The sequence below is a fragment of the Streptococcus sp. 27098_8_12 genome, assembly GCF_041432115.1.
GTDB lineage: Bacteria > Bacillota > Bacilli > Lactobacillales > Streptococcaceae > Streptococcus > Streptococcus parasanguinis_V.
This window is the reverse complement of sequence record NZ_JAPVZA010000003.1, coordinates 1-115,343: the sequence shown is the minus strand read 5'-3', so window position 1 is coordinate 115,343 and position 115,343 is coordinate 1. Positions and strand designations below refer to the sequence as shown.

The 115,343-nt window shown below is 37.9% G+C and carries 108 protein-coding genes, 3 pseudogenes and 1 riboswitch (1 of these 112 running past the window's edge); of the genes and pseudogenes, 60 read left to right on the top strand and 51 right to left on the bottom strand.

Features of this window, described 5'->3' with window-relative positions:
* The 13 genes from efeB to ilvD form a co-directional block, all read left to right on the top strand.
* A protein-coding gene (gene efeB, locus O3629_RS02085; protein ID WP_371608647.1) for an iron uptake transporter deferrochelatase/peroxidase subunit crosses the window boundary here: on the top strand, nt 1–175 show its 3' end. 1,031 nt of this gene lie to the left of the window's left edge; 175 of the gene's 1,206 nt are visible here — the last part of the coding sequence; the start codon falls outside the window, past its left edge; its stop codon occupies nt 173–175.
* The gene (locus O3629_RS02080) at nt 153–1,838 is read left to right on the top strand and encodes an FTR1 family protein (RefSeq protein WP_371608646.1); all 1,686 of its coding nucleotides are present in this window, start codon (nt 153–155) and stop codon (nt 1,836–1,838) included. The genes efeB and O3629_RS02080 overlap by 23 nt, the downstream gene beginning before the upstream one ends.
* The gene (gene tatC, locus O3629_RS02075) at nt 1,825–2,544 is read left to right on the top strand and encodes a twin-arginine translocase subunit TatC (RefSeq protein ID WP_223141909.1); all 720 of its coding nucleotides are present in this window, start codon (nt 1,825–1,827) and stop codon (nt 2,542–2,544) included. Before O3629_RS02080 ends, tatC begins: the two co-directional genes overlap by 14 nt.
* Nucleotides 2,544–2,741 (top strand): twin-arginine translocase TatA/TatE family subunit, encoded by a 198-nt coding sequence (locus O3629_RS02070; protein ID WP_023918087.1) that lies wholly within the window; start codon nt 2,544–2,546, stop codon nt 2,739–2,741. The genes tatC and O3629_RS02070 overlap by 1 nt, the downstream gene beginning before the upstream one ends.
* A gap of 713 nt (nt 2,742–3,454) precedes the next feature.
* The gene (locus O3629_RS02065; RefSeq protein WP_223141908.1) at nt 3,455–4,072 is read left to right on the top strand and encodes an SAP domain-containing protein; all 618 of its coding nucleotides are present in this window, start codon (nt 3,455–3,457) and stop codon (nt 4,070–4,072) included.
* A 314-nt stretch (nt 4,073–4,386) separates the two neighbouring features.
* Complete coding sequence (locus O3629_RS02060) at nt 4,387–4,923, top strand: hypothetical protein (protein WP_023918092.1); 537 nt, start codon at nt 4,387–4,389, stop codon at nt 4,921–4,923.
* Nucleotides 4,924–5,073: 150 nt separating this feature from the next.
* The gene (locus tag O3629_RS02055) at nt 5,074–5,670 is read left to right on the top strand and encodes a hypothetical protein (RefSeq protein WP_023918094.1); all 597 of its coding nucleotides are present in this window, start codon (nt 5,074–5,076) and stop codon (nt 5,668–5,670) included.
* Nucleotides 5,671–5,712: 42 nt separating this feature from the next.
* A complete protein-coding gene (locus O3629_RS02050; RefSeq protein WP_195529458.1) occupies nt 5,713–6,438 on the top strand; it encodes an alpha/beta fold hydrolase in 726 nt (241 codons plus the stop codon).
* Between the two features lie 182 nt (nt 6,439–6,620).
* Nucleotides 6,621–7,604, top strand: a complete 984-nt coding sequence (gene guaC, locus O3629_RS02045) for a GMP reductase (protein ID WP_021153179.1) — start codon at nt 6,621–6,623, stop codon at nt 7,602–7,604.
* Nucleotides 7,594–7,689: riboswitch (purine riboswitch) on the top strand. It overlaps the preceding gene by 11 nt.
* Nucleotides 7,690–7,780: 91 nt before the next feature.
* Nucleotides 7,781–8,362, top strand: a complete 582-nt coding sequence (locus O3629_RS02040) for a xanthine phosphoribosyltransferase (protein WP_003001484.1) — start codon at nt 7,781–7,783, stop codon at nt 8,360–8,362.
* A complete protein-coding gene (locus O3629_RS02035; RefSeq protein WP_195529457.1) occupies nt 8,362–9,624 on the top strand; it encodes a nucleobase:cation symporter-2 family protein in 1,263 nt (420 codons plus the stop codon). Before O3629_RS02040 ends, O3629_RS02035 begins: the two co-directional genes overlap by 1 nt.
* A gap of 109 nt (nt 9,625–9,733) precedes the next feature.
* Nucleotides 9,734–11,077, top strand: coding sequence for an MATE family efflux transporter (locus O3629_RS02030; protein ID WP_371608645.1), 1,344 nt, complete (start codon nt 9,734–9,736; stop codon nt 11,075–11,077).
* Nucleotides 11,078–11,203: 126 nt separating this feature from the next.
* Nucleotides 11,204–12,922: a dihydroxy-acid dehydratase gene (ilvD, locus tag O3629_RS02025; RefSeq protein ID WP_024055670.1), complete on the top strand. Its 1,719-nt coding sequence runs from the start codon at nt 11,204–11,206 to the stop codon at nt 12,920–12,922.
* Nucleotides 12,923–12,981: 59 nt separating this feature from the next.
* Here the strand turns inward: ilvD and O3629_RS02020 are convergent, their stop codons facing one another.
* Entirely contained in the window at nt 12,982–13,164 is a 183-nt protein-coding gene (locus tag O3629_RS02020) for a 4-oxalocrotonate tautomerase (RefSeq protein WP_001117401.1), read from the bottom strand.
* Between the two features lie 114 nt (nt 13,165–13,278).
* Here O3629_RS02020 and O3629_RS02015 point away from each other — a divergent pair, with 114 nt between their 5' ends.
* The 10 genes from O3629_RS02015 to O3629_RS01970 all read left to right on the top strand — a co-directional run bounded on the left by O3629_RS02015 (nt 13,279) and on the right by O3629_RS01970 (nt 21,546).
* Entirely contained in the window at nt 13,279–13,863 is a 585-nt protein-coding gene (locus tag O3629_RS02015) for a thymidine kinase (protein WP_003001444.1), read from the top strand.
* Nucleotides 13,864–13,884: 21 nt separating this feature from the next.
* Nucleotides 13,885–14,364, top strand: coding sequence for a GNAT family N-acetyltransferase (locus O3629_RS02010; RefSeq protein WP_298619289.1), 480 nt, complete (start codon nt 13,885–13,887; stop codon nt 14,362–14,364).
* Nucleotides 14,365–14,373: 9 nt separating this feature from the next.
* Nucleotides 14,374–15,453, top strand: a complete 1,080-nt coding sequence (gene prfA / locus O3629_RS02005; RefSeq protein ID WP_201089180.1) for a peptide chain release factor 1 — start codon at nt 14,374–14,376, stop codon at nt 15,451–15,453.
* Nucleotides 15,453–16,289, top strand: coding sequence for a peptide chain release factor N(5)-glutamine methyltransferase (gene prmC / locus O3629_RS02000; protein ID WP_371608644.1), 837 nt, complete (start codon nt 15,453–15,455; stop codon nt 16,287–16,289). The genes prfA and prmC overlap by 1 nt, the downstream gene beginning before the upstream one ends.
* Nucleotides 16,276–16,887 (top strand): L-threonylcarbamoyladenylate synthase, encoded by a 612-nt coding sequence (locus tag O3629_RS01995; protein WP_201037605.1) that lies wholly within the window; start codon nt 16,276–16,278, stop codon nt 16,885–16,887. Before prmC ends, O3629_RS01995 begins: the two co-directional genes overlap by 14 nt.
* A 38-nt stretch (nt 16,888–16,925) precedes the next feature.
* On the top strand, nt 16,926–18,182 hold the full coding sequence (glyA, locus tag O3629_RS01990) for a serine hydroxymethyltransferase (protein ID WP_201037606.1): 1,257 nt from the start codon (nt 16,926–16,928) through the stop codon (nt 18,180–18,182).
* A gap of 8 nt (nt 18,183–18,190) precedes the next feature.
* Nucleotides 18,191–19,165: a nucleoid-associated protein gene (locus tag O3629_RS01985; RefSeq protein WP_371608643.1), complete on the top strand. Its 975-nt coding sequence runs from the start codon at nt 18,191–18,193 to the stop codon at nt 19,163–19,165.
* Nucleotides 19,165–19,767 carry a lysozyme family protein gene (locus tag O3629_RS01980; RefSeq protein ID WP_003007284.1) on the top strand — a complete coding sequence of 201 codons (603 nt, stop codon included), beginning with the start codon at nt 19,165–19,167 and terminating at the stop codon, nt 19,765–19,767. The genes O3629_RS01985 and O3629_RS01980 overlap by 1 nt, the downstream gene beginning before the upstream one ends.
* A 238-nt stretch (nt 19,768–20,005) precedes the next feature.
* Entirely contained in the window at nt 20,006–21,016 is a 1,011-nt protein-coding gene (locus tag O3629_RS01975) for a DUF1002 domain-containing protein (RefSeq protein WP_150906075.1), read from the top strand.
* Between the two features lie 155 nt (nt 21,017–21,171).
* The gene (locus tag O3629_RS01970) at nt 21,172–21,546 is read left to right on the top strand and encodes a DUF805 domain-containing protein (RefSeq protein WP_195529450.1); all 375 of its coding nucleotides are present in this window, start codon (nt 21,172–21,174) and stop codon (nt 21,544–21,546) included.
* A gap of 153 nt (nt 21,547–21,699) precedes the next feature.
* On the opposite strand, the gene guaA is transcribed toward O3629_RS01970, so the two are convergent.
* Nucleotides 21,700–23,265: a glutamine-hydrolyzing GMP synthase gene (gene guaA, locus O3629_RS01965; RefSeq protein ID WP_371608642.1), complete on the bottom strand. Its 1,566-nt coding sequence runs from the start codon at nt 23,263–23,265 to the stop codon at nt 21,700–21,702.
* 128 nt (nt 23,266–23,393) lie between these two features.
* Between guaA and O3629_RS01960 the strand changes: the two genes are divergently transcribed.
* The 16 genes from O3629_RS01960 to msr(D) all read left to right on the top strand — a co-directional run bounded on the left by O3629_RS01960 (nt 23,394) and on the right by msr(D) (nt 40,743).
* Nucleotides 23,394–24,092, top strand: a complete 699-nt coding sequence (locus O3629_RS01960) for a GntR family transcriptional regulator (RefSeq protein ID WP_003016564.1) — start codon at nt 23,394–23,396, stop codon at nt 24,090–24,092.
* Between the two features lie 228 nt (nt 24,093–24,320).
* Entirely contained in the window at nt 24,321–25,598 is a 1,278-nt protein-coding gene (locus O3629_RS01955; protein WP_371608641.1) for a glycosyltransferase, read from the top strand.
* Nucleotides 25,595–26,572 (top strand): NAD-dependent epimerase/dehydratase family protein, encoded by a 978-nt coding sequence (locus O3629_RS01950; RefSeq protein WP_371608640.1) that lies wholly within the window; start codon nt 25,595–25,597, stop codon nt 26,570–26,572. The genes O3629_RS01955 and O3629_RS01950 overlap by 4 nt, the downstream gene beginning before the upstream one ends.
* The gene (locus O3629_RS01945) at nt 26,547–27,374 is read left to right on the top strand and encodes an MBL fold metallo-hydrolase (RefSeq protein ID WP_049473215.1); all 828 of its coding nucleotides are present in this window, start codon (nt 26,547–26,549) and stop codon (nt 27,372–27,374) included. The genes O3629_RS01950 and O3629_RS01945 overlap by 26 nt, the downstream gene beginning before the upstream one ends.
* Nucleotides 27,340–28,605, top strand: a complete 1,266-nt coding sequence (locus O3629_RS01940; RefSeq protein WP_371608639.1) for a F390 synthetase-related protein — start codon at nt 27,340–27,342, stop codon at nt 28,603–28,605. The genes O3629_RS01945 and O3629_RS01940 overlap by 35 nt, the downstream gene beginning before the upstream one ends.
* Nucleotides 28,606–28,617: 12 nt before the next feature.
* Nucleotides 28,618–29,562, top strand: coding sequence for a 3-oxoacyl-[acyl-carrier-protein] synthase III C-terminal domain-containing protein (locus O3629_RS01935; protein WP_155199034.1), 945 nt, complete (start codon nt 28,618–28,620; stop codon nt 29,560–29,562).
* An 80-nt stretch (nt 29,563–29,642) separates the two neighbouring features.
* Nucleotides 29,643–29,975 (top strand): putative DNA-binding protein, encoded by a 333-nt coding sequence (locus tag O3629_RS01930; RefSeq protein ID WP_155124885.1) that lies wholly within the window; start codon nt 29,643–29,645, stop codon nt 29,973–29,975.
* 2 nt (nt 29,976–29,977) lie between these two features.
* Nucleotides 29,978–30,193, top strand: a complete 216-nt coding sequence (locus O3629_RS01925; RefSeq protein WP_229289729.1) for a 2-oxoglutarate:acceptor oxidoreductase — start codon at nt 29,978–29,980, stop codon at nt 30,191–30,193.
* Between the two features lie 17 nt (nt 30,194–30,210).
* Nucleotides 30,211–31,782, top strand: coding sequence for a signal recognition particle protein (ffh, locus tag O3629_RS01920; protein WP_049483257.1), 1,572 nt, complete (start codon nt 30,211–30,213; stop codon nt 31,780–31,782).
* 65 nt (nt 31,783–31,847) lie between these two features.
* Nucleotides 31,848–32,615: an alpha/beta hydrolase gene (locus O3629_RS01915; protein WP_021153217.1), complete on the top strand. Its 768-nt coding sequence runs from the start codon at nt 31,848–31,850 to the stop codon at nt 32,613–32,615.
* 105 nt (nt 32,616–32,720) lie between these two features.
* On the top strand, nt 32,721–33,704 hold the full coding sequence (locus O3629_RS01910) for an acetylxylan esterase (RefSeq protein ID WP_070465913.1): 984 nt from the start codon (nt 32,721–32,723) through the stop codon (nt 33,702–33,704).
* Between the two features lie 410 nt (nt 33,705–34,114).
* Nucleotides 34,115–35,137, top strand: a complete 1,023-nt coding sequence (locus tag O3629_RS01905) for a hypothetical protein (RefSeq protein WP_036757376.1) — start codon at nt 34,115–34,117, stop codon at nt 35,135–35,137.
* On the top strand, nt 35,124–36,614 hold the full coding sequence (locus O3629_RS01900) for an LA2681 family HEPN domain-containing protein (RefSeq protein ID WP_009664121.1): 1,491 nt from the start codon (nt 35,124–35,126) through the stop codon (nt 36,612–36,614). The genes O3629_RS01905 and O3629_RS01900 overlap by 14 nt, the downstream gene beginning before the upstream one ends.
* Nucleotides 36,615–37,386: 772 nt before the next feature.
* Nucleotides 37,387–37,557, top strand: a complete 171-nt coding sequence (locus O3629_RS01895) for a hypothetical protein (protein ID WP_000873143.1) — start codon at nt 37,387–37,389, stop codon at nt 37,555–37,557.
* Nucleotides 37,558–37,942: 385 nt separating this feature from the next.
* Complete coding sequence (gene mef(A), locus O3629_RS01890; protein WP_000417519.1) at nt 37,943–39,160, top strand: macrolide efflux MFS transporter Mef(A); 1,218 nt, start codon at nt 37,943–37,945, stop codon at nt 39,158–39,160.
* A 119-nt stretch (nt 39,161–39,279) separates the two neighbouring features.
* Nucleotides 39,280–40,743 (top strand): ABC-F type ribosomal protection protein Msr(D), encoded by a 1,464-nt coding sequence (msr(D), locus tag O3629_RS01885; RefSeq protein WP_000420313.1) that lies wholly within the window; start codon nt 39,280–39,282, stop codon nt 40,741–40,743.
* 117 nt (nt 40,744–40,860) lie between these two features.
* Here the strand turns inward: msr(D) and O3629_RS01880 are convergent, their stop codons facing one another.
* From O3629_RS01880 to O3629_RS01865, 4 genes are read right to left on the bottom strand one after another with little or no spacing between them, the layout of a single operon-like run.
* Nucleotides 40,861–41,160, bottom strand: a complete 300-nt coding sequence (locus O3629_RS01880; RefSeq protein ID WP_001072467.1) for a DUF5960 family protein — start codon at nt 41,158–41,160, stop codon at nt 40,861–40,863.
* Entirely contained in the window at nt 41,147–41,515 is a 369-nt protein-coding gene (locus O3629_RS01875; RefSeq protein WP_000567222.1) for a hypothetical protein, read from the bottom strand. Before O3629_RS01875 ends, O3629_RS01880 begins: the two co-directional genes overlap by 14 nt.
* A 12-nt stretch (nt 41,516–41,527) precedes the next feature.
* A complete protein-coding gene (locus tag O3629_RS01870) occupies nt 41,528–41,863 on the bottom strand; it encodes a hypothetical protein (protein ID WP_000806926.1) in 336 nt (111 codons plus the stop codon).
* Nucleotides 41,860–42,105, bottom strand: coding sequence for a hypothetical protein (locus tag O3629_RS01865; protein WP_001813542.1), 246 nt, complete (start codon nt 42,103–42,105; stop codon nt 41,860–41,862). The genes O3629_RS01870 and O3629_RS01865 overlap by 4 nt, the downstream gene beginning before the upstream one ends.
* A gap of 394 nt (nt 42,106–42,499) precedes the next feature.
* Between O3629_RS01865 and O3629_RS01860 the strand changes: the two genes are divergently transcribed.
* The 15 genes from O3629_RS01860 to xerS all read left to right on the top strand — a co-directional run bounded on the left by O3629_RS01860 (nt 42,500) and on the right by xerS (nt 60,097).
* A complete protein-coding gene (locus O3629_RS01860; protein ID WP_009664199.1) occupies nt 42,500–43,117 on the top strand; it encodes a TetR/AcrR family transcriptional regulator in 618 nt (205 codons plus the stop codon).
* Nucleotides 43,118–43,226: 109 nt separating this feature from the next.
* The gene (locus tag O3629_RS01855; protein ID WP_009664098.1) at nt 43,227–43,937 is read left to right on the top strand and encodes an ABC transporter ATP-binding protein; all 711 of its coding nucleotides are present in this window, start codon (nt 43,227–43,229) and stop codon (nt 43,935–43,937) included.
* Entirely contained in the window at nt 43,930–45,489 is a 1,560-nt protein-coding gene (locus tag O3629_RS01850; protein ID WP_009664211.1) for a hypothetical protein, read from the top strand. Before O3629_RS01855 ends, O3629_RS01850 begins: the two co-directional genes overlap by 8 nt.
* A gap of 18 nt (nt 45,490–45,507) precedes the next feature.
* Nucleotides 45,508–45,729 carry a DUF1648 domain-containing protein gene (locus O3629_RS01845; RefSeq protein ID WP_009664127.1) on the top strand — a complete coding sequence of 74 codons (222 nt, stop codon included), beginning with the start codon at nt 45,508–45,510 and terminating at the stop codon, nt 45,727–45,729.
* Entirely contained in the window at nt 45,726–46,055 is a 330-nt protein-coding gene (locus O3629_RS01840; protein WP_035620602.1) for a GntR family transcriptional regulator, read from the top strand. Before O3629_RS01845 ends, O3629_RS01840 begins: the two co-directional genes overlap by 4 nt.
* A 170-nt stretch (nt 46,056–46,225) precedes the next feature.
* Nucleotides 46,226–46,855: a TetR/AcrR family transcriptional regulator gene (locus O3629_RS01835; protein ID WP_009664054.1), complete on the top strand. Its 630-nt coding sequence runs from the start codon at nt 46,226–46,228 to the stop codon at nt 46,853–46,855.
* A 277-nt stretch (nt 46,856–47,132) separates the two neighbouring features.
* The gene (locus tag O3629_RS01830; RefSeq protein ID WP_009664163.1) at nt 47,133–47,873 is read left to right on the top strand and encodes an ABC transporter permease; all 741 of its coding nucleotides are present in this window, start codon (nt 47,133–47,135) and stop codon (nt 47,871–47,873) included.
* A gap of 135 nt (nt 47,874–48,008) precedes the next feature.
* Complete coding sequence (locus O3629_RS01825; RefSeq protein ID WP_371608656.1) at nt 48,009–48,722, top strand: ABC transporter ATP-binding protein; 714 nt, start codon at nt 48,009–48,011, stop codon at nt 48,720–48,722.
* Nucleotides 48,723–48,748: 26 nt separating this feature from the next.
* Nucleotides 48,749–50,431, top strand: coding sequence for an ABC transporter ATP-binding protein (locus O3629_RS01820; protein WP_046165602.1), 1,683 nt, complete (start codon nt 48,749–48,751; stop codon nt 50,429–50,431).
* 488 nt (nt 50,432–50,919) lie between these two features.
* Nucleotides 50,920–52,179, top strand: coding sequence for a site-specific integrase (locus O3629_RS01815; RefSeq protein ID WP_037600646.1), 1,260 nt, complete (start codon nt 50,920–50,922; stop codon nt 52,177–52,179).
* A 12-nt stretch (nt 52,180–52,191) separates the two neighbouring features.
* Entirely contained in the window at nt 52,192–54,045 is a 1,854-nt protein-coding gene (locus tag O3629_RS01810) for a hypothetical protein (protein ID WP_371608638.1), read from the top strand.
* Nucleotides 54,042–55,718, top strand: a complete 1,677-nt coding sequence (locus tag O3629_RS01805) for a hypothetical protein (RefSeq protein WP_046165600.1) — start codon at nt 54,042–54,044, stop codon at nt 55,716–55,718. Before O3629_RS01810 ends, O3629_RS01805 begins: the two co-directional genes overlap by 4 nt.
* Nucleotides 55,696–56,421, top strand: coding sequence for a hypothetical protein (locus O3629_RS01800; RefSeq protein ID WP_037603289.1), 726 nt, complete (start codon nt 55,696–55,698; stop codon nt 56,419–56,421). The genes O3629_RS01805 and O3629_RS01800 overlap by 23 nt, the downstream gene beginning before the upstream one ends.
* Nucleotides 56,422–56,430: 9 nt before the next feature.
* Complete coding sequence (locus tag O3629_RS01795) at nt 56,431–58,707, top strand: zinc-ribbon domain-containing protein (RefSeq protein ID WP_037603287.1); 2,277 nt, start codon at nt 56,431–56,433, stop codon at nt 58,705–58,707.
* Between the two features lie 319 nt (nt 58,708–59,026).
* A complete protein-coding gene (gene xerS, locus O3629_RS01790; RefSeq protein ID WP_195487603.1) occupies nt 59,027–60,097 on the top strand; it encodes a tyrosine recombinase XerS in 1,071 nt (356 codons plus the stop codon).
* Nucleotides 60,098–60,181: 84 nt separating this feature from the next.
* Here xerS and O3629_RS01785 read toward each other — a convergent pair whose 3' ends face one another.
* From O3629_RS01785 to O3629_RS01575, 43 genes and pseudogenes are all read right to left on the bottom strand, one after another.
* Entirely contained in the window at nt 60,182–60,772 is a 591-nt protein-coding gene (locus O3629_RS01785) for a hypothetical protein (RefSeq protein WP_227223747.1), read from the bottom strand.
* 159 nt (nt 60,773–60,931) lie between these two features.
* Entirely contained in the window at nt 60,932–61,921 is a 990-nt protein-coding gene (locus tag O3629_RS01780) for a lipoate--protein ligase (protein WP_214259388.1), read from the bottom strand.
* A 229-nt stretch (nt 61,922–62,150) separates the two neighbouring features.
* Entirely contained in the window at nt 62,151–63,857 is a 1,707-nt protein-coding gene (gene lpdA / locus O3629_RS01775; protein ID WP_371608637.1) for a dihydrolipoyl dehydrogenase, read from the bottom strand.
* Nucleotides 63,858–63,896: 39 nt separating this feature from the next.
* Nucleotides 63,897–64,940: a dihydrolipoamide acetyltransferase gene (locus O3629_RS01770; protein WP_003007379.1), complete on the bottom strand. Its 1,044-nt coding sequence runs from the start codon at nt 64,938–64,940 to the stop codon at nt 63,897–63,899.
* Nucleotides 64,941–65,210: 270 nt separating this feature from the next.
* The gene (locus O3629_RS01765) at nt 65,211–66,203 is read right to left on the bottom strand and encodes an alpha-ketoacid dehydrogenase subunit beta (protein WP_195487600.1); all 993 of its coding nucleotides are present in this window, start codon (nt 66,201–66,203) and stop codon (nt 65,211–65,213) included.
* Between the two features lie 16 nt (nt 66,204–66,219).
* Nucleotides 66,220–67,188 carry a thiamine pyrophosphate-dependent dehydrogenase E1 component subunit alpha gene (locus tag O3629_RS01760; RefSeq protein WP_118095608.1) on the bottom strand — a complete coding sequence of 323 codons (969 nt, stop codon included), beginning with the start codon at nt 67,186–67,188 and terminating at the stop codon, nt 66,220–66,222.
* 219 nt (nt 67,189–67,407) lie between these two features.
* A complete protein-coding gene (locus O3629_RS01755; protein WP_195487599.1) occupies nt 67,408–68,574 on the bottom strand; it encodes an acetyl-CoA carboxylase biotin carboxylase subunit family protein in 1,167 nt (388 codons plus the stop codon).
* 21 nt (nt 68,575–68,595) lie between these two features.
* Entirely contained in the window at nt 68,596–69,336 is a 741-nt protein-coding gene (locus tag O3629_RS01750) for an esterase family protein (RefSeq protein WP_003001389.1), read from the bottom strand.
* A 38-nt stretch (nt 69,337–69,374) separates the two neighbouring features.
* Nucleotides 69,375–70,202, bottom strand: coding sequence for an alpha/beta hydrolase (locus O3629_RS01745; protein WP_003007390.1), 828 nt, complete (start codon nt 70,200–70,202; stop codon nt 69,375–69,377).
* Between the two features lie 93 nt (nt 70,203–70,295).
* Complete coding sequence (trmFO, locus tag O3629_RS01740) at nt 70,296–71,630, bottom strand: methylenetetrahydrofolate--tRNA-(uracil(54)-C(5))-methyltransferase (FADH(2)-oxidizing) TrmFO (RefSeq protein ID WP_031573201.1); 1,335 nt, start codon at nt 71,628–71,630, stop codon at nt 70,296–70,298.
* A gap of 154 nt (nt 71,631–71,784) precedes the next feature.
* Nucleotides 71,785–72,489: a DUF3307 domain-containing protein gene (locus tag O3629_RS01735; RefSeq protein ID WP_195190007.1), complete on the bottom strand. Its 705-nt coding sequence runs from the start codon at nt 72,487–72,489 to the stop codon at nt 71,785–71,787.
* Nucleotides 72,473–73,150 carry a SatD family protein gene (locus O3629_RS01730; protein WP_195487598.1) on the bottom strand — a complete coding sequence of 226 codons (678 nt, stop codon included), beginning with the start codon at nt 73,148–73,150 and terminating at the stop codon, nt 72,473–72,475. The genes O3629_RS01735 and O3629_RS01730 overlap by 17 nt, the downstream gene beginning before the upstream one ends.
* A gap of 106 nt (nt 73,151–73,256) precedes the next feature.
* The gene (gene topA, locus O3629_RS01725; RefSeq protein ID WP_031573190.1) at nt 73,257–75,338 is read right to left on the bottom strand and encodes a type I DNA topoisomerase; all 2,082 of its coding nucleotides are present in this window, start codon (nt 75,336–75,338) and stop codon (nt 73,257–73,259) included.
* 86 nt (nt 75,339–75,424) lie between these two features.
* A complete protein-coding gene (dprA, locus tag O3629_RS01720) occupies nt 75,425–76,273 on the bottom strand; it encodes a DNA-processing protein DprA (RefSeq protein WP_023918173.1) in 849 nt (282 codons plus the stop codon).
* 61 nt (nt 76,274–76,334) lie between these two features.
* Nucleotides 76,335–77,264: an ROK family protein gene (locus tag O3629_RS01715; RefSeq protein WP_118095171.1), complete on the bottom strand. Its 930-nt coding sequence runs from the start codon at nt 77,262–77,264 to the stop codon at nt 76,335–76,337.
* Between the two features lie 3 nt (nt 77,265–77,267).
* On the bottom strand, nt 77,268–78,035 hold the full coding sequence (locus tag O3629_RS01710; RefSeq protein ID WP_195487597.1) for a ribonuclease HII: 768 nt from the start codon (nt 78,033–78,035) through the stop codon (nt 77,268–77,270).
* Nucleotides 78,022–78,873 carry a ribosome biogenesis GTPase YlqF gene (ylqF, locus tag O3629_RS01705; protein ID WP_023918177.1) on the bottom strand — a complete coding sequence of 284 codons (852 nt, stop codon included), beginning with the start codon at nt 78,871–78,873 and terminating at the stop codon, nt 78,022–78,024. The genes O3629_RS01710 and ylqF overlap by 14 nt, the downstream gene beginning before the upstream one ends.
* A gap of 115 nt (nt 78,874–78,988) precedes the next feature.
* Nucleotides 78,989–79,327, bottom strand: coding sequence for an ATP cone domain-containing protein (locus O3629_RS01700; RefSeq protein WP_003001449.1), 339 nt, complete (start codon nt 79,325–79,327; stop codon nt 78,989–78,991).
* 143 nt (nt 79,328–79,470) lie between these two features.
* On the bottom strand, nt 79,471–80,085 hold the full coding sequence (locus tag O3629_RS01695) for a hypothetical protein (RefSeq protein WP_371608636.1): 615 nt from the start codon (nt 80,083–80,085) through the stop codon (nt 79,471–79,473).
* A 21-nt stretch (nt 80,086–80,106) separates the two neighbouring features.
* Entirely contained in the window at nt 80,107–81,042 is a 936-nt protein-coding gene (gene dapA, locus O3629_RS01690) for a 4-hydroxy-tetrahydrodipicolinate synthase (RefSeq protein WP_371608635.1), read from the bottom strand.
* Between the two features lie 139 nt (nt 81,043–81,181).
* Nucleotides 81,182–82,258: an aspartate-semialdehyde dehydrogenase gene (locus tag O3629_RS01685; RefSeq protein ID WP_254732483.1), complete on the bottom strand. Its 1,077-nt coding sequence runs from the start codon at nt 82,256–82,258 to the stop codon at nt 81,182–81,184.
* Nucleotides 82,259–82,528: 270 nt separating this feature from the next.
* Entirely contained in the window at nt 82,529–83,188 is a 660-nt protein-coding gene (locus O3629_RS01680) for a DNA alkylation repair protein (RefSeq protein WP_371608634.1), read from the bottom strand.
* Nucleotides 83,189–83,203: 15 nt separating this feature from the next.
* A complete protein-coding gene (gene cls / locus O3629_RS01675; RefSeq protein ID WP_371608633.1) occupies nt 83,204–84,778 on the bottom strand; it encodes a cardiolipin synthase in 1,575 nt (524 codons plus the stop codon).
* Between the two features lie 105 nt (nt 84,779–84,883).
* A complete protein-coding gene (locus tag O3629_RS01670) occupies nt 84,884–85,393 on the bottom strand; it encodes an N-acetyltransferase family protein (protein WP_371608632.1) in 510 nt (169 codons plus the stop codon).
* Between the two features lie 112 nt (nt 85,394–85,505).
* Nucleotides 85,506–87,533: a right-handed parallel beta-helix repeat-containing protein gene (locus O3629_RS01665; protein WP_371608631.1), complete on the bottom strand. Its 2,028-nt coding sequence runs from the start codon at nt 87,531–87,533 to the stop codon at nt 85,506–85,508.
* Nucleotides 87,534–87,722: 189 nt separating this feature from the next.
* Nucleotides 87,723–89,501: an ABC transporter ATP-binding protein gene (locus O3629_RS01660; RefSeq protein ID WP_371608630.1), complete on the bottom strand. Its 1,779-nt coding sequence runs from the start codon at nt 89,499–89,501 to the stop codon at nt 87,723–87,725.
* A 13-nt stretch (nt 89,502–89,514) separates the two neighbouring features.
* The gene (locus O3629_RS01655) at nt 89,515–91,251 is read right to left on the bottom strand and encodes an ABC transporter ATP-binding protein (RefSeq protein WP_371608629.1); all 1,737 of its coding nucleotides are present in this window, start codon (nt 91,249–91,251) and stop codon (nt 89,515–89,517) included.
* A gap of 177 nt (nt 91,252–91,428) precedes the next feature.
* The gene (locus tag O3629_RS01650; protein ID WP_021153250.1) at nt 91,429–91,851 is read right to left on the bottom strand and encodes a hypothetical protein; all 423 of its coding nucleotides are present in this window, start codon (nt 91,849–91,851) and stop codon (nt 91,429–91,431) included.
* A gap of 107 nt (nt 91,852–91,958) precedes the next feature.
* Entirely contained in the window at nt 91,959–92,408 is a 450-nt protein-coding gene (locus O3629_RS01645) for a hypothetical protein (protein ID WP_003007430.1), read from the bottom strand.
* Nucleotides 92,409–92,516: 108 nt separating this feature from the next.
* Nucleotides 92,517–92,969, bottom strand: a complete 453-nt coding sequence (locus O3629_RS01640) for a hypothetical protein (protein WP_003007432.1) — start codon at nt 92,967–92,969, stop codon at nt 92,517–92,519.
* Between the two features lie 147 nt (nt 92,970–93,116).
* Complete coding sequence (locus O3629_RS01635) at nt 93,117–93,560, bottom strand: hypothetical protein (protein ID WP_023918201.1); 444 nt, start codon at nt 93,558–93,560, stop codon at nt 93,117–93,119.
* Nucleotides 93,561–93,853: 293 nt separating this feature from the next.
* A complete protein-coding gene (locus O3629_RS01630) occupies nt 93,854–95,065 on the bottom strand; it encodes a tyrosine-type recombinase/integrase (protein ID WP_371608628.1) in 1,212 nt (403 codons plus the stop codon).
* The gene (locus O3629_RS01625; RefSeq protein WP_049495670.1) at nt 95,058–95,306 is read right to left on the bottom strand and encodes a DUF3173 family protein; all 249 of its coding nucleotides are present in this window, start codon (nt 95,304–95,306) and stop codon (nt 95,058–95,060) included. The genes O3629_RS01630 and O3629_RS01625 overlap by 8 nt, the downstream gene beginning before the upstream one ends.
* 96 nt (nt 95,307–95,402) lie before the next feature.
* A complete protein-coding gene (locus O3629_RS01620; RefSeq protein ID WP_371608627.1) occupies nt 95,403–97,334 on the bottom strand; it encodes a DnaB-like helicase C-terminal domain-containing protein in 1,932 nt (643 codons plus the stop codon).
* Nucleotides 97,335–97,620: 286 nt separating this feature from the next.
* Nucleotides 97,621–98,544, bottom strand: a complete 924-nt coding sequence (locus O3629_RS01615; protein ID WP_371608626.1) for a hypothetical protein — start codon at nt 98,542–98,544, stop codon at nt 97,621–97,623.
* A 347-nt stretch (nt 98,545–98,891) separates the two neighbouring features.
* A complete protein-coding gene (locus tag O3629_RS01610; RefSeq protein WP_371608625.1) occupies nt 98,892–99,107 on the bottom strand; it encodes a hypothetical protein in 216 nt (71 codons plus the stop codon).
* Nucleotides 99,108–99,436: 329 nt separating this feature from the next.
* Complete coding sequence (locus tag O3629_RS01605) at nt 99,437–100,198, bottom strand: ABC transporter permease (protein ID WP_371608624.1); 762 nt, start codon at nt 100,196–100,198, stop codon at nt 99,437–99,439.
* 1 nt (nt 100,199) lies between these two features.
* Entirely contained in the window at nt 100,200–101,126 is a 927-nt protein-coding gene (locus O3629_RS01600; RefSeq protein WP_371608623.1) for an ABC transporter ATP-binding protein, read from the bottom strand.
* A gap of 49 nt (nt 101,127–101,175) precedes the next feature.
* Nucleotides 101,176–101,424, bottom strand: a pseudogene (locus O3629_RS01595) (ATP-binding cassette domain-containing protein); the annotation flags it as partial.
* Nucleotides 101,425–101,615: 191 nt separating this feature from the next.
* Entirely contained in the window at nt 101,616–102,746 is a 1,131-nt protein-coding gene (locus tag O3629_RS01590; RefSeq protein ID WP_049498806.1) for a hypothetical protein, read from the bottom strand.
* A gap of 36 nt (nt 102,747–102,782) precedes the next feature.
* Nucleotides 102,783–103,673, bottom strand: coding sequence for a C39 family peptidase (locus O3629_RS01585; RefSeq protein WP_371608622.1), 891 nt, complete (start codon nt 103,671–103,673; stop codon nt 102,783–102,785).
* A gap of 14 nt (nt 103,674–103,687) precedes the next feature.
* Complete coding sequence (locus O3629_RS01580; RefSeq protein ID WP_049485547.1) at nt 103,688–104,821, bottom strand: hypothetical protein; 1,134 nt, start codon at nt 104,819–104,821, stop codon at nt 103,688–103,690.
* Between the two features lie 499 nt (nt 104,822–105,320).
* Complete coding sequence (locus O3629_RS01575) at nt 105,321–106,169, bottom strand: helix-turn-helix domain-containing protein (protein WP_049498804.1); 849 nt, start codon at nt 106,167–106,169, stop codon at nt 105,321–105,323.
* Between the two features lie 170 nt (nt 106,170–106,339).
* On the opposite strand from O3629_RS01575, the pseudogene O3629_RS01570 reads away from it, so the two are divergent.
* From O3629_RS01570 to O3629_RS01550, 5 genes and pseudogenes are all read left to right on the top strand, one after another.
* A pseudogene (locus tag O3629_RS01570) lies at nt 106,340–106,507 on the top strand (lactococcin 972 family bacteriocin); the annotation flags it as partial.
* Between the two features lie 47 nt (nt 106,508–106,554).
* Complete coding sequence (locus O3629_RS01565) at nt 106,555–108,564, top strand: DUF1430 domain-containing protein (protein WP_371608621.1); 2,010 nt, start codon at nt 106,555–106,557, stop codon at nt 108,562–108,564.
* Between the two features lie 2 nt (nt 108,565–108,566).
* A complete protein-coding gene (locus O3629_RS01560) occupies nt 108,567–109,202 on the top strand; it encodes an ABC transporter ATP-binding protein (protein WP_003003180.1) in 636 nt (211 codons plus the stop codon).
* Nucleotides 109,203–110,019: 817 nt separating this feature from the next.
* Complete coding sequence (locus O3629_RS01555; protein ID WP_049492987.1) at nt 110,020–110,250, top strand: hypothetical protein; 231 nt, start codon at nt 110,020–110,022, stop codon at nt 110,248–110,250.
* A gap of 106 nt (nt 110,251–110,356) precedes the next feature.
* Entirely contained in the window at nt 110,357–112,135 is a 1,779-nt protein-coding gene (locus tag O3629_RS01550) for an ABC transporter ATP-binding protein (RefSeq protein ID WP_049492989.1), read from the top strand.
* A gap of 103 nt (nt 112,136–112,238) precedes the next feature.
* Here O3629_RS01550 and O3629_RS01545 read toward each other — a convergent pair whose 3' ends face one another.
* Nucleotides 112,239–112,805, bottom strand: a complete 567-nt coding sequence (locus O3629_RS01545; RefSeq protein ID WP_080980968.1) for an SdpI family protein — start codon at nt 112,803–112,805, stop codon at nt 112,239–112,241.
* 710 nt (nt 112,806–113,515) lie between these two features.
* Here O3629_RS01545 and O3629_RS01540 point away from each other — a divergent pair.
* Nucleotides 113,516–113,878, top strand: a complete 363-nt coding sequence (locus tag O3629_RS01540; protein ID WP_049492991.1) for a hypothetical protein — start codon at nt 113,516–113,518, stop codon at nt 113,876–113,878.
* A 244-nt stretch (nt 113,879–114,122) separates the two neighbouring features.
* Here O3629_RS01540 and O3629_RS01535 read toward each other — a convergent pair.
* A pseudogene (locus tag O3629_RS01535) lies at nt 114,123–114,191 on the bottom strand (peptidylprolyl isomerase); the annotation flags it as partial.
* Between the last annotated feature and the right edge of the window lie 1,152 nt (nt 114,192–115,343).

The following is a 115,343-nucleotide window of genomic DNA, read 5'->3' as shown; positions in this document are numbered from 1 at the left end:
CGGCTTGATCTTTATCGCGTTTCAAAAGGATCCGAACAGCTTTGTCAAAATCCAAACCAACTTGGGCGCAGTCGACAAAATGAACGAGTACATCACCCATATCGGAAGTGGACTCTTTGCTTGCTTTGCAGGTGTTGAGAAAGGAGGGTATCTTGGTCAAGCACTCTTTGAATAAATTCTTGATCTTGTTCGGTCTTCTTGCTTTGTTCTGGACTCATCCAGTGGCTGCGGAGTCTTATAGCGATCTCTTTATCAAGATTACAGATGCAACAACCGCTGTAGAAAATAAGAACCAGGATAAGGCCAAGGCATTAATCGCTGAGATTCAGGCTGCTTTTGAATCCAAAGACCACCATGATTCCAAGGCAGGGAAAAAAGTTAGCCAAGCCTTAGCTATAAAAGGGGAGGTAACTAAAGACGATCTCACCAAGATCTCATCAGCCTTGCTCGCTTTTGAAAAAGAACAAAATCCGGTCGATTTAGAGGCGGAAAAAGACAAACTCGTGAGTCGCCTCGCTCCTTACTTTAAGAACCTACAAGAGGCCATTACGGCTAAGGATCTGGATGAAACTCGTCAAACCTATGCCGATCTCAATAATACCTGGACGCGAAACGAAGCGGTGGTCAGAGATCACAGCACAGCCTACTATGGTAAAATCGAGACGGCCATTTCGCTTTTGCGCAGTAGTATTGAAACAGAGCCTACCGATTTTACCAACATCCAGTCCTCTTATGATGACCTCAAAAATGGGATTGATGCCTTTGTAAAAGGAGAAGCCATTAGCAATGCCAGTACGGATTTGACGTTGAACGATGGGATCAAGCTTTTGGAGAAGGCGCAAAGCCAATTCCAATCCGGCGACGATAAGTCTGCTGCAGCGACTATGAAGCAGTTTATCACCATCTGGCCAACTATCGAAGGGGATGTCAGCACGACCAATCCCAGTCTCTACACGCGCGTAGAGAGCGAATCCCCGGTCATTATGGTCAAGGGGAAAGAGAAGGCCTATCAAGAGAAATTACAAGGATTGATCAGAGACCTGTCTGCGATCGATACGACAGCTTCTTACAACGCCTTTGATGCCATGTTGATTCTTTTGCGTGAAGGAGTAGAAGCCCTTCTGATCGTCATGGCACTTGTGACGACCCTTAAGGCTGCTAAGATGAGGAAAGGCCTTAAATGGGTTTACGGTGGAGCTATTGCGGGTGTTCTTGCCAGTGCAGCGATTGCTCTTGTTTTGCAAGTAGCATTTCCAGCCGTTACTTCGGGGTCTAATCGGGAAATCATTGAAGGTGGCGTTGGGATTTTCGCTGTGGTCATGATGATTCTCATCGGAATTTGGCTCCACAGCAAGTCCTCTGTCAAACAGTGGAATGCCTTTATGGAACGTAAAATGAAGACAGTGACGTCTACTGGAAGCTTTGTGTCGATGTTTGCTCTCAGTTTCTTAGCAGTCTTTCGTGAAGGGGCTGAGACTATTCTCTTTTATGTTGGGATCATTCCGCGGATTACAACCGCGAATTTCTTACTGGGAATAGGGTTTGCCATAGCCGTTCTCATCATCATTGCATTGGCCATGACCAAGGCCAGTCAAGCTATCCAACCTCATCGAATCTTTTTCATTCTGACGTGGTTGATTTACGCTTTGGCCTTCAAGATGCTCGGTGTCAGCATTCACGCCCTGCAGTTGACCAATATCCTACCTAGCCATTTGGTCAATGGACTTCCAACCATCGATTGGGCGGGGATCTATCCAAGCTGGGAAGTTCTTCTTCCTCAAGGTATCTTTGTGGCCTTGATCGCACTCGTTACGGTGAGACAACATGGCAAAGAGTAGAGCAGATGAAATGACTATTGTTGAACATTTGGTCGAATTTCGAAAACGATTGATCGCAGTGGTCTTGTGCTATATTATCGTCTTCATCCTAGCATTTGTATTTGGAGGAGAAATCTATCAAGCCTTGACGGCTAGCCTGCATCAAAAACTGCTGGTACTGGGACCGAATGATATTCTCTGGATCTATGTATCGCTGGCCAATCTCACATCCTTTAGCCTGACCTTGCCCTTTATTGTCTACCAGATTTGGCAATTTGTAAGGCCGGCTTTGAGGGAGAAGGAGGCGCGTGCAGTCTTTGCCTACATCCCAGCTAGCTTTATTTGCTTTGTACTGGGGCTTGCATTTGGTTATTTCTTTGTCAGTCCAGCTATTTTAGAGGTCCTGATGCGATTGGGAGAAGGGCTGTTTGATACCCAATTAACAGCACAAAATTATCTAACCTTCTTATGGCACACTACCTTGCCTTTAGGGGTCTTGTTCGAGTTACCAGTTTTGGTCGCTTTTCTGACCTCGATTGGACTTTTGACACCACAGTTTTTAATAACCTACCGACGTTATGCTTACTTTGTTCTGCTGGTCTTAGCCGTCGTGCTAACCCCTGCAGACTTTATCAGTGACTTGGCCATGACACTCCCTTTGATCCTCTTATTTGAAGTCAGTGTCGCCTTCAGTAAAGTCATCTATTCAAGAAAAAGGAGAAACTAATGGGAATTTTACGTGATATTGGAGCACCAGGTTTGATCATCATCATCCTGGGCGCCCTCTTGATTTTTGGACCAAAACGCCTGCCTGAGTTGGGCCAGTCCATCGGCAAAATGTTTGCTGAATTTAAGACAGCTGTCAATAAAGGCAGTGAAGAAGCAGATCAAGACGCCAAAGAAGCTAAAGAAGAAAAAGAATAATCAGACAATTTTCAAAATTCTATTGAGTTCGATTGCATAAAAAGGTATAATAAGACAAGTACTTGCAATCGACGAAGGAGGAAACCATGATTATTACGATTTTGTCACTCATTTTCTATTTTAGCTATATCGGATTCTTATGCTGGTTGGTCGTAAAAATTGTCGAAAAATTGTTCAATTTCTTGTTGAACCGTTAATGAAGAAACAATCCATTTCACCCCGAGTGAGTGGATTTTTTGTGTCCAATTCAGTTAGAAAGATTCAAACAAAGAGGTTTTAACGGTCTCAGATTGAAGATAAAGTCATATAAAAAACTTTCCTTAAGTGAGTACGGACGTCAGCGAACTTATTAGAAGTTCCATGACTAAATCAAAATACAAAGGGCGTCTGCGGATAAAGTCAAAAGAGGAAATTAGAAAGCAAGTGAAACAACACAACAAAACCATCGTTTTACTGACTGTTTTGTTTATTGCTATGCTTTCCATTTAAATGTTTTTATATCTTTCAACTTCTAGTATTTCTTGTTACTAGTGATGGACTATATCGTTTGTTTTTCTTATTTATTTTATAAGAATGTTAAGCTTAATAGAAATACAGTAATTACAAGATTGTAATATATTCTGTTATAGCTTTATGTGGCATGGGTATAAATTGATATGACTTTTATTATCTATGGTATAATGAGATAAATTTGGAGTTGTAGAGGCGAGCATTTGGAAGAACATAGACCTGATTTTAGAGATATAAAATCATTTGAAGAATTTAACAGATACTACTGGTATCGAGAAGAGCTTTCACAAATTTGTAAGTACCTTGGATTAGAATACAGATGTACAAAAAAAGAATTAAATCATATTATAGAACAATATTTTAGGGGAAATAGAGTAGAAAAAGTTTTGAGGAAAAGAAACAAAAATCAAACCGAAATAATAACCCTAAATACATCATTACTTGAATGTGGGTTTTCCTTTAATCAGAAATTTCGTGATTATTTTTCAGCTGTAACAGGTGGTAATCCGTTTAAGTTTAATGCTGATATGGCAACTGCTTGGAGAAAAGTAAAACGGGACAACAACATAAATTTTACAATCCAAGATATGATTAAAATATACTATGGAGAGTCAGACTACGCCAAGTATGATAATTCAGCTTGCCAATGGAATCAATTTCTAAAAGACTTTTGTGCCGATGAATTTAGCAATCATTACTCCAACAAGTTAAAAGTTGCGGCTATCCTTTGGAATGAAGTTAGAGATTCAAAAAATAAAAAAATTTATTCACGGGGACTTCTAAAAGAATATAGCTACAAAATAGAGGAGTACTGTAAGTAAACAACTTCAAGTTTGTCGAACGGAATATAAAGTATTAAAGACGATAGCACTCTGTTTTTGCAGAGTGCTTTTTTGTTTTATAGAATATAAGAGAATGTGGGATACTTGCTTTCTCTGCTAGATGATCGAGCAGAGAAAGATTTATTAGATATGACATCAGTCAGCTAAACCCTTTTAGCTGGCTTTTTTGTTAGCGACTCGGTCATTAACTTGCTTGTCAAAATATAATTCGGTATCATAGATATATAATGTTTGGTAAGTAAGTCCTATTGTCAGTTCGGAACAAGTAGATAGGAGAAGGGGAGAAAAAACTAGTGAATAAAGACCAATTGATAGAGAAACCAGAAATAAATATTGTTGGGGTTATTGCAAATCATCAGTTTAACTGGTATATTTGTTCAAACGAAATGTGGACAATGGATATCGATAAATATATTCAGGCATACCAGGAAGCAGGTCTGGATGTTGATTTCTCCTATTTACCTGAGATTCAGCAGAATCTTCATGTGATTACAAAAAGCAATCTTGAGAGCTACTTAGAAATGTATAAAGATGATTGGCTGAAGGTGACGGTTGAAGAATTGATCTCAATGATCAAACGTTCAATGGAAGAGGAGAACTTGAATTCAGAGATTATTCTGGAAGGAAAAGCCCTGCTTCCGGATCTTTTCATCGATTTTGATAAAGAAGAATTTTATTCAAACCATCTGGGGATGAAAAACTACGAAAGATATGTGCCAAACGGATGGAAGTTTTTTTCAGGACGTTTTGATCATTTGATCCCCAAAGAGGAGCAATATTGGATTGAAGAGACCAAGAAAACTGAAGGAACTAGTCTTCTATTCATATAAAAATAATACAGTTTAAAAGTATTTCATGAGACTGTGAAATGCTTTAAAATTTCGCCACATTTCAAATCTTTATATTCCGTTTCGTTAGGAATAGCGATGGAAAGCCAACCAAATATGCTATACTGAAGTAGATAGAAGGAGGAGCGACTGATGAGCAGAAAGTGGGTAAAGATCATTGCTATTTTAATTTTCATCCTATCCGGTAGTTACTTTGTCTACAATAAACTAACGAAGCCGAATCTTGGACCGAAAACAACAAAGCTCTATAAGCATGGTTTTCTTTTGCTAGAAGAACAAATCGGAACCTACATCAAAGAACACTATACTGGGATTGAGAAGATTGAGTTCTCCCCAATCTACGTTACTGAAGAAGGGTCAACATTCTCAAATGCCTATGTGCGTCCGACGATCTATGACAAGTATGGAAATAAAGCTACTCTGGGAGATAAAATAAAGAAATTTATTCCATTAAGTTATGGATTGATTTCAGACATTGTTCTTGATTTTGATGGAGGTGGCAATGAAGTCATTGAGTTACTGGACTCAAATGGCAAACCTGTAGACGTTTCAAATGAGGAGCATTTGCCTAAGAGAGCTATACTCACAGAGGCAAGTAGTACAGATGAAAATATTGAATTATTAGTAGAAGATGGTCAGTTAATAGGAGTCGTAAAGGATGATAAAGGAAGCCCTGGTGCAGAAATTGTTTATAATACGGAACTCCATAAAGGAGACGCGAGAGAGTAGCGCTAACCAATGAAATAGAATGAAAAAGAAAGGACAAAACACATGCAGTATTATTTTATTGGTGGCCTAGGTGGTAATAGCTACCATCTGGCTCCACTTATTGAAAAACTAGGCTTTCCTGTGACCTTTCTAGATCCCTATAGGAAGATGATTCAGACAGAAAACGATCTTCGTGCTTGGTTTCAAGAGCAGATCGGCCAGGTGGAAGAGATCTGTTTATTTGGGCATTCCTTGGGTGGAGATTTGGCTCGTTATCTGTCTGCTGAGTTTCCTCAGATCCAGGCTTTGATTCTCCTTGATGGGGGTTATCTGGATATGGAAAAGATCCTGCCTCTTGAAGAAGAGCTAGAAGGAACTTCGTCCTTCATGCAGCAGCAAGTCTTTGCGACTTTAGAAGAAGCTGTGTTAGCAGAATTCGGTGAGGAAGCAGATCCTACGCCTATAGCGCGAAAAGCAGTAGAGGCTAGCTATCGCTGGAATCCAGCGAGTGAACAATATGAATTAAATCTGGATCTCGAAAAGGTCATGGCTTTATTGCGTCTACGGCGTCAGATCAAGACTTACCAGATTCCACTGGCCGACCTGCCTGCCCTTTTTATTGGACCTCGGTACCAAGAAGAACCGGAATGGAGAAAAGACGCTCTGAAGCAGATAGATCCCCAGATCGAGCAAGTCTTGCTAGATGGTTTGGGGCACGAACTGTATACAGAGGCGCCTGAAATTGTAGCTAGAGAAGTGAACAATTGGCTCCAAAATGTTCATAAATAAAACCTGTTTCTCTTTTTGAAACGGGTTTTTGTCTTGTAATTTCCGAACGTTATTTCCTATAAAATCATTCCCATTGCATTAGGTCCGTATCTTTGGTATAATCTATCAAGGAAACGTCAAGAGACGTAGCGATGCGCTTGCGCATAGGTAGGTCAGTTTTTAGAAAAGAGATTTTTCAATCTATGTTAAATGAATTTCCTATTTTCGACTATGAAGATATTCAGTTGATTCCCAACAAATGTATCATCAATAGCCGGTCAGAAGCAGATACAACCGTCCAATTTGGAAAGCATACCTTCAAGCTTCCAGTCGTTCCTGCCAATATGCAGACGATTTTAGATGAGAATGTCGCAGAGCAGTTGGCGCGTGGTGGTTACTTCTACATCATGCACCGTTTTGATGAAGCGGGTCGGATTCCTTTTGTCAAACGCATGCATGATCAAGGTTTGATCGCTTCCATTTCGGTTGGTGTTAAGGAATACGAATACGACTTTGTGAGTCAATTAAAGGCAGATGCGCCTGAGTACATCACTATTGATATCGCACACGGTCATGCGGATAGTGTCATTCGGATGATTCAACACATCAAGAAAGAATTACCAGATACCTTTGTCATTGCTGGAAATGTTGGAACTCCTGAAGCTGTTCGTGAATTGGAAAATGCGGGAGCTGATGCGACTAAGGTCGGAATCGGCCCTGGTAAGGTTTGTATCACCAAAGTGAAGACTGGATTTGGTACAGGTGGTTGGCAATTGGCTGCTCTTCGCTGGTGCTCAAAAGCAGCGCGTAAGCCAATCATTGCGGATGGTGGTATTCGGACTCATGGTGATATTGCCAAATCGATTCGTTTCGGGGCATCTATGGTCATGATCGGTTCTCTCTTTGCAGGACATATTGAAAGTCCTGGTAAAACAGTAGAGATTGATGGAGAGTCTTTCAAAGAGTACTATGGATCTGCTTCAGAGTACCAAAAAGGTGCTTATAAAAACGTCGAAGGTAAGAAGATTTTATTGCCTGCCAAGGGTCATTTGCAAGATACCTTGACAGAAATGGAACAAGATTTGCAAAGTTCGATCTCTTATGCAGGAGGCCGAAAATTAGCAGATTTGAAACATGTTGACTATGTGATCGTTAAGAATTCTATCTGGAATGGCGATGCACACTAATTGAATTACTTATTTATTTCACGAATAGGCGTGATGTTTCTACAAGGTGCCGGAACACCTAACAATAAGTAAGTCGGGATTATTTCTCTTTCTAGAGAGATTTCAAGGCTTGCTTAGCAGGCCTTTTTGTATTTTGTGAATGAAGTAGAGGATTTTTTAAAAAAGTAGGAGGAAGTATGAAATTACTTGAAGAGCGCATCTTAAAAGATGGCAATGTTTTAGGTGAGAATATCCTCAAGGTGGACTCCTTTTTGACCCACCAAGTGGATTTCAAATTGATGAAAGAAATTGGTCAGACTTTTGCGGACCGGTTCAAAGATGCTGGCGTGACCAAAGTCGTGACCATTGAAGCATCTGGGATTGCACCTGCCCTTTATGTAGCTGAAGCACTGGATGTTCCCATGATCTTTGCTAAAAAGGCGAAAAACATCACGATGAATGAGGGCATCTTGACGGCTGAGGTTTATTCCTTTACCAAGCAAGTCACCAGCACAGTTTCGATTGCTGGTAAATTCTTGGATCCATCAGATAAGGTTTTGATCATTGACGATTTCCTTGCAAATGGGCAAGCAGCCAAAGGCTTGATTCAAATCATCGAACAAGCCGGGGCTCAAGTCGAAGCGATTGGGATCGTGATTGAAAAATCCTTCCAAGATGGACGGGGATTGTTAGAAGAGTTGGGATATCCAGTTGTATCCCTCGCACGTTTGGACCGTTTTGAAAATGGTCAGGTTGTATTCAAGGAGGCAGACATCTAATGCAAAAACAAGAAAGCCATTCACAGGCGGCCATTCTAGGCTTGCAACATCTTTTGGCCATGTATTCGGGATCTATTTTGGTGCCGATCATGATCGCAGGAGCTTTGGGCTATAACGCTCATCAACTAACCTACCTCATCTCTACAGATATCTTCATGTGTGGGGTCGCAACTTTCCTTCAAGTGCAGCTCAATAAATACTTTGGGATCGGTCTTCCGGTAGTCCTTGGGGTTGCCTTCCAGTCGGTAGCACCTCTTAGCATGATCGGAGCTAGCCATGGTAGTGGGGCTATGTTTGGTGCCTTGATTGTCTCAGGGATTTATGTCATCCTTGTATCTGGTTTCTTCTCTAAGATCGCCAATCTCTTCCCATCTATTGTAACGGGATCTGTTATTACAACCATTGGTTTGACTTTGATTCCAGTAGCGATTGGAAATATGGGAAATAATGCGCCAAAACCAACCGTTCAAAGCTTGATTTTGGCTGTGGTGACTATTCTCATCATTTTAGTTGTTAATATCTATACGACTGGTTTTATTAAATCCATTTCAATTTTGATTGGTTTGATCACAGGTACTGCCATTGCGGCTTCTATGGGCTTGGTGGATTTCACACCTGTATCGCAAGCACCAGTGATTCACGTTCCAACGCCATTCTTCTTTGGAGCTCCTAAGTTTGAAATCACCTCCATCTTAATGATGTGTATCATCGCAACAGTTTCTATGGTGGAATCAACAGGTGTCTATCTTGCTCTTTCTGATATTACTAAAGATCCAATTAATAGCACGCGCCTTCGCAATGGTTATCGCGCTGAAGGGTTGGCCGTCCTTCTCGGCGGTATCTTCAACACCTTCCCTTACACCGGATTCTCACAAAACGTTGGCTTGGTGAAATTGTCTGGTATCAAGACTCGTCTCCCAATCTATTATGCGGCTGGTTTCCTTGTTCTTCTTGGTCTCCTGCCTAAGTTTGGAGCTCTGGCACAAATCATTCCAAGTCCAGTTCTTGGGGGAGCGATGCTAGTCATGTTTGGTTTTGTATCGATTCAAGGGATGCAGATTCTTGCGCGTGTTGATTTTGAACACAATGAGCACAATTTCTTGATCGCTGCTGTATCGATTGCTGCAGGGGTTGGTTTGAACAACAGCACCCTCTTCAATGGCCTTCCAACAGGATTCCAAATGTTCTTTGCTAACGGAATTGTCGTTGCCAGTGTCTTGGCGATCGTTCTCAATGCTATTTTAAACCGCAACAAACACTAATCTCACATGAACCGGAGGTCCTTGGATCTTCGGTTTTTTGACTTTTAAGGAAACATATAGTAGAGTGGAAGAGGAGAAAATCTTATTTGATGAGAAGAGAGTTAGAATCATGTATGTAACCTATCACTTTAAAGAGCGCTTGCGCTTGTTTTTGAGTCTATTTTTGCCGATTTTAATCTACCAATTAGCCAATTATTCAGCCAGCTTTGTCGATACAGCCATGACTGGTCAGTACCGGACCCTTGATTTGGCTGGTGTTTCTACAGCTACCAGTCTGTGGAATCCATTTTTTACTTTCCTGACAGGGATTGTCTCTGCGCTGACGCCGATTGTTGGGCATCATTTAGGCAAGGGAAATAAAGAACGGATTGCTGGCGATTTTTACCAATTCCTCTATATGTCATTTGGTATGGCCATTCTCTTAATAGGCTTTGTTTGGGGGATTGCGCCCATGATTCTCAGGCAGATCGGTTTAGAAAATGTTGTTGCCCAAATAGCCATTCGCTATTTATATTTCCTTTCTCTAGGAATCTTACCTTTGTTGCTCTTTAGTATCGTGCGGACCTTCCTCGATACTTTGGGAATGACGCGTCTATCCATGTACTTGATGCTCTTGCTCTTGCCTTTGAATGCTTGTTTTAACTATATCCTGATCTATGGGGCATTTGGTTTTCCTGAGATGGGAGGAGCAGGAGCAGGACTTGGAACCTCTCTGGCCTACTGGGTCTTGCTGGTTATTGCGGTTTTGATCTTGTGCAAGCATCCCAAGGTAGCACCTTTCCAATTGTGGAAGCCGCAGCCTTATGATTTTAAAGGGATGAAAGAAGTATTGCGACTTGGGCTTCCAATCGGTGGAATTGTTTTTGCAGAAGTCATCATCTTCTCGTTGGTTGGTCTGTTAATGGCAAAATTCCCATCACTGACCATCGCGAGCCACCAATCAGCCATGAATTTTTCTACCCTGATGTATGCTTTCCCGGTTAGTATCTCTAGTACCATGGCGATTATCGTATCTTACGAACTGGGAGCAGGAAGACCAGAAGTGGTCAAACAATATTGCCGTTTGGGACGACTGACAGCCTTTGGATTTGCCATTGTCACTCTCGTCTTTCTCTATACATTCCGCTTCCAACTAGCAGGGCTGTATGGCAAGGATCCAGTCTTTGTGCAGCAAACAGCGATTTTCATGACCTATAGTCTCTTTTTCCAAGTAGCCGATACCTTTGCAGCACCCCTACAAGGGATTTTGCGGGGCTATAAGGATACAACGGTTCCTTTCTTATTAGGAGTCTTTAGTTATTGGTGTATCTCTATCCCACAAGGGATTTTCCTTGACCATGTGACCAACTTGGGTCCCTATGCTTATTGGATCGGCCTTATTTCTAGCCTTGTCGTGAGTGGAATTTGCTACCAACTTCGGCTCTGGCAGATCGAAAAAAAGCAAACAAACTAGAATGAAGTCTGGGAAACCAGGCTTTTTATGTGCCGTGAATATTATAAATTTTCTGAAAGTTCTTGACAATTGATGTCAAAGTGGTAAGATTAGGAGGTAGAAATGAAGAACTAGAAGGAGAACAAGATGAGAAGTGATATGATCAAAATGGGGATCGACCGAGCACCAGCGCGTGGTCTCCTTTATGCAACAGGGCAAGTAAAATCAGCCAAGGATATGCAAAAGCCCTTTATTGCCATTTGTAACTCCTATATTGATATCGTTCCAGGACATGTTCACCTGCGTGAATTAGCAGATGTTGCCAAGGAAGCTATTCGCGAGGCTGGTGGGATTCCTTTTGAATTTAATACCATCGGTGTCGATGACGGGATTGCGATGGGCCATATCGGGATGCGTTATAGTTTGCCATCTCGCGAGTTGATCGCAGATGCTGCTGAAACAGTCATCAACGCCCACTGGTTTGATGGTGTTTTCTATATTCCCAACTGTGATAAGATTACACCAGGTATGATTTTGGCAGCCATGCGGACCAATGTGCCTGCCGTATTTTGTTCTGGTGGACCCATGAAGGGTGGCGTTGACATGACGGGGCATCAGGCGACTCTCTCAAGTTTGTTTGAAGCTGTAGGTACTTATCAAGCTGGTGATATGGGCATGGATGAGCTGGATTTCTTGGAAAAAAATGCCTGCCCAACCTGTGGCTCTTGCTCTGGTATGTTTACTGCCAACTCCATGAACTGTTTGATGGAAGTATTAGGCCTTGCTCTTCCTGGAAATGGTACCATCCTAGCTGTTTCAGATGAACGTCGAGAATTGGTTCGCCAAGCAGCCAAACAATTGGTAGAGAATATTAAAAAGGATATCCGTCCACGTGATATTGTGACCAAAGAGGCCATCGACGATGCCTTTGCGCTCGATATGGCCATGGGTGGTTCAACCAATACTGTTCTCCATACCCTTGCTATTGCGCGTGAGGCAGGGATTGACTATGATCTCAAAGATATCAACGAGATTGCCAAGAAGACACCTTATCTTTCTAAAATTGCACCTTCAAGTGTTTACACTATGCATGATGTGCATGAAGCTGGTGGTGTTCCAGCCATTATCAATCAGTTGATCAAAAAAGGTGCCATTAAGGGTGATCGTATCACAGTTACTGGTAAAACCTTGAAAGAAAACGTAGCTGGTGCTGAAATCAAAAATGAAGAAATTATCCATCCAATCGAGCATCCGATTTCACCTGTAGGTGGTTTGTCGATCCTTTACGGAAATATCGCTCAGGATGGAGCTGTTATCAAGGTCGGTGGGGTAGATCCATCTGTGACCACTTTCAGTGGAAAGGCCATCTGCTGTGATTCACAAGATCAAGCCCTTGAGTTGATTGACAATGGAACAGTCAAGAAGGGCCATGTCGTTGTTATTCGTTACGAGGGTCCTCAGGGTGGTCCTGGTATGCCAGAGATGCTAGCGCCAACCTCTAAGATTGTCGGACGCGGTCTTGGTAAAGATGTGGCTCTCATTACCGATGGTCGTTTCTCAGGGGCTACTCGTGGGATTGCTATTGGTCACGTTTCTCCAGAAGCAGCAGAAGGTGGAAATATCGCCTTAATCGAAGATGGGGATGAAATCGTGATTGATCTTCCAAATCGTACTATTGATTTGCTTGTCGATGATGCAACTCTTGCAGAACGTCGCAAACATTTGAAACCTTTCAAATCAAAAATCTCCAGCGGTTGGTTGCGTCGCTATACAGCCTTTGCCAAATCAGCCAATGTTGGCGGAACCTTGATGAGTGACGAAGAATTCGAAGAACGGAAAGCAGAACGTCAAGCCCAAGAAAAATAAGAAAAAACCTTTCCTGCTATGTGATATCACAAGCAAGAAAGGCTTTTTTAGTGGAACCATTATTTGGTGCGCATTTCACCTTGAGGGAAATAGGTTCCTTCAGGCATATCGTTAATGATGACGTGAACAGCTGACTGAGGAGCACCAGTATTGCGGACAACAGCTTCGGTTACTTCCTTGGCCAAGGCTTTCTTTTGTTCCAATGTGCGTCCTTCAAATAGGTCAATTCGTACAAATGGCATATGGCCACCTCCTAAATTTTTTATAGGACTATTTTATCACATTTTGGGATACAAAGCTTAGCGAAATTATGGTAAAATGATAATGAAACACATTTTAGAGAGAACAAAAGGAAAATGGCACAATTATATTATAAATATGGGACCATGAACTCGGGGAAAACCATTGAGATTTTGAAGGTGGCCCATAATTATGAAGAGCAAGGCAAGAGCGTCGTCATCATGACCTCGGCAATCGATACACGAGATGGAGTAGGAGTGGTTTCTAGCCGGATCGGTATGAAACGGGAAGCTGTTGCGATCGAAGACGATACCGATATCTTTGGCTTTATTAAAAACCAAGCAATCAAACCCTACTGTGTCTTGATCGATGAAGCTCAGTTTTTGAAACGACACCATGTCTATGATCTGGCAAGAGTCGTGGATGAACTAGATGTGCCGGTCATGGCTTTTGGCCTCAAAAATGATTTCCGAAATGAACTCTTTGAAGGTTCTAAACACCTCCTCTTGTTAGCCGACAAGATCGAGGAGATCAAAACCATCTGCCAATACTGTTCCCGCAAGGCGACTATGGTCTTGCGTACCCAAGCAGGTAAACCTGTCTATGATGGAGAGCAGATCCAGATCGGTGGACACGAGACCTATATCTCCGTTTGCCGCAAGCATTATTTTAATCCAGACATTCCAACTGAAAGCGTCTAGAATGTTATAGAGAGGATAATAATGTCTATTTATTTAAAAGATGTTACAATAGAGAATTATTTTGACGTTTTAAATCTAGAAGTTCATCCAAACCAAAGGAATTTTATTGCATCCAATTCCATTAGTTTAGCTGAAGCTTATGTATATGATAAAAATGGTGATTTTATAGCTCCCTTAGCAGTTTATGATAAGGAAGTATTAGTTGGTTTTGTTATGATTGCCTATGACCAGAAAATTGGGATCAGCAAGGGAAATTACTTGTTATTTCGTTTTATGATCGATAAACGATTTCAAGGTTTAGGCTATTTTAAACCGACTATGGATGCAGTCATTGACTTTGTTCGAACAGAGCCAGCTGGAAAAGCAACAAGTCTTTGGTTATCTTATGAACCGGAAAATAATCAAGCGAGATCTTGCTATCTCCATTATGGATTTAAAGAAACTGGAGAAGTCATAGAAAACGAAATTGTAGCAATCTATGATCTAACAACCAAGAATTAAGGAGCGAACATGAATATCTATGATCAACTACAAGCTGTAGAAGACCGATACGAAGAGTTAGGAGAGTTATTGAGTGACCCAGATGTGGTCTCTGATACCAAACGCTTTATGGAGCTTTCAAAAGAAGAGGCTTCCACTCGCGATACGGTGACAGCATACCGTGAGTACAAGCAAGTCCTTCAAAACATTGTCGACGCTGAGGAAATGATTAAGGAAGCAGGCGGCGATGCGGACTTGGAAGAAATGGCCAAGCAAGAGCTAAAAGATGCTAAGGCTGAAAAAGAAGAGTACGAAGAAAAATTGAAGATCTTACTTCTTCCAAAAGATCCAAACGATGACAAGAACATTATCTTGGAAATCCGTGGAGCAGCTGGAGGAGACGAAGCCCAGTTATTTGCTGGCGACCTCTTACAAATGTACCAAAAATACGCGGAAAGCCAAGGCTGGCGCTTTGAAATCATGGAAGCTTCCTACAATGGCGTTGGTGGGATCAAAGAAGTCGTAGCCATGGTTTCTGGTCAATCGGTTTATTCAAAACTCAAGTATGAATCTGGTGCCCACCGGGTGCAACGGGTTCCTGTGACAGAAAGCCAAGGTCGTGTCCATACTTCGACTGCCACAGTTCTGGTCATGCCAGAAATCGAAGAAGTCGAGTACAACATCGATCCAAAAGACCTTCGGATTGACATCTACCACGCATCTGGTGCGGGTGGACAGAACGTCAACAAGGTCGCAACAGCCGTTCGTATCGTCCACTTGCCAACCAATATCAAGGTCGAGATGCAAGAAGAACGGACCCAACAGAAGAACCGCGAAAAAGCCATGAAGATCATCCGTGCGCGTGTGGCTGACCACTTTGCTCAGATTGCCCAAGACGAGCAAGACGCTGAACGGAAGTCAACCATCGGTACTGGTGATCGTTCAGAGCGGATCCGGACTTACAACTTCCCTCAAAACCGTGTGACCGATCACCGGATTGGCTTGACCCTTCAAAAACTGGATACCATCTTATCTGGTAAATTAGATGAAGTGGTCGATGCTTTGGTCTTGTATGATCAAACACAAAAACTAGAAGAGTTGAACAAATAATGTTGTTGGGATCATTATTAGCCCAGTATGAAGAAGAATTAATAGCCGTTGGAGAGGAAGCAGAAAGCCTCTCCTTCGCGTATCGAGCTTTAAAAAACTGGACCTTTACAGACTTTGTCCTTGCCTTGCAAAAAGAAGTGGAAGTAGAGGATCAGGACTTGCTTCTATCCATCTTTGAGCAGTTGAAACATCACATCCCTGCCCAATATATTATTGGGAGCGCAGAATTCTGTGGCCATGTTTTTACAGTTGATGAGCGCGTGCTGATTCCACGCCCAGAGACTGAGGAGTTGGTCGCTCTCATACTTGAGGAAAACGATGGGGAAGCCTTAAGAGTTCTGGATATTGGAACAGGAAGTGGTGCCATTGCCATTAGCATAGCCCTTGCTAGACCTACCTGGCAGGTTCAAGCTAGTGATGTGTCAGAGGAGGCCTTAGCCCTAGCTCAAAAAAATGCCCAGCAGTTAGAAGCAATCCTTGATTTTAAGTATTCTGATGTTCTGGATCATCTAGAAGGTCCATACGACTTGATTGTTTCCAATCCACCCTATATCTCACGTAATGATCTAGAAGAAGTCGGAGCCAATGTATTAGCCTCTGAACCTCACTTAGCTCTCTTTGCAGACCGTGATGGATATGCTATCTACGAAAAGATTGCCCAGCAAGCACCAAGTGTTTTAACACCAGACGGAAAGATCTATCTAGAAATTGGCTATAAGCAAGGAGCCAAAGTAAAAGAGCTCTTTCAAGAAGCGTTTCCTAACAAACGAGTTCGCGTTCTGAAAGACCAATTTGGACAAGATAGAATGGTAGTAGTAGACAATGGATCACATTGAGAAAGAATTAGAAGCAGGACGTGCAGTTATTCTGCCAACTGAGACAGTCTATGGTATTTTCGCCAAAGCTTTGAATCAAGAGGCAGTCGATTATATATACGAATTAAAACGTAGACCGAGAGACAAGGCTCTGAATTTAAATGTAGCCGGCGAAGAAGAAATTCGACTTTATTCGAAAAATCAACCTAGTTATTTAACAAAACTGGTTGATTCATTTTTACCAGGGCCTCTGACTATTATTCTTCAGGCAAATGAAAAGGTACCTGGCTGGATTCATTCAGGATTGGATACAGTTGGCTTCCGTATTCCGGCTCACCCAAAAACATTAGAATTAATTCGTAAATACGGTCCTTTGGTTGGTCCCTCGGCCAATCTTTCAGGTCATGCAAGTGGAACAAAGTATAAGGCTATTGTAAGCGAATTTGATCAAGTGGTTCCTGGTATAGAGGATGATGACATTTTGACTGGTCAAGATTCAACTATTTTGGATATCTCTGGTTCCAAGGCCAGGATTTTGCGGCAAGGTTCGATTACAAAAGCTGATTTGCTTGCACAAGTGCCAGAGCTTTCCTTTGAGGAAGATGAACTTCCTCAGTGATAATGTACATAAATAATTTTTTATAAAGGAGTAGACCTATGATTTTTGATAAAGAAGATTACAAAGCCTATGATGCAGACCTATGGAATGCGATCACTAAAGAAGAAGAGCGTCAACAAAACAATATTGAGTTGATTGCTTCTGAAAATGTCGTCTCTAAGGCAGTGATGGCTGCTCAAGGGTCTATTCTGACAAATAAATATGCCGAAGGCTATCCTGGTCGTCGTTACTATGGCGGGACAGATGTGGTCGATGTGGTCGAAAGTCTAGCGATCGAACGGGCTAAAGAAATCTTTGGTGCTAAATTTGCCAACGTTCAACCACATTCAGGAAGTCAGGCAAACTGTGCTGCCTATATGGCCTTGATTGAGCCTGGTGATACTGTCATGGGGATGGATCTAGCTGCCGGTGGGCATTTGACGCACGGAGCTTCTGTGAGCTTCTCTGGTCAAACCTATAACTTTGTGTCCTATAGTGTAGATCCTGAAACAGAGCTCTTGGATTTTGATGCCATCCTAAAACAAGCCCAAGAAGTGAAGCCAAAACTCATCGTCGCTGGTGCCTCAGCCTACTCTCATATCATTGATTTCTCTAAATTCCGTGAGATTGCGGATGCAGTAGGAGCAAAGCTCATGGTTGACATGGCCCATATTGCTGGTCTCGTGGCAGCGGGTCTTCATCCAAGTCCGGTTCCTTATGCCCATATCACGACTACGACCACTCACAAGACCCTTCGTGGCCCTCGTGGAGGTCTGATCTTGACCAACGATGAAGACTTGGCTAAGAAGATTAATTCAGCTATCTTCCCTGGTATTCAAGGAGGACCGTTGGAGCATGTCATTGCAGCCAAAGCTGTCGCTTTTAAAGAAGCGCTGGATCCTGCCTTTAAAGAGTATGCAGCTAACGTGATTAAGAACAGTCAGGCCATGGCTGATGTCTTCTTGCAAGATCCTGATTTCCGTGTCATTTCAGGCGGAACAGAGAACCACCTTTTCCTTGTCGATGTGACGAAAGTCGTTGAAAATGGGAAAGTGGCGCAAAACTTACTGGACGAGGTCAACATTACCCTCAACAAGAACTCTATTCCTTATGAAACCTTGTCTCCATTTAAGACCAGTGGGATTCGGATTGGTGCAGCTGCCATCACCGCTCGTGGTTTTGGTGAAAAAGAAAGTCGCACCGTTGCTGAACTCATGATCAAAGCGCTGAAGAATGCGGACAATCAAGAAGTATTAGACGAAGTGCGTAGCCAAGTTAAAGCCTTGACAGACGCCTTTCCACTTTACGAGGACTAAACCATCTTATGGATATTTACGTAAAAAAAGCCATCATTCATCAATTTAGCCCAGACGATACCGATCTCTATTTGGCAGATAAATTTCTCAATATCACGCCTAAAATCGAGGAATACTTGCGTAAGAAGATTGAACGGGTCTACTCGGATGAAGCCAGAACCGGTATTTTCGAAGAGGACAATCTTTTTCTTGAGATGATCTCAGATGACCTACTAGAAACTTCAGTAGCCGTAGCCAATCGTTGGAAGGAAGAATTTGTCGTCTCTGAGAATCAAAAGACAAACGATTTGGTGTTCATTCAATTCTCAAAAGAAGGGGTGGACCATTTTGCCTTTCTTCGGATTGCCTTACGGGAAACCCTGACGCATCTTGGTGGTGAAGTGGATAATCCGATTAAGCTGACGCAAAATAATCTACCTGGTTTTGGCACTGGTGCTGATGAGGCTTTGGTCATCAATCTTCAAAGTCGCAAATACCACTTAATTGAAAAAAGGATCAAGTACAACGGGATGTTCTTGAACTATTTTTCTGAGAATCTGTTGCAGGCGCAACCCAAGATCTCTCCTAAAAAATCGATCAAGGAACTAGAAAAAACAGCCCAGAAGATTGCGGAAAGCTTCAACACAGATGATTTTCAATTTCAATCAAAGGTTAAATCAGCTATTTTTAACCATATTGAGGAAGAAAATAAACTCTCTCCTGAGAAATTAGCGGATGATCTCTTCGACGACAATCTGACAGCTCGCCTCAGTTTTATTGACCAAGTCAAAGAAGCTGTACCAGAGCCTGTCACCTTTGAAGAAATTGATGCAAGTCGCCAGTTGAAGAAGTTCGAAAATCAGAAATTGTCATTGTCAAATGGAATTGAACTGATCGTTCCGAATAATGTCTATGAAGATGCAGAATCTGTTGAATTTATTCTAAACGAGAATGGGACTTATTCTATTTTGATCAAAAATATTGAGGATATACAGAGTAAATAATGATTAAACGTATAGTGAAGATCTTCTTATTCATCTTACTAATATTTGGAATCTACAAGGGAATTCAGATCCACCATGATGTCAAACAAGTCATGCAGTACCGCTCCCTGGTTAGAGAAGTCCTTGCTGAAGAGGACACCACGGCCAATGAAAACCTCATTCTTGCTATGATCTATACTGAGACCAAAGGTCGAGAGGACGATGTCATGCAGGCAAGTGAGAGTGCAAGTGGTGAAACCAATACCATTAGTGATAATAAGGCCAGTATTCGCCAAGGTATTCAGACTCTTTCAGATGAGTTAAAAGAAGCCAAGAAAAAAGGCGTTGATAGCTGGACAGCCGTTCAAGCCTATAATTTCGGGAAAGACTACATTGATTATGTGGCTAAACACGGTGGGACAAATTCCCTAGAGTTGGCCCGAGCTTATTCACGGGATGTAGTAGCGCCAAGTCTTGGCAATGTAACCGGTGAAACTTATCTTTACCTCCACCCTATCTCTCTTTTAAACGGGATGGAACTCTACATTAATGGGGGTAACATTTATTATTCTCGCTTAGTAGAAACCAATATGACGATTATGAAGTTATTTTCATGGTTTTAATCATTTTCCAGAGAGCCGATTGGCTCTTTTTTAAGCTGATCAGTTCTGCCTCCGATTTTGAGGGATAATAAAAATGTCATGCATTCTTAAAAAAACTGTAAGCTAGTTTTAAGAAATCAACTGTATAATGAAAATCGAAGTGGGTAAACTCTTTATTTACTTCTTTTTTCATCTCTAGTGAGGTGAGAAAGGTAATAAGAGATACCCAAAGTTGATTTGAGTTAGAAAGAAGAAAAAGATGAAATTAAAGAAGATTGCACTGTTTGTAACGACGACTTTGGCCTTGTTGACAGCTGTCCCACGTGTTTTTGCAGATAGCAATGTGCAGAAAGTCATTGATGAAACCTATGTCAAGCCAGACTATGTTTTGGGCTATTCGCTGGACCAAAGTCAAATCGAACAAACCTTGAGTCTCTTGAACTACGATAGTTCAAAAGATAAAGAAGAGTGGAAAACCATGACACCAGAGGTTTATTCTTCGATTATGAACGTTGCCAACGATGATAGTTTGGAACTTTATTCCTCTGTTAAAATTCAAAAATTAGGCAAAAATAAGCCACTAGAAGTGAATATCGTGACACCTCAAAATATCACCAAGGTCACTTCAGATATGTATCGTAATGCAGCCGTTACACTTGGATTAGAGCATGCTCAAATTACAGTAGCTTCTCCTATCCAAGTGACCGGAGAAAGTGCCTTGGCTGGTATTTATTACTCGCTTGAAAAAAATGGTGCCAAAGTTTCTCAAGAAAGCAAAGATCTGGCCCAAGAAGAGTTAAAGACTCTATCAGGGATCAATGAAGAGAACGCGGGAAAGAAAAACTTCGATGCGGATAAGTTAAACGTAGCATTGACCGACATAAAAACGGCAGTAGCCAATGCCAAACAGAACAATCAGGATTTAAGCAAGGATGATATTCGAAAGATCGTCGAAGAAACCCTGAAAAATTATAAGCTGGATACAACTGTGACAGGTGATCAGATTAATTTGATCGTGAATTTCGCAGTCAACCTCTCAAAGAGTAGTGTCATCAGTAGCAAAAGCTTTACTAAAACCTTGTCGGACTTGAAAGATAGTATCGTAGACAAGGCAGGCGATACCTTTAATAATATCAATCTCAATTTTGATACAAATGCTATTCTAAAAGACAGTGGAAACTTCTTCACAAATGCGTGGAATGCCATTGCTGGCTTCTTCGGAGCCATCTGGAATGCCATTGTCAAATTCTTTAGTGGTTTAGTTGGCTAAAAATAGCAGGAAAGCACTCCTGACAAGAAGTCAGAGTGCTTTTTGTGTGTTTAGCTGCTTGAAGGTTATTTGAAAATAGTTGCTGCGTAGCAGAAAAGAGTTGCAAAGAATTGAAAAAGATAGTATACTTTGAAAAGCAAATTAAAGGAGGACTTATGTTAAAAGCTTATAAAAAATTTTGGGAAGGCTATGCAGATTTTACCGGTTACTCAACAGTATCTGAATACTGGTGGCCACACTTCATTCATTTGCTTATTACAATGCCATTGTTTTACGCTTTAATACAACTTCAAATCGATCCTAATGATGTGTCTGCTTATCAAATGATTTATTCGTTGCGCCCGCTTTATTCTGTATTTGGCCTCATAATTTTCCTACCTTCATTAACCCTTTCCGTTCGGCGTCTAAGAGATGCAGGATTGCATTGGTTATATCTTCTTGTTGGGCTTATTCCATACGTAGGTTGGTTTTTCATGCTTCTATTTATGATCTTACCAACAAATCGAGATAAGGAAGTAGAAACTGATTAAGTTAATAAAAGATCTTGAAATCATAATTATTTCAAGATCTTTTATTTTATATGGCTTTGCTATTTTTAAGCTCGTGAATCAAGGTCCACTGGACCTTAAAACTCGCTTTTCTATTTCTAAGCTCGTGAAAAAAAGGTCCACTGGACCTTTTTTTTATTCCCACTCTACAGTTGCAGGTGGTTTACTTGTGATATCGTAGACGATGCGGTTAACGTGGTCAACTTCGTTTACGATACGAACTGAGATTTTTTGGAGGACTTCCCATGGAATCTTCGCAAAGTCAGCTGTCATTCCATCGATAGAAGTGATAGCACGGATGGCAATAGTGTAGTCGTAGGTACGGCCATCACCCATAACCCCAACAGAACGAACGCCTGTGTTGACAGTGAAGTATTGCCAGATATCGCGGTCAAGACCAGCTTTGGCGATTTCTTCACGGAGGATAGCGTCTGATTCACGAACGGTTTCGAGTTTTTCTTCAGTGATTTCTCCCATAACACGGATAGCAAGACCTGGACCTGGGAATGGTTGGCGCCATACGATGTGGTCTGGCATGCCAAGCTCAGTACCAAGCGCACGAACTTCATCTTTATAAAGAGTATTCAGTGGCTCGATCAGTTCAAACTGCATGTCTTCTGGAAGTCCACCCACATTGTGGTGAGACTTGATAGTTTGAGCAGTATCCGTACCAGACTCGATCACGTCAGTGTATAGAGTTCCTTGTGCCAAGAATTTCACGTCTTTCAATTTGCTTGCTTCGTCATCAAAGACATAAACAAACTCGTTACCGATGATCTTACGTTTTTGTTCTGGATCAGATACGCCAGCCAATTTGTCTAAGAAACGTTTGGCAGCGTCTGCTTTGACAATGTTCAAACCAAACTTACCACCAAGCATATCCATCACTTGATCGGCTTCGCCTTTACGAAGAAGACCGTGGTCTACAAAGATACAGATCAATTGATCGCCGATGGCTTTTTGAAGGAGAACCCCAACAACGGAAGAGTCAACACCACCTGAAAGACCAAGAAGGACACGTTTGTCCCCGACGGTTTCACGGATTTTTTTGATCTGCATATCAATGAAGTTGTCCATGGTCCAGTCACCTTTAGCTCCACAGATGTTCAAGGCAAAGTTACGCAAGATATCATAACCGTGAACAGAGTGACGAACCTCAGGGTGGAATTGGATTCCGTAGATTTTCTTGTCTGGATTTTCAATGGATGCAAATGGACAGTCAGCCGAAGTACCGGTGCGGACAAAGTCAGCCGGAATTTCTGTAACAGCATCTCCATGGCTCATCAAAACCAATTGTTTATCTGGTGTGCCGGCAAAAAGAGCAGAAGATTCTGTCAAAGTCAGTTCAGATTGACCATATTCGCGGTTACCAGCATCACCTGCAGGAACGACCTTCCCACCCAATTTATGGGTCAACAATTGCATCCCGTAACAGATTCCAAGGATTGGAATACCGAGTTCGAAAATTTCAGGATCGATATCAAAAGAACCTTCCTCGTATACAGAGTTTGGTCCGCCTGAAAGAACGATCCCAACTGGATTGATTGCACGAACTTCATCAGCAGAAATCTTATGGCTCTTCAACTCTGAGAAAACACCAATTTCACGAATCCGACGTGAAATAAGCTGATTGTATTGGCTACCGTAGTCAAGCACGATGATTTTTTCAACATCATGCAAATCAGTTGATAGGTTTGTCATCTTATCCCCTTCTTAAAGAAATTTACTTTCCTCTATTCTAACACAAAAGCCATGTCTTTACCAATCTCTGATTGAAGAATTAGGAATTTTACGCTACAATAGAGATAATACATAGAAAGAGCAAGGTTATGATTCCAGCTTACATTCAAATTCATGATCAGATTAAGTCTGAGATTGATCAAAAAATATGGAAAATCGGGGAGCGTCTTCCCAGCGAACGCGATCTGGCGGAGAAATTTCAGGTGAGTCGGATGACGCTGAGGCAGGCTATTACCCTTCTGGTTGAAGAAGGAGTGCTTGAAAGACGAGTAGGAAGTGGCACCTTTATCACCAGCACGCGCGTCCAAGAAAAAATGCGAGGCACAACCAGTTTTACAGAAATTATGAAATCGCAAGGCAAGGAACCTTCTAGCCAAGTGATATCATACCGTAAAACCATTCCTAGCCTCCAAGAAGTGGACAAATTGGGCATCGATAAGACTGAGACCATCATTCGGATGGAGCGGGTCCGGTATGCTGATGGGATCCCTGTTGTTTATGAAGTGGCCTCTATTCCAGAGAAATTTATTAAGAATTTCAATCGAGAAGAGGTAACCAGCCATTTCTTCCAAACCTTGGAGCGTCATGGTTATAAGATTGGAAAGTCGCATCAGACCATCTATGCGCGATTGGCCAAGGATAAGATTGCGGACTACTTACAGATTTCAAAAGGGCAGGCTATTTTAGGTCTGACACAGGTTTCCTATTTTGAAGATGGGACGGCGTTTGAGTATGTAAAAAGTCAGTATGTTGGCGAGCGGTTCGAATTTTATTTGGAAAATAACTAAGCTCGCAAATCGTAAAAATAGAAAACTCTTCAAATGTGTGAGAGGCTCACTCTCTTTGGCATTTGGGAGCTTTTTTTAGGTTGAAGTCATTCTTTCTAAATAGTGATAGTACGGTCAAAAATAAAAGATTTAAAAAAATTTTATTTTTTCTTCAATTTTTGATTTTTTTTACGAATTAATAGATAGAAGCTAGTTTTAGATCTAAAAAAAGATATAAGGCAGGAAAAAATGAAAAAAATTAAAATCGATGTGGTAGCTGTTCCCTTGAGTGGGCATCTGTACCCAACTTTAAATCTCGTTAAACCCTTATTAGATGATCCAACTATGGAAATCCGAGTTTTCACGGGTCCTCAGAAAAAAGCCGTCGCAGAAAGTCTCGGCTTCACAGTCGTTCCGATTCTAGAGGACAAAGTAGAAGAGTTTGAACGTGCGGCGAATAACGATAAGAAACACAATCTCTTTTCAGCTTATCGGCAATTGTCTAAGAGTCTGGATTTGATTAATCATGTATCGGATCAATTGCTAGAGGAATGGCGCGTCAATCGTCCAGATATTGTCATTGCTGATTTTATCACTCTATCAGCAGGCTTTGTGGCAGAAGAGTTAGAAATTCCTTGGATCACCACCATGGCAACCCAATTTGCAATCGAAACTCCTTATGGTCCTCCTTGTTTCTTTGGAGGGATGGGAGTCGCGCGCACAAAGAAGGAAGAGAAGATCCAAGCACTATGCCGTAAACTCACACGCATTGGAAAATACTGTGGCGCCTTCCTCTTACTCAAACGCTTAAAACGTTACAATTTCAAGTTGTACAATCAAAATGGAGTGGAGACCATCTACTCTCCTTATGCCATCTTTGGAATTGGTATGATGGAGCTAGAGTTAAAAACACACTTCCCTCATCAATATGCCTGGCTTGGCCCTTTGGGGACTTCTCTTGAAAAAGCAGAAGATTATCCTTTAGACATCAGTTCTTACGAGGACAAGACGAAGGTACTCGTGACATGTGGAACCCAGTTGCCTTGGGCAAAGGAGAATTTGCTAGAACAAACCAAGCAGTTGGCCAAAGAGCATCCAGAATGTCACTTTTTCGTCACCTTAGGAGATGGGGCAAAAGACTTTTCTGAAGAAGAAGTAGCACCAAATGTGACGCTCGTCTCTTATCTGCCTTACAAAGAATATATTCCGCAGATGGACTATGTCATTCACCATGGAGGAGCTGGAATCTTTTATCAGTGTATCGAATTTAAAAAACCAGCCTTGATCTTGCCACATGATTATGACCAATTTGACTATGCGATTCGAGGAGTAGAAGCAGGAATTGCCTTTCAAGCTCATCGCAATCGCACCGAAGAGATTCAAGCAGGTTTTAATGCCCTATTAGAAAAAGAATCTTGGGAAAAGTTAGAAAGACTAAACAAACTTTCAAAAACCTACAAGCCGTTGGATACCTTGGAGTTTGAAATTCAACGATTATTAAGACGTGGAACGGATGGGAAACTATGAAAATACTTGTAACAGGTGCGACTGGCTTCCTTGGAAAATATGTGATCGATGAGTTGTTGGCTCACGATTATAACATTGTAGCCTTTGGCCGAAATGAAAAAATTGGGAAGACTCTGGAAAATGATCGCGTCCAATTTATCAAAGGGGATTTGAGCGCTATTGAGGAATTAAGACAAGCCTTTCAGTCTGTTGATGCTGTGGTTCACGCTGGAGCTTTATCCACTGCCTGGGGACCTTGGAAGGCCTTCTATCAGGCGAATGTAGTTGGTACTCAAAATGTCCTTGACTTGTGCCGTGAATATGCGGTAAAACGCTTGGTTTACGTATCTTCTCCCAGTATTTACGCAGCTGGAAAAGACCAATTAAACATCAAGGAAAGCGATGCTCCAAAAGAAAATCACCTCAACAATTACATTCGAAGCAAATTGGCTTCTGAAAAACTTTTTTCTGACTATCCAGATGTGCCAAGTATCATCTTGCGTCCTAGAGGATTATTTGGTGTGGGGGATACCAGTATTTTACCTCGTGTCTTACGCCTCAGTCGAAAAATTGGAATTCCTTTGATTCGAGGAGGAGAGCAGCTCATGGATATGACCTGTGTGGAAAATGTTGCCCTAGCCATTCGCTTGGCTCTAGAGGCCAAAGAAGCACACGGACAGGTTTATAATATTACAAATGGGGAACCAAAGACCTTTAAGTATTTGATCGAAACAACACTAAAGGGATTGGGAGAGCCGATTCGCTATCGGAAAATTCCGGAAGGTCTAGTAGCAGGTGCGGCTTATAGCCTTGAAGGAGTATATCGATTATTCCATCTGAAAGCTGAGCCTCCTTTGACTCGCTACACCTATTATCTCCTTCGATATAGCCAAACTCTCGATATTCAAAAGGCCCAAACAGAACTTGGCTACTATCCAAAAATGACCATTGAAGAAGGGATTGACAACTATGTCCAACATGATCAAGCGCATTGATTATTTCCCAGCAGGCTATTGTAGTAGTCATTCTGGTCTCTTATTTAAAGAGATTCCGAATGAAAAAATGCAATTTCCAGCAGGTGTCTTTTTGATTCATCACCGTGAAAAAGGCTATATTTTGTACGATACCGGCTATCACTACGAGATTAAGAAAAAAGCTCGGTATTTCTGGTACCGTCTAGCCACCCCAATGCAGATGAAAAAAGAAGACCAGATCGATTATTTATTGCAAGAGCGTGGAATTGATCCGGCAGAAATTACTTATGTGATTCTTTCGCATTTGCACCCGGATCATCTCGGTGGAGCAGCCCTTTTTCCAAATGCTCATTTCTTTGTTACCCAGGAAGTCTATGAGGTGTACCAAAAACCTAAATTTAAAGATCTGATTTTTAAAGAGTTTTTGCCAGCTGATTTCAAAGATCGGGTGACTTGTCTTAAAGCAGATCAAAGGCATCCTGCTTTCCCCTATCGCCCGACTGCGGATTTTTTTGGAGATGGGAGCATCCTTGTTTCGTCCATCGATGGACATGCGAGAGGGCAAGGTTGTCTTTATCTGGATGAGTTCAAACTCTTCATCGGAGCAGACCTTTCTTGGGGAGTAGACCTCTTGCCTTACACAGGGCAAATGCGTCTCATCCCCTCCTTGGTTCAGGATAATAAGAAGGCTTATCTTAAAGGAGCTGAGTTGCTGGAAACACTCTTGCAAGATGGCATTCAAGTTGTGGTCAGCCACGACCCGCAAGAACGGATTGAAAGGATTTTAAATGAAAAAAACAGTCTTTCTGAAAACCTTTATTGAAACCAGATGGTGCCACCGATTCCGTTCAAAAGAGGCCTTGAAGCGATATCAATATAAGCAATTGGCGCGCTACCATGCTTTTATCACTTCTCAGTCTCCCTATTTTCAAACCCATTCTCCCGAATCCTTTGGAACCATGGATAAATCGTTTATGATGACACATTTCAATGAACTCAATACCCTAGGGGTGGATCGAGATCAGGCTTTAGAGATGGCGATTCGCGGAGAACAGACGCGAGATTTTACTGAGATGAATGGAGAAGTAGCAGTAGGCTTGTCTTCTGGGACTTCAGGCCACCGAGGAGTTTTTGTCACCACAGAAAAAGAGAGAAGTATGTGGGCTGCAGCGATCTTAGCCAAGATGCTTCCGAAAGGAAAACTATTTGGTCATCGCATTGCCTTTTTCTTACGAGCGGACAATGAACTTTATCAAACCATTAACTCAGGCCTTATCCGCTTGGAATATTTTGATATTTTCAAGGATAGCAAGGAGCATTTAGAGCGTCTCAAAGACTATCAACCAACTATTGTGGTCGCACCAGCTTCAACCTTGATTGAGTTAGCCAACTATGTCAGCAATCAGCAACTTGCGATCCAACCCGTCAAGGTTGTCTCTGTCGCAGAAATCCTAGAGGAACGAGATGCTGAGACAATCGCCAAAGCCTTTCAACTAGACACGGTTGATCAGGTCTACCAAGCGACAGAGGGATTTTTAGCTTGTACCTGTTCAGAAGGCAATCTACATCTTAACGAAGATATTTTGTATGTCGAAAAAGAGTACCTAGATGATAGCCGCTTTTATCCGATTATTACGGATTTCAAACGAACCAGTCAACCGATCTATCGCTACCGCCTCAATGATATTTTGGTAGAAGAAAAATCTCCTTGCCCTTGTGGTTCCGTCTTTACTCGAATCGCAAAGATCGAAGGACGATCGGACGATATTTTCTATTTCAAAAAAGAAGATGGCAGTAGCCAGATGATCTATCCGGATTTTATTCGACGGTGCATTCTCTTTGTCGAAAATATTCAGGACTATCAAGTAACTCAGTTGGCAGATGGATCCATTACCATTGCCTTGAGTCACCGGACAGAGTCTATGGAGCAAGCAATCTTTGCTCAATTTGAACTCTTAGCTCAGCAAAAACAATTCATTCTTCCAAGTATTCAATTTATCGATTACCAATGGGACCCAACACGTAAATTAAAACGTGTTCAACGACTTCAATAAAAGGAGAATCCTATGACTACTGTAAAAAGACATTTGCAAATTAAAGGCTATGGAACAGCGCTTCCAGCTCATACCGTGACTTTCAAAGACCAAACTCGTTACCGCGTGAAAGAAGGAGAAGAAACACAGATTGATCTTGCAGCGCGTGCGATTGAAGTGGCTTTAAACCATGCGGGTCTTGAAATGGCAGACATCGACTGCCTGGTTTCAGCTAGTGCGGTTGGTGTTCAGCCCATCCCTTGTACCGCTGCTTTGATCCATGAGCGCGTGGCCAAGGGACTGACGATTCCTGCCATGGATATCAATACTACCTGTACCAGTTTTGTATCAGCCTTAAGCACCATTTCTTATCTGATTGAAGGTGGAGAATACCAACGGGTGCTGATTGTATCCAGTGAAGTAGGAAGCCTAGGGCTTAATCCCAAACAAAAAGAAAGCTTTGAACTGTTTAGCGATGGAGCCGCAGCTTTTATTTTTGAAGCAACAAAAGAAGATAAAGGAATCATTGCTAGCATGCAACGTACCTGGTCAGAGGGAGCCCATGATACCGAGATTCGTGGTGGTTTGACAGCTTATCATCCGAAATTATACTCTGAAGCAACCAAGACCGATTTCATGTTTGACATGAAAGGGAAGAAGATCCTTTTGCTTTCTGCCCGTGTTATTCCAGAAATGTTCCAAGAATTCGAAGAGAAATCAGGCATTTCTAAAGGTGCTGTAGATTATATTATTCCCCATCAAGCTAGCCGGGCCTTGCCACTCGTCATGGACAAATTAGGCGTTGGCAAAGACAAGTATCTCAATATTGTCAGTGATTATGGAAATATGGTTTCGGTAGCCGTGCCTTTCGGCCTAGCCTATGCATTGGATCATGGCTATGTGAAGGAAGGAGATACCATCTTCTTGATGGGAACTGCAGCAGGGATGACGGTCAATATGTTGGCACTGAAACTCTAATGATGAATCCTCTTACTTCAAGCTCAAAAAGCATCAAGTCCCGCTAGTCTTTAGCGGGCTTTTTTGATATAATGAAAGGTATGGAAATTGAGAAAACCAACCGAATGAATGCGCTCTTTGAGTTTTATGCAGCGCTCTTGACGGACAAGCAGATGAATTATATCGAGCTCTATTACGCAGATGACTACAGCTTGGCTGAGATTGCAGAAGAGTTTGGAGTGAGCCGTCAAGCGGTCTATGACAATATTAAACGTACAGAAAAGATTTTGGAAGACTACGAAATGAAACTCCATATGTATTCCGATTACATTGTACGCAGCCAGATTTTGGATCAGATTTTAGAACGCTATCCGGAAGATACTTTTCTACAAGAGCAGGTTGAAATTTTATCAAGCATTGACAATCGGGAGTGATTATGGGCAGTCTCGTCATTTATCAAGGAATACCTTGCAAACTATTAGTCGTACAGGAAGTATTTCCTACTCGACTACAGATTATCTCGCCCAATGATATCTCCAAAGCTATGCAAATAGGTTTTAGCTGTTGGGGATATCCAAAAGAAATCATGAAAGAAGTCACACCCGAAGAACTAGAATGTTTGCAACATTTCGGACGATTTCCACTGAATTGAAAAAATAGGAGAAAATAATGGCATTTGAAAGTTTAACCGAACGTTTACAAAACGTCTTTAAAAATCTTCGTAAGAAAGGGAAAATCTCTGAAGCGGATGTCCAAGAGGCAACCAAAGAGATTCGTCTAGCCCTCTTAGAGGCCGATGTTGCCCTTCCTGTTGTAAAAGACTTCATCAAACGGGTCCGCGAGCGGGCCGTAGGTCATGAGGTCATCGAAACCCTCAACCCTGCCCAACAAATCGTGAAGATTGTCGATGAAGAATTGACAGCGATTTTAGGATCAGAAACAGCAGAAATTATCAAATCTCCAAAGATTCCAACCATTATCATGATGGTCGGTCTTCAAGGGGCTGGTAAAACAACTTTTGCGGGTAAATTAGCCAACAAATTGGTCAAGGAAGAGAATGCACGTCCTTTGATGATTGCGGCCGATATCTATCGTCCAGCAGCCATCGACCAGTTGAAGACCCTTGGTCAACAGATCAATGTCCCTGTCTTCTCACTCGGTACAGAAGTCCCTGCAGTAGAGATCGTTCGTCAAGGTTTGGAGCAAGCGAGAGCCAACCACAATGACTATGTCTTGATCGATACGGCTGGTCGTCTGCAAATCGATGAAAAACTCATGGGTGAATTGCGCGACGTCAAAGCCCTTGCTGAGCCAAATGAAATCCTCTTGGTTGTCGATGCCATGATCGGTCAAGAAGCGGCCAATGTGGCGCGTGAGTTTAACGAACAACTCGAAGTGACTGGGGTCATCTTGACCAAGATCGATGGGGATACCCGTGGTGGTGCAGCCCTTTCTGTCCGTCAGATTACTGGGAAACCAATCAAGTTTACTGGTACTGGTGAAAAAATCACGGATATCGAAACCTTCCACCCAGACCGTATGTCTGGCCGGATCCTCGGTATGGGGGATATGCTGACACTGATCGAGAAGGCTTCTCAAGAATACGATGAGAAACGCTCTCTTGAACTCGCTGAGAAGATGCGGGAAAACACCTTTGACTTCAACGATTTCATCGATCAGTTAGACCAAGTTCAAAACATGGGACCAATGGAAGATCTGCTCAAAATGCTTCCAGGGATGGCCAACAATCCAGCTATGAAGAACCTTAAGGTTGATGAACGAGAAATTGCTCGCAAACGTGCAATTGTATCATCCATGACCCCAGCTGAACGAGAAAATCCAGATTTGTTAAATCCAAGCCGTCGTCGTCGGATTGCTGCTGGTTCAGGAAATAGCTTTGTCGAAGTCAATAAATTCATCAAGGACTTTAACCAAGCCAAACAGATGATGCAAGGCGTCCTCTCTGGCGATATGAATAAGATGATGAAACAAATGGGGCTCAATCCAAATAACATGCCGAAGAATATGCCTGGTGGAATGCCTGATATGTCTGCCCTCGAAGGCTTGATGGGACAAGGTGGCATGCCTGACTTGTCAGCTATTGGTGGAGGCGCTGGAATGCCTGATATGAGCCAAATGTTTGGCGGTGGTCTCAAAGGAAAAGCCGGCGAATTTATGATGAAACGGGCAATGAACAAGATGGCCAAACAAATGCGCAAAAATAAGAAAAAACGGAAATAATCGTTTCTAAGAGGGCCTGGAACACACTGTTCTGGGTTCTTTTAGAAACTACTACTAGAGGAAAGATGTTAAAAAAACTATTTCAACAAGTCATTCGTTTCTTTACAAGATTGTTTTCTTCGCACAGAAAGCCCTTTGAATTTCCTAAAGGATCGAAGAAACCACCCATCAGACCGATTATCTTTGTACCTGGGAGTTCAGCCAGTATCCAGCGATTCAACGGAACCATCCGCATGCTCCATCGCTTTTCTAGAAAAAAGCAAAGTCTCTTAAAAATAAAGGTCAATAAAGATGATTCTATAGAGATGGAAGGAAGACTAAATACAAAAGAGCCAAACCCTATGATTGTGATTGGCTTTGAGAATAATCGAGATGGCTACAGCAATATCAAGCAGCAAATCGAATCCCTTAAAATTGCTTTAACCTATCTTCTTGATCACTATCATTTTACTGAGTTTAAGGCAGTGGGTCACTCTAATGGTGGACTGGTTTTGACTGGTTTATTGGAAAGTGGCTTTTTAGAGAAAAAGAAGGTGACCGTGAGCAAGCTGGTTATTATTGGTAGTCCTTACCAATTCAATCAAGAAATGTATGACGATTTTCAAAAATGGAAGCATCGATTAGATAAAGAAGTAGAGGTCCTTAACTTTGTCGGTAGCTTTGCTGGGAAATCAGATGGCATCGTTCCTCTCTCTAGTGCCCAAGCAGCAAAATCTATTTTTGACAATCAAACCTATACAGAAGTGAATTTAAATGGTCGTAAGGCTCATCATTCAGCTTTACCCACTAATCCAGATCTAGTAAAACAATTAAGTCTGTTTTTGAATCTATAATTAAATTACATAATTTCGGTTATGTAATTTTTATTTGTCTCTTGCAATCCTTAGGTAAATATGGTACATTTTTGGTAGCGATTACACATGCTTAAGGAGGATTTTATGAAAGATCCCAAATTATTAGAAACAATGAAAGATTACAAGGGACGGGATGAGGTTCCTGCAGATTTTGATGCTTTTTGGAATCAAGCCCTAGCAAAGATTACTGAACTGCCAGAATACAAGCTCGAAGAACGAGATTTCAGCATTCCAAATGTGATTTGTTATGAATTAACCTTTAAAGGAACCAGAAATGGCCTTGTCTATTCAAGAATGATCCTCCCAAAAACGGATCAAAAGGTTCCCGTTGTTTTCCATTTTCACGGCTATATGGGCCGTTGTTGGGATTGGTCCGACATGCTGGCTTATACAGTAGCTGGCTATGGTGTTGTATCTATGGACGTAAGAGGGCAATCAGGCTATTCAACGGACGGAGATCGCTCACCACTTGGGAATACGGTAAAAGGACAGATTATCCGTGGAGCCGTGGAAGGTCCGGATGAGCTCTTTTATAAAGATATCTACTTAGACCTTTACCAGTTAATTGAAATTGTAGCCAACCTTCCTCAAGTAGATGACAGCAAACTTGCCAGCTACGGAGCCTCTCAAGGTGGTGCCCTGGCCCTGATTGCTGCTGGATTAAATCCCCGAATCCAACGAACAGTCGCCATTTATCCATTCTTATCGGATTTCAGACGGGTATTAGAGATCGGAAATACCAGTGAGGCCTATGACGAGCTTTTCCGTTATTTCAAGTTCCATGATCCATTCCATGAAACGGAAGATCGTTTGATGCAGACTTTGGCCTATATTGATGTGAAAAATTTTGCCCATCGTATCAAAGGACAGGTTCACATGATTACAGGTCTAGATGATGATGTCTGTTATCCTGAAACGCAGTTTGCCATTTATAATCGATTAGAAGGTCCAAAAGAGCATTTAATCATGCCAGAATATGCCCACGAAGCTATGAATGTTCAAGTCAATGATCGAGTCTATAATTGGCTCTGTGGTAGCAAGATTCCATTTCGATATGTAGAAAAATAAGTTAGAAAAGAAAAACAATCAGTAAATCCATGAGATTTGCTGATTGTTTTGTGTTTAAAAGGGATCTAGTATAGAAAGGAAAACTAAAAGTTTATGTACAATTGACCAAACAAGACCTAAACCATTGATACAACTAAATTAGAAGCATAAAGTACATTCTTTAAAAAGTGTACTTTATTTTTATTTTGTACATTATTTTGGAATGGTATTTTGTATGTTTGCTAGTGCATAATATCAGCTAATCGAAGAAATTGATTTGTACATTTTTTTACTCTAGTAACGGTAGAAGAAGTGGTGGTTCAATTGTACATTTTATTTAAAATATTTATAGTTATAAGATTAGTATTTGAAGCATAAATAAAGTAGATACAGTGGTATAATAGTGTCAAAAGACTTTCAGGAGAAATGACATGAGATCGCACACAGTTATTCTAGGTGCTGGTGCTACTATTGCAGCAATTCCAGATGGTGATAAAAACGGCAAAAGTTCTTCAGTTATGAATGGATTGCTAAAAAAACTAAATTTAGAAGAAATTCTTGCTGGTGTTGAATTACAGACAAAGAGCGAAAATTTAGAAGATATCTATTCAGAATTATTTGAGAGAGAAGAGTGCTCCGAAATAGTTAAAAAACTAGAAGAAAGACTCTATGATTATTTTGCTTCGTTGGAGTTACCTGATGAACCAACAATTTATGATCTTTTAATATTAAGTTTAACTAATAAAGATTGCATAGCTACGTTTAATTGGGACCCTTTACTTATACAAGCTTATGTTCGCTGTTCAAAAATTACTCTGAACCTGCCACAAATTCTTTGTTTACATGGGAATGTAGCTGTCGGTTTTTGTGAAGAACATACTGAGTTTGGAACAGTAGATTACTATTGCCCAACATGTTATAAAAAATTAAATCCAACAAAATTATTGTATCCCGTAAAAAACAAAGACTATTCTTCCGATGGATACATAAATTGGTGTTGGAAAGCATTAGATTACTTTGTCGATCATTCATATATGTTAACTATTTTTGGATACAGTGCTCCTAAGAGCGATGTAGATGCTGTTAATTTAATGAAAAAAGCATGGGGAAATATTGAAGACCGACCACTTGAAGAAGTTTCCGTAATAGATATTATAGACGAAGAGACTATGCTAAATACATGGAAAGACTTTATTCATAGCCATCATTATAGGTATTCAAATTCATTTTTTGATTCTTACTTAGCAAAATTTCCAAGAAGAACTTGTGAAACCGTATTTGCAACATTTTCATTAAATGTTCCTTCTGATGGTAGTAGAGGATTTAAAGAGAATTTTAATTGGGACATGATAAAAGAGTTTTTATCTGATATGTTAGTTGAAGAACAGGAAAATAAAGGAAAATCAAATTTAAAATCGAGATATTTAGTTTGGGGTGAAGATGTTAACAAATAATCCAATTAATCATAGTGTACTTAAATTGTCAATGGATTTCGATAATGCTTTTAAACATAAAAATATAGAGGAAATCTATAGACTAATAGAATTTGGAAAAAATATGGAAAACACTATTGATGATATTTCCAAAATTCAATTATTTTATTCTATTGGGACAGCATACGCTGATATATTTGAACTAAGTGATAACTTAGTTTTCAACATAGATACCGATTTTACAGTTCAACAAATTTATTACTTAAGAAAAGCTATAGAAATTTCAAATAACGTTGATATAAATTCTGAGAACAGTAGGTTTGTTTTCCCATTATTATGTTCACTTTACACTAATTACGCAAATTTATTAGATGCTTGTGGTAGAAAGCAGTTAGCTATTAAGATGTATTGTAAATGTATACAAATCAATCCAAGATTCACAATGGCTAGTGGTAACTTGGCTATTTGTCTAGATCATTATCGTAATTTTTTGAATGATAACGAACACCTCCACTTTATTAAAAAAATTAAAAATTTAATAGAAACAAGCATAACTGTTTCAGATCCAAACAGAGTTGATTATGCAGAAAAGCGATTTATTGAACTTTACGAACAATATCTTAATTATAAAGACTTAGATGAATGCTCTTGTAAAACCATCGATTATAATCCTAATTCACAAAAGTATCGCGAATGGTGTTGGAATAACGGACTGTATCTTAATCCACTTAATGACTTACAAGCTGACGATATAAATAGATATGATGATAATCTTTTACTACCAAGTTTATTATTTCAATCGGATAAAGATTTAAACAAATATATTTCTATGTTTAATCAAATTAAGCAAGAATATGTTTATGCGCGTTATCTCTGTTTTAATAGCATTGAAATTGATTCGGTTCATTATGCTGATGAGAATGTTTATCTTATTGATTGTCTAGACTATGTACAATACTCTATCCGAGTTGAAGGATTAAAAGCATCTTTTAAAACACTATATTCATTATTAGATAAAGTAGCTATGTTTATAAATGAATATTATTCTTTAAAAATTAAAACTCGACAAGTAAATTTCCATTCAATTTGGAGATCAAATAGTGATTTAAATAAAATGTTGGATAAGAATATTGGTCTGTCATCTATATTTTGGATAGAGAAAGATTTTGATAATGGTGATAATTCTTTAACAGCTAATCCAAACTCAAAGCGATTGAAAATTATTAGAAATTATTTAGAGCACAGATTTACTAATATAACATTGAATATTTTTAATGGAAGTGAAGATAATGAAGATAATAATGAAACCAGACTGTATCTAACTGAATTTGAACTTCAAGAGTTTGCATTAGATTTATTAAATCTTGTAAGAGAAGTTATTTTTTCACTCAAAAATGCCATTCAAATAAGTGAAAATGAAAAACAATCTACTATAAGCAGTGAAGTTGCTTTAATTCCGATAAATTATGAAGAAGTAGATTCGGAAGATAAATTATAGCATTGAACATACAATTTATAGTCGTTATAAAAAGCAATAGCCTAAATTCATTTAACTAATCGACTTAACTAGATCTAAACCATTGATAAAACTGAATTAGAAGGATAAAGTACACTCATTAAGCAGTGTACTTTATTTTTGTTTTGTACATTATTTGTTGATTGCTTAATCAATACTACATCGCTATCAGGCAATTCAGTCTCCATTTAGTCCTCTAAAACCCATGTTGAGGCGGTAAGTTTGCTAGTCAAGGAGTAAAACGACGAAGATTAGCATTTACTTCCGCCCATGCGATAGCTGTCCGTGATTGACAAGTGCTAGCACGCAGACAGAACGGAGATAGCGAACCGCTGAGTGTGTCGCTCTGCTCGTAAAAGCTTAGAAACCTTTGAACGAAAGGGATAATGAAAGCCTTGATTGCAAGGCTTTTTGCTTTATGGTGGGTAAGTATCAGAGTGAGAAAATTTTTGGAATGAGTAGAAGTGATAGCTAGAAATTATCAGTTTCTATTTCCATTTACCCTGTGGGTACGTGTTTGTTTCCATTGACAAGGAGTTTGTGGGAATAGAAATGTACCCACCTTGTTTGAATCAAGTGAAGTGTAGTTGAAGGAAATCTGTTGAAAGCAATACTTCATTTTACCGAATAAGTAATAATTTAGGCAACTTCAAATCGATTAAAAAAAACTATTTTAAAGGTTAAGAGTAGACAAAAATTGTCCACTCTTTTTTGCAAACTCAATTTATCAATAAATGAAATGAGGGAATGTAAAATGAAATATTTTGAGGTTGAGTTAGAAAATCCTGATGAATTTTTAAAACTACAAACAGAAGATTTTGTGAAAGCTAATCGCTTGCTACTAAGGAAGATAATCCAGAGCGTTACAGTCTATGAAGAAAACTTCGTCATATCCTTTAAATCTGGCATCGAATTGGAAGTATGAGTCTCATTCCATAACTTTTATATTGAACATATCATCTTGTTGTGTTATACTATAAATTGATATAAACAAAGATGTAGGAGGAACCGAAACTATGACAGCCTCAATGCGTTTAAGATAAGCTGGCAATAAAAAAAGCAGAATCTATACCCGATGATAGGCTTTTTTGTTGTGCTTATTTATACGATATTGAGCATTCATTAGTTACGGTGAGGATATTGGTTATTTAACTATACCTTTATTTAACTATGTCTTTAATATGAATGTTTCCAAATTGTATGTATGCAGACCAAAAGCCACATTGTGGGGTTTGGCCTGCATTTTTTATTGCCTAGAATGCTATTCAAAATAGAAATTCAAGCAAAATAATATGCAGGAGATAATATAAATGGAAAAATACAACAATTGGAAACGAAAATTTTATGCAATATGGGCAGGGCAAGCAGTATCATTAATCACTAGTGCCATCCTGCAAATGGCGATTATTTTTTACCTTACAGAAAAAACAGGATCTGCGATGGTCTTGTCTATGGCTTCATTAGTAGGTTTTTTACCCTATGCGATTTTGGGACCTGCCATTGGTGTGCTAGTGGATCGTCATGATAGGAAGAAGATAATGATTGGTGCCGATTTAATTATCGCAGCAGCTGGTGCAGTGCTTGCTATTGTTGCATTCTGTATGGAGCTACCTGTCTGGATGATTATGATAGTATTGTTTATCCGTAGCATTGGAACAGCTTTTCATACCCCAGCACTCAATGCGGTTACACCACTTTTAGTACCAGAAGAACAGCTAACGAAATGCGCAGGCTATAGTCAGTCTTTGCAGTCTATAAGCTATATTGTTAGTCCGGCAGTTGCAGCACTCTTATACTCCGTTTGGGATTTAAATGCTATTATTGCCATCGACGTATTGGGTGCTGTGATTGCATCTATTACGGTAGCAATTGTACGTATACCTAAGCTGGGTAATCAAGTGCAAAGTTTAGAACCAAATTTCATAAGGGAGATGAAAGAAGGAGTTGTGGTTCTGAGACAAAACAAAGGATTGTTTGCCTTATTACTCTTAGGAACACTATATACTTTTGTTTATATGCCAATCAATGCACTATTTCCTTTAATAAGCATGGAACACTTTAATGGAACGCCTGTGCATATTTCTATTACGGAAATTTCCTTTGCATTTGGGATGCTAGCAGGAGGCTTATTATTAGGAAGATTAGGGGGCTTCGAAAAGCATGTATTACTAATAACAAGTTCATTTTTTATAATGGGGACCAGTTTAGCCGTTTCGGGAATACTTCCTCCAAATGGATTTGTAATATTCGTAGTTTGCTGTGCAATAATGGGGCTTTCGGTGCCATTTTATAGCGGTGTGCAAACAGCTCTTTTTCAGGAGAAAATTAAGCCTGAATATTTAGGACGTGTATTTTCTTTGATCGGAAGTATCATGTCACTTGCTATGCCAATTGGGTTAATTCTTTCTGGATTCTTTGCTGATAAAATCGGTGTAAATCATTGGTTTTTACTATCAGGTATTTTAATTATTGGCATTGCTATAGTTTGCCAAATGATAACTGAGGTTAGAAAATTAGATTTAAAATAAACAATATTGGAGGAATATTTATGTATCTTATTTTCATGTAACTCTTCCTGCTAAAATCGCAGGGTTTTCCCTGCATACAAGCAAATGAAAGCATGCGATTATAGACAGGAGGAAATGTTATGGAATTAATATTAAAAGCAAAAGACATTCGTGTGGAATTCAAAGGACGCGATGTTTTAGATATAAATGAATTAGAAGTATATGATTATGACCGTATTGGTTTAGTAGGAGCAAATGGTGCTGGAAAAAGCACTTTACTCAGGGTACTTTTAGGAGAATTAACTCCCCCAGGATGTAAAATGAATCGTCTGGGTGAACTTGCCTATATTCCCCAGTTGGACGAAGTAACTCTGCAGGAGGAAAAAGATTTTGCACTTGTAGGCAAGCTAGGTGTTGAGCAATTAAATATACAGACTATGAGCGGTGGTGAAGAAACAAGGCTTAAAATAGCACAGGCCTTATCGGCACAGGTTCATGGTATTTTAGCGGATGAACCTACGAGCCATTTAGACCGTGAAGGAATTGATTTTCTAATAGGACAGCTAAAATATTTTACAGGTGCACTGTTAGTTATTAGCCATGACCGCTATTTTCTTGATGAAATAGTAGATAAAATATGGGAACTGAAAGATGGCAAAATCACTGAGTATTGGGGAAACTATTCTGATTATCTTCGTCAGAAAGAGGAAGAACGTAAGAGCCAAGCTGCAGAATACGAACAATTTATTGCGGAACGTGCCCGATTGGAAAGGGCTGCGGAGGAAAAGCGAAAACAGGCTCGTAAAATAGAACAGAAGGCAAAAGGTTCTTCAAAGAAAAAAAGTACTGAAGACGGAGGGCGTTTAGCTCATCAAAAATCAATAGGAAGTAAGGAAAAAAAGATGTATAATGCTGCTAAAACCCTAGAGCACAGGATTGCGGCCTTAGGAAAAGTAGAAGCTCCGGAAGGCATTCGCAGAATTCGTTTCAGGCAAAGTAAAGCATTGGAGCTCCATAATCCATACCCTATAGTCGGTGCAGAAATTAATAAAGTATTTGGGGATAAGGCTCTGTTTGAAAATGCATCTTTTCAAATTCCGTTAGGAGCAAAAGTGGCGTTAACTGGTGGTAATGGAATCGGAAAAACAACTTTAATCCAAATGATCTTAAACCATGAAGAAGGAATTTCTATTTCGCCTAAGGCAAAAATAGGTTACTTTGCACAGAATGGTTACAAGTACAACAGTAATCAGAATGTTATGGAGTTTATGCAGAAGGATTGTGACTACAATATATCAGAAATTCGTTCAGTGCTAGCATCTATGGGGTTCAAACAGAACGATATTGGAAAAAGTTTATCTGTTTTAAGCGGTGGAGAAATTATAAAATTGTTGCTTGCTAAAATGCTCATGGGTAGATATAACATCCTAATAATGGATGAACCCAGTAACTTCCTTGACATACCAAGTTTAGAGGCTTTGGAAATACTAATGAAGGAGTACACCGGAACTATCGTGTTTATCACCCACGATAAACGATTACTCGAAAATGTAGCAGATGTAGTTTATGAAATTAGAGATAAGAAAATAAATCTGAAACATTAAATTTAAGGTAGTCGCTGGTCAGTATAGTCTGTTCTGGTTGGCGACTCCATTGTTAAAGAGTATAAAGACTTTAGATTTTATGAATATTAAAAATAGGAACAGTCAATTGAACTGCTCCTATTTTTCTGCTAAATATATTGTAGTTTTCTTATATGTATAATGATAGATTAGCGGATTCTCATCTACGGTACTTACTTCAAATATGAAGAAGTGATCGCGGTTATCTCTGGACTTTTCCTTATTGAGGACAAAGTAATTCTTACGTGAAGTCGCCATTGTTTTTAGGATATCATCAGTTAGGAAGGTCAATGGAATATTCATGTTAGAGTAGCGGTAGAAGTCACGTTCAAAATCTTGGTAGCTCTCGCTATAATAGTCCATTTGTAGGTGATTACGCTGAAACTCAAGCTGATTCATAGAGCACCTCCTCGACAAGTTCAATACTAATAATGTCTTTTAATTTCAAATTGATGTGACCTGTTGTAGTTTTTATCAAAATGAAATCTTTGGTCAGACTTGGTATTGTTCCAGTGTAGGAAACACGCTTGTTTTTTTCAATCACTTGAATGCGTGTGCGTAGCTGCCCGGCGTATACTTGACTGAGGAGTAATAATTTCTTCTCTAGTGATAAGTCAGACATGTACGTTACTTTGTTTGTATCATCAGAGAGTGCTGATGCATGTTCAGATAGGAAAAAGCCCATCCATTTTTGCATCTTTGTATCCTGGTACTCTCTTGCTGATTGAAATGGTAAATATGAACGGTCAATCATATCAAATCCTTTCTATGCAGAGGCAAGGGTATTTTTATCAAATTGAATCGTAAAACCTTGAATTCCCCCACCTGTGTAACATTCTTTAAAGCGATTGATTACCTCAGTATAGATTATCACAGATGAGCTTGTTGGCTTAATGCTAAATGTAAATTCCAATGGTAATCGGTTTTCAGATTTAGCATGTACTAGTCGTATCGATATTTCAGTTGTTTTGAGTTTTCTCTGACGAAGTTTTGAAGTTGCTGTTTCAACGATTCCATGTAAAAATCTTTCAAGCATTTCAATATCATTACATCCTTTGCTACGGATTTCTGAAAATTGTACTGTATTTTTTTCTTGTTTCATTTTAATCCCTCCAATCCACCCGCGGAATGACCACCGATAAGTTTACTGCGTTCAATATTTCTGGAACCTTCAGTTAGGACGGTTCCTTTTTGTATGGCTAAAAAACCAAACTGTTCTCTGACAACATCAATAGCTGTCTGAAGTCTATTATCTTTTTCAATTTGTTCTACATCATCAAAGAGTGATAGTAGAGTATAGCTTTCATCTACGAAGCCACTATAAGATACACCAATTTGTCTCACTGCACCAGAGGTGTATTTTTTCGGAATAATACAAGTACATGACTCACCATTGTTTTGGGGAGATTTGCGGGTTCAATTTTATTCTGAGCATTTATAGATTTTTTCATCTCAGTCCTAGAATAGCCAATATGAATAGAAACGACAGTAGTCAATACTAGGGCTACTGTTCCGTTCCACAGTATCATTTAAAAATCATTTTCACACCCTTTCGTCTATTAGTATAGAAGAAAGCTCTCAGCACACGTTGAGGCAGTATCACTGCTTGTACGAGCTTAGAAAAAAATGTTGACGAAAAAGCCTTGGTGTCAAGGATTTTTTGCTATCCTCAAAAAGATAATTTTATAATTGACAATTTGTCAGTAGAGCAGTATAATTTATAATCAGGAGGAATAAAATGCGAGATGTAAAAGATCCGGAAATTCGACGGGCTGAGATTATGGATGCTTCTATGCTCCTCTTTATGGAGAAAGGATATGCGAACACAACAACTCAGGATATAGTCGATAAGGTAAATATATCACGAGGTTTGTTATACTATCACTTTAAGAACAAAGAAGATATTCTATATTGTCTTGTGGAACGATATTCAGAGAAATTATTGAGAGATATTCATGTGATTGTCAATGATGACGACAAAACTGCTATTGAAAAAATAAGAGCCTTTATAGATGCCACAATAATCTCTACAGATAACGTTTCAGCGGAGGGAACTGAGTTACAAAAGACGGTTGATCTTAAAGAAAATCGTTATATGTTAGATAAGTTATCCCATAAGCTCATTGAAAAACTGACTATATATTTTGAGAGGATAATAAATCAAGGCATCTCAGAAAAAGTATTTTCTGTAAAATATCCATCTGAAACAGCAGAATTTCTTATGACAGCCTATGTTTTTGTTTCAAATAACATAGGTATAAAAACATCAAAGAAAGAACCTGTCAAAGATTACTTGAATGCATTTAAGATAATGCTGGAACAAAACCTAAATACAAAAGGACTCTTTAGCAATTAAAAAAAGATAGAATGTTTGTAAAGAGAACTATGTACCGATAGCTGAATCAAAACAAGCTATCGGTATTATTTCAAAATATGACTGACAAATTGTCAATAGAGGTGAAAATATGTTAGAGATAAAGAATTTTAGTAAAAGTTATGGGGATAAGAAGGTTGTGGATAACCTATCTATTTCAGTACAGCCTGGAGATATTTATGGTTTTATTGGAGCAAATGGTGCGGGAAAAACGACAACGATAAAGGCAGTTGTCGGTATCCATGATTTTGAAGACGGAAGTATAATTATCAACGGTCATTCTATTAAAGAAGAACCTGTTATTTGTAAAAAAATGATGGCGTATATCCCAGATAATCCAGATTTGTATGAACATATGACAGGACTTCAATATATTAATTTCATTGCTGACCTGTTTGAAATTCCTACAAAAATACGCAGGGAGAGAATCCAAAATTACGGTGATTTATTTGATATGACTGAGCATCTTTCGGGGATAATTTCTTCATATTCACATGGTATGAAGCAACGAACAGCCATTATTTCTGCACTTGTACATTCTCCCAAACTATTGATTTTAGATGAACCTTTTGTTGGGCTAGATCCCAAAGCAACTTTCCTACTAAAGAAAATTATGCATGAGTGTGTTTCAGATGGAGGTGCTATTTTCTTTTCAACCCATGTATTGGATGTTGCGGAAAAATTATGTAATAAGATTGCCATTATCAAAAATGGAAAGTTAGTTGCAAGTGGTAATACAGGAGATATCAAAGGTAATGAATCATTGGAAGCATTTTTCATGGAGGTGCAGGGCAATGAGTAACATTTGGATACTAATTAGAGCACAATTGATAAATTTTTTTCCCATTAACCAGATTAGAGAGACGGGAAATAAAAAACAAAGTTCAATGGCTATTGCGAGTTTTGGCATAGTAACTCTTGCCTTATTTTGCTTTTTTTATAATATCCTAACAGCTAAAACATTGGTACAAGTTGGACAACAAAACTTGATTCCGGCATATATGGTCTCTGTCTCAAGTTTTTCGATATTATTTTTGACAGTTTTTTATTCGAATGGCATTTTATTTGGCAGTCGAGATATGGAAATTCTCCAATCCTTACCTGTTAAAAGTTCGTATATTATCACCAGCAAGTTCATGTTTATGTACTTATTGAATTTTTTAATAGGCTTGATGTTTATGCTTCCGGGTGGAATTGTATGGGGCTTGAACGGAAGTTTAAACCTCCTACAGATTATATTGTATTTTACTTCTATATTTTTTGCCCCTTTGATCCCCATGTGTATAGCGGCATGCATGGGACTCGTTATTGTTGTCGCTTCATCTTTTTTTAAAAGAAAAAATGTTATCTCTCTTATTTTTTCATTTGCGATGCTAGGTATAATTGGATATTTTGCATTATCAGCTTTGCAATCAGGTGATGAAAGTAGTATTGGGGTTACTCTGGCTAAGCAAATTACTGGACTGTATCCAATTTCTAGACTATTTATGTCATACTACAATTTTCCAATGTACTATGGGATGGGATTTTATATAGTTCTTTCAATAGTCGTCTTTTATCTATTTGTCAAAATTGCTTCGTTGAAGTATGGACTACTTAATACACTTGCCAATACAAAATCAAGTTATGCTAATGACAAAGTATCTTATGAAAGAAAATCGGTATTTTTTGCCTTGTATCAAAAAGAGCTTGGACGATTTTTAAGTTCTTATATGGCAGTCTTGAATGCTGGGCTTGGAGTGATTCTTTTATGTGTCTTTAGTATATGTTTCCTGTTTAATTCTGTAGGTCAAATAGGAAATTCTGCAGGAATTGAAAATATAAATGAGTATCTTTCAAACTTAGCTCCCGTCTTTATTGCATCTATGCTTTCACTCAGTTGTCCAGCAGCTTCATCTATATCTTTAGAAGGTAAAAATATTTGGATTTTGAAAAGTTCTCCGGTTGAGATAAAAATGATTTTAAATGCTAAGATAGCTGTCAACCTTACACTTCATTTGATTGGATATATGATTTCTGTATCAGTATTTATGCTGAAACTTGATATGAATCCTATTCAAGTTATGAATCTAGTTATTGTTCCTATATGTTACTCCCTTTTTATAACGGTAATCGGAATTTCATTAAATAAAAAATATCCTAACTATGATTGGGACAGTGAGATGATAGTCGTCAAACAAAGTCTACCTGTTATTGTGACTGGAATTATTGGTATGATTGTACTTATTACGCCTATTTTTCTTAATTGGGTGTTAAATATTCCGATTACATTTGTTTTGCAGGTAGTATCAGTAGTTTTATTGGTTATTACAATGGGTGTTTATATAACAATGAGCAAGTCGAATTTTATCTAGTTAAAGGAGGAAAATAAGATGAAAAACAGACTGACAAAAGATATTTTGGTGTTGCTAGGGATGACAGTCATAATAGTTGTTATTTGTAGTTTTCTCCCAGAGGAAGTTCCTATCCATTTCAATGCAAAAGGTGTTGCAGATATGTTTGCAAATAAATATTATCTTCTACTGGCTACAGTAATTCCATACTCTGCATATTGGAAGATTGTTAGGGGGAAGGAAAATAAAAAGATTAAATGAAACCCCATCTATATTTACAGATTGCATCAAAATTAAGAACAACTATTTTAAGAGGTGATTATGTGCTTGGACAAAAAATTCCTTCGATAAGGAGTTTAGCAGAAAATGAGAAGTGTAATCCAGCAACAATCCAAAAAGCAATGAAAGTTCTCGAAGAACAGAATTTGGTTATTAGCTGTGGAACATTAGGATATTTTGTCATAGCAAGCGAGCAAGAAATAAAGGAGTTAAGATATCAAGAATCGAACAAGCTAGTGAAAATTTTGTTTGAAAATCTAGGTGAGCTAGGATTTTCGGAAGATGAGATTGTCAATTTATTTTTTTGAAAAGATGCTTAGATGAAGTTGAATGGAAATTTATTAGGATTATTTTTGAAAGTATATAAAAGCCTTGATTATAAGGCTTTTTTTGCATTTTCCAATAAAGAACTTGACATTATTAGTTACTTCCACTACAATAGAATTACATACCATCGGTATGATAGAAAGGAACAAAAATGGCAAGGAATAGAAACTCACATGAAACTAGAAAAAAAATACTAGAGGTCTCTAAAAATCTATTTTTAGAAAAAGGATTTGATAATACATCAATACAAGATATCATAGATGGATTAGGTGGATTAACAAAAGGTGTTATCTATCATCATTTTGAGTCTAAATATGATATACTGCAAACAATCATTAGCGAAAATAATCAAGAAATTTTAAATTATAATTGGAGAGGAAATACTGGATTAGAAAAGATACAAAATTCTTTGATGGACTCTTTCTCTAATTTTGAACACCAAAGGCTCGTTTACTCTGCCTCAATCATGCTAAGAAGTCCACGCTTATTGGGAGAGCAGTATCTAGGTCTATTTTCTGATTTTTTACCCGAAATTAGAGAAAAGGTTTACGAAGGAGTTGAAGATGGGTCTATTAAAACAGAATATCCAGAAGAGCTAGCAGATTTAATTGTTTTATCTCTAAATATTTGGATTGGTTTTCAAATTTCCGTTTTTTCATTAGTAGAATTAAAGCGTAAAATGAATTTCATTAAACTTACTTTTGAAGGTCTAGGGGTACAGTTAATTTCTGATGAAATGATGGAGGTGATTTTCAACTTATTTGATCGCTTAAAAAAATAGTAAATAAGTAGTCGCATGACATTCATGTTAATACTAATTTCTATTTATGTGTTATCAATTCAATAAATTATCTTACATAATTTATAGTTAAAAAATAACATACTTTAAGTGTGTTATTAAAAATCTATTATACATACCGAGGGTATGTTTGTTTTTAGTATATACATACCGATAGTATGTATGGTGCCATTGTCTGTAAAATAAGCTTATTTTTAAATATTTGTCGAGATTAGTCTGAATAGTTTATTCTTTATTTACGCTTTGGAGGAAATAATCTATGTTGTCGCTTATTAAAATTGAATTAAATAAAGTTTCTAAATCTAAATTATTTTTAGCCTGGTTGTGTACTATATTTATAGTGTTAGGTATTACAGCAATCATTATTATGGGTTTAGGTACTGACAATAAACTAGGAGAATTTACTGGACAGGATTCTAATGTTATTAGAATTACTGGTAAATGGGAAGGTTGGGCAATTGTAGCTTCATTGTTTTCATCTTTATTTACAAAAGCAGCATTTTTGATTTTCGAATCTTATTTATTATCTACGATTATTATTGATGAATTTAAACGAAGAACAATTTTTCAGTTGTTTTCTTACCCTATTTCTAAAATAAAGTTACTTTGGGGAAAAATTCTTTCAGTCATTCTAATAGCATTTATTGCCCATTTTTCTGCACATTTAGTGACTCAATTATTCATTAGATTCATGGCTGTTGTAACTGAATCTAGTTATATCCCTCTAGCTAGTCAATTAATTAACTTGGCTGGAATAACGTTTGCAACAGTACTAATAGGGTTACTACCATTTGTTTTAGGTATGATTAAACATTCAACAGCTATAACAATGCTTTCAGGACTTGGTTTAGCAGCATTACTTTCAAATGTAAGTCCAGGAAGTTTATCTAATAATATTGCTGATAACTTATTCTTTTTGATATTTGCAAGTTTCATAAGTTTAATGATTACTTCATTTTCAATTTTTAATATTTCAAGACAAGATATTAGTATCAAGTAGCATACCTAAGTTTAATTGAAGGAAAGTGATAATTCCTTAATGATTTCTATAAAAAAAGAGACTGTATAAATTAGTATTTATGCTCTGGGAGAAAAATTCTTGCATTTAAAACTGGATATAGAAAGAGAGATAGAAATGAGAAATATTGTTGAAATAAAAGAAGTTTTTAAAACAATTGATAAAGAAGAAATTTTAAGTGGTATCAACCTTCAAATTGCTGAAGGAGAAATCTATGGTTTTCTAGGACCGAATGGTGCTGGAAAAACAACGTTAATGAAATGTATGTTATCCTTATCAACAATTACATCAGGTAGTATTGAAATTTTTGGGAAAAATCTACAAGAATACAGAGAAGAAATCCTAAGTCAGATTGGAAGTATTATTGAATCACCAATTTTTTATGATAACTGCACTGCAAAAGAAATTTTGGAAATTCACGCTCAGTATATGGGGAAAACTATTACTGAATCAGATATAATAAGAGCCTTAAGAATGGTCGGATTAAAAAATACGACTAAAAAAGTAAAAGATTTTTCGTTAGGAATGAGGCAAAGGCTTGGTTTAGCTCGTGCCTTTCTAACAAAACCTAAATTGTTAATTTTAGATGAGCCAATCAATGGTTTAGATCCAATAGGAATTCAAGAAATTCGAAATCTTTTGTTGTCGCTTTCTAAGGAGCATGGAATTACAATACTAATATCGAGTCATATATTATCGGAAATTTCACAGATAGCAGATAAAATTGGTTTTATCAAAAATGGAAAAATTGTAGAACAGGTCTCTATGAAAGAGATTAGGAGAGAGAATATTGACTTAGAAGAATATTTTATGTCACATTTTCTAAATTAAATTAAGAATTATGAGGTAGATTAAGGATGAAACAATTGATAAAGAACCATCAGAAGGCTTTTTATGCTTTCATGATATTTAATATACTGGTCCCTTTAACTAATATTGCTTTTGCTTATTCTATTAAAGGTATTATTGATAGTGGCATGTCTCAAAATAAAGAAGCCTTAACTCAAGCGGTACTAGTAGGAGCTATTGTTATTCTCATATATGCAGGGCTCAACTTTATATCTCTTCGATTGAAAAATAAACTTGTTAGGCAAATCATGTCAAGATACAAAAATAAGGTGTTCCAATCTATTTTAGATAGGGATTATAGAGACTTTTCTAAAGAAAAATCAGGGAAATTTATTTCTGTATTAACCGAAAATATGAAGAAAATTGAGCAAGATTATCTACACCAGTATTTTAATATTTCAAAAAACCTTTCCTTAATGATTTTTTCGCTCCTAGCTATGTTTATAGGTAATTGGTATTTGACCTTATTGGTTATCATTGCTAGCATTATTCCAATGATGATTTCTGGATTCATTGGACAAAAATCAGCTTATCTTCAAAAGAGTGCCATGATTGCAGATCAGAAGTATTTAGCTAAGGTTAAAGATATTTTAGCAGGATTTCTTGTTATTAAAAGTTTTAATGTGAAAGATGCTATCTGTGAGGATTATAGTTATGAAAGTGAAAAATTGGATGAGATATATTTTATAAAAGGAAAATTTGATGTTTTAGCAAATGTTATTTCACAGCTTTCAGGGATGATTGTTTTTTTGGTAGCTTTTGGTGGAGGGATGTACCTCGTATTTAATGGTTCTACCACAATTGGGAGTGTGACAGCTATTGTTCAACTAGTCAATTTTGTAGTAATGCCACTAAATGAAATTGGTATGGGAATGAGTAAATTTCGTGAAGGGCAAGCAACACTTAATGCATTTGAGGTAAAAGATGTAATTGGACTTCAGACTGGTGAAACGAAAGAATATTTCGATGATGTCATTTCTTTTTCAAATATAGACTTTTCTTACCCTAATGCTGAAGAAAAAATTTTTAATCATTTATCTTTGAAGATTCAAAAAGGGGAAAAAATTGCAATTGTAGGAATGTCAGGGAGTGGAAAATCAACTTTGCTCAATCTATTGCTGCGTTTTTATGATGTAACAAGTGGACATATTTCAATTGATAATCAAGATATACAAGCTATTTCAGCAGAGAGTCTTTATAACTTGATGACGATTGTTCAGCAAGATATTTATATCTTTGATGATACTTTAAGAGCAAATATTACTCTTAATCAATCCTTCACTGATGAGGAAATAAAGAAAGCTGTACAGCAGTCAGGTTTAGAAAGTTATGTTTTAGAAAATGAATTAGGTCTACAAGCTTTATGTGGAGAGAATGGATCAAATTTATCTGGCGGACAAAAACAAAGAGTTAGTATTGCGCGCGCCTTGATTCGAAAAACACCAATCTTATTATTGGATGAGGCTACTTCATCTTTGGATAATCAAGTAACTACTGAAATTGAAAGTTCAATCTTGGATATTAAAAATTTGACTGCACTTGTAGTAACCCACAAGTTGAATGAGAACATTTTGAAAAAATACGATAGAATTCTCTTTATGAAAGATGGCGTTATTGTTGAAGATGGTTCTTTCAGTGATTTGATGGATAGGAGAGGTGAGTTTTATAAGTTGTTTGAGTTGAGTGTGTAATTCTCTTTCATTTTATAGTATAATTTTATAAAACGCTCTAAAATCATTAAATTGATATAAAAGTGTTTTTTATTGTCAAAATATACAATTGAAAAAATTTCCAGTTTTTTTAAAATCACTTTCTTAGATGACAATTTAATCAAAATATGATATAATACAGAAAAAGTAAAAATAACAAAAGTAACTTACAGAAGTAAAAGAAAAAAAGTAAATAGATAGCCACGGCGGATATTCCTTTCATCGTTTAGAAGGAGTTGCTGTGGTTATCGTTGTTGCTGAGCTAATAAATTGCTCTTATTACTTAGATGAAGTTACTTTTATTATTGAATTAATTTAAATAATAATAACGATCAATGAAAGTACTCATCGATATTCCCTTTATGCAGTTTAGAGCACAAAGGAAAATGGTACTGATTTGATCGTTTTTTTGTGTATTGACATCATAAAACACAGTCAGAACCTTCAGTCATAATAAACAAGGAGATAACATGAGATTTGTTGTATATAAACATTCGCTAATTCTAGGTGATAATAATATCGTTACAAAGCAATTGATTGCACTCAAACATGATGATGGTACATTACAATTCACTGATTTTCATAGATATGTAAAATCTGCCACAAAGATTAAATCTATTTCAGACGATGGAAACAAACGATTTTCATACGTTGTTAAGTTTTTGAATTTTATCTACGGAACAGTTGGGGTTAACAATCTTGATCAACTAACTTTAGAAATGGTCAAGGAGTTTTTTATGCTTTATGGTTTAGGACAACTTCCAGAAGATAGAAAAAATAGAAAGAAAAGTACAGTCGAAAAATGTGTAAATGCAGTTCTTGATTTTTTAACTCTATACTTGAATGAACGAAAAGGAAAGGCTAATTTGAAGCCAGAAGACCTTTATTCTATCAATACATTCACTAATAGACGAGGTAGAGTCATTAAACGGAAAGAACTGAATTTTGAGATATTTGTTGATGATAGCAACGCACAGAAGTCAATTTTTAGAGATATGCCAAACAGCGCCTTTGAAATGCTCTTTGCTCACATTGCTCAATATCACAAGGATTTACTTATGGTTGTTGCTTTGGGAGCATTTGTTGGTTTGAGACCATCAGAAGCATGTAATGTAAGACGTGAAGATAGTCCTTTGGGAGCAGGTATCTTATTTCACCAAAGTGATAATCAAGTATTTAAGATTGAGATTGATCTGCGAAAAGAAATGCCCCTTAGAAGTGATTTAAAGCCAACTGGACGAATTAAAAAGGAAAGACTTCAAGCTGTACCTTATATCTTCTTGGAGGTCTTTTTAGACACTTATAATGACTATATGAGTTATCTAGAGGGTAAAAGGTATGAGAAAGATTTTGGTCCATTAAACCTTAACAAGCAGGGTAAAGCATTATCATACGATGTGTACTATCAACGATTTCGTAAGATTATTCGCGAAGAAATGATCCCAATATTTCTTAAATCTGATGACCCAGAGGTTGTCTTTTTTGGTCAACTCTTGCAAGAAAATAATATTTCACCCCATATCTTTAGGCACTGGTACACCACTCAATTAGTGTTGTCAGGCGTTAATGAAGTTAGTGAGCTGATGTCCGCTAGAGGGGACAATTCACCAGAAAGTGCTTGGGTATATTTACAAAATAAAGGAGAAATTGCAAAACAGTATGGTCAGGTGAACAATGGTGTTTTTGATTATATGAACTGGCAAGCAGAAAAATTATTTGGTGAACACTAGAAGGAGTAGCTGTTGGTAGTAGATTTAAAAAGTTATCTTGAAAGAATATTAGTCGAGTTAGGTGATGCTACAATAAAACACCGTGAGAAAGTCAGTGGATTTTTACTAGACAATGATTGGTTTGGTGTGTCTATAAATCTTGATGATTATACTATTACGGAAAAAGATGCTGAAGTTCTTAAAAATCACATCAAAGACTATCTAACAACACCTCCTGGAATTAAGAGTATGGAAGGAATCTTTTCAAAAAAATTCCCTTCTACAAATGAATTATTCGTTCAATTTGCTGAAGAAGAAAAACTGAGTGAAACAAATCGTTTCTATCTACTTGATTTTTTAGCATACTACTTAACAAAAGATTTGTTTCTATATAGTGATGCTGAAGTGGAGACCTTAGTAGAAGTAGCAACAAAAGTTCTCACAAAATATCTAGGTGATAATCTCATTCAATTTATTAAATGGCTACTCAATAAAGGTGTTACTCGTTATCGAGTGAGTTTTGAAATGACGAAGCGTTACACGATTGAGAGTGCAAATGGAGCGTATGAATTAGATGAATACCTTGAATTAATGTACTACCTATTCAACGAGGACTACATCATAAAAAATGATATGTTTTGTAAAGCAGCAAATTCAAAAAACTATGCAGATACATGGTTGTATCTAGGGTTACATTTTATTTGCGCACTAAGATCAACAGACTTGGAAAGATTAGGACATCCTAAATTAACAAGAGAACCATTAGAAGTTTTAGAAGCAGTAGTAGATGGAACTTGGAGTAGTAGTGAAGTTAGAAGGACTTTACTAAGTATTACAACAAGATTGACTTATTTAAACTTAACACCTAATAAAACAAAAAACGCTTCTAACGTTACTCAGCTAAAGTTTCACGTCCCAGAAAGTTGTCAGGTTCTTATTGGAACGTTATTGGCTATCTGTGAAGCACATTTTCAACTTCAAATACCATACAATGCAGAAAACCCATTAATCAGACGAATTAAAACTTATGAAAAGATTACTAGTTATATGGGGGAGGAAATCGGAAATTTATTTTTAGAGCGTAACTTTAGTAGTCGTTCTGCAAACAAGTCTTACTTACAATCTGTCGCAATGTTAGCAGATGACGTTCTTGAAGAAAAGTCAGAACTGAATATTAAAGGTTATTTTTTAGCAGCATTAGCTCGTAGCCATAAAGGTAATTTTAATGAATTTGCGCAAACTACAACAACGTATCTAAAAGATGCCCAACTTGGACAACGAAAACCTGAAATGGTTGCAAAAGAACTATTTGAGCGAGGCGTATTATCCATGATTCCGTCTATGCTCTTGACCATTGTAACTAGAGGAAAGTATAAAGAATTAAGTCCAAGCCAACAAACTCAAATGATTAAAAGTTTAGATCTAACACCAGTAGAAATTGAGAAAACGTTAGAATTGAGCATTAGGGCTGATTTGCGTTCTCAACAAGCTTTAAAAACTCTAGTTGAAAACAACGTTGAACCTGAACAATTACTGACAATCTGTCATCGAATTGGCAACGGAGAGGCTTTCTCTAAGCAGGGAGAAAGTATGTGTCTCTTATCTGCGTTAGGGAAACTATGCCCCTATGATGACCGTCAACATTGTGTAGGTTGCCAGTATGAATTGCAGACAAAATCTACTTTGCTTTTGTTAATCGGTGAGTTTAATCGGCTTAACAAGCAATACTCTAAACTAACAAATGACCTTGAGAGAGGTAAAGTTAGAGCAATTTTAGAAAAACAGATTAAACCATGCCTTACAGAAATGTTAGGAGCTTTATCAGAACAATATGGTGAAGCTGTATTGTCTGATTATGAGGATATTATTAAGGAGTTAGTCAGTTGAATAATCAATCAAAATTATTTCGTAAAGTAAATGAAATTATCCTGTTTGATGATAATATGATTGAAAGCGCAAAAGAATGTTTTCAAGATTATGTTGAAAAAGGGATTATATTAACCACCAATTTTGAAGAGAATAAATGGGTTACAACTAATGAATATTCTAATGTAAGCTTCGTTTTTAACTTGAATAAATTCCGATATAAAAGATTTTATGAACAAGTATTTCAATTATCTTTTGATGATTTTCTTACCTACTTAAAGAGTTTTTTAGTGCTATCTATGGAGCATCATGTTTTGATTTCACTTCAAACATTTTTAAGAGACATAAAGCGCTTGATCAAAGAAACAAGCTGGGATATAGATTTCAATGTGGAACATATTAAGATTTACAATCCCTCAATATGTATAGACTTTCTTTCTACACTACCATGTTTAGAGGATAATGAATTAACCCAATTGATTGAACAACTAGATGAACTTTTAACTGTTAGTTATCAACTGAACACTAAAAAACAACGAAAGTTAGCTCAATTTCAATCCTATTTTCTATTTAATGATATTTTAAACGACTATTGGGTTAAACCATTATCAGATGAAGAAAGATTGTTTTACTACCCTCTTTACTTATGGTGGCAAATAACAGCAGTAGTACCACTTAGACCAAGGGAATTTTTACTTACTCAAAGAAATTGTCTTACAGAAAAAGACGGAAAGTATTACTTAACTCTCAGACGAAATAACTTAAAAGGAAAAGACAAGGGAGTATCCCATAAAATTTCAGAGGATTATTATTTAACGACTTACGAAGTACCATTTAAGCTTGCGAGTGAGATTATAAATTATCTAGAACTAACCAAAGATTTATCATCTACACAGTTAGATACCCTTTTTGTGACAGACTCACATTATCGTAAATGGAAACGTGTTACAGGTACTAAAAATCGCTTTTTGACTTATAGTAACTTAAATACCATTTTAAAATATTTCTTTAATGAGGTCGTATCTCAACAGTATGGATATTTTGTCCATCATATCAACTTCCCAAATAAATTGGATGAACATGAGATTAATTTTATTCATATTGGAGATACTAGACACATTGCAATGATCAATCTGATAGCAGAAGGGGCTAGTCCTGTAACAGCAATGCTCTTAGCTGGACATGATAGTGTCACAACATCCTCACATTATTTTTCAAATCTGAGCCAGTTTATTGAATGTAGGAGCTATCAGCTTTATCGTAAATTAACAAACTCTCAAACGTCTTACGCTATAAGTAAGACTCAACATAAATACACCGTTAATAAAAACTATGTTTCTCTTGATAATAAGGGCAGATGTTATTCACCTCGATTTGCAGAAGGTGATTATTCAGACTGCCTTAAAGTCATTAGCTCACATGCAGAGCTTGGTGCTTGCACTAGTTGTCCATTTTACAGAAAAGCTGGAAAAGATTATTTTTCTATGGATAAATCCTTTAAGAAATCAATTGATGAGGAGGCTTTAATTGTAGATGAGGCTATAAAAAGAGTTCGACGAGGAAAGGGAAATATAGAAGATATTGGTGAGGCGTTATTAAAACTTAAAACCGTTAGTCATTCTTATCAAGAATATCTAACTGAAAAACAATTATCTTTGCAGGAGTTCTCAAATGGCGAGAAAGAAGTATATTGATAATCAAGAATTGCTATCGTTATTTGAACATTATTTACTGGAACATTGTTCGAATAATCCTAGACTATTCAAAATTCCACAGTTTGGAAATTACCTCAGAAGCAACGGATTTCCTCAAGTTGCAGACACAACGATTAGAAGAAACAAAGAATTTAGACAAGCCCTTAATGATAAATTGGAACTATTTGAGGACGACACCTATCAAACAGTTATAACGTATAAAACTCTAGATGTAGAACGTTTCTTAATGACCAATAGAACCCCTAAAGCAATCAAATCAGCATTGATGGAACTTAACAATTATTATAAAAGAGTTGTTGATGCAGCAATAGAATATAAGGAAGAAGCAAATAAGCTTAAAACAAGAGTTTCAGAGTTAAAAAATGAGGTAGCACAGCTTAATGAAAACAATACTGAGATTAAAGAGCAGACAGCGTTAAATAAAGAATTATTAGAAGAAAACAAAAAGTTAAGGAATCTTCTTAAAACTAGTTTGTATCCTGATATTGCAAATGAATTATTAAAAGAAGAAGGCTTATTAAAATCTGATCAGCAACTTGTAACTAAGAAGTATCTAAGTGAAAATATTATCACCTCAGACTCGAAAATATCTTTTGAAAAGCATACTCATACTGAAAAGCAAACAATCAAAAGTAAGATTTTTGAAATTAAAGACTTACTGGATAACAAGACTAAGTATTAGGAGGAGAAAATGTCAGACTTAATCACTGATTTTCCAGCTTTATTGAACTATTGGGACTTTGACAAGAATATCAAAATAGATGTAGAAAAAATAACAGTTACCAGCAAAAAACACATTAACTGGAAATGTCCTACCTGTTCTTATGAATGGAAGGCAAGTGTAACAAAATCTTATAAAAATATCCAAAATCATTCAAAAATCTGTCCTGTATGTGAGCTTGGAGAAGTGTTCATAAAAGGGGAAAACTCTATATCTGCAAGGATTCCTAACTTTCTAAGGTACATAAACTTTCATTATGAAAATATAGAAACCATTCAGGAAGAGATTGATAATTTATCTTTTTCTTCAAAGAGGTTATTTCACTTCAAATGTCCTACCTGTCATGTTGGTTGGAAAGATGTAGCAAACACTTCTAAATTAATCAATAAACATAATCAAGAGCTTGTTCATGTCGGATGTAATGAAAGTATACATTTTGTACCTTACACTAAAGCATACCCTAATCTTCGGAAAATTTATCTTCCAGGGGAGCAAAACGATGTAGAGTTTAATGATTTGAAGTTAAATGACAATATTACAATCCCTAGAAATTGGAAATGCGACAAATGTGACAATATCTTTAAGTTGTCTATTGATCGGCTAATTTCAAGAATCAAAAGAGATGGTTTCTATTGTAATAACTGTAAAGCAACATTTGATACCGTAATTAAAGTGAAAGCCACCCCCCTATTGCATACAGATAGAAATCTTTTTAAGCAATTTATTCCAACTCTTGTAAAAAGTAATATGATTGATAGTTTATCCGATATCTTAGTAAGATGGCAGTGTTTTAAATGTCATGGTCAATATGAATGTAGTGTTATCAAAAGGCATTTTGAAGGCTGCCCTTATTGTGATAATAAATTGATGTTAAAAGGGTATAATACTTTACAAGAAACTCATCCATATTTAGAGAAATTTTGGGATAAAAGTAATGATAAATCTATTTCTGAATACTGGCATAAGTCTTCTGAATGTATAAATTGGAAATGTCCTTGTTGCAATGTAAATTTTCATTGCAGTCCTAATGAAATGATTTCAAGAACCGACTTAGAGAATAGTAATTTTCAAACTTGTCCTAATCATTGTGATTGGGATACACTTGTTTTTAACAATGATATACTCTATAATTTCCCAAAATTACAGGAAGAATGGAGCGAAAAAAATGGATTGCCTGTTCATTTAGCATTGAGCCACATTGAAACAAAAAAATATTGGTGGAAGTGTTCTGTTTGTCAAGGTGAATACCTTTGTTCAATTCCAATAAGAAAAGAAGTAATAAATAGCTGTCCATATTGTAATGATGAACAAGTATTAAAAGGTTATAATACAATTGCAGATACTTATCCTGAGTTGTGTGACCTTTGGAGTAGCAAGAATTTAGAAAAACCTGATGAGGTGACGAAATCGGCAGAATCCGAGAATAAAATATTTAATTGGATTTGTGATTGTTGTGATTTAGAATTTAAGGAGAGATTAGGGATTGTTCTAGGTGTGTTTACAAACAATAATTCTAATAGTCTCAACTCTATATGTCCTTACTGTAATAAAAAACTTCCTAAACCAAATGAAACACTAAGCTATGTTAAACCGTACTTAAACAATGAATGGGTAAAAGAACTGAATGGTGATATTGATATCTTCTTTTATGATTCAAATGCTTTAACCAATTGGGTTTGTCGAAAATGTCACAGAAGTTTTAAAGCAAAAATTTCTGAACGCCATGAAAATGACCAATGTTGTCCATATTGTTCTTTTAAGAAGACTGCAAAAGGTTATAATGATCTTGAAACAACACATCCTTGGTTAATTAAAGAATGGTCTTCAGTAAATAAACAAGAAATGTCTTCAGTAAGATTTAATTCAACATATACCGTATGGTGGAAATGTCCTGTATGCACTGGAGAATATCAGCAAGTCATAAAAGAAAAATATTACAGAGAAAATTCGTGCCCATATTGTAGGAATCAAAAAGTTTTAAAAGGATTTAATGACTTAGCAACGACACAACAAAGTCTAATGCCTGAGTGGGATTATTTGAATAACCTCCTAATAGCAAGCCCAACTGAAATTACAGAGTTGAGCAATCTGCCTGTATGGTGGATATGTCAAGAAAATCTTAATCACCGTTACAAAATTCAAGTAAAAGAAAGAATGGCATATAAAAAACGAAAAAAAAGAGCATGTTCCATTTGCAAAGGCCACAGAAGAAAGCAAGAACACTTTGTACAGTTAAAAAAAATATAGATAAATAAAAACACTCTAAATTTCATTAAATTGATATTAGAGTGTTTTTTTATTTTCAAAATGTACATTTGAAAAAATTTTAGTTTTCACTTAAATAAAGTACATTTTCACCTGAATTGAGAGTAGTAAAAAATTCCAGTGTTCACTTAAATAAAGTACATAATCGAGTATAATTGGCTTAAAAAATTTTTTTGGTTATGCTAGTGATACAAAACAGTCCTATATAAACCCTATAACATCTTTCCGAAAAACTATAATTTTCTTGAAAAATATATCTAGCTATGCTATACTACTAGTATAGAAAGATTTGGAGAAAAACATGAAACGCGAGATCTTATTAGAACGGATTGATAAACTCAAACAAGTCATGCCTTGGTACGTCTTAGAATATTACCAATCAAAACTGGCAGTTCCGTATAGTTTTACGACCTTATACGAATACTTAAAGGAATACGATCGATTTTTCACCTGGGTCTTGGAATCTGGTATATCAGATGCTGACACCATGGCTAATATCCCTTTAGAGGTTCTGGAGCACATGACCAAGAAAGACATGGAATCCTTTATCCTTTACTTACGTGAACGTCCTCTGCTCAATGCCAATACGACGAAAAACGGGGTTTCTCAAACAACCATTAACCGTACCCTTTCGGCACTTTCTAGTCTGTATAAATATTTGACTGAGGAAGTTGAAAACGAGCAAGGGGAACCTTATTTCTACCGTAATGTCATGAAGAAGGTTGCTACCAAGAAAAAGAAAGAAACCTTGGCGGCCCGAGCTGAAAATATCAAACAAAAGCTCTTTTTAGGTGATGAGACAGAAGGTTTCCTGAACTATATCGACCAGGAGTACCCTCAAACACTCTCCAATCGTGCCTTATCCTCCTTTAATAAGAATAAAGAACGAGATTTAGCCATTATCGCACTCCTTCTTGCCTCTGGTGTCCGTCTCTCTGAAGCAGTCAACTTGGACCTTCGTGACCTCAATCTTAAGATGATGGTCATTGACGTCACTCGAAAAGGTGGAAAAAGAGACTCAGTCAATGTGGCTGCCTTTGCTAAACCCTATTTAGAGCAATATCTTGCTATTCGAGACAAACGTTATAAGACAGAAAAGACTGATACAGCTCTCTTTCTAACTATGTATAGAGGTGTTCCAAATCGTATCGATGCTTCTAGTGTTGAAAAAATGGTCGCCAAGTATTCAGAAGACTTTAAAGTCCGCGTAACTCCCCATAAACTGCGCCATACTCTTGCAACCCGTCTCTATGATGCAACCAAATCCCAAGTTTTGGTCAGCCACCAGCTAGGACATGCTAGCACACAAGTTACCGACTTGTATACGCATATCGTTAATGACGAACAGAAAAATGCCTTGGATAGTTTATAAAATACATAACATAAATTATGTAATATTTAGCGTTAATAAAAGAGCGTAGGATTTTTTATGAAATCTTACGCTCTTTTATTCTTTCTATAAAAATTCAATCCAATAATTACGGTGTGGCTCAATAATGACTGGTTTTCCCCAAAATGATTTTAGATAAGCCAGATTTGCTGGGGTGACCGGTCTTTTTTCACCATTATACTTTTCTGCACTTTCTTCCGTTAAAAAGCATTTAACTGCTTCATATGGTGTTCCGTCACTCGCTGTACGATCAATACCCATATAAGCAATTTCATCACCGGCCTTCGGAAAATCTGTAAATAGTTTACCAATAAAATAAACCGTCTTATCTTTCATTAATTCATAAGCTTTACTATTTTCCAATCTGTTATTCGCTGCAGCGTACATAATACAAAAGCTATCCACGATATCTTTCAAAGGCATTAATTCTTCTTTGCTAACGATTATTTCCTCAGGAGCAAGTCCACCAATGATTAAGTTTTCATAATGAGGTTGCTGGATGACGTTATCTAAAGCCATTCCTAATGGTAGTTGGACAGCTTGATAGCCTAATGGTTCTAGCACTTGCTTTTTCTGGTCAAGGTGTCCTTGTGTAATACTGACATTCAAATCATAAGGACTTAAAGATTGTTGCTTTCTAAAAAAAGCCACTACTATACGATCTAACTATTCAAATAGACCAAGATTTTCCACTGGAATTTTCATCATTGAATATGATCCCCTTTTTGTTCAGATTTCCTCTATATTGTACAATCATGGTTTTCGAATATCAAGTTTAAGATAAAAGATATCCATTTAACATGGATATCTTTTACTTTATTTCACCACTGCTTCAGCAATTTCTTCTGCAGTGATACCTGCAAAGTAACGACCTAGGTTAATGGTTTGAAGGGCATTGAGGACGTCTTCACGTTCGTATTTAACGCTACGAAGAACATCTTCTACTGCTGCAACATCTTCGATACCAAAGAAGTCACCATAAATCTTGATGTCTTGGATTTTTGATTCAATGACGTTTGCGAAGATTTCAACCTTACCGCTAGGGAATTTAGTGCCACGACGGACATTGTATTCAGGAGACTTTCCATAGTTCCAATCCCAGGTACCAAACTTGGTTTCCTTGATACGATTGATTTCAGCCAATTCTTCATCTGAGAAGACATATTCTGTCATCTCAGGGTATTCTTTCTTCATGTAGTCCAAAAGCAAGTCACGGAACTCTTCAACCGTGATTTTTTCTGGCAATTCATCGATGATATTGGTCACACGTGCACGAACCGATTTAACCCCTTTAGACTCAAACTTGTCTTTAGACACCTTGAGTGCATTAGCAAGGACTGACAAATCCACGTCAAAGAGAAGGCAACCATGGTGCATTATCCGACCATTGATGTAAGCTTGGGCATTTCCACAGAATTTCTTACCATCAATTTCCAAATCGTTACGACCAGTGAATTCAGCCTTCACTCCAAGCTGAGCCAAGGTGTTGATCACAGGAGTTGAGAAGCTCTTGAAGTCAAAGGCCTTATTTTCGTCTTCTTTTGAAATAATGGTGTAGTTGAGGTTGTTCAAATCGTGATAAACAGCCCCACCACCACTGATCCGGCGAACCACTTCAATCCCATGCTCCCGAACGTAGTCGCGGTTGATTTCTTCGATGGTATTTTGGTGGCGACCAACGATAATCGATGGTTTGTTAATCCAGAGAAGGAAGATTTGATCCTCATCTAAAAGGTGCTTAAAAGCATACTCTTCTAAAGCAATATTAAAAGCAGTATCATTTGAATAATTAATAATGTATTTCATAGTAATTCCAAAAAATTCGTTTTATAAATCCTACTCTTAGCAGGATGAGCATTAGACAGAAATAGTTGAATTTCACTTAATTTTTTGAAGTAGTAAAAAGAAATGTAACGAGTTATCGTTACATTTCTCGGAAAAATTGAGACAAGTGGCTCAATTTTTAGGCATGGAACTCTATGAGAGGTCGCTGCCGTCCGTACTACTTAAAGAAAATTTAGTTGAAAGAATAATATTATTTCTTCTTAGGTGAGTGAACAGCCAAGCCGAGTACATCCGCAAAGGCTTCGTACATCACTTCTGAGAAGGTAGGGTGTCCGTGGATGGTCTTAAGCATTTCTTCTACAGTGATTTCCATCTCAATGATGGTAGAAGCTTCGTTGATCAATTCAGCTGCTGCTGGACCAATGATGTGAACCCCAAGAACTTCACCGTATTTCTTGTCTGCAATAACTTTAACAAAGCCTTGAGCCGCATCTGATGCAATGGCACGACCGTTCGCCGCAAAGTTAAATTTACCGATTTGAACATCGTATTTCTCACGAGCTTGTTCTTCCGTCAAACCAACAGCCGCAACTTCTGGAAGCGTGTAGATGGCTGCAGGCGTCAAGTTCAATTTGGCAACAGCATGATTTCCCTTAAGGGCATTTTCAGCCGCTACTTCACCCATACGGAAGGCAGCGTGAGCCAACATCTTAGTACCGTTGATATCACCTGGCGCATAGATACCTGGAACAGACGTTTCCATGTATTCATTGACCTTGATACGACCACGGTCTAACTCAAACTCAACTTCTCCGATACCTTCAAGATCTGGAACACGACCGATTGAAAGAAGGGCTTTATTTGCGATGATATCATCTTTGCCTTCAACCTTGATACGGAGTTTGCCATCTTCTTCAATGATTTCTTGCAATTTCGTATCGGTCAAGATGGTCATACCTTTACGTTCAAGAATCAAACGAAGGTTTTTAGATACTTCTGCATCCATAGCTGGAACAATGCGATCCATCATTTCGATAACAGTAACTTTTGAACCAAATGTCATGAAGGCTTGGCCAAGCTCGATACCGACAACTCCACCACCAATGATGACAAGTCTTTCTGGAACTTCGTTCATTTCAAGGATGTCATCACTCGTCATGACAAGAGATGATTCCATACCAGGAACGTTGATTTTGCTTACTTTTGAACCACCAGCAAGGATGATCTTCTTCGTTTCAAGCAATTCAGAACCATTTACCAAGACATTCTTATCTTTCGTAATGGTACCGATACCCTTGTGAACATCCACTCCGTAGCTGCGAAGAAGCCCTGCAACACCACCAACAAGGGTATTAACAACTTTAGATTTAGTTTCTAAAAGTTTATCCATATCTACTGAGAAACTTGGGTTTTCAATAATAATACCACGGTTGGCTGCATGTCCGATATTTTCGATAATTTCAGCGTTGTGGAGGTAAGTCTTAGTTGGGATACATCCGCGGTTCAAGCACGTTCCACCAAGTTCAGATTTCTCAACAAGAGCAACCTTACCACCTAATTGAGCTGCCTTTATAGCAGATACGTAACCAGCAGGACCACCACCGATCACTACGATATCATAAGCATCATCGCTCTTATTGTCATCGTTTGAAGCACTTGCTGCAACTGGTGCTGGGCTTGCTTCTGGTGCTACTGCTCCAGCTGTAGGGATATTTTCCCCTTCTTCACCAAGATAACCGATTACTTCTGTGACAGGAACTGTTTCGCCGTCTCCTTTCAGGATAGCGATCAAGTAACCGTCTTCTTCCGCTTCCAACTCCATGCTGACTTTGTCTGTCATGATTTCAAGGAGAACTTCTCCTTCTTTTACAAATTCGCCGACTTTTTTATTCCACTGAACGATTTGTCCTTCGGTCATATCTACGCCGGCTTTTGGCATAATTACTTCTAAGGCCATTTTATTTCCCTCTTTTTCTTGTTTCTATTCTCTCATTGATTAGACCAACATTGAAATCGGGTCTTCAATCAAGGCTTTCAAGTCTTTCATGAATTTGGCACCAGCCATTCCATCGACAACGCGGTGGTCAATGGTCAAGCCCAAGCTCATGATTGGACGAATGACAATTTCACCATTCACAACAACTGGTTTTTCAACCGTTGCACTAACTCCAAGGATGGCAGAGTTTGGTTGGTTGATAATCGGTCCAAATGATTGAACACCAAACATCCCTAAGTTACTGATGGTAAAGGTTGAGTTTTGCAATTCACTTGGAGCAAGCTTACCATCCAAGGTACGTCCGATAACGTCCTTGAAGGCTACCACCAACTCTGACAAGGTCATCTTTTCCGCATTGTAGACAACTGGAGTCATCAAGCCATTGTCCATCCCAACCGCCATCGCTAAGTTGACATAGTTATGAGTGATGATGGTTTTGCCATCTTCTGTCAATGACGCATTGATGTATGGGTGCTTCATCAAGGTCTTAACAACTGCTAGAGAAAGCAAATCTGTTACAGTCACCTTCTTACCAGTTGCTTCCATGATTGGATCCAAAACCTTCTTACGAAGGGCCAACATTTGAGACATATCAATGTCATAGTTCAAAGTAAAGGTTGGTGCTGTCAAGTAAGATTCCACCATCCGTTGAGCGATCACCTTCCGCATTGGTGTCATCGGAATCCGCTCGATCTCACCATAAGGTGTCATATTATCTGGAGCTTCCTCCACCTTCTCGATTTCAGCAGGTGACTTAATGGTCTCATTCTCAATATTTTCAGGAAGGAAAGCAAGGACGTCCTTCTTCATGATCTTACCACGATGACCAGTTCCTTGAATCTCTTGCCAAGCAATATTGTGTTCTAAAGCAATTCGTTTTGCAAGTGGTGAAATGCGAACCACATTTGTGTCTTTATAGGTTTCCACGTCTTCTTTGTGGACACGACCGTTTGCGCCTGAACCAGAAACATCATAGAGGTTGATCCCAAGATCATCCGCTAATTTTCTAGCCGCAGGAGTCGCTCTTAGCTTATCATCAGCCATGACCTCTCCTATTCTATACTAAGATATCAAGGACGTAGAGGACAAAGAAAAATAGGAGATTGACGCTGTGTTCGATGAACACAAGGAAATCTATCTTTTTTTCACAGTCCTCCGTCCGGATTCAGTTATAAGATACTAAGGGCGTCAAAAGTCAAAGTGAAAATAGGAAACTTGACGAAGAAACTTTAGTTTCTAGGAAAGTTTCTCTTTTTCACCCAGACTTTAGCCCGCGCTCTAATTTAAATGACATTACATAATTTATGTTATGTATTATTCTTTGTTATATGTTTTACGAATAGCATCTTTGATGCTTTCAACTGTTGGAATCATTGCATTTTCAAGGTTTTGTGCGTAAGGCATTGGCACATCTTCCCCCGCACAACGGCGGATTGGTGCATCCAAGTAATCAAATGCTTCTGATTCAGAAATAATAGCTGAAATTTCACCAATATAGCCACTTGTTTTGTGGGCATCATTGACAAGGACTACTTTTCCTGTTTTCTTGACAGAATTAATGATGATCTCTTTATCGAGTGGGACCAAGGTCCGTGGGTCTACTACTTCTACTGAGATGCCTTCTTCTGCCAATTCTTCAGCAACTTGCATCACGCGACGAAGCATTTTCCCGTAGGTTACAACAGTGACATCTGTACCTTCGCGTTTGATTTCTCCGACACCAAGCGGAATCGTGTAGTCCGGATCAACAGGCACTTCCCCTTTTTGGTTGAATTCTGATTTGTATTCAAGAATGATTACTGGGTTGTTATCACGGATCGATGACTTGAGAAGTCCCTTCATATCTGCTGGAGTTCCAGGAGCAACAACTTTCAAACCAGGAATATGAGTAAACCATGATTCCAAGGATTGGGAGTGTTGAGCTGCAGATCCAACTCCGTTACCAGCAGCACAGCGAATGGTCATTGGTACTTGACCTTTCCCACCAAACATGTAGCGAGTCTTAGCAGCTTGGTTGACAATAGCATCCATGGCAATAACAGAGAAATCCATGAAAGTCATATCAACGATTGGGCGAAGTCCGGTCATGGCTGCACCTGCTGCTGCACCTGAAATCGCAGCCTCAGAAATCGGACAGTCACGGACACGTTCTGGACCAAATTCCTCAAGCATTCCTACTGAAGTTCCGAAGTCTCCACCGAAAACTCCGACATCTTCCCCCATCAACAATACATTTTCGTCGCGACGCATTTCCTCAGACATAGCAAGGATAATGGTATCGCGGAAAGACATTAATTTAGTTTCCATAATTCTCTACTCCCCCTTAGTCTGCGTAAATATCTTCGAAAGCTGATTCAAGTGGAGGGAATGGGCTTTCTTCCGCAAATTTCACTGAAGCTTCCACTGCTTCTTTTACTTCTTCTTGGATCTGATCCAATTCTTCTGCGCTCGCAATCTCATTTTCAAGGAGATACTTGCGAAGGTTTTCGATTGGATCTTTCTTCTTCCACTCTTCTACTTCTTCACGAGTCCGGTATTTACCAGGGTCAGATGAAGAGTGACCAAGCCAACGATAGGTGACACTCTCGATCAAGACAGGTCCTTTACCAGAGCGGACGTGTTCAACAGCTTTTTGGAATCCTTCATAGACATCGATAACGTTATTTCCATCAGGAATAAACATTCCAGGAATGCCGTAAGCAGCACTACGTTCGTGGATATGCTGGATATTGGTCATTTTCTTGATGTCAGCAGAGATTCCATAACCGTTATTGATACAGTAGAAAATTACCGGAAGATTCCAAATAGAAGCCATATTCACCGCTTCGTGGAAGACACCTTCATTGGTTGCACCATCGCCAAAGAAGCAGACGACAATCTTACCAGTCTTTTTCATTTGTTGAGTAAGGGCAGCACCTACTGCAATTCCCATACCACCACCAACGATCCCGTTCGCACCAAGGTTACCAGCATCCAGGTCAGCGATATGCATGGAGCCACCCTTCCCTTTACAAGTACCCGTATACTTACCAAGGATTTCAGCCATCATGCCATTCAAATCGATTCCTTTAGCAATGGCTTGTCCGTGACCACGGTGGTTAGATGTCAGCAAATCATCATCGTTTAAAGCCAACATCGCCCCAACGTTAGCCGCTTCTTCCCCAACAGAAAAGTGCGTCATTCCTGGCACTTTTCCTTTTTTTACTAACTGTGCAATTTTTAAGTCCATGCGACGGATTTCTTCCATTTTACGGAACATATCCAATAAGAGACTTTTATCTAATGTTGCCATCATTTCGCCTTTCTTAGCATTTATTCATTCTCTTTCATTCTAGCCAAAAATGAAAGCACTGTCAAAAATAATGCTCAAATGATTTCACAAACTTTATTCCTTGGAAGATGGTTTTATAAGCTTTTTAAAATTCAAATACAATATTTCACAAACTTATCACTCATGACTTTGCTATACATATAAAAAAACCGATAGGATCCTATCCTACCGGTCATCATCTTATGATTGGCGTTGGCCAAAGTCATGAATCATTTGTTCCAATTCTTCACGACTAGGTGTAGTAAGCATATAGAGGTAATCTCCCTGAAGTTCCGCAAAGGCCGCTGGCATGTCTTTCTTGACACGGAATTGATCATGGTATTTAGCCAAAACTTCATCCTCTGAAAGGACATAGGCTGCATTGGCACGACGAGAAGTTGCCAAGCAATAAAGGGGCTCAAACTCAGAAGCTGGGAAAGGTTCTCCTGCTACGATGGCAGCATAGCCACGGTACAAATCAATCGAGTGAGCGTAGTTGTAGACATCGATGGTAAAGCCACCTGCAGGGCGATTATTGTACTCGATCGCAATATAGTCATCCCCATCGCGGAAGAACTCAATGTGGAAGAAACGTTCCTTCATGCCAAAGGCCTTGACAATGGCTTCCCCGTATTGACGCAATTTTGGATCTATCTCTTTAAGGACATAATAAGAGTTGTCCATCTTGTAGAGCATCAAATCGAGTGGCGTATAAGCATAGTCAAAAGTCGTTGAAAAGACAATGTTGCCATCGCGATCGACCAGACCATCAAAGGTACAAATCTCGCTAGAAGTGACGAATTTCTCAAAGAAGTACTCGGTGTGGCCATCCCACTCAGCCTTAAAATGATCCACATCTTCTGGCGTTTCGATCTTGAAGGTCGCTGCTGCTCCTACTCCATTGTCAGGCTTAGCAATCAAAGGCAACCCAATCTTCTTCACGGCCTTATCAATGTCTTTTTCTGTTTTAACTACAGCACCAGGTACGACTGGGACTCCTGCCTTCTTGAAGAGTTTCTTCATTTCGGATTTGAACTTGGTTTTCTTCAAATCTTTTGGCTTAGCCCCGAAGACATTGAATTGCTCCCGAAGCGCCGCATCCAATTCCAACCAGTACTCATTATGAGACTCAATGCGATCGATTGGGCCATGTTTATAAAAGAGAAAGGCTACCGCACGCTTCACTTCGTCCAGATTTTCCAAATTTTCAACACGGAAATATTCTGTTAAGCTGTTGCGCAAAGGCTCATCTAACTGTTCATATGGCTCTTGACCAATTCCCAAGACAGTGATCCCTTTATTAGCTAGTTCGATGGTAAATTGTTGGAAGTTTTGTGGGTAATATGGTGAAATAACGATATAATTCATTGAGGTCTCCTCCCTTTTTACTTATAGATACATTTGGCCTAGGAAATAAGGCATTTGTTTGCGCCACCATTCCCAATCGTGGGCTACATCATGTCCCCATTCAGCGAACCATGCAGGAATATTTTTGTGATCAAAGGCTTCTTTCAGTTTGTAGAAAGATGGAAGCCCGTCTTGTTCCCAAGCCCCTAAACCAGTACAAACAACAATTTCAGCCTGACGGTAACGATCGATAAACCAGCCATCATTTTGGTTCCAGATATAATCAGATGGAGAATTTTGGTAAATGGCTTCATCTCCACCAAAATCACCAACAAAGAAACGAGCGTCATAGACTCCACTCAAGGCAATCACTTTGTTAAAGACATCTGGATGTTGCAAGAAGAAATTAAGCGCGTGGTAGGCTCCCATTGAGCAACCAGTTGTCATCATCGGATCAAACCAGCCTGTTTTGTGCTTGATGAAAGGAATAGCTTCTTCAATCACATAGCGCTCGTAAGCACGGTGCATCTCTGCTCGATCATGAGGATTTTTCCAATCACAAAGCCAGCTTTCACTATCAACACTCGAAAGGGTGAAGAATTGAACCCGTCCTTCTTCGATAAACTGAGCACAAGCATCAATCATACCAAAGTCATAGTACTCGTTATGGCTTCCACCTGATGAAGCGAAGACCACAACAGGAATACCAGCATGTCCATAGCGGTTCAGATACATTTCACGGTTGAGTTGGCCACTCCAGTGGCTTAAATGTTCAATATTCATAAGTTTCCTCTTTCCTTTATTTCTTTATTTACAGTCTATTAATCCCAATTTTCAGCCAAAAAGCGAAGGCATTCAGGTAAATGTTCAGCCCAAGCTTCTTCATGGTGAATCGCACCGGATTGAATCCGAATGGCAATATTTTCTAAAGCAACTCCTTGTTGGATAACGTCGTGATAATAACGAAGGGATGAATCAATATAGGCTTGCTTGATATTTCCCGCCATCAGCGTTTTATCTGTATCATCCGCCTCTTCAGTCCCTACATAGATGTAGATCCGTTGATCTGCATATAATTTTTTGCGTTCGATATAATGATTGAAGGCATCTTGGTGTAGCCAGTTAGCAGATGAAAAGACCCCTAAACAACCAATTTGATCTTGGTACTCTAAGCCCAAGAATTGGGTAATATTCCCACCCAAGGAAGATCCAATCATGGCCGTATGTTCTCGATCAGCAAGAGTCCGGTATTCTTGGTCGATAAAAGGTTTCACCACCTCCATGACAAATTCGCCGTACTCAACTCCCTTGCCACCAAATTGCATGCCAGGAATATTGGATTCCTTGTACTTCCAGGCAGAGTATTCATTCATGCGTTGGAAACCATCATTATCGATCGCAACAACAATCATGCGACTAATATCGGGATTCCGCTTAATGGCTGGAATCACCTTCCAGGAATGACCCGCATAAGCTTCCTTGCTGTACAAAACGTTTTGCCCATCGTGGAAATAAACCACAGGGTAACGTCTATCTGTATCCGTTTCATAATTCTTAGGTAATAAGACTCGCACACGACGGAGTTTTCCGGTATAAGGCACTTTCAACTCGTGTGTCTTCATATCTAAATAAAAATAGGATTTGTTCATTGTCAGAAAACTCTCTATATTCTAAATTTTATTCATTATACCATTTTTAGAAGAAAAAGTCTGGATTTTCTCCAAACTTTTTCCTTTCTTTGGTTATTTTTCCATAAACTGAGCCAAATCTTGTAAAGAACGTTCGGCAATTTTCTCATAACGTTCCTTTTTATCCCGAATGCGTGGTCCTTCTAGCTCTTTGATAATCCCGAAGTTGACATTCATGGGTTGGAAATGCTTGCTATCTGCATGGGTGATATAGTGAGCCAGGCTTCCGATAGCTGTCGTTTCAGGGAAAATCGCTGCTTCTTCTCCTTTGAAAAGGCGAGCGGCATTGATTCCAGCTACCAAACCTGAGGCCGCTGACTCAACATAGCCTTCTACACCTGTCATTTGACCTGCAAAGAAGAGATTTGGTTGTTTCTTCGAGCGGTAGGTTTGTTCCAGCAGATTTGGAGAATCCATGTAGGAATTGCGGTGCATGACGCCGTATCTGACAAACTCCGCATGTTCCAAACCTGGAATCATTTGGAAGACCCGTTTTTGTTCGCCCCATTTAAGGTGAGTTTGGAAGCCGACGATATTGTAGAGGCTGGCAGCCGCATTGTCTTGGCGCAACTGAACGACTGCGTAGGGTGTCTTAAACTCCCCATCACGTGGCCCTTTGTAATCATCTGGATACTCGAGTCCAACTGGTTTCATAGGGCCATAGAGCATGGTTTTGATACCACGTTTGGCCATGACTTCAATGGGCATACAGCCTTCGAAATACTTTTCTTTTTCAAAAGAGTTGAGCGGGGCTTCTTCAGCATTGACCAAGGCCTCGTGGAAGTCCATAAACTCTTGCTTGGTCATTGGGCAGTTGAGATAAGCTGCTTCTCCCTTGTCATAGCGTGACTTGAGATAGACCTTGTTCATATCGACAGTATTGACATCGATGATTGGAGCTGCTGCATCATAAAAATAGAAACCATCGCCACCATTAAGGGCGTGAATCTTTTCTGCCAAGGCATCGCTGGTTAGAGGCCCCGTTGCGACCACTGTGATGGCATCTGTCGGCAATTCCGTAATTTCATCACGAATGACTTCGATGAGCGGATGTTGGGACACCTTCTCCGTCACCCGGCTAGCAAAACCTTCTCGGTCCACAGCAAGTGCTCCACCGGCTGGTACACGAGTCGCTTCCGCTGCTTCAAGGATGACAGAACCCAGACGACGCATTTCTTCTTTGAGGAGCCCGACAGCATTGGTGAGAGAATCCCCACGAAGAGAGTTGGAACACACTAACTCAGCAAAGTTGTCTGTTTTGTGTTGCGGAGTGGATTTGACTCCACGCATTTCATAAAGCTTGACCGGAATTCCCTGTTGGGCAATCTGGTAAGCTGCTTCCGAGCCTGCAAGGCCCGCACCGATCACATTGATATAAGATTGAGACATGACACTAATACCTCTTTGGGTATCAAACCACCTCACTGAACTGTTAGACACCCACAAATCTTTCTAATTTTCTACTTGGTCCATTATACCAAAAAGCCAAGTAAAAAGACAGGGAGGCTTTTCCTTCCTGTCTTAGACTTTACTATTTATTTTCTTATAGACACAACCAAGCTGCTAAGAGGGCAGATAGGATACTGAACAAGGACCCGATCAAGTAATACTCCGCAAAGGCTGGATCCTCCGAAATTTTATTGTAGCGAGCGATGGACTTGGCAGTAAAGACTAGGCCGATAGAAGCAAATTGCCCATAGATGAGACAGGCACCAATCACCAAACGCTCTAAAAAGCCAATCATGGAACCAGCCCCAGTGATCGTATCCATTTTCTTCTTGCTGGTGGGTTGATACTTGGCAAACAGAATTTTAAAGGCAATATTGCTTGGTTTCCCAACTAGGAGAACATAAAAAATTAGATTTAAAGTGTCCAGAGGCAGATAGGTCGAACCATTCTTCGCTCCTAAAAGGACTAGACAGCTAATGATGCTGACATGCAAGACTTGATCCAAGGCAAAGGTCCAGGCGGTTGGTAATTTCAAACCATTCTGCACGATCGGTTTTAAGAAATCTATTGCGGCATGGCTCAGTAAAATGACCAAGCAAATCCACCACAAATCTAGATGACAGAAGGAAACGACGATCAGAGGCAGAGCTACATATAGAATGTGAAGCCCTAGCACCTTCTTATCCTGATCCTTGCGATCCGCCATCTTTTGGCTTTGAAAATAATAATCTGATAGTAAATGACAAATCAACAAGAGAATCAAGTATGGATTCACTACGATACTAGACAATCCGCTCATTTTCCTCTCCTTTCACTATGCTTTGTATACTGGCCAGGGCACCTGCTCTCCCCCGTAAATAAACACGGACACTGCTACTCTTCAACCGTTTAGAGAGGGCACTTGGGTTGATAGCTAGTGATTGGGCCAAATCCTGCTGACTAAAGGACTCGCTATATACGGATCTCTTTAGAAGATTGAGCAAGATCTCTTCCTGACTATCCCGCCAACCTGAACGAATGGCTTCTCCAGAAGCGATGAGGGCGTTCACAAAAAAGTCTTGGTTTTCCTTCCCGCTTGAAAAATAAATCTGTGTATTGCCATAGTCATTTTTCTGATGAACAAAATTGATGGCTGCGCGTGCATTCCAATAAGCTGGACCATCTGCTCCAACACTTTGCAAGGGATCAATAGCTGTTACAATCTCCCCAAGGCCAATTCCAAAACGAAGCTGAGTAGGGGTTAGTTCTGAACGTAAGGTATCGATGATTTGAAAAACTGGAGCATCCACTTTTAAAAGCGCCTGAAACTCATCCCCCAAGGTCAAAGTAAAACGGGATGCCAGGTAATCTCCAAATAATTCGTTCATCTTTTGAAGCGTTTTTTCTACCTGTTTTTGCAGGTCAAGACGTTCTTGAACGGTTTTGGAATCAATGACATCTGCAATCAAAGCAAGATACATAAGCCCACCTCCTTATGTCTATTATAACGAAAAAAAGCAAAAATGTCTATTATAACAGACATTTAAGAAAATTGCCGTTATAATAGACATCGAATCATTTAAAAGATTATTTCACTTTTTCTTCTTCGTAGTCACCGTTGCTACAAACGACTTGTTTACCACCGCCACGGACTTTCTTCTCAACTAAGTAATGACCACATTTTGGACAGTCACGGCCGATTGGCTTGTCCCAAGAAGTAAATTCACAGTCTGGGTAGCGATTACAGCCATAGAAAATACGATTTCGTTTGGTTTTACGCTCGATGATTTGTCCCTGATGACAGTTTGGACATTCCACCCCGATTTCTTTGACAATGGCTTGAGTATGACGACAATCTGGGAAATTACTACAAGCATAGAACTTACCAAAACGTCCTAATTTAATCACCATCGGGCTGCCACAGACTTCACAATCAAAACCAGCTGGTTCGTCTTTGATTTGGATTTTTTCCATCTCTTCTTCAGCCTTGGCGACTTCTTTAGAGAATGGTTTGTAGAAGGCATCAATGACTTTTTGCCACTCTTCTTTTCCGAGTTCGACATCATCGAGTTTCCCTTCCATCTCCGCTGTGAAGGTCACATTGACAATATCTGGGAAAAACTCAACAATCAGTTTATTAACGATCTCCCCTAATTCCGTTGGTTCAAAGCGTTTAGCTACCAGCTTCACATAATAGCGTTTTTGAATGGTCTCAATCGTCGGAGCATAGGTTGAAGGTCGTCCAACACCGTTCTCTTCCAAGGTCTTAATCAAGGTTGCTTCAGAATATCGAGCAGGTGGTTGGGTAAAGTGTTGCTCCGGCTTGCTATTGACCTGCTTGACGATATCGCCTTCTACCATGTCCGGCAACATCTTGTTTTTGTCTGAATCATTATAAATCGCCAAATAACCGTCAAACTTTACCTGACTCCCATTCGCTGTATATTGAACCCCATTTTGACCTAAACGGACATTCATAGTATCAAAAACAGCTGCCGTCATCTGGCTAGCGACAAAACGATTCCAAATCAAGGTGTAGAGTTTCAATTGGTCTTTGTCCAAGTATTTAGCAATGCTCTCAGGAGTATTGAAGACGCTAGACGGACGAATCGCTTCGTGGGCATCTTGGGCACCAGAAGCATTCTTCACACGGCTTCCATGCTTAGAATATTTCTCACCGAAGCGATCCACGATAAAGTTAGCTGCCTCATTTTGCGCAACCGGACTGATCCGTGTGGAGTCGGTACGCATATAGGTAATCAAACCTTGAACACCAGAGCCGATATTGATTCCTTCGTACAATTGCTGAGCGACCATCATGGTCTTGCGTGTACGGAAGTTGATCTTATTGGCTGCATCCATCTGCATAGAAGAGGTGGTGTAAGGAAGTGGTGCATTCCGACGACGTTCTTTCTTTTCAACTTTTTCAACAGTAAAATCTTTGCCATCTAAGCGTTCAAGAACAGCTTTCACCTCTTCATTGGTGTTGAGCTTCATCTTCTTGCCATCAATCCCATAGAAGCTAGCTTGGAATTGCTTGGTCCCTTTTTTAAAGACACCATCAATGGTCCAGTATTCTTCCGGCTTGAAATCATTAATTTCGTTTTCACGATCAATGATTAATTTGAGGGCAACTGATTGCACGCGCCCTGCAGAAAGTCCTTTTTTGACCTTTTTCCAAAGAATAGGCGAAATTGAATACCCTACAATCCGGTCCAAGACACGACGGGCTTGTTGGGCATCGACCAAGTCCATATCGATTTGGCGCGGTTCTTTAAAGGCATTTTTTACTGCATCCTTGGTGATTTCGTTAAAGACCACGCGGTTCTTTTCTTTGGCATCCAAGTTCAAAATATGCGCTAAATGCCAAGAAATAGCTTCTCCTTCTCGGTCCGGGTCACTTGCGAGAAAGACTTGTTTGGCTTTTTTAGCTTCTTTTTTCAAATCATTGATCAAGGGACCTTTTCCGCGAATATTGATATACTCCGGTTCATAGTTATTGTCGAAGTCAATAGACATCGTAGATTTTTTCAGATCCCGAATATGGCCAACACTAGCCATGACTTTGTAGTTACGACCAAGGTATTTTTCGATTGTTTTCGCCTTAGCAGGAGACTCCACAATCACCAAATTTTTCTTGGTTGTACTGCTTTTCTTTTTTGTTACCACGTTTTATCCCTCTGTATTGTATAAATCTCATTGAGTTTAATACATTTTAAGAAAGATGTCAACTAGGAACTTCTCCTATAGGAAAATCACAATTCGTATTTCAATTCATCAAGAATGTCCTGGCCTGAGGTGACAAGCTTTGCACCTTCTTGAATCAGATGATGGCAGCCTGCAGATTTTCCATCTAAAATATTTCCTGGAATAGCAAAAACGTCTCGGCCTTCTTCCATAGCACGCTCACAAGTAATCAAACTCCCTGAACGGAGTCGCGCCTCTGCCACAATCACTGCCTGACAGAGACCTGCAATGATGCGATTTCTCTCAGGAAAATGAAACTTAAGTGGGGCCTGCCCTGGACCATACTCGCTCAAGATCAGATGGTTTTCCCCCATATGTGCCTGCAGTCTTTGATTGCTTTTAGGATAAAAGACATCCAGTCCCGTTCCTATCACTCCGATGGTCTTGCCACCATTTCGTATACTGGCATAATGAGCTGTCGCATCAATTCCCTTAGCAAGTCCACTAACGATGACCAGTTCATTTCCAAGTTCTTTAATAATCTTCTCTACAGATCGCACCCCTTCTCGCGTCGTTTCCCGAGCTCCTACGACTGCAATCTTCGGTTTGGTTAACAGCTCCAAATCTCCTTGGTAAAAAAGGAGTACAGGAGGATTGTAGATCTGTAGCAATTCCTCCGGGTATTCAGGATCAAAAATGGATAGAGATGGGAACCGTTCAAACTCCTTGTGTAAATGCTCTTCATCCAGCTGCCGGTATTTGTCTACAAAATGAATAATACTGCGACAGCGAGCGATCCTTGCTATCTCTTCTAAGCTTGGTAAGGCTTGGTCTTTCCTACAGTAGTCCAAAACTCTCAAGACTTGCTCATTTGATAAACCAGCTTCTTTTAATTTAAAGATTTCAAATTTCTCCATGGTCACCTTCTACTTCCTCTCACTTATTTATTCGAAAAAGAATGGAAAAAAAGCTCTATTTCTAGAACTTTTTTTGATATGTAGAAGAATAAAAGTAAGATGCGGCACCAATCAAGTTGCTTTCATTATGGAAGCGAGCCGCTTGGATCGGCAAGGCCTCAAATTGTTTATGCCCTTTTTGAGAGAGCAGCTCATGGTATTGTCGACTGATCTCATCGATCAGTAGCGGTTGGCTACTAATGCCCCCTCCAATTGTCACCTTCTCAAGCAGGAGCAATGATTGAAGATTAAAAATCAGAATAGCAATATCATGACAATACTCCCGAAACAAGGATTTCAGCTCCTCATGGCCTCCTTGATCAAGAGCCTTGAAAACGGCTATACCATCTGCCTTTTCTAGGTTTAAGATGTGACTAGCCTTCTCAACAAATTGAACAGCTGAACCGGTGTTTTCCAAAAGATTGGAAATACCTTGCAAAAAGAGTCCGCGATGAAAGCGGCGATTTTCTGGTGTTCTTTCTGCCTTATCAATAGTCCGAATGTATTCTGTCAGTTGCCATCCTCTCAATAGATCACCGTTAGAAAGAAGAGCAAGGCCAACTCCAGTCCCTAGGACCAAGGTCGCACCGCAAGAACAATCTTTTAGATTGCCAAGCCTTGCTTCCGCTAGACCAGCAGCTTCTCCATCATTAAGAACGGTGACGGGTACTTGAAATGTTTGTTGCAATCTACTAGCTAGAGGAATGCCTCGCAAATATGGAATGAGACCACCTCGAAAGACAAAGCCAAGGCTCTTTTGGATCTCACCAGGGCATGAAATGGCGATTCCCTCGATTTCTTCCCGTACAGGAGCAACGATTCCTTCTAATCCTTGCCAAAAGTCCTCAATCGTAGATGGTGTTGGGATCTTGTCTGTACGGATCAATTGATAGTCTGCATCCATCAGACCGTACTTTATAAAGGTCCCTCCGATATCGATGGTAAATAGCATAGCCTAATCCTCACACATTGATTTGACGGGTTCAAATGAACGCCGATGGATAGGGGTCACTCCCAGCTTGTCGAGGCCAGCCAGATGGTTAGCCGTCCCATAGCCAGCGTTCTGCGTAAAATCATAACCCGGATATTCGCAATCAAACTCTTCCATCATCTGATCCCGAGTCACCTTGGCTACGATGGATGCTGCAGCAATGGATAAGGAGTTAGCATCCCCTTTGATGATACTAGTTTGGGGAATAGGAAGATCCAACTTCATAGCATCAATCAAAAGATGCTGGGGTTGAGGATCTAGCTGACCAATGGCCTCCATCATGGCTAGCTTCGTAGCTTCATAGATATTAACCTGGTCAATCACTTGATTGTCCTTGACGCCGATTCCGATCGCAATGGCGTTTTGGAGCACAGCTTCATAGATTTCCTTGTGTTTGGATTTTGGAATCTTTTTACTATCGTTGAGTCCTGGAATTTTACAATTTTCCGGCAGAATGACGGCCGCTGCGACGACAGGGCCAGCCAAAGGACCTCTCCCTACTTCATCCACACCTGCAATAAGATCAATCCCTTGAGTATAAAGTTCTTTTTCATAGGCCAGCATTTTTTCCAAACGCAAATCTTCGTCCACTTGTTTTTGGAGTTCGCGTTTTCGTTTGCTGATAGCCGCTTGAACCCCCGCTCGACCATCAAGGATCAATTCTTCAAATAAGGGATGATCTAGATCGTCAATCGTTGCCAAACGCTCTTTGATTTCTTTAATCGTTGGCATCTATTTCACCTACACGATCAAGGGAATAGCGTCCCAAACGACCATCACGTACATCCTTGACAAACAAACTGTAAAAACGGTCGTAATCCTCTCGAAATCCTAATTTCTGGGTCATTTCCATAATGATTTCAGGAGCTTCTTGTTCCAGATCCATTTGTTTAAAACGTTCCTGCAAAACAGCTGGATAGTGCTTTTTGAAATAGTTAAGACCAAAGATGGTCACTTCATCCATTGGAAGCAACTGATCCTTTATCGCTCCTGTTAAGGCGAGCTTTAAAGCCACTTCTTCATCTTCAAACTTTGGCCAGAGAATCCCTGGGGTATCCAAGATTTCAAGGTCTTTATTGGTTTTCAACCATTGTTGCCCCTTGGTCACCCCTGGTTTATTTCCAACAACAGCAATCTTTTTCCCCGCTAAGCGGTTCATCAGAGTTGATTTCCCGGCATTAGGAATCCCGATAATCATGGTCCGAAGGGTTTCAATCTGAATCCCTCGTTCCTTCTGACGAGCAATTTTATCGGCCATCAAAGACTTAGCAGCATCTGTGACCTTCTTAACCGTAGATTGCTCTTTGGAGTTGATAGCCAAGGTTTTGATGCCTTGAGACTCAAAATAGTCCTGCCATTCTTTTGTTGCCACAGGATCTGCCAAGTCTACCTTGTTCAAAATCATTAATTTAGGCTTATCACCAACAATTTTCGTTAACATAGGATTTTGGCTTGATAGGGGTAAACGAGCATCTACCAGAACCGTCACAAAATCCACAAATTTTAAATTTTCTTGTACTTGTCTTCTAGCTTTGGACATGTGTCCAGGAAACCATTGTATAGTTGCCATGTTCTCCATTCCTTTCCAGTTCAATCTCTTCTATTATACCATGTTTTCTTGAATTCTCAGCCTTAAACGAGAATACAAAAAAATGAAGCTACCGAAGTAACTTCTATTTCATATTCTAGCGAATTTGCTCAAAATGCAAATGCACGGCGATATGATCACCATAGCCGCTCCGTTCCAAATCACGTTGCAAGCGATAAGAAATGTAGTGTTCTGCAATGGTAATATAACCTGCTCCCAACAAGCGTTGTTCCACTAATGATTGGATCATACTGATGGTTGCGCGTTCTACTTGGGCTTCATCCAAATCCATAGCAACTTTTTTGGTCACTTGAGCTAGGTTTTGTCGCAAATCATCTGTCAAAACATAGACAACTTGCGCAGCTTTCAAAATAGCTTGGTAAATTTTATCTGGGTTGAATTCAACCACTTCTCCACTACGTTTAATGACTTCCATCGGAGTCTCCTTTTTGTTTAAATTTTCATGAATACTTCATTTCCCTTAGAAAGAAATGAAGACCTACTACTTTATTATATAATTTTTTTGCCAAGAATCAAAGCTCTTTTCAGGACTTACTGTGCTTGATTGGATGAAAAAATCTAACGATCACTTTTTTCCATGACCACATCTTCTTTTTTATAGCTGTAGGTCAATCTCCAAAGATGGTCAGAGACATGATCCAAACGGAAGGTCTTCAAAATCTTCTTCAGAGGTAACTTCTCCATCTCTACTTTTCTAAGGAGTTCCACTAATAGTTCACCACCAGCATTGACAGCAATGAGCTGATCTTCGTCACTATCATATTGGAGAAGGACTGTTTTAGTCGGTTTATAGAGAACATTATAGAGATTGTAGGCTCTATCAATTTCAAAATGTTTATCCTTGTCGGCTTCTCTTGAGTAGCGGTGAATCGTAAGGGGACCAATTTGAAAAGCTCCTGCTAAACTAAAAATAAATCCTAAAGCTGCTACCGTTTCCCAAAGAAGATTGAGTAGCTTGGAATCGAAATCAAATATGAAATGAACTAGCAATAAAATAATTCCTGTACCAAATCCAATTAAAAGTAAGAGTGCACCGATGCATCCAGCTTTTTCGCCTGTTTTAATGGTCGGTTTATCATAGATTATCACACCATCTAACTTATCAAGGCTATGACGTTCTTTAAATTTTTCTAGTTCTGATTTTTCTGAATCCGTTTTTTCTAACTCTGACATACATTCCTCATGACAATTTTATTAATAATCCGGACGAAGAACTCCCGTAATGATCTCTTTAGTAGCATGGTAATCCCCATCTACTACAACCTTGATGATACGTTTCGCTTCTTCTGCCGGTGCTGGCACCAATGGCAAACGAGTTGGCCCTGCTTCAAAGCCCATATAGTTTAAGACAGCTTTGACAGGAGCTGGACTCGGATATGAGAAGAGAGCGTTGACTTTAGGGATAAATTGACGTTGGATAGCCGCAGCCTTTTTAATATCGTTGTGTTCAATGGCTTGGAACATCTCATGCATTTCATCTCCATTTGTATGAGAAGCTACTGAGATCACTCCATCAGCCCCAAGATTCATCGCATGGAAAGCATCTCCATCTTCCCCTGTATAGACGAGAAATTCTTCTGGCTTGTGTTCAATCAAATAGGCCATATTAGCAAGGGTTGTACACTCTTTGACACCAATAATATTTGGGTGTTCCGCCAAACGAAGCATGGTTTCAGGCGTCATTTCCACTACCACGCGCCCTGGAATATTGTAGATAATAATTGGAAGATTAGATGCATCCGCAATCGCTTTAAAGTGTTGATACATTCCTTCTTGGGATGGTTTATTGTAGTAAGGGACGATAGCCAATCCTGCTGCAAAACCACCAAAAGCATCCACTTCTTTAACGAACTCAATCGAGTCGCGGGTTTCATTGGTTCCGACACCAGCGATCAAAGGGACCCGTCCATTGACAATCTTTTGAACGGCCGCAAAGAGTTGCAATTCCTCATCGTGGGTCAGAGTTGGACTTTCTGCAGTCGTTCCAGCTAAGAGAATCCCATCTGTATGATGTGCCAAGAGGTGCTCGATCAAGGCAGAAAGAGCGTCAAAATTAATGGTTCCATCTTCATGGAAGGGAGTGATAAATGCAGTGATGATTTTACAATCTTTCAAATCATTATAAGACATAGAAAAACCTTTCTCTATATAAGAAAGAGGCTGGGGCCTGCTTGCCTTTGCCTCATGATCTGTTCATAAAACAAGTTGATTCGCTAAAAAGCTGAGAAAGAAATCAAACTCTTCGAGTTACTGATTTCTGTTTCGCTCTCTACTTCAACTCAAATTTCAATTCAGCTGTTGGACGTACGAGTCCACGTTCGTGAAGGGTTTCTGCGATTTGGACTGAGTTCCAAGCAGCTCCTTTAAGGAGGTTATCTGAAACAACCCACATGTGGATTCCTTTTTCAGCATCCAAGTCTTTACGAATCCGTCCAACAAAGGTATCACGTGAACCTACCGCATTAACCGCTTGTGGGTAGATTTGGTGAGCAACATCATCTTCAAGAACTGCACCTGGGAATTCTGCAATAGCAGCTTTCACTTCGTCAATTGGTGCCACTTCTTTTGTTTCGATGTAGACTGACTCTGAGTGAGCTGACAAGACTGGAATCCGCACACAAGTTGCTGACACGGCAATGCTATCGTCTTCCATAATTTTCTTAGTCTCGTTTGTCATCTTCATTTCTTCGTAAGTATAGTCATTTTCTGTGAAGACGTCAATTTGTGGAAGAGCGTTGAAAGCAATTGGGTAATGTTTTTTATCACCACCTGAAGGCAAGATTTCAGCTTTGACATCGCGTGGGTTGACCCCATCATTCAAGACTTCCTTCAACTCACGTTGGGTTTCAAGAATCGCTCCCATACCGGCACCTGAAACAGCTTGGTAAGTAGATACGATGATACGGTCCAAGCCCCATTTTTGACGAACTGGCTCAAGAGCGACCATCATTTGGATTGTTGAACAGTTTGGACAAGAGATAATTCCGTTATGAGCATCAAGCGCATGTGCATTCACTTCAGGAACAACCAGTGGAACATCCGGATTTTGACGGAAATAAGAAGTGTTATCAACCACTACTGCGCCTGCTTTCACCGCATAAGGTGCATATTTGGCAGATGTTGAACCACCAGCTGAGAAAAGTGCAATATCTACACCTTCAAATGCGTCTTCAGTTGTTTCTTCGATGGTCACGTCTTGACCTTTAAATTGCAAGACTTTCCCTGCAGAACGTGCAGACGCAAGGTAGCGAATTTTATCGATTGGAAGAGTAGATTCTTCCAACATTTTGATCATTTGAGCACCAACGGCACCTGTAGCACCGACAACAGCAACTGTGTATCCCATAGTAAATCCTCTTTCAAAATTTTCTAAAAATTGAGTATTTGTACTATTATACAATTTTTTGACATAAATGAAAAGTCCTGAAGGCACAAAAAAATCCTGATCCGAAGACCAGGATTCGAGGCACCTTTCGGTGAGAACAGCAGGTTCACACAACTGTTCAAGGTCCGCTCCTGCGTTACAATTGAATGTAGACCTCCTCAGCGCAAAAGGCTCCTAAGAGCCAATCGACTCATCGCATGAAACTAGTTTACCATGAACATCCACAAACTGTCAAGAAGGTAGGTACTTGCTTCCTTCCCGAATGCTTAAAGGTGACAATTGATCTCGATAGCGGTCGATAAAGGCCCCTACCCAATCCGGATTAACCTTGGAATAACTGCGTAAACTCCAGCCGATTGCCTTATTTATAAAGAACTCGCTTTGACCTAGATTATTGAGGATCACTTTTTCTAACAAATCCGTATCTGTTTTTTCTTTCCTCATAAGCTGGTGATCAATGGCAATCCGCCTCAACCAAAAGTCCTGATCCTTACTCCAATCCAGCATAACCTGCTTGGTTTCTGGATAGTGAAAAGTAATCTCTCCGATGATAAGGTCCAATTGATCTATACTGTCCCACCATGATTTGGTTTGAGCCAATTCCTTTAGCTTTGGAAAATCTTCAGGTCTAAGCTCCTTCTTCTTTTTATCCAGATAATCCATAGCAATATATTGGAACTCACGGTAGGGTTGCTGCCAACACTCTTCCACAAAAGCCCAATCAATTGGATTCTTTATGAAAAGCTTAAAAAAATCTCTTTCAATCTTTTTGAGAATTGGTTTTTGAACGCCAAGAAAGCTGAATTTATTTTTCATATAAGCTTCCATTGCTGGGACTTTCTCTGGATCAGCTTGGTCTTCTAACAATTTCAAAAGAATTTTTGTATCCATATGATTCCTCCTTTTTTACATCAAAGGTCCAATCAAAGAAAAGAGATAACCACCTAGACGATGTGCTATAGGAATTTTTGACAAACTTTCCAATGTTACTTCCTCCGAGAGAGACTGGGTTCTCTCAAAATCTTGTTCAATGTTAAGCACTTCCGGATTCTTATAAAGATATACGCCATCTTCAAAATTTTGATAAAGACTTCGGTAGTCTGTATTAATGGTTCCTACCACAGCTTGTTGGCTATCAGAAACATAAACTTTAGCATGGACAAAGCCTGGGCTATAACGGAAAATACGGACGCCAGCATCCAAGAGGGCTTTAAAATAGGTCGTCGCAATATCAAAGGCATACTGTTTATCTGGAATCCCTGGCATAATGATCCGAACATCTACTCCTCGTTTGGCCGCGAAAGTCATAGCTCTAACCAATTCGTCATCCAAGATCAAATAAGGGGTCATGATGTGAACATAATCGGTCGATGTATTCAGTAAATGAAGATAAACATCCTCAGCCACTTTGTGATAGGTCAATGGTGAATTGCCATAAGGGAGTACAAAGCCCTGACTCTTTCTTTGTTGAGGTTTTTCTTGTAAATAGCGCTCCATATCCCTTTTATCTTCTATTCCAGTCACTGTCCACATGGTCAAAAAGAGAGCTTTTAGCGTTTGAACTGCTGAACCATCTAATCGAAGGGCCGTATCCTTCCAATGACCAAAGCGTTCTCGTTTATTGACATACTCATCAGCGATATTAACGCCACCAGTATAAGCAACTTGACCATCAATCACTGTAATCTTTCGATGGTCTCGGTAATTGTAATAGGTTGATAGAATGGGCTTGACTGGTGAGAAGGCCTGAGCTTTAATCCCAACCTTGTGCAAGCGCTCGATATAATCATAGGACAAGGTGGTCATCTCATTCATTCCATCAAACATGACACGAACGTCCAGACCTGCCTTGACCTTCTCCTCCAAAATGGCTAAAATCTCGCCCCACATGATCCCTTCGTCAATAATGAAATATTCCATGAAGATATAACGCTCCGCCTTTTTCAAATCCTCCAACAAGGCTGGAAGCATGTCATCTCCAAGTGGAAAATAGGTAACCTCTGTGTTTCTGTAGATAGGAAACTGGGCTGGACTATGCTCCAAAAAATAAGCTAATTTCTGTAATTGACGATCACTTTGGGATAAATAATCAGCAACTCCTGGATCGGTGCTTAGATAGTCAGATGCCTGCACTGTAGCATTCTCAAGCCGCTTCTTCAAGCGTCTCACACCCAAATCAGCTAACGAAAAGTAAAGCAGAGCCGTCCCAAAAATTGGAAAGAGGGCAATGATAATCACCCAGGACAGTTTGGAACGAGAATCCATGGAACGATTGAGCAAATAAAAGAAGGTAAAGACACTCAACAAGTGTTCCCATAAGATAACGGATGGGAAATGCTCTTGTAGGCTGAGATATGAAAAGACAAGAAAGGCCAATTCCAGTAAGAAGAACAGGAGAATGGGAACCTTTCGGTTAAGTAGAATTTTAGCCCATCTTGAGGCCTTTTGAGGTAACAGTCTAGCACTTTGTTCTTGAGTCATAAAAACCTCTTTCTTATAAAAACATCTTCTATGCTGAATAATTTATGGATTGTTTCAAGTGATATGGAGCTTTCATTTCATTTAGCTACTACTCCTTAACAGCTCTTACTTGATTTTTCTCACCGGCCCTTCGATCGTCTTTTGCATCCAGACGATATCATGCCATTTGTTAAACTTATAGCCAATTTTTGGAAAATGAGCCACTTGGACATACCCTCGCTTTTCATGCATGGAAATGCTCGCTTCGTTCGGAACTGAGATACAAGCCAGAAAGCGTAAGTAGCCTCGTGCTTGTAACTCTTCTTCTAAGGCAGTATAAAGGGCTGATCCAATCCCTTGTCCACGCGCTTCTTTTGCTACATAAATAGACAATTCAGTGGTCCAATAATAGGCAGCGCGTGCATAATAGGTCGAGGCATAGGCATACCCCACAACTTTCCCATCCACTTCTGCGACCAAATAAGGAAATTGGGTCAGCGTTTTTGCGATTCGTCTTTCAAATTCCTGGACAGTCGGCACATCAACCTCAAAGGTAATGGCTGTCTCTGTTACATAAGGTTGGTAAATCGCTCGGATAGCTGCTGCATCGCTGAGCTGAACGGGTCGAATCATCATGGAGGCCTCCTCATTAGATTATACCTAGTATACCGATATGCCTCCTCACTGTCAATGAAAGTCTAGCAGCAAGCAAAAAATCCTGGAATTATATCCAGGATTTCCATCCTTCTTAAACTGTTTGACTTAACCCCATCATCCGATAAAGGAATAAAGCACTCGGAGCTTTCAAAAAGCTCTTTTGCTTGGAATTTGTTGCTTTTAAGACATAGTTAGGTTTGACTGTTTTAGTGACTGTCTTTGCTTGTTTAAGATTCAGACCGGTTTGTTTTTTAGACGGTTGAACTTTCGATGGTTGATGGGGGACTTTCACGGCACTTACTTGAAGTGGTTCTTCTTTCACTTTCAAGGCTTGTCCAACTGATTTTGAAGCAGGAGCAGATAATCCTGCTTGAGCTGGACGAGAGAGTTGACTCATGGTTTGATTGTTCCTGACTTCGACATGGTTTAGGATGCCACCGTTTGGATTGAGGTGATCGGTCACACCTGTATCAAATGGCGCTACAAATACATTGTCCTCAATGGTGACATTTTTAATATCTCCATAGCGCGTTTCAACATCAATCGATCCACGATGCTTGTTGTAGATATCGCTCTTCGTCCCTGTACGCTCCAAGAGATTGTGGTGAACCTGAATTCCTTCTTCATTCAGATCAAAGTTATGGCCTTTAAAGACAGTCGTCAAGCGAATTCCGGCATCACCGATATTGTCTTTAATCCGATTGTAGGCAATCTCATGGCCTTTTCCACCAAAGATCCCAACACCACCAGCACGCCAACCAAGTTCAATCGTATTGTGCAAGAATTTATTATTTTCTGCTACTGCTGATTCTGTTCCATCCGCAATACTTGACCAGCTGGCTAGTCCGTCATCTCCATTCCCACGGATACTAGAATTGCGGACAATCGAATTCTTAGTCCCTTGGGAAAAGTTGACTCCGTCAGCCAGGTTATTGCGCAAACGGACATTTTCTACTACTAGACCATCTGTGTACTTCATATCATTTTTTCTAGCATAATCGCCAATCCACATGCCGACTTCAAAATGTTCGGCCCAAATATCGTGAATATGAGAATTCTTCCCTGGCGTTCCAGAAATGGCCTTGTACTGAGCATTTTCACCATAGCGTGAACGAAGGTTGGAAGAAAGATAGACATCGCTAAATTCAACATGGTTGTCTTGGTGAAGGAAGTCAAATCCACCGCCACCAGCTTGGTCACTAGTAAAATACAGTTGGGTATGCCAGATACCAGCCCCTGAAATCTTCATATCAGAAGCATCGATACCGACTTTTCGATTGAGATTAAATCGCCCAGCTGGGATATAGACATTTTTACCGGTTTGTTTTGCCTCATAAATCGCATCATAGAGGGCCTGGCTGTCATCGGTATCATCATTTGGCGTAGCTCCTTTAGAAATGATATTGATGGCATTGTCTCCCTGAGCAATCGGGTCCGGAGCTTGCTCAAATTCCACAAAGTCAAGGCCGTAATGGACGTCGTCTGCTTTGTTTTTTACGAGTGAAACCACATCTCCTTTTTGAAGTTGAATGCCTGGAAGCAGGCTATGCACTTCGTCAAATTGGAAGCGGGCACGTGTATCCGCCTGTGCACTATCGTGTACACCTTTGTCATTCAAATACTGCCAGTTAGATGAGGACGAAAGATCCAATTGTTGAACACTATGACCATTCACCTGTACATCAAGTTGTCCACTGGCTCCATCTGGCACTGTGTAGCGTACGGTTAAAGCATTGGCTGGTTCATTGACCTTAAAGGAGACACCATCTCCCTTTTCTTTTAAAGCGACATAAGTCTGATCAGAAGCTTCAATAGCTGTTGAGTGACTGTCTTGAGACTGCTCTACCTCTGCCTTTCCAAGGAGGTTCCCTTTGTCTGCCTCATAACGGGTGTAAGGCATAGATGCTCCATATTGGCTGGTATCTACTTGAGAGCTTGCAGGATCAGAGGTTATCGCTTCTTGCCCTTGTGTCTGGACTTGTGCCTGCTCTCCAGCTTGATCAGCTGCCACAGATTTTCCAGTCAAAAAACAAGCCCCCATGATCGCAATCACGACAGAAAAGACTCCAAGTTTAGACTTGCGAATGCCAAAAACGATATCTTTGTTTAAATGATTCATCACACATTTCTCCTTTTATTTTTTACAACGATTCTATCCTAATAAAAATTATCATGACAAACAAGGTGAATTGTGTGAATATTCTGTATCAATTTGTTGCAGATATGTTAACCTTTTTATGTAGTAATAAAAGTGAGTAAGAAAAAGAGGCTGAGAATGCTTTCTCAAACCTCTTTCGATGACACAAGCTTATTCCGCTTTTTTATTTGAAAATTGACTATTGTAGAGCTCATAGTAGAATCCTTTGTCTGCCAACAAGGATTGGTGATTTCCTTGCTCGATGATTTGGCCATCTTTGAGAACAAGGATTTTATCTGCTTCTTGAATGGTAGACAGGCGGTGAGCAATGACAAAGCTAGTCCGCCCTTTCATCAAATTCTTCATGGCTTTTTGAATCAAGAGTTCTAAACGCGTATCGACAGAAGACGTCGCTTCATCCAAAATCAAGATTTTAGGATCCGCTAGGAGCGCACGCGCAATGGTTAGGAGTTGCTTTTGCCCTAGAGAAATATTGCTAGACTCCTGGTTCATTTCCATATTGTAACCACCAGGGAGTGTCCGGATAAAGTGATCGACATTGGCTGCCTTTGCAGCTTCCACAATTTCTTCATCCGTTGCCTCGAGATTGCCAAAGCAAAGGTTTTCTTTGATGGTTCCTTCATATAACCAAGCATCCTGAAGCACCATTCCGAATTGTTTGCGGTAATCTTGGCGAGACAGATGGCGAATATCATGACCATCCACCATAATCGATCCTGCAGTCACGTCGTAAAAGCGCATGAGCAGATTAATCAGGGTTGTTTTCCCTGCTCCGGTAGGTCCGACAATAGCCACCATTTCACCTGGTTTCACTTCTAGGTTAAAATCACGAATCAAGGGTTTGGCCTCTACATATTGGAAATCAACATGTTTAAAGCTAACTTGCCCAGTCAAATCTCCAGAGAGTGTTTCTGTCACATCTGCCACTTCATCTGGCTCATCCATGACTTGGAAAATCCGGTCTAGAGACGATTTGGCACTTTGTAGCTGCCCTGCCAATTGGGTTAAGTTTTGAATGGGTTGGTTGATCTGCCAAACATATTGAACGAAGGCCTGCATATTCCCGACAGTCAAACGACCTGCTATCACTTGCAAGCCACCAAACAAAGCGATAATGAGATAAGTCAAATCTGAAATCCCATTTAAAATCGGCATCATTAAGCCGGAAATGAAATTAGCCTTGAATCCCACCTTTTGAAGGTGATGGGTAATATCATGAAACTCTTCCTGGGAAGATTTTTCCCGAACGTAGAGCTTAAGGACGTTAAAGCCTGTTAAATTTTCTTGCACAAAGCCGTTCATTGCCCCCAAAACATCTGCCTGCTCTTTAAAGTAAGGCTGAGATTTTTTCATGATAAATCGAGCACTGAAATAAGTGATCGGAATGGACAAAATGACCACTAGCCCCAGCTGAATGTTTAAGTACAAAACCATGCTGATGACAAAGAGCAATGTAAAGATCGCATTAACGATTTGTAAGAAGGACTGTTGCAAGGCATTCGAGACGGTTTCGACATCGCTAGTAAAACGTCCTAGTAAATCTCCGAACTGATGCCGGTCAAAATAAGAAACAGGAATGTGATTGATTTTATGAGACAAATCATTTCGCATGTCCTGAACGGTCTTTTGAACAGCATTGGTCATGAAGTAGTTGGAATAATAAGACCCCAACTCATAGAGGACCCCACGGAATAGATAGAGCGTCATAATGATCGCGATATAGGAGGTATTAAGACCAGCCCCTGCAAGGCCTTTTGCCATATCCATAAGATTTTTTGTCAACTCAGTAATCGCAAGCCCCAAAACAAAGGGTTCGACAACACTCATGATGACACTTAGGATTTTTAAGAAAATGGACAAGCAAACTTCCAAGCGATAGGCTCTCAAATAAGTCCATAGTCTACTAAAACTGTTTTGTTCTTGTTTCATCTGCTTCTCCTTTCTATTCCTCTGTTAATGATGGACTATCGAGCTGCGAATTGGCAATTTCACGATAGATCTCATTGCTTTCCATCAATTCATCGTGGGTTCCTCGACCAACGATTTCCCCTTGGTCCAAGACAATAATTTGATCCGCATCCATAATGGTTCCCACACGTTGCGCTACGATCAAGACGGTCGCATCTCCTGTAACTTCTTTGAGACGCTTCCGCAAAGTGGCATCCGTCTTGTAGTCCAAGGCAGAGAAGGAATCATCAAAAATAAAGACATCTGGATCTTTGACAACAGCACGTGCGATGGACAAGCGTTGTTTTTGACCACCTGAAAGATTGCTACCACCTTCTGCTAAATGCGTATCAAAGCGCTCCTCACGACTGTCGATAAATTCCTTGGCTTGGGAAATATCAGCCGCTTGTTCTAATTCTTCGACAGATGCATCTTCTTTCCCATAACGAAGGTTTTCAGCAATGGTTCCTGTAAAGAGCAAGGCCTTTTGTGGAATAAAACCAATCTTTTGGCGAAGGGCTTTCAGATTGTAGTCACGGACATCCACACCATCCACCAAAATCTTCCCAAGTGTTACATCATAGAATCGAGGAATCAGCTGCACAAGCGATGATTTCCCAGAACCGGTCGAGCCGATAAAGGCGATCGTTTCGCCGGGTTTGGCCTGAAAGGAAATGTTGTGAAGAACTGGACTCTCCGTCTCACCTGGATAAGCAAAGGTGACATTGTCAAATTCCAAATAGCCACGAGATGCTGTTTCTGTTACACCATTCTCATTTGGATCGATCGAAATGGGCATGTCCATGATTTCCTTGAGACGCCGGCTAGAAACCGCAGTCCGAGGATACATGGTAAAGAGATTGGCTAAAAAGAGGAAAGATAAGAGCGCGTGGAAGCTATACTCAATAAAGGCAACCAGATCCCCAATTTTCAAACTACCGTCATGAAGAGGATCCAAAGCAAACCAGACAATCGCCACAATCATAGCAATGATGATCTGCACAAATAGAGGTTCTGTCAAACCAGTTAGTTTGAACAATTTATTCGAGTTTTCTGCGTAGACTTCATTTTCAGCCGCAAATTTATCCTCTTGGAATTCTTCGCGGGCAAAGGCACGAATCACACGAAGTCCTGTCAAATTTTCACGCGCAAACTGATTGAGATGGTCCAGTGTCTTTTGTTGCTTCTCAGAAAGTGGACGTGTCTTGACTGCTACATACCAGACAACGACAGCAAGAAATGGTACAGATACTGCTACAATCCATGCTAGAGAAGGACTGGTTGTCAGAATCAATAGAACGCTGGAAACCATCATCAAAGGTGTGATGACGCCCATCTTCAACATAGAATCCGCAAACTGCATCAAAACAAAGGCATCCGAAGTCAAGCGGGTGACCAATGACGATACCCCAATTTGCTCATACTCGCGATGCGAATACTCCTGTAACTTGGCATAGAGGTCATTGCGCATATCGCGCACCATGGTCGTCGTTAGCTGGCCAACCGCGTAAGATAAGATAATCCGACCCACAATCCCTAGCAAAATAATCGCAAACATGACCCAGCCCCAGAAATAAAGCCGATCCACATCACGCGGGTTAATCCCCTCATCAATCATGCGAGCTAGAATCGTTGGCAAGCCTAAATTGACAATAACAAACAGGACTGCTGAAAATAGATTCAGAGCTAGCCACTTGGGATACTTTTTCAAGTAAGACCAAATATATAGCATAGATGATTCTCCTTTTCCATAAATAATTTCCTTGATCACACAGAAAAGAGGGAGCGAGACGAAATCATTTTCAAAGAAAATCATTCCTGCCCCGGTCCCATCTGTAGTCTCATTCATTATACCAAACCAGCCATAAAAGTAAAGCAAAAGAGCAGGTTTCCCCGCTCTTCAGTCTCTTTATTGCGTGCGTTTGAGTTTAGCATTTTTAAGAATAAGAAGGTTCGCTTGGTCGCTCGAACTTAATTTAGATAAATCAAATGTTAATTCATCACCTTTAATGTTGTATTTCAATTCCATATCACCATAAGAACGTTTTAAGGATTTTTCCTTTTGATCAACTTTTAAATCCAATTTTATTGGTACTTCGTTACCAGCTATCTTCTGAATAATTTTTAATTCCCCTTTTGAATCTTTAATAGTCAATTCAATGGTTACTTTCGCATCTTTCGACACTTCAGATTCAGAATCTTGTCCCAGTAACTGATTAATATTCGTTTCCATTTTGTAGGTCCCGTTATCACTTTTGGCACCGCAAGCTACTAACAGAAAAACTGCAAAAATAGCAACAAAACCTAAAACAAGCCGTTTAATATTTTTCATAATCAATCTCCTAATTTACTTTATAATCAGATTTTACCATTATTTTAATACTAATTCAAGATATTTTAAAAAAAGAAAAGAGCAGGTTTCCCCGCTCTTCAGTCGCTTTATTTTGTACGTTTGAGTTTAGCGTTTTTAAGAATCATAAGATCCCCTTGGTTGCTATTACTTAACTTAGAAAGATCAAATGTCAAATAGTCACCATCGACCTTATATGTAATCTTTTCTCCACTACCATCATTTGACGAGATTGTTTTCTCTTTTTGATTGATTTTGACATCATAAGATCGCTCATTCTTTTGACCAGCGACTTCACCCGCGATGCTGAGGGTTCCTTTAGAATCTTTGATCTTAATAGAAACTTCAAAATTAATAACGTCTCCAATAGACTCTAATTGACTACCTGATAAGCCCTGCTCTTCAAGAATCTTCTTGAGTTCAGTTTTTGTTGGTTTGTAGACATAAGTCCCATTATCACTTTTGGCACCACATGCCACCAAGAGGACTGCTGCAAAAACTGCAACGAAAGCTAAAAGAATACGTTTAATATTTTTCATAATCAATCTCCTAATGTATTTTATAATGAGATTTTACCACTATTTTCATACTGATTCAAGATATTTTAAAGAAGAAAAAGAGCAGATCCCCTCTGCCCTTCTCTTGTATTATTTTGTACGTTTGAATTTAGCGTTTTTGAACATTTCCAAAGCGGCTTCATGACCTGAACTCTTTTCACCAGATAAATCAAAAGTGAACACATCGCCTGAAACTTTGTATTTAACCTTCTCACCTTCACCTGTTTTAGATTGAAGAGTTTTCTTTTGTTGGTCAACTTTCATATCAAATGATTGGTCAGTCTTTTGTCCCATCATTTCACCTTTAATTTTAAGGCTACCTGTTTTGTCTTTAATGGTCACTGAAACTTCCAATTTAACATTGTCGATCAATGCATCTACACTTGAACTTGGAGCACCTTGTTCTTCAAGGATTTCCTTCACTTCAGTTTTTGATGGTTTGTAGACATAAGTCCCGTTATCACTTTTTGCACCACATGCCACCAAGAGGACTGCTGCAAAAACAGCTACTACAGCCAAAAGAATACGTTTAAAGTTTTTCATAACTTCTCCTTTTTAGTTAGATTAACACTATTATATCAACAATTCAGGTACACGGCAATGAAAGTTTATAAATGTCATATTCTTGTAATATTTCTTGTATCAACAAAGAAATAGAATAAGGCGGAATTTAAATCCCGCCATGATTGCTTATTTAACTTTTTTGAACTTAGCAATTTTCATGTAGTTATTAAACATGTCTGTGTCACCCATCAAAGAATTCTTCACATCCTTAATCGTTAACACATTTCCTGAAACTTGATAAGTAATTTCCGCTTTCCCATACTCATTTTCTGAGACAAGAGTTTTAGCTTTTTGGTCTACTTCCAAATCAATCACTTGATTTACATTTTGACCACCTGCATTGGTGTCTACTTTCATCTCACCTTTCTTATCATTGATTGTAATCGAAATAGTGAATGAGTAATTATCACCTATCAAAGATTGAAATTCACTTGGCATAATATCTTTGATCTCATCCTTAGTAGGCTCAAACACGTAAGTCCCATTATCGCTTTTAGCGCCACAAGCTACCAAAAGGACGGCTGCAAAGACAGCTACAACAGCTAACAAAAGACGTTTAAAATTTTTCATCATCTTCTCCTTTATGATATGATTTATAGCCATTATAGCAACAAATTAGCAACATCTCAAGGGAATATAGCAAATGTAACATCATTAAAACTGCACTATTTAGTAGGTTTAGAGAAAATAAAGAGAGCTACACATGTTAGCTTTATAAAAGTCCTCTATTCACATTCTATCATCATTTTTTTCAACGACAAAAAAACCGAGGCCTAAACCTCGGTTTTCGTTTTGATTGGAAACTCTATTATTTAAGAGTAACTGAAGCGTCGTTGCTTTAGTTGTTCTCACACAGCTATTTTTTACTTGGTTTCTTTACTTGGCGGGATTGTGGCGGGATTTGCAATTAATCCCAGCTCTCCTAATGCCTCTGTTATCTCAGCACCACCAGTAACAACTTGTCTATCATAGAAATGAGAATAGGTGTTTAGTGTTGTAGCCTTGTCTGTTCTTCCTGAGCGGGCCGATACATACAAAACATCTTTTTTTAGAACGTTTATCATAAATGAATCATGACTATGACGTAGACCTTTCCCAGTAATAACCGGAACCTTTGCCACTAGCGCATGCCTTTTTAACATTCGACTTAAGGTAGATTTGTTCATGGGAGAGTTAAACCGTGCTAATACGAAATTATCTTCTCTATTATACACTTGTACAGTTCTCCAATTTTTCAACACTTTAACAGTTTCGTCATCTATTTCTAAGAAACGCATTCCTGCCCTAGTTTTTGTCTGCTCTTTTCGAACGTATTTCCCATTCCCTTGATATTCGAGGGTAGACTGAATATGAATAACCTTATTTTTAAGATCTATGTCTGACCACTTTAAACTAAGACCCTCAGAGACTCGCATCCCCGTCATAAAATAGAGCCAGATAGTCGTATAAAACTGCCTCTCTTCATAAACTGTCTGATCAAAAGTTTTTAATACCTTATCAAGTTCCTCTACAGTCCAAAATTCAGTTTTCGGTTTTTCTCCTTTAGGATTGTCTAACTTTCGACAAGGATTATTTTCGATGTATTCCAAGCGTTCTGCATAATTTAAGCACTTCTTCAGTTTACACCAAAGTCCTTTTGCGTAGTTTGGAGAGTAGTCTTCCACTAAAGATAATCTAAAATCTTCACATTCCCTAACATTGATTTCAGACAATTTTTTGTCAGCAAAAACTTCAATAAAAGTCTTATACTGAGGATAAGCAGTTTGATAGGTTACGGGCTGAACAGTTTTCTTATAATAAGGCAAATAAACATCTTCCATAAATTTTGAAAATGGAATATCTAATTGTGGCCTATTTGCACTGGCACTAGCTATTTTAGCATTGTATTCAGTTCTTATCCTACAGACTTCGTCAAAGGCTTGCTTTTCTGTTTTAAAATCAATTCCAAATTGATCTTTATAAGATTTAACCCTAAACCTCTTTCGGTCACCCGTAGACGGATCTACACTGAATTCAACCTCATAGTAAATTTTTCCTTTCTTATTTCGACTTACGCATTTATATTTTTTACTCATTTTGTTCCTTTCTTTCAGAAAGCAACTTAAAGCCGAGTAATTCTTCTACAATATACGTAGGAGCTAAATTAAGACGAGAATTATCAAATGGTGATTTACTTAATTCTACCACATTATTCGATAAAGCTCTAGATTCTTCAAATTGTCGAACAGCAATTAACTTTGCTTGTCTTATAATATCCCGTGCCGTATGTTCAGGAAAACCTAATTTCATTAATTCTGTATGATTTATTGTTAGCATTATCTCTTCCTTCTAATTCTTAATTACAGAGATTTCCATCTTTTGATAAGGCTTAGAATAGTTCAACAAATTAAATCATTAACCAATAGCCATAAACTACTTTTCTTTAAAATAATTGTACATCGCATAATAGTCAAATTCCATTTTAATGCCGGTTCTTCCATTACGATTTTTTAAAACTACTAACTCAATTTCTCTAGGATTTCTTGATTTCGCTTCATTAACGTCAAAGCTATCTCGACCAGTCCCCTTAAGTTGAAGTCCAATCAAAACATCGCTAGAATACTCGATTGCACCGCTCTCCTTGAAGGACTGCATACTGACAATAGATTTGTAGTTTTCTCTATTGAAAGAAGAGATCACGATTAATGGAGTTTTAAAGTCTCGACTAATCCTTTTCAATTCTATTACCGATCTGTCTGTGTTTTGTTTTTCAGTAAATCGTTCATTCACTGGGTATAGAATCTGTAAATAATCAATAATAACAACGGGTACTTTTCCAGTATATTTGATATGGTCTTTTACAGTATTTCGAATACAATTCACACCAATAGGTCCAGTACCTTCTACAATGTAAATATTTTTGCAGTATTGCGAGTAATTTTCTCCAGCTTTTTTAATCAAATCAATCTCTGGGTTGCTGTAACCTGAATATCTACTCCCCTCAGTAATTCCTCGTGCTGTTTTTGCATTCCTGATATCACTATTAGAGGCAATAGATTCGATAACTGTGTGACGACTAATACTTTTACTAATTATTTCCCATCTAGACATTTCAATACTAAAAATCAAAACATCAGTTCCCTGTGCTGCAATTTGATCAGCAATCTGAGTTACAAATGTTGTCTTACCAAGAGAGGAAATTGCACCAACACAATATAAGCCTTCGTAAAGACCACCTTCTAATAGGTCATCTAAACCTTCAAAATTTGTTTTAATACATGAATTATTAGAACCATTCTTAATATCATTAAAAAACTTCGGAAGATGAATAGCTGTTGAATTTTCAAGATACCGCTCTTTTTCACTTTTGGTTTGATTGATTGCATTTTCTACCATTTTGTTAAATACTCCTTTATTTTTCACTAACATTTCGTTAGGATCTTTTACGTCATCAATAGTTAATTTGAAAGAAATAAATTTTATTTTCTTACTTCTAAATTGCTCTGCTAATTTTAGTTCAGCCTCTCTCCCCTTTTCGTCTTGGTCCAATGAGAGAATGAATGTACGATCAATTTTTAGATCAGAAACAAGATTAATTAATTTATTTATATTTCCAATACTACCAAGTCCTACTGCCTTTCCACCAACTTCAACGATGCTCATGGCATCTATTTCGCCTTCTACAATAAAAATTGGATCCGTAGATTTTTTGAAGAGTTCGCTTTTATTAAAAAGATCGCTCCCTCCCACTTTCTGTTTCATATAGTTCAATTGAGGTTCGGGTACAATATCTCTTGTATCACGAGCAAAATAACAACTTTCACTTAAAGGAATAATTAACCGAGGTGTTTCAGGAACATTAGGATTAGTCACATGGGGATGCTTCCATTTTTTTACGTAACCAACTTTAAACCGTTGGACTGTTGAAAAACTCAACCCTCGTTTAAGAAAATAGTCAGTTTCACAAAGATGCTTTATTGCCTCATTATAAAAACTTGAATAATTATCTTTTTTCTCTTCTCCCTTTAAAGGAAAAACAGCATTGTAATTCAAATATTCACTCTTCTGGTAATTGAATCCATCACATTCAGTTGATAGATTAAACAACTCTCTGACACGCTTCAATTGATCCTTAAATTTATCAAGTCCTTCTACATAGCCGATAAGATCAAAGATATCTCCACCTCTATCGCAAGAGAAACATTTCCATTGCGTTTCATCGTAAATGTGAAAAGCACCAGTTCTGTTTCTTCCTTCACCACTGTGGCAAAGAGGGCAAATATATGCTCCCTTACCACCTTTACGACTTGATTCAGAGATTTGTTCAATGTATGCTTTCAAATAAGATTTTTCTTCTTCAAACATTTTTTTCTCCTCTTGTAGTTTCCAGTAAAAAAATAAAATCCGGACTTTTTTTCTTACAGGCAAAATTATAGCATTGCCTTCAATACGAAAATTGAAGGCATATGCTGCTTATTAATATTATTAGTATTGAAAATCAGAAATACTAATAATATCAGTGATACCAAGGATCAAAATTTTTTTAGCAAATTCAACATACCCCAATTTCTAATTCAACATACCCCAATTTCTAATTCAACATACCCCATAAATCCTGATTTAATCGAAGCAAATCGATAAATCAGTGAATTTAAATCCCTGAAACCTTAAAATGAATCCTAAATTTCTGAAATTCAAAAAATGAGTTCATTCCTAATTGTTCATCTGATAAAGGTTCACAATTTGGATTACAGTATTCCCAACTAACTAGGATTTTATAATCGATTAGTTTATCAAGTGAATTAGCAAAGCTCTCTTCAATTCTTGAACGCCAACCACCTTTTTTTAATCTTACTTCTTCTATAGGAGGAATTTGGGGACATACATTTAATAAAGCTTCAACGGAAATAATTTCATTAGTCTTTTTTCTTCGATTATTTTTGTTACTTTGATGATAGACTAATTTCTTTGCAAGAGAATAAACATTTTTACTACGTTCATCAATTTTAAAAAGTTCGAGAGGAAAATTTGTCACATAAGATGTGATTAAATATCTAACGAATTTTTCAGTCAATTGAACTGTAAAAATTCCATTTTCGCATTTGAATTCCTCAATAAATTTTATATCATTGAATACAACATGATGTGCACCTCTCTTTTCTTTAGTACTGATAGAAAGATCCTTGAGCAAGCATAATGCTTCATCAATGATACAACGTACATTCTTTTTCGTTGAGATACTTGCTGGTTTAGATTTCCCTAGCAGTTCTGAATACTGTTTAATTGAAAATTCAACCAAGCAGTTAACAGCATCTTCTTCACTTAGTCTATATTTATTCTTCTTACCAATAAGAAAAATCAATAAATCCAACATCTTCAATACTCGAAGCTTGAAATAATCTTTGTTATCGTCAAAGTTTTCAATATGAATCGTACCAGTATCTAAATGAATCGATGTTCGATTAGTGATCGGATCCCTTACTTTGTTAACTGTTTTCAAATTAACAGAAGTTAGCGAATTTATAGTCGGTGCATTTAAAATCTTCTCGATTTTCTCTTTTTTATCTACAGGCATTATATAACCTCTTTTTTATTTATTTGAAAAGACTTTTGAGAGCAAAAAAAGAGTTGTAGCTGATGCTACAACTCTCTTGCACTCAATAAATTTTCTTTTCATACTTATAGTCTGCCATTTTTTGATGAAAGTAAAAAAAAGAAAAATCAAAAAAAGTCGCTTTTTCTACCAAAAATTGCTCAATTTTCTATTAAAATCTAAAAAGGACACTTTACAAAGTGCCCTTTAAAATAGCGGAAATAGCGATATTTTAAGGATTTTAATACACATTATAAGATCTTCCATATAGGATTAAAATTTTTTTGAAAAAATTTTTTAATTAATTTTATCTAATGACATTAGATAGGTTATAACCCTAAACGGTCAGAATCCCAATTTCCATAATCATCGTATCCAAAACTATCAGGATCCATTGCATCAATTCCAGCCTGCTCTAGTGAATTACTGCAGAAATTACAATAATAGAAACCAGTTTCTGGATCGCTAAATTCCCAATCAATATCATCTTCATCAAAGTCGTTTCCACATTCAGTACAAACATATTGTCCTACAAATCGATGCATCTCTCTAAATTGCTGCTTTTGTTCATACCTATTGCGTAGGCAGCAGGTACATCATTATGAATCATGCGGATTTCAATATTATCTGGCGTAAAATTTCTTAAATAAAGTGTAACGTAAGTCCTGGTTTGAACACCTCGTATTTGAATGAATTTCAATATATGCTTAATATCAATGTTTCCACATGTTTTTAAGAAAGAAATATTTCATCTAATTTGAATAACTTTCAATTGAATGGTGTGAATTTTACCCTAAAAATAAACGAATTGAGCTAGATTTCACCAAAAAGTTCACACCATTTGAATTGTTACTGTTTTGTACTTTTTATAGATTTAGAATTCTTTGTTTTCAAATAGTTTAATAGCAATGTAAAAAATTACAATTGAATAAATAACAGTTAAAAGTACTTGAATGGTGTAGCTAATTATCGAAATATTCCTTGAAACAGGGTTTAAAATATTCAATACTCCTAATGGGCTAAAAGATAATAACAAGTTATTTTGGTCTAATAAACTTCTTGAAATCAGTTCTCCTAAACCTCTTAACAAAACAACTCCAACTAGGGTACTCGATAAAGAATTTGTTATCAAAAATAAACAAATAATTGTCGTACTATAAAAAATAGTTGTAAAAAACGTTGTAATAATTTGAATGAATCCGGCCGTAAAAGTAAGCATATTATCTGCAGATGAGGAGTAAGCTCCAACTGTAAAAAATCCAAATAATAATGTTGTTACTATAAAAGATGTTAGACATAAAACAACTAAAAATAAGAATGAGACAAAAATAGATGCTAACAATTTTGAAAACAAAATTTCTACTCGTTTAACCGGCGTCACTAACAATGATTTAATTGTTTTTTGCTGGATTTCTTGATAAAACGGTACTAATGCTAAAATAACTCCAACTATCATAGCAAATATCGAAAATGTATCGCTGGAGGTTTTAAAAACATTTCCAAATGAAGATTCTGGTGCAACCATTCTTAGATACAGTATCAATAAAGCAATGACACAGATAAATCCTCCAAAAACATAGAAAATCTTTTTCCCAGCAAATAATTTGAACAACTCAATCTTTATTAATTTAAGCATATCAATTCTCCATATCTCTCTGCATTTTGATAAAAATATCTTCAAAATTATTTTGTTTCTCAGAAAAATTTATGATGGAGATATCCTGACGTAATAACTCTGTGAGTAATTTCTCCTTTACCTCTTTCATTGATTCTATATCTAAAGATAACTCAAGTTGCTCTATTCTTTCAGTAAACACAATGTTTAAGTTATTTAAGATAGACTTTGTAAGTTCTATGTTATCAGTTTTCAACAACCAAACATTCTTTATAGATCCAAGTGATAAAAATTCTGTCTTTTTCCCTTGGAATATTACTTTCCCTTGATTGATAATTGTAACTGTATCCACTAACTTACTTAATTCTTCCAATGAATGACTCGAAATTACAATCCCAACTCCTTTTTGGGACAACTCAATGAGTAAGTCTCTAAACTCTTTAATTCCTATGGGATCTAATCCATTGAATGGTTCATCTAATAATAAGATAGTTGGCTGATGGATTAAGGCTTGAGCAAGACCCAAACGTTGTTTCATACCTAATGAAAAACTAGATACTTTACAATCCACACTATCCTCTAAACCTACCAAACGCAGATAGTTTAAAAGATCTTCTTTTGATAAGTTTACTTCATCATAAAGACTAGAAATAAGCATTAAATTCTGTCTAGCTGTTAAAGATTCATAAAATGTAGGGTATTCAATAATTGTACCAATAGTATTCAAATAGCCCTTTGATTTCCCATCAATTGATTTCCCATTGATTTTAATTTCACCAGATTCTTTTTTTACTAAACCTAAAATCGTCTTGAATATTGTAGTTTTCCCAGAACCATTTTGTCCAATGAGTCCCATTATTTCGCCACTCTGCAACTCAAATGACAAATCTTCAATTACTTTCTTTTTGTTATACGATTTATTTAGACCAATAATTTGTAATAGTGCCATTTAGTCTTCCCTTCTAGTTAACAACGTTTATATTCAAACATACTATTATTTACTTATCTAAGGGAAATCCATCATAAATGATTCTTCCTTTATCCATAACAATAAATCTATCTACAAATTTCATGAAGCTATCTTCATGAAAAATACTTATTATTATCATGTTTTTTTTAATTGAATTTAAATATTCAAAAACTTTTTTCTCGGATTCTTTATCCAAACTACTTGTCGCCTCATCTAATAATAAAATTTCAGGATTACTTAGTATAGCTCTAGCTAATCCAACTTTTTGTTTTTGACCACCAGATAAGTTCTATCCATTTTCTAGAAGAAATAGCCCTAGCCCATTTCCCTCTGATGTAAGTTCAAATACATAGGGATCCTGACTAACGTATGCTAACTTACTTCTTATATGAAGGAGAGAACCAATTTAGTCCTCTCCAGATTGTAACTTTTTATCAAGCCACTACAGTTGACAATGAGCCTTTATTATTAATTTGACCCTAAGTCTTTTTCTACGATTCTTAATCCGATTGGAAAATCATCTTTTCCCAATTTTAATTTCTGTTTCTCAATCAACTTAGCATCCTTGAGACTATATTGTAATAAATGTCGACCAGTAGTTAGATACAACATATTTTCATTTGAAATTGTAAGAGAATTTATTTCTTTTGGTGTTTCACCTGAATCGTCATCCAACACAATGGCTTTTATAGTTTCATTTTGTAAATCAAGAACAGATAAAATATTCTTTCCTTCTACCTCGTGCTTGACGACAAGGTAATGATTATCTGGACTTGGATAAAGCATATTAGGATAAGGATTGGGTAAGGTAAATAATTTCCTTTCTCCAGTGTGCAAATCGATTGACAACAATTGGTTTCCTGCCACCTTCTCAAAAGTATCTGTATCACGAATTGCAGAGATACTTACGAATGCCCTATCTTTGACAATTGCCAAGCCTTCTAACATTTCAACCTTTTTACCATCTGAAGTTAATCGAATTCTATCTTTTTCTTTCCAATGCTCTTTTTCATTTAGAACTATTAAGTCTGAATCCAACACGCCTTCTGGACGATTTCGTTTTGGATCTTGATAAGCAATCTCAGCATATACGTTAGAATTATTTGCAACAATCTGACTCGAAATTGCTGTCATTTGGTTAAATTTTTTCTGAAAAACTTGCTTTCCATTAAGAGAAAAGACTGTTAATATTCCTGAGTTTGCATCTGTTTGAGCAGTATAAAAGTAATTAGAAGAGATACCTGATCCCATCATTGCATAATTCTTAGTATGATTTTTCCTCATCTCACCTTTAGAAAAATCAATTGAAATGATATTTTGATGATCTATTGGTGCAAAATCATCACCTTCCGTTACGATCATCTTATCACCACTGTTTAAACACGAAAACCAGAGATTAACATACGTTGCTACATCAATTTTTTCTACTCGATGTAACTCAAGCTTATTCTCTTTCTTAGTATATGATTGAATACTTTTTGAGGTGACCAAGTAAAGATTCGATTCTGGATCAACTTGAAACATTGGTGTTTGGACCTTAGAACAAGAAAGCAAAAGGAAGAATAGAAATAAAATCCCAAAAAGATAAGAGCGTTTCATAGGTTATCCCTCCTATCCATTTCACGACTCACTTTCTCACCAAGCATAATTTTTCTCACCGCATGTGACCATGGCTGCTAATAACTCCTCTGGTGTCAGTTTCTTCAAGCCTCCATAGTTTGGATCCTGTACATGTGTATCGGGGTCTAGATAATAGATTGCTGAGATGTCCTTACCATCTGCTGTCAATTCATAGCCTACTCCAATCACATTATGTTCCCCACTTTTTCCAGGATAGATTTGTGCTACATTGAAGGTGTAATAGAGAGGATACCCATCATCAATATCTTTGCGAACACGTTCTTTAAAGAGCCGGATATCTTCAGAACCTGGACGAGCATCTGTTACAGTAGCTAGTCGATAACCTGCTTGGTTTCCACTTGGTTCTGGATAGCCAAATAGATTCTGATTCAAGACGCGAATGGCATCTCGATTATGCGTCCCATAGGGATTATAAGTCCCCATTTCCTTAGCTAATTGATGTTGAGAGACGCTAACTCCTCGACTAGCCAGCATCATATGGACTGTCGCAGGAGCACAGAAATACCATTCTTCTTGAAGTTTTAAAGAAATAGGCAATAGTTTTCGGATTCCTTGATTCTCTTTTGACGATGTTTCTTTTTTGACCGACTGAGAAGGTTGCGTATTCTCTTTCAATGAAGCTTGTTCCTGTTTTGAAGATGGCAATGTTTCCTGACCACCGGCTTCCGTATTGCCTTCCTTAATTTTTAATCGCTCTGCTACCTCTGCTGGCATTGGAGGATTAGGTTCTGTACGCTCCTTTGTTTTTACACTAACTGTTGTTGATGAGGAGGATGTAACCTTACGAGAGCTGGAAGGACTTGTTTGGCTTTCTTTTGGTGTCTCTGTACAGCCAGATAAACCAAGCAAAGTCAGAAGTACAAGGAATAAATGAACTTTTCTCATGATTTTTCTCCTTTCTACCATTCTTGATAGCGCATTACGGAGTTTTCATTTCGATAGATTTCACCTTTTGGAATCTCACTATCTTTCTTTTTGAATTGAATCCATAGAATCCCTTTATCCGATAGTAAAATGGGGCCATGATCATATAAATAATGAATCCGATGCCTCAAATCCCACAAATAATATTGAGATTTAACACGCTCCTCATTTCTTCTTTCTCCCATATATGTGAGATAAATATTGCGATATATGGAGGTTTCTGCCTGTGAAGTAGAAAATATCTTTTTATGGTTTTTATTTTCGAAGGTAAACGAAGCATCTTTATTATTTGCAACCAAGTAAAGGAGATTGTGCCCGTTCGTCAATAAATCGACATAATAGCGTTGATCATCCTTTGTTTGATCTATAACTTTTTTCTGCCCATCATTTAAGGAGTAGGCTACAATTTTTGTAGTTAAAGCTGTGTTATCAATTTGTACATAATACAAGTGATCTTTAAAGACAGTCGGAAAACCGCTATTTTCTGATTCAATCGTCTGATGAGTCCCTGTTTCAAGGTCAAATTCTTCAATTTGATATAGGCTATCGCCTACTTCATAATTTATAAAGAGTTTCTGGTTGGATCGAGCTACTTGAGTAACTGGAACCGTTCCAATAGGTCTCCTATCGATCAGTGTCGTTAAAGATTTGTCTTTTATCTTCCAAAGATAGTAGATCCCTGTCTGATTGAGTTGATCATACTCTTCAAAAACAACAATATCATGATCTACATAGCTAACAGCTACATGAGTCAGATTGGATGTCCTTTCAACATCTTTTATCTTTTGAAATTCCTTGGTATGTAAATTCATACTGGCAAGATAATTCTGATCTTCGTGTCCTTGGTCAACAGCCTCGCCATAAGCAATCCCATCATTTGACAGCGCGGTAGGTGTAAAGATTTTCGCATCTGGATAAGGGATAGAAATAGAATTTTTTAATAAATCTTCTGCCTTTCTTTCCTCGAATCCTATTTTCCTAGACACATTGGTACTACCGGAAGGAGATTTTTTTTGTGGTCCTACAAGAGTGCAGGCTGATAAGAGAATGATAATACCAAGGATGATAAAAGTTAAAAATTTTTGTTTGACAAGATCTTTTTTCTTCATCAGCCTATACCTCCTGACTTAAGCATTACTTCATTACCTATTTATCTACAATAAAAAGATAACGAACGATTTTAAAATTGAAATCTTTTTTTCTTTCTAGAATAATAATACACAAAATAAAAAAGCAAATGTCAAATTGTCTCTTATATACACATTTTATACTTAGATAAATGAACTCAAAATATTTTCCTCAGTATTTATTGGTTCAAACTATGCTATCAAAGTCTTCTGAACGGAAATCTCTTTATTTGATAATTGAAAATAATTGTATTTCATATTAAAATCACCTCAAATATTAGATGAACTCTAACATTTGAGGTGCAATTCAAAATTATTATTTGTTAAATTAAATGATCATTTTTTCAAATATTGCTTAACTAGCTGATCTAACGGGATAATGTGTAGGTTGCCATCCCTTACCCAATAACCATTGAGCATGGATACAACAATATGTCGATTATATCTTCAAACCGTTTTATGACTAAATCCATTTAGAAACTCATTCCTTGAAAAAACGATTCACATCTGACTGACATGCTTCCAATAGTGTTTGTTCATCCGTTAATTCGAGTAGTTGCAATCCTTCATCAACTAGCTTTTTATCACTTAAACAAATTCCAAGTGTCACTTTGGCATTTCCTAGAAAATCATATCGCTTACTTTTTTTTGCCGTATCTAACAATAGATAACTGATCCTCGTACATTTCTCCATCAAACCATTCCACAGAAAAATACTGGCTAAATTTGAGAGTAATTTATACTTGGTGGGAAGAATCTCTGTATAATCAGAGTAATCATTGAGCCTATCTATCACTTCATCACAGATAGAAATCACTGTTTCTAGTGGAAGTGTAAATAAAATAACGACAATTAATTTGAGGTCACTATGATACCAGACATCCTGATTTTTAATTTCGTTCCAAGCTTCCGTTGCCATTATTCTTACCTTTTCATTTGGACCAGATTCTCGTAAACAAAGAATGACCTCTACTCTCTTTAGTATATTTGACACAGGAATATCATTAGGATGTTTTCTTAAATAAGCTACACTCTTATTCTTCAGTTCCAATAATTTATCATTTGATTGGTAGGCATTGTTATCTTCTGCCAATAAGATAATTTCTTCTCTATCGGAATGGTGGTAAGAATGACATATATATCGAAATTCTTCGAAATCTAGGCCAACTTGCTTTAGAAGATGCTCCATCAACTCAAAACTAGGCACTACTTGGTTCGATTCAATACGCGACAAGTGCGCTCTTGAAGTGTAATCCTGGCAAACTTCCTCTTGACTAATATGTTTTGATTTCCGTATTTTTTTATAGATCGTACCGTAATCCCAACGCATAACAACTTCACCTCTAATTATGTGTATAAATGTTACATTTTTACACTTCGTTATGTATTTAGTATATCATATATATAGAAGAAGGAGGTTCAGATATGCAAAAGAAAATCACTATTTATTTTTTGTATTAATGCTTTCACAATCCAAATAACTGGGGTGCATTTTCAAATTATTACCATGATTACAAATATCACTGGTCAAGCGTAACTCGTGCAAGAGATAGTAAATCATCATATGCTTACGCTCCTTCTCATCAGACCTCAAGAGCTTTTATAAATAGAAATTTTGGTGAAACAGTATATTTTAACTACGGATTTAAAAAAATTCATAGCTCATAGAAAAGATTATATTACTATTCATGAAAATTTTAGAAAGTGAGTAAAGTATGAAGCGCTTATTTGTCATCCTTTCAAATATCTTTATAACAAGTTTTCTACTTTGGATTTGTTTTTCAACCTCATATGTGGTTATTCACAATAGTTTTCCAGCTATTAGTATTTTTTCCCAGAACAAAGAGGTATCAAAAGATCAGGTAAAATACAGTTTAGATCAATTAGCAAATGAAACAGACAGTGTGATTGGTGAACAAATTGAAACAATAGACGATAAAGGTAAGGTTCATTTTTCCTATGCAATATTTGGATCTGGCCATATCCCAAACGGCCTTGTTAAAGCTAGTGAAGAAGATTTTTACAATAGTGGCTTATTGTCCAATTATTATATTTTATCTGGAAATCTCACTCTAGATAGATTAAATCATGAACTTCAATCATTGGGTTTCACACAAACATTTGTTTCATATCCAAATATTTTTCTTAGCTTATTTACGTATATGGGAAATGGTAGTCAATTACTCGTTTTGGTCATTTTTCTACTAACTTTTATAGCCTTAATGATTATTCAAAAAACCAAGGAAATGCGAACAGTTGGGATTCGATATATTTCTGGATTGCACCTAACTCAGATTTTTGGAAACTCAATAATTAGTGATTGTGGAGATTTACTTTTAGGGATAATTACAGGGGTTTTTCTTGGAATCTGTGGTGTAAGTCTATTCCATATCACACCATTTTCTATTCCAGTTATTTTTTCAGCTAGCATAACTTATAATTTGTTACTTTTGTTCCTTTCTATACTCTTTAGCTTTCTTTATGTTTTAAGTATTAAAGCGGTACATTTGGTTTCTTTACTCAAAGGAAAGTTACCTTTGAAACAGATTATGGGTATTCTTTACTTGGGGCAATTGGTTGCTTTTCTTTTAATAGTACTTACCATTCATAGAACAAGTATCTATTCAACTATTTGGCAATTGCATCAGGCTGGAGATACAGCATGGTCAAATCAAAAAGATTGGGTATTGCTTTCAACAAATAGGGAGTTTGGGGCAGAGGCTAGAAATCATGATAGTAGAAAAATGTTGGAAGAACAATGGAAAAGCTTCATAGAAACTGGCATTCAGAATGGAGGAATGCTTGTTCAGCATCCACTTGCATCATTCGATCTAAAAGGTCTGTCTTCACATCCCTTAATGGGAAAAATGTCGATAAATGACTACAATCCGTATGCTAATAGCTTATATGTGACTCCTAATTATCTAGATGTTCAGAATGTAGAATTAAATGAAGAAGATAAGAAGAGCATTAATAGCCTTGGAGAAGGAGAATTTGGACTACTATTGCCTGAAAAATTAAAAGATCAAGAAGATAAATTGCGTCAAATTTATGAAGATTTCCTAGCGATTCGAAACGATAAGGGAAATAAAATTCAACAGGCTATGAAAGCTCGTGTTTTCTATATTTCAAACAATAAGAAGCGTTTCGTATATAATTCTACACCAATCTCATATCAACAATTTCTAAGTGATCCTATACTTATTGTCCTTAAACCAAGCTCTTTTGGAAAAAATCGAAATGATTTCTTCACTTATCCATCTGATTATCTGTATTTTAAAGGTTTGGATGCCACTAAAAAACTAGTTGAACAAGGTGGAATAAAGAAATATATCAGTCAGTATGATCTTGCCTATTATGTTTATCGTGGTATGAGTCACAACATTCAAGTTGAAATATTGACAATCATTGCTGGTGGTTTTCTAGGTATTGCTACCTCAATTCTACTCTTTAATACAATGACAATCCTCTACTTTGAAGAATTTCGTAAAACTATTCTTATTAAGAAAATATCAGGATTAAATTTTTTTGAGTTACACCAGAAATTTTTTATCTGGCAAATAGTTATCTTCATTTTGGGAGGGGCTATTGGTCTTTTGCTAACAAATAAACTTTGGGTAGTCTTTCTAACCTCTTGCGTCTTTGGTTTGAATTCTATTTTAATACTAATGCATCGTTCTCGTAAGGAAGATAGGATGGCTAGTATTATATTGAAAGGAGCATAGAAATGATTAAAATCCATCAACTAACAAAAACCTTTGGGGACCGGACGGTATTTAGTGATTTGAACTTAAATTTTGATGCAGGTAAAGTCTATGCTCTTATCGGAAATAGTGGTTGTGGCAAAACAACCTTACTAAATATGGTAGCCAAGCTAGAACCTTATGATCAGGGAAGTATTCAATATAAAGGAAAAGATTTACGAAAGATTAAACCAACAAACTATTTCAGAAATGAACTCGGTTATCTCTTCCAGAATTTTGGACTAATCGATAATAAAACTGTTTCAGAAAATTTAGATTTGGGATTAATTGGTCATAAATTAGACAAACAAAAAAAGAGAGAGACTAAAGAAGAAGTATTAGATAGAGTAGGACTATCTTATATTCAACTAGATCAAAAAGTATATGAGCTTTCTGGAGGAGAAGCACAACGTGTAGCCTTGGCAAAGATCATTTTAAAAGATCCTCCTCTAATTTTGGCAGATGAATTAACTGCCGCTCTTGATCCTGAGACCTCACAGGAGATTATGGACTTACTCCTAACATTAAAAAATAAGGAACGTCTGATCATTATTGCAACACATAATCCAACCATTTGGAAACAAGCTGATCAAGTGGTAAGCCTAAAAATTAGTCAATGAAGAATAGGGTAATAGCACAGATTTTCATTACGTTACATATTCATTTCCTGACAAAACATCCCGAAAGTTAAGTGCACCCAAATAGTTAGATTAATAATTTATCCAAAGGATTTAGTTCTGTATTGCACAGGACTGAGTCCTTTTCTACTATTTGTATAGAAGTGTATACATTTTTAATCTATAGTCGTAGAGATTTAGTAAAACTACAGCGCAAACTTCCTCTTGACTAATATGTTTTGATTTCCGTATTTTTTTATAGATCGTACCGTAATCCTAACGCATAACAGTTCCACCTCTAATTATGTGTATATATGTGACATTTTTACATTTCGATATATGTTTAGTATATCATATATATTAAAGAAAGATGTGATAAACGTGAAAAAAATCACTATTTATTCTTTATAGCATCACTCCCACTCTTCAACTTGTTAGATAGTTGGCGATGGTGGGGATTCCATTCATTGAAGGGATGTGTCCATAGATGAACAAAAGAAGCTTCAAAAAAATGTCTCTAATATTTATTTTAGGTATCATTGTAGGTCTATTCTTAATCCCATTACTTAGACCACTTATAGTTGATTGGCTAAAAACTATATTTGGTTAATAGTAACGATAACCTTATTTAACAAAAAAGTTTTCCCTTATATTTTTTAACAGCATTGTTTTGACAAATTAACTTCCACATTTATTGGCGGTAGAAGTTGGTTTGAGAATTTAGCACTTTGATGACTTTAGATCATTATAATCCTACAAGTACAGGTATGACTTTTAGTTTTAGATATTCTCATTAGTTTAATTAAAGGAGATCCGTGTTATGGTAACGAAGTATTACAAGTACATTCCTTGGTTGATCTTAGGAGCTATTGGATCTTATGAATCCGCAACTTATTTTGGACATAGTACATTTGATATACTGTATTTATCTATTGTTTTTATGATTGTTTACGTAGCTTTGTTCATTCTACACGAAAAATATCTGAAATATAAATATAAAGAAATATTTACACAGATTATGAGCAATCCTGAAAAAGATCATCATCATTAGTAAGATATAGCATACTAAAGCACTTCGAGAAATGACCTATTTTTGTCAAAATTCATTTAAGCTCTATTTTCTTTGAGCTTGTAGTTTTATTAGTGAGGGGGGACAAATGGTTAAAGTTAGCGAATATAAAACTTACCTTGTATTGTATGTTAAAAGTATACTCTATCTGTGGAAAACATCGCCATTCAATATTTTAATTTTGATTATCACGATACCGATCCAGGCATTATTGCCTTCGTTATCATTGTATATTGCGAATATACTCATTAATAGAATGAACAACCTGTCACAACAATTATTATTCTTATTGCTTGGAGTATGGGGTGTTGCTTTCCTTTTAAATAATATATTTACGCCGTTAACAACAATGATTCAAGGCAAGTTAACAGATGATCTTACCTATACATTGAACTGTGATATTATGAAAAAGTCTGAGGAAATTCAGACGATTGACTATTTTGAAGACAATAATTTTTATAATGATATTCAATTATTAAGTTCAGAAGCCAGTTGGAGACCTGTGAATTTATTGGTCTTTGGGACTAGTATTATTTCAAATGCAATACTGTTTATTTCAATGCTGGTTATATTTGCATCATTTCATCCAGTCATTGCCTTGCTCATGTTGCTGGTTTTAGTTCCACAAGGGTTGATTTCTTATTCCCTTCAACAGCAAGCTTTTGAAGTCCTTGTTTCCAACAGTGAAGAATCAAGAAAACTGGAATATTACAGTCAAGTTTTGCTATCATCAGAGGCGATCAAAGATGTGAGACTATACAACCTCTACAACTTCTTTATGAAGAAGTATACTCAATCTTTCTCCAGTATAAAAAGAAATATTCAAAAGACAAGGTTAAAAAAATTTAACAGTTCTGTCATTTTTTTGATTTTAACTGCTCTATTAAGTGTAGGAAGTTTTATCTATATCATCTATTCTATCAAAGTAGGACAATTGGGAATTGGAGCTGTAATGCTTTTTTCTTCAAGTATTGTGTATGCAATTAATAGTATGTCAAGATTGATTGAAGATTCTAGTTTGCTGTACGACACCTTGCTTTATATGGAAAAATTTTTCAAGTTTATTGCACTGCCATCAGACTCTAAGAGTGCTACAGTTGCTGTGCCATCAAGTATTGAAAAAATAGATTTCGTAGACGTATCATTTAAGTATCCAACTAGTGAAAACTATGCCTTAAAAAATATCAGCTTCAGTGTCAATAAGGGAGAAAAGATTGCTATTGTTGGAGAAAACGGCGCAGGAAAAACCACATTGATTAAGTTACTTACCCGATTTTACAATATTGAAGAAGGTGAATTATTGATCAATAACATCTCGATTAGCAACTTTGACCCAGAGAAATTTAGGGAAAATGTCTCCGCTATTTTTCAGGATTTTTCTAAATTTGATCTTACCCTTAGAGAGAATGTGGGCATTTCGAATATACAGGAGATCAATGCAGATGATCAAATCCTAAAGGCATTAGAGGACAGTGGGTTTGAAAGTAGTCTATCAGATCTAAATACTATTCTTGGAAAAAAATTTGATCATAGTCATGACCTTTCAGGAGGTCAATGGCAAAAAGTTGCACTGGCAAGAGCTTTCTTCTCTCATTCACCTATACTGATTCTAGACGAGCCTACAGCTGCACTCGATGCCCGAACCGAATATGAATTATTTGAGAAATTCTTAAAATTAACGGAAGGAAAAACCGTATTTTTCATTACACATCGATTATCAAGCGTCCGACAAGCAGATAAAATTTTGTTATTAAGAAATGGAAGGATTGAAGGATTTGATAAACATGACGCTTTAATGAAAACCAACAAATACTATGAAGAGCTTTATACCATGCAATCTTCTTTATATTACAAAGAATTAAACTAACTTTCAATTGCTATCGGTATAAGAGCGTATTCTTATGAAAACAAGCAAAAACAACCGGAAAAGAAACAGTTCACGACTGCTTCTTCTCTGGTTGTTTTTTATACTAACAATTTTTCCGACTTAATTGATAAGAATATAGGATCGGAACGAGAACAATGATGAGGATGACGATCCCCATTACATAAGGGACAGCGAATTGAGGGCCTGCTTCAAGAAGAAGGATCAAACCTCCGAGGACCCACAATTTCCCTGCCAAGCGATGGGTTTTGTGCCAGTTATCTTCACTCTGCAGGGTCCAAGGTAGGCGGATTCCAACCGTGTGATTCACTTTCAACTTAGGCATGTAATTGCCCATGACCACAAAGATGAGCCCTAGCAACACCGAAACAAAAACTGATGGATTGGTAGTAGATCCTAGCGCCTTGCTATAGATGAGATAGGAGATACTTAAAGAAACGATTGGAGTCAACCAGTGGTTTACTTTGACCATTTTCTCATTCATCATGCGATTCTTAGGATCACGTCCGATCATAAAGATCACAAACAGATGCACCAAGAGAAGGAGAATAGGAAGGCCAAACACAACCAGGGGTTTTGGTTGGAAGTTATCGGCCTGATCAGCAATATTAAAGTGAATCGGGATTTGGTTAGGCAATTGTGACCAAATCATCAACCCTCAAAGTATGAAGTGAAATAGGGGTTCACTACACGTCAATAGATGTGAGAAACCTTGATTTTAAGCGATTTTTGAAATTCTAAATTTCACTACATTGCAATATAAATCAACCGAATCACTACCTTTTTCACTATCTTTTTTGAAATAAAAATAATGATTCGGATATATATAAAGAAGAGGAACTTTAGTATGAAGCTCCTCTTTTTGTTATTTGTTCTTTTACTTACAAATCGTACTATAAATAAAAGATCGCTTTTAAAACGATCTTCACTCTCACATAATATACATCTAACTTTTACTCCGCCTTTTCCTATTTGGCTACCCCACCGTTAACGCTAGATGTAATTAGGAGAATTCCTGAAAAAATTAACATAAAAATCACTCTCCTACTGTTAGTTTTATTTTCCCAAAAAATGAGTTCAATAAATTTTTCAAATAGAACAGAAGTAATTATGCCAAAGCAGTTAGTAATTAGAGCGAATGATGGGGGTAGGATTCGAACCTACAATACTAATTACTCTATTCAGGTAAATATATTATACTACTTTTTTTAAAATTAATAAAGATATTTCTTTCACAGGACTAAGCCTAGTGAATGTCTGTTATAATAGACAATATCTGATTTTTCTATTATAACAGACATTAATTGTATTAATTCTGTAATGATATTTTGGTATACTATATTGAAAAAGGAGGCAAAGATTATGAGAAAAATAATAGGTATACTACTACTTTCGTTATCAATAATCACGTTAATTGCTTGCTCAAAAAACAACTACCAATCTTTAGATGGGGAGTATTATTGGATCTCAAGTGAAAGAAACGAGTTGGTATTTACTATTAAAGGAGATAGTGCTTCCATTGAGCATGGAGAAGCCGATAGTTTTATCATTAACAAAAAAAAGAATACGATCGAATTAACTGGACAAAATATTGCAAGTCGAACAGAAGAATATTCATTTAAAGATGGGGTCTTTTCTGTTGATATTAGTGGAGTTAAGCACGACTACTATCTTAAAGATAGCGAAGCATATAATAACGCACTAAAACAATATGGATATAAATAACATCATTCACACCTATTTTCCCGAATAGGTGTTTTTTTGTGCTAAATAGATTCCTTCAAAAAACTTTTAAGCTTATTATTAACCGAAAGTCAAATCTATTTTTTGTTCAAATTTTGGTCATAGTTTGGTCAAAGAAACAAAATATACCATCCTATTTTAAAAAACCGAATTGTGATGATTGCCGATAAACAAACACTTTGATTTTTCTTTTTATTTCTTTATTCTTCTTATCATGCAAGATTCAGAGAATAAAGCTAGTTGCAGCCACTGCTCCAACACTAATTAAGGCTTTAGTTTTGACTTTATTTAACATCTTAGACCTTCTTTCTAAAAAACTAGGTCAAGAATAACAAAAAAGATTTGTAAGTTTTATCACATCACAACGAAAGGTAATTCCTACATTTCTGGCGCAAAATCGTACAGTTCAGAGAAAAAATTAAAACCAGCTGTCCTTGGGGTATAATAGACTTATTGGAAAAAATAAAGTGCCATACTGTACTATGCTATACTATAGTTAAGAAAACTATTTACGAAAAACCATGCAACTAACTCCTGAGAACTTTAAATTATTTATTAGTGTCAAAAAGGATACCTTCCCAACAAAGATATCCTGTCTAGATACAACTTATAAATCCAAACACTGTAAAGGAGGAGGCACAAAAACTTTAAGTCTAGAAAAACAGTTAATTCTGAACTTGCATTATTTATGCTATTAATTAACTCAACATCTTCTAGTTTTTTGATTTTGGTCTTGGACTAGTGAACATTAACATTCGTAGAATACACTCTTCATTCCTCAAGTCTATTTGACTTAGAAAACTTAAAATTAACAAGTGTCACTATAGCTATTGATGTCACAGAAAGTCCTATTTCAATGTCCTAAAAGAAACCAAAGTAAGAATTATCCTGGAAAAAGATATACACCATAAAGACACAATCATAATCGATTTAACGACACTTCGTGCCTGTCAATTAGTTTTTTGAGACGGTCATACACATGATTTTACTCTTTTTAAAGAAAGTATAGGTCAAGTTTGTCAGAGCAATTACTTGTTTTTGTTATTTAGATACTATGAATATTCATGAGATATCTTTTTTCCTTTAAAAAGTTCTAAAAAGCATGTATCGACTGTAGAGGATAAGAAGTTTAATAGAGATAGTTGTAATACGTATTAAAATTGAGCGTTTAAATGCTAAGTTTAAAACTTTTCAATTTGTGGAATCATCAACTGTGAGTTAAAATAATTTACAAACAGAGGCTTTCCAAAAAACTTGATATCATACTTTTTATTGTGGAAATATTTATTTCATTTTCTCCTAGTATTGAATTTTCACACACTCATTAATTTTATTGATATAATCCAATAATAATGATAATATCAAATAATAATAATAAAAAGATTTGATAGTATTTTTTCATAATCTGTCACGCTTTCTAATGATTTTTTATGGTAAATGGAGATAA

Bases quoted from the DNA above. Each gene is read 5' to 3' on its own strand.
- O3629_RS01940 (WP_371608639.1), top strand. From the start codon at position 27,340: ATGAAAAAAACAGTCTTTCTGAAAACCTTTATTGAAACCAGATGGTGC.
- O3629_RS01650 (WP_021153250.1), bottom strand. From the start codon at position 91,851: ATGAAAAATATTAAACGGCTTGTTTTAGGTTTTGTTGCTATTTTTGCA.
- O3629_RS01875 (WP_000567222.1), bottom strand. From the start codon at position 41,515: ATGATTGACCGTTCATATTTACCATTTCAATCAGCAAGAGAGTACCAG.
- O3629_RS01815 (WP_037600646.1), top strand. From the start codon at position 50,920: ATGAGATTTGTTGTATATAAACATTCGCTAATTCTAGGTGATAATAAT.
- O3629_RS01995 (WP_201037605.1), top strand. From the start codon at position 16,276: ATGGATCACATTGAGAAAGAATTAGAAGCAGGACGTGCAGTTATTCTG.
- O3629_RS01710 (WP_195487597.1), bottom strand. From the start codon at position 78,035: ATGCCAACGATTAAAGAAATCAAAGAGCGTTTGGCAACGATTGACGAT.
- O3629_RS01695 (WP_371608636.1), bottom strand. From the start codon at position 80,085: ATGTCAGAGTTAGAAAAAACGGATTCAGAAAAATCAGAACTAGAAAAA.
- O3629_RS01635 (WP_023918201.1), bottom strand. From the start codon at position 93,560: ATGAAAAATTTTAAACGTCTTTTGTTAGCTGTTGTAGCTGTCTTTGCA.
- O3629_RS01655 (WP_371608629.1), bottom strand. From the start codon at position 91,251: ATGCTATATATTTGGTCTTACTTGAAAAAGTATCCCAAGTGGCTAGCT.
- trmFO (WP_031573201.1), bottom strand. From the start codon at position 71,630: ATGTCTCAATCTTATATCAATGTGATCGGTGCGGGCCTTGCAGGCTCG.
- O3629_RS02010 (WP_298619289.1), top strand. From the start codon at position 13,885: ATGTCTATTTATTTAAAAGATGTTACAATAGAGAATTATTTTGACGTT.
- O3629_RS01610 (WP_371608625.1), bottom strand. From the start codon at position 99,107: ATGCATCGATTTGTAGGACAATATGTTTGTACTGAATGTGGAAACGAC.
- O3629_RS01800 (WP_037603289.1), top strand. From the start codon at position 55,696: ATGGCGAGAAAGAAGTATATTGATAATCAAGAATTGCTATCGTTATTT.
- O3629_RS02050 (WP_195529458.1), top strand. From the start codon at position 5,713: ATGCAGTATTATTTTATTGGTGGCCTAGGTGGTAATAGCTACCATCTG.
- O3629_RS01620 (WP_371608627.1), bottom strand. From the start codon at position 97,334: ATGTTTGAAGAAGAAAAATCTTATTTGAAAGCATACATTGAACAAATC.
- O3629_RS01850 (WP_009664211.1), top strand. From the start codon at position 43,930: ATGAGTAACATTTGGATACTAATTAGAGCACAATTGATAAATTTTTTT.
- O3629_RS02055 (WP_023918094.1), top strand. From the start codon at position 5,074: ATGAGCAGAAAGTGGGTAAAGATCATTGCTATTTTAATTTTCATCCTA.
- O3629_RS01745 (WP_003007390.1), bottom strand. From the start codon at position 70,202: ATGAACAAATCCTATTTTTATTTAGATATGAAGACACACGAGTTGAAA.
- O3629_RS01825 (WP_371608656.1), top strand. From the start codon at position 48,009: ATGAGAAATATTGTTGAAATAAAAGAAGTTTTTAAAACAATTGATAAA.
- xerS (WP_195487603.1), top strand. From the start codon at position 59,027: ATGAAACGCGAGATCTTATTAGAACGGATTGATAAACTCAAACAAGTC.
- O3629_RS01680 (WP_371608634.1), bottom strand. From the start codon at position 83,188: ATGGATACAAAAATTCTTTTGAAATTGTTAGAAGACCAAGCTGATCCA.
- O3629_RS01760 (WP_118095608.1), bottom strand. From the start codon at position 67,188: ATGGCAACATTAGATAAAAGTCTCTTATTGGATATGTTCCGTAAAATG.
- cls (WP_371608633.1), bottom strand. From the start codon at position 84,778: ATGACTCAAGAACAAAGTGCTAGACTGTTACCTCAAAAGGCCTCAAGA.
- O3629_RS01660 (WP_371608630.1), bottom strand. From the start codon at position 89,501: ATGAAACAAGAACAAAACAGTTTTAGTAGACTATGGACTTATTTGAGA.
- prmC (WP_371608644.1), top strand. From the start codon at position 15,453: ATGTTGTTGGGATCATTATTAGCCCAGTATGAAGAAGAATTAATAGCC.
- O3629_RS01955 (WP_371608641.1), top strand. From the start codon at position 24,321: ATGAAAAAAATTAAAATCGATGTGGTAGCTGTTCCCTTGAGTGGGCAT.
- O3629_RS01835 (WP_009664054.1), top strand. From the start codon at position 46,226: ATGGCAAGGAATAGAAACTCACATGAAACTAGAAAAAAAATACTAGAG.
- lpdA (WP_371608637.1), bottom strand. From the start codon at position 63,857: ATGGCCTTAGAAGTAATTATGCCAAAAGCCGGCGTAGATATGACCGAA.
- O3629_RS01550 (WP_049492989.1), top strand. From the start codon at position 110,357: ATGGTTAAAGTTAGCGAATATAAAACTTACCTTGTATTGTATGTTAAA.
- O3629_RS01870 (WP_000806926.1), bottom strand. From the start codon at position 41,863: ATGAAACAAGAAAAAAATACAGTACAATTTTCAGAAATCCGTAGCAAA.
- O3629_RS01980 (WP_003007284.1), top strand. From the start codon at position 19,165: ATGATTAAACGTATAGTGAAGATCTTCTTATTCATCTTACTAATATTT.
- O3629_RS01770 (WP_003007379.1), bottom strand. From the start codon at position 64,940: ATGGCTGATGATAAGCTAAGAGCGACTCCTGCGGCTAGAAAATTAGCG.
- O3629_RS01950 (WP_371608640.1), top strand. From the start codon at position 25,595: ATGAAAATACTTGTAACAGGTGCGACTGGCTTCCTTGGAAAATATGTG.
- O3629_RS01575 (WP_049498804.1), bottom strand. From the start codon at position 106,169: ATGCGTTGGGATTACGGTACGATCTATAAAAAAATACGGAAATCAAAA.
- O3629_RS02015 (WP_003001444.1), top strand. From the start codon at position 13,279: ATGGCACAATTATATTATAAATATGGGACCATGAACTCGGGGAAAACC.
- O3629_RS01840 (WP_035620602.1), top strand. From the start codon at position 45,726: ATGAAACCCCATCTATATTTACAGATTGCATCAAAATTAAGAACAACT.
- O3629_RS01590 (WP_049498806.1), bottom strand. From the start codon at position 102,746: ATGAAACGCTCTTATCTTTTTGGGATTTTATTTCTATTCTTCCTTTTG.
- O3629_RS01580 (WP_049485547.1), bottom strand. From the start codon at position 104,821: ATGAAGAAAAAAGATCTTGTCAAACAAAAATTTTTAACTTTTATCATC.
- O3629_RS01730 (WP_195487598.1), bottom strand. From the start codon at position 73,150: ATGTATCTTGCTTTGATTGCAGATGTCATTGATTCCAAAACCGTTCAA.
- O3629_RS01755 (WP_195487599.1), bottom strand. From the start codon at position 68,574: ATGAATTATATCGTTATTTCACCATATTACCCACAAAACTTCCAACAA.
- O3629_RS01820 (WP_046165602.1), top strand. From the start codon at position 48,749: ATGAAACAATTGATAAAGAACCATCAGAAGGCTTTTTATGCTTTCATG.
- O3629_RS01560 (WP_003003180.1), top strand. From the start codon at position 108,567: ATGATTAAAATCCATCAACTAACAAAAACCTTTGGGGACCGGACGGTA.
- dapA (WP_371608635.1), bottom strand. From the start codon at position 81,042: ATGTCTTATAATGATTTGAAAGATTGTAAAATCATCACTGCATTTATC.
- O3629_RS01900 (WP_009664121.1), top strand. From the start codon at position 35,124: ATGTTAACAAATAATCCAATTAATCATAGTGTACTTAAATTGTCAATG.
- O3629_RS01910 (WP_070465913.1), top strand. From the start codon at position 32,721: ATGAAAGATCCCAAATTATTAGAAACAATGAAAGATTACAAGGGACGG.
- dprA (WP_023918173.1), bottom strand. From the start codon at position 76,273: ATGGAGAAATTTGAAATCTTTAAATTAAAAGAAGCTGGTTTATCAAAT.
- ylqF (WP_023918177.1), bottom strand. From the start codon at position 78,873: ATGGCAACTATACAATGGTTTCCTGGACACATGTCCAAAGCTAGAAGA.
- O3629_RS02070 (WP_023918087.1), top strand. From the start codon at position 2,544: ATGGGAATTTTACGTGATATTGGAGCACCAGGTTTGATCATCATCATC.
- O3629_RS01985 (WP_371608643.1), top strand. From the start codon at position 18,191: ATGGATATTTACGTAAAAAAAGCCATCATTCATCAATTTAGCCCAGAC.
- prfA (WP_201089180.1), top strand. From the start codon at position 14,374: ATGAATATCTATGATCAACTACAAGCTGTAGAAGACCGATACGAAGAG.
- O3629_RS01880 (WP_001072467.1), bottom strand. From the start codon at position 41,160: ATGAATCAGCTTGAGTTTCAGCGTAATCACCTACAAATGGACTATTAT.
- O3629_RS01605 (WP_371608624.1), bottom strand. From the start codon at position 100,198: ATGCTTAAATTAATAAAGATTGAGTTGTTCAAATTATTTGCTGGGAAA.
- O3629_RS01555 (WP_049492987.1), top strand. From the start codon at position 110,020: ATGGTAACGAAGTATTACAAGTACATTCCTTGGTTGATCTTAGGAGCT.
- O3629_RS01665 (WP_371608631.1), bottom strand. From the start codon at position 87,533: ATGAATCATTTAAACAAAGATATCGTTTTTGGCATTCGCAAGTCTAAA.
- O3629_RS01855 (WP_009664098.1), top strand. From the start codon at position 43,227: ATGTTAGAGATAAAGAATTTTAGTAAAAGTTATGGGGATAAGAAGGTT.
- O3629_RS02020 (WP_001117401.1), bottom strand. From the start codon at position 13,164: ATGCCATTTGTACGAATTGACCTATTTGAAGGACGCACATTGGAACAA.
- O3629_RS01670 (WP_371608632.1), bottom strand. From the start codon at position 85,393: ATGATGATTCGACCCGTTCAGCTCAGCGATGCAGCAGCTATCCGAGCG.
- O3629_RS01735 (WP_195190007.1), bottom strand. From the start codon at position 72,489: ATGAGCGGATTGTCTAGTATCGTAGTGAATCCATACTTGATTCTCTTG.
- O3629_RS01915 (WP_021153217.1), top strand. From the start codon at position 31,848: ATGTTAAAAAAACTATTTCAACAAGTCATTCGTTTCTTTACAAGATTG.
- glyA (WP_201037606.1), top strand. From the start codon at position 16,926: ATGATTTTTGATAAAGAAGATTACAAAGCCTATGATGCAGACCTATGG.
- O3629_RS01630 (WP_371608628.1), bottom strand. From the start codon at position 95,065: ATGAGTAAAAAATATAAATGCGTAAGTCGAAATAAGAAAGGAAAAATT.
- O3629_RS01585 (WP_371608622.1), bottom strand. From the start codon at position 103,673: ATGAGAAAAGTTCATTTATTCCTTGTACTTCTGACTTTGCTTGGTTTA.
- O3629_RS01700 (WP_003001449.1), bottom strand. From the start codon at position 79,327: ATGGAAGTCATTAAACGTAGTGGAGAAGTGGTTGAATTCAACCCAGAT.
- O3629_RS01540 (WP_049492991.1), top strand. From the start codon at position 113,516: ATGAGAAAAATAATAGGTATACTACTACTTTCGTTATCAATAATCACG.
- O3629_RS01975 (WP_150906075.1), top strand. From the start codon at position 20,006: ATGAAATTAAAGAAGATTGCACTGTTTGTAACGACGACTTTGGCCTTG.
- O3629_RS01960 (WP_003016564.1), top strand. From the start codon at position 23,394: ATGATTCCAGCTTACATTCAAATTCATGATCAGATTAAGTCTGAGATT.
- ffh (WP_049483257.1), top strand. From the start codon at position 30,211: ATGGCATTTGAAAGTTTAACCGAACGTTTACAAAACGTCTTTAAAAAT.
- O3629_RS02030 (WP_371608645.1), top strand. From the start codon at position 9,734: ATGTATGTAACCTATCACTTTAAAGAGCGCTTGCGCTTGTTTTTGAGT.
- O3629_RS01925 (WP_229289729.1), top strand. From the start codon at position 29,978: ATGGGCAGTCTCGTCATTTATCAAGGAATACCTTGCAAACTATTAGTC.
- tatC (WP_223141909.1), top strand. From the start codon at position 1,825: ATGGCAAAGAGTAGAGCAGATGAAATGACTATTGTTGAACATTTGGTC.
- O3629_RS02035 (WP_195529457.1), top strand. From the start codon at position 8,362: ATGCAAAAACAAGAAAGCCATTCACAGGCGGCCATTCTAGGCTTGCAA.
- O3629_RS01685 (WP_254732483.1), bottom strand. From the start codon at position 82,258: ATGGGATACACAGTTGCTGTTGTCGGTGCTACAGGTGCCGTTGGTGCT.
- guaC (WP_021153179.1), top strand. From the start codon at position 6,621: ATGTTAAATGAATTTCCTATTTTCGACTATGAAGATATTCAGTTGATT.
- O3629_RS01640 (WP_003007432.1), bottom strand. From the start codon at position 92,969: ATGAAAAACTTTAAACGTATTCTTTTGGCTGTAGTAGCTGTTTTTGCA.
- O3629_RS01845 (WP_009664127.1), top strand. From the start codon at position 45,508: ATGAAAAACAGACTGACAAAAGATATTTTGGTGTTGCTAGGGATGACA.
- O3629_RS01780 (WP_214259388.1), bottom strand. From the start codon at position 61,921: ATGAAATACATTATTAATTATTCAAATGATACTGCTTTTAATATTGCT.
- O3629_RS01860 (WP_009664199.1), top strand. From the start codon at position 42,500: ATGCGAGATGTAAAAGATCCGGAAATTCGACGGGCTGAGATTATGGAT.
- ilvD (WP_024055670.1), top strand. From the start codon at position 11,204: ATGAGAAGTGATATGATCAAAATGGGGATCGACCGAGCACCAGCGCGT.
- O3629_RS01715 (WP_118095171.1), bottom strand. From the start codon at position 77,264: ATGCTATTTACCATCGATATCGGAGGGACCTTTATAAAGTACGGTCTG.
- O3629_RS01970 (WP_195529450.1), top strand. From the start codon at position 21,172: ATGTTAAAAGCTTATAAAAAATTTTGGGAAGGCTATGCAGATTTTACC.
- O3629_RS01795 (WP_037603287.1), top strand. From the start codon at position 56,431: ATGTCAGACTTAATCACTGATTTTCCAGCTTTATTGAACTATTGGGAC.
- O3629_RS01545 (WP_080980968.1), bottom strand. From the start codon at position 112,805: ATGATTTGGTCACAATTGCCTAACCAAATCCCGATTCACTTTAATATT.
- guaA (WP_371608642.1), bottom strand. From the start codon at position 23,265: ATGACAAACCTATCAACTGATTTGCATGATGTTGAAAAAATCATCGTG.
- O3629_RS02040 (WP_003001484.1), top strand. From the start codon at position 7,781: ATGAAATTACTTGAAGAGCGCATCTTAAAAGATGGCAATGTTTTAGGT.
- O3629_RS01615 (WP_371608626.1), bottom strand. From the start codon at position 98,544: ATGCCTGTAGATAAAAAAGAGAAAATCGAGAAGATTTTAAATGCACCG.
- O3629_RS01905 (WP_036757376.1), top strand. From the start codon at position 34,115: ATGAGATCGCACACAGTTATTCTAGGTGCTGGTGCTACTATTGCAGCA.
- O3629_RS01645 (WP_003007430.1), bottom strand. From the start codon at position 92,408: ATGAAAAATATTAAACGTATTCTTTTAGCTTTCGTTGCAGTTTTTGCA.
- O3629_RS01895 (WP_000873143.1), top strand. From the start codon at position 37,387: ATGAAATATTTTGAGGTTGAGTTAGAAAATCCTGATGAATTTTTAAAA.
- O3629_RS01930 (WP_155124885.1), top strand. From the start codon at position 29,643: ATGGAAATTGAGAAAACCAACCGAATGAATGCGCTCTTTGAGTTTTAT.
- O3629_RS01945 (WP_049473215.1), top strand. From the start codon at position 26,547: ATGTCCAACATGATCAAGCGCATTGATTATTTCCCAGCAGGCTATTGT.
- O3629_RS01625 (WP_049495670.1), bottom strand. From the start codon at position 95,306: ATGCTAACAATAAATCATACAGAATTAATGAAATTAGGTTTTCCTGAA.
- O3629_RS01600 (WP_371608623.1), bottom strand. From the start codon at position 101,126: ATGGCACTATTACAAATTATTGGTCTAAATAAATCGTATAACAAAAAG.
- O3629_RS01750 (WP_003001389.1), bottom strand. From the start codon at position 69,336: ATGAATATTGAACATTTAAGCCACTGGAGTGGCCAACTCAACCGTGAA.
- O3629_RS01830 (WP_009664163.1), top strand. From the start codon at position 47,133: ATGTTGTCGCTTATTAAAATTGAATTAAATAAAGTTTCTAAATCTAAA.
- O3629_RS01935 (WP_155199034.1), top strand. From the start codon at position 28,618: ATGACTACTGTAAAAAGACATTTGCAAATTAAAGGCTATGGAACAGCG.
- O3629_RS01765 (WP_195487600.1), bottom strand. From the start codon at position 66,203: ATGGAAACTAAATTAATGTCTTTCCGCGATACCATTATCCTTGCTATG.
- O3629_RS01565 (WP_371608621.1), top strand. From the start codon at position 106,555: ATGAAGCGCTTATTTGTCATCCTTTCAAATATCTTTATAACAAGTTTT.